Here is a 112,536-nt window from a genome sequence, read left to right on the forward strand (position 1 = left end):
GGGCGGTGTCGGCGAGCTCGGCGGCGATGGCGCCCATCGGGGCGCGCTTGTGCGGGTCGCGGTCGCCGCCGCAGCCCACCACGACGTGCAGCCGGCCCTTGGTGACCTCGCGCAGCGAGGCGAGGACGGCGCGCAGGGCGTCCGGCTTGTGGGCGTAGTCGACCACCGCGACGAACGGCTGCCCGGCGTCCACCCGCTCCAGCCGGCCCGGCACCCCGGGCACCTCGGCGATCCCGGCGACGACCTGCTCCAGCGGCAGCCCGGCGGTCACCAGCACGGTGATCGCGGCCAGCGCGTTGGCGACGTTGAACGGGCCCGGCAGCGGGACGGACGCGTCGGCCTCGGCGCCGTCCGGGCCGAGCACCCGGAAGGTCGAGCCGATCGGGCCGAGCTGGACGTCCACCGCGCGCCAGTCGGCCTCGGCCGCACCGGTCGCGGAGAACGAGGTGACCGGGATCTTCGCCTCGGCGACCAGCCGGCGCCCGTAGGCGTCGTCCAGGTTGGCCACGCCGAGCCGGGACTTGCCGGGCTGGAAGAGCCGGGCCTTCGCCTGGAAGTAGTCCTCCATGTCCGGGTGGAAGTCGAGGTGCTCCGGCGTGAGGTTGTTGAACAGCGCGACGTCGTAGACGACGCCGTCGGTCCGGCCGAAGACCAGCGCGTGGCTGGAGACCTCCATGGTCACCGCGTCCGCGCCGCGCTCCCCCATCACGCCGAGGATCGCGTGCAGGTCGGTGGCCTCGGGGGTGGTGCGCTCGCTCTTGATCCGCTCGTCGCCGACCCGCATCTCGACGGTGCCGATCACGCCCGGGCTGTGCCCGGCGCCGCGCAGACCGCCCTCGACCAGGTAGGAGGTGGTGGTCTTGCCGTTGGTGCCGGTCAGCCCGATCATCAGCAGCCGGTCGGCGGGGCGGCCGTAGACCGCGGCGGCCAGTTCGCCCATCCGGGCCCGCGGCCGGTCGACCACCAGCGACGGCAGACCGCTGCCGGCCGCCTGCTCGGCACCGGCCGGGTCGGTGAGCAGCGCCACCGCGCCGGCGGCCGCGGCCTGGGCCGCGAAGGCCGCGCCGTGGTGGTTGGCGCCCGGGAAGGCCACGTAGACGTCGCCGGGGCGCACCGCGCGGGAGTCGTGGGTGACGCCGGTGACCGGGCCCCCCTCGACCGGCGCGAGGCCGAGCAGACGGGCCAGCTCGGCGAGCGGCAGGGCCTTCACCCCGGCGGGGCGGGGCGGGCTCACGGTGATTTGATCGGGTTTCGGCACGGCGGGCAGGCTATCCGCCGAAGGGCGTCCAGGGCCAAACCGGGCCCTCGCCGTGCCGTCGTCCCGCCCGGCCCGCTCGTTGCTCATGGTCGATCACGGCTTCCACTCGACGGGCAGGTTGGGTGCCTCGCTGCCGCTCGGCGGCACCTGCAGGGTCTTCAGGGTGAACTCCATCACCTGCTTGAACACCGGACCGCAGAGCTGGCCGCCGAAGTGGCCGTTGACCGGGTCCTGGATCACGCAGGAGACGGTGACCCGGGGCGCGTCGGCCGGCGCGAAGCCGATGAACGAGGCGGTGTACCCGCGGTATCCGCCGGTCTTCGGGTCCACCCGGTTGGCGGTGCCGGTCTTGCCGGCCACCCGGTAGCCGGGGACGGCGGCCTTGCCACCGGTGCCCTGCTCGTCGGTGACGACCGACTCCAGCATCTCGGTGAGCGTCTTCGCGGTCTGCTCGCTGACCACCCGGGTCTGGGCCCCCGGCGCGGCCGGGGTGTACCTGCCGTCCGGCGAGGTGGTGCCCTGGACCACGCTCGGCGCCACGCGCACGCCCCCGTTGGCGATCGTGGAGTAGACCGAGGTGGCCTGGAGGGCGCTGAGGGTCATCGGGCCCTGCCCGAAGGTGATGTTGTACTTCTCCGAGGCCACGAGGTCCTCCGGCTTCTTCAGCTTTCCGGCGGCCTCGCCCGGGAAGCCCAGCCCGGTGGGCTGCGCCACCCCGAACTTGCGCAGGTAGCCGTCGAGCACCCGGTTGGCCTCCGGCTGGTCGGCGCCGAGCGTCTCGAAGGCCTCGATGGTGCCGATGTTGGAGGACTTGGCCAGCACCCCGGCCAGGGTCAGGTACCAGGTGCCGTGGTCGACGTCGTCCTGGAAGTTGACGTCGGCCCGCTGGAGCCGCCCGGGCACCGTCACCTTGGTGTCCCAGGTCGCCTTGCCGCTGTCCAGCACCGCGGCCATCGTCATCAGCTTCGCCGTGCTGCCCGGCTCGTAGGAGTCCTGCAGGGCCGGGTTGCCGAGCTGGGAGGACTTGGCCGTGCTCAGGTCGTTGGGGTTGAAGCCGGGCGAGGTGGCCATCGCCAGGACCTGACCGGTCTTCACGTCCTGGACGACGACGTAGCCCTTCTCCGCCCCGGCGTTGGCGACCTGGTCGGTGATGGCGCGCTGGGCGGCCCACTGGATGTCCCGGTTGACGGTCAGCCGCAGGTCGGTGCCGGGCACGGCCTGGTCCAGCGAACCCCCGGCGGTGGGCACCAGCCGGCCGCCCGCCTGGGCGTAGCTGCTGTGGCCGTCCTTGCCGGCGAGCTGCTTCTGGTACTGCTGCTCCAGGCCGCCGGCGCCCTCGCCCTCGGCGTTGACGAAGCCGACCAGGTTGGAGGCCAGCCCGTCCGAGGGGTAGACGCGCTTCTGGGTGTCCCGGTTGAAGACGCCGGCCAGCGGGTTGGCGCACTCGTTGTCCACCCTGGTCCGGCCGCCCTCCTCGGCCGACTTGGTCAGCAGGCGCTTCTGGGCCACGCAGGCCTTGGAGTTCGCCTGCTTCTCCAGGCCCGACTTGAGGTCGCTGATCTGGTTCTTGACGTCCGGGCTCTGCTGGGCGGCGAGCCGCTTGTAGCGGGTCTTGGGGGTGTGCAGGTCGGCGGCGAGCTTCTCCTTGGACAGGCCGAGGATCGGCGCGAGCAGCGCGGCCGCCTGCTCGGGGGCGTCCGGGACGCCCGCGGCCTCCGGGGTGAACATGGCCGGGTCCGCGGTGATGTCGTAGGCGTCGACGGTGGTGGCGAGGGCGACGCCGTCGGCGGACGTTATCGAGCCGCGCTCGGCGGTGATCGGGATGCTCAGGTAGCGGTTGGTGTTGGCGTCGGCGGCCAGTGCGTCGGAGTCCAGCAGCTGGAGCTGGACGAGGCGGCCGGCGAAGACCGAGAACACCAGGAACAGCGCGACGGTGACCACCCGCAGCCGGCGGCGCGGGTCGGCCAGCCGGATCGCCCTGGCCTGGGGGCGCTGCGGCGGGCGGGACTTCGGGCGCGGGCGGCCGGGCAGCCGGCCCTCCGGGCGGCGCTGGCCCGGGGTGCGGAGCGGTCGGCGGGCGGCCTTGGGGTCGCCGGTCCCGGCCGACTGCGCCCGCGGGGACCGCGGCATGGCCGACTGGGCCTTGACGGACTGGGCCTTCCGGGGTCCTGCTGCCGCCTTCGGCGGCTGGGCCTTCGGGGGCTGCTTCGCCCGGGCGGGCTGCGGCTTGGCGGGCTGCGGCTTGGCCGGCTGCGGCTTGGCGGGCTGCGGCTTCGCGGGCTGCGCCTTGCCGGGCTCGGCCCGGCCGGCCTGGCCGCGCGGGGTCTGCCGCGGGGCGGCGCCCTTGGCGACGAATCGGCGGCCACCGGCGCCGCCGGTCCCGCCGGTGGGCTGTCGGGGCGTGCTCATCGGCCCGCACCTCCGGTCGCGGTCGGCGCCGGCTGGGGCGCGGCCGGCGAACCGGCGGGGGCGGGGGCGGCCGGAGCGGCCGGGTTGATCTGGACGGTGGTGTCACCGCCGGGCGCCGGCGCGGCCGGCGCACCCGGCTGGGCACTCGGCGACGGCTGCTTCCCGGGCCACGGCTCGGCGGTGGACCGTTTCACCGGGGGGCTGTCCTGGGCCGGTCCGGGCGTGCCGAGCACCTTGCCGCCGTTCGGGACGTCCAGGAAGGCCATCCCCCCGGCGGGCACCATGCCCAGCTCGGTGGCCCGGCGGGCGAGCGCGTCCGGTGCGGAGTTCTGGTCGATCTGGTGCTGCAGGCCCTGCTGCTCGTCGGTGAGCACGGTGGTCTGCCGCTGCAGTCTGGACAGCTCGAAGGAGCCCTCGTTGAGGGCGGTGTTCAACGCCAGCAGGCCGAGCAGCCCGGCCGCGAGCAGCACCACGACCAGGACCGCGAACGGTGTCCTCCCCCGTACCGGGCGCCGCCCGGGCCGCACCGTGATCCGCGCCCTGCCGCCCTGCCCGGGGAGCACCGCGCTCCCCGCCCCGCCTCCGGCCACCGGCCCCACGCTGTTCCCTCCGCCCTTCGGACCGCCCCGTGAACCTGGTCAGCCCCGGGTGCTTCGGTCCCTGATCCTCTCCGCCACCCGCAGCCGCACGGGCGCGGCGCGCCGGTTCTCCTCGATCTCCTGCTCGGTGGCCTGCTCGGCACCGCGGGTGATCAGCTTCAGCCAGGGCTGGTGCTCCTCCGGGACGAACGGCAGCCCGGGCGGCGCGGTGGTGGTCGCGCCCGCCGCCAGGTACTGCTTGACCAGGCGGTCCTCCAGCGACTGGTAGGACATCACCACGATCCGCCCGCCCAGCGCCAGCGCGTCCAGGGCGCCCGGGATCGCCCGGTCCAGCACCTCCAGCTCGCCGTTGACCTCGATCCGCAGCGCCTGGAAGGTGCGCTTGGCCGGGTTCCCGCCGGTGCGGCGGGTCGCGGCCGGAATGGCGTTGCGCACCAGATCGACCAGACGCGCGCTGTTGGTGAACGGTTCCTTCTCCCGCTCGCGCAGGATCACCGAGGCGATCTTCCCGGCGAACCGCTCCTCGCCGTACACCTTGAGGATCCGGGCCAGCTGCCCGTGGGTGTAGGTGTTGAGCACCTCGGCCGCGCTGAGGCCCCGGGTCTGGTCCATCCGCATGTCCAGCGGGGCGTCCTGGGAGTAGGCGAAACCGCGCTCGGCCTCGTCCAGCTGCATCGAGGAGACCCCGAGGTCGAACAGGACGCCCTGCACCCGGGGGATCTCCAGGCGCTCCAGCACCTCGGGGATCTCGTCGTAGACGGCGTGCACCAGGGTGGCCCGGTCGCCGAACGGGGCGAGCCGCTCCGCGGAGAGCTTCAGGGCCGCCGGGTCACGGTCCACCGCGACCAGCCGGACCTCCGGGAACTGGGTCAGCAGGGCCTCGCTGTGCCCGCCCAGGCCGAGGGTGGCGTCCACCACCACCGCGCCGGGCTGCGAGATCGCCGGGGCCAGCGCGTCCATGCACCGCTGCAGCATCACGGGGACGTGCTTGGGGGCCGGATCGTTGGTGCTCATGCGCGGTGGCGCCCTTCTTCGGTGCGGAGCAGCCCGACGTCCGGGAGCTCCGACCTATTTTGGCCCACTGTGCGCCGGAGTCGCCGCGTGGGGCGGCGGGTGGCGGCCGCCGGCGGCCGGGACGCGGCCGGTGGTCCCCGCCCGCTCAGGGGGAAGATCGTGACCGCCCGGCGCCGGGGAAGGTGCGCCAGGTGGCACGGGAGCGGGTGGAGGCCACCGGCCGCGTCGGCCGCCGCACCGGCCGGAACCGCCCGGTTGACGGGCGCCGGCGGGTGTGCTTCTCCACTGCGCCGCAACTCTATCGCGGACACCCCGTCAGTCAACGGTCCGCTCCGGCGCACCACCCGGGCGGCGGTACGGATCACCGCAGGTCGCGGCCGTCCGGCGGGCTGCCGGGGGCACCGTCCGGGGGTCGCGCGGCACGGCCGCGCGCCCCGACCCCGACGAGGCCGGACAAACCCGCTCGGAACACCTCGGCCACCGGCACGCCGCTCCACCCGGTTGTCGATATGCACTCGGTCACAGCCGCCCGGTCTGTAGCCCTCCGCCCCACCACGGAAGCCGGATTCGCACTAACGTCTTCACCATGACAGTGACCCCCGACCGGCCCACGCCGACAGCCGCTGCCGACACCACCGAACCGAAGATCATCGACCGCTTCGTGGCGGCCAACCGCGAGTACGCGGTGACCTTCCGCGACGGCGGCATGGACGCCCGCCCCGTCCAGCGCATCGCCGTGGTGGCGTGCATGGACGCCCGACTCGACCTGTTCGCCGCACTCGGCCTCGAACTGGGCGACGCCCACGTCATCCGCAACGCGGGCGGTGTCGTCACCGACGACACCATCCGCTCGCTCACCATCAGCCAGCGTGCCCTCGGCACCCGCTCGGTCGCCCTGATCCACCACACCGGCTGCGGTCTGCTCGGCCTCACCGAGGACTTCCGGCGCGAGCTGGAGCTGGAGGTCGGCCAGCGCCCGCAGTGGGCGGTGGAGTCCTTCATCGACCTCGACGGCGACGTCCGGCAGTCCATGCAGCGGGTCCGCACCTCGCCCTTCCTGCTGCACACCGACGACGTCCGGGGCTTCGTCTTCGACGTCCACACCGGTCTGCTCCGCGAGATCGACTGACCCACCCCGCCCACCGGCCGTCTCCGGCCCGGCCAACGTCGTCCGGGCCCCCGCCGGCACCCCCGCCGACGGCCTCCGTACCCGTCCCGCCGCCCCCGCGCGGGCGCCCCGCCTCCCCGCGGCTTCCCGGGCGCTTTCGGCCGGGTGGTGACTTCTGGCCACCACCCGGGGGAGAATGCGCCTGCCGGTCGGACCCCGAACCACCTGGGGCGGCCGGCCGCAGGCCCCCACGACGGCACCGGCTCCCGCCACGGAACCGCTTCCCGAGGAGCCGCGTCCAGCATGGGGTGGGGGCCCGCCTCGGGGTGAGGCGGGCGCAGTGTGCCAGGGAGCGTACGGGTGACGAGCTACAACGATCAGGCCGGTCTCGAAGGTCGTCCGGGGGGCGACCAGGGGACGACGGGGTACCACCCGGTCGGCCTGCCCGAGCTCGCCGCCGTGGTGGAACGGGTCCGGGCCAACATCGAGAGCGTGATCGAGGGCAAGCCGGAGGCCGTCCGGATCGCGCTGACGGTGCTGCTCGCCGAGGGCCACCTGCTGCTGGAGGACGTGCCCGGCGTCGGCAAGACCATGCTGGCCAAGGCACTCGCCCGGTCCGTCGACTGCACGGTGCGCCGCATCCAGTTCACGCCGGACCTGCTGCCCTCCGACGTCACCGGCACCAACATCTTCGACCAGCACCAGCGCGACTTCGAGTTCCGCCCGGGCGCGATCTTCGCGCAGATCGTGGTCGGCGACGAGATCAACCGGGCCTCGCCGAAGACCCAGTCCGCGCTGCTGGAGTCGATGGAGGAGCGCCAGGTCACCATCGACGGCACCAGCTACGAGCTGCCGTCGCCGTTCATGGTGGTCGCCACCCAGAACCCGGTCGAGATGGAGGGCACCTACCCCCTCCCGGAGGCCCAGCGGGACCGCTTCATGGCCCGGATCTCGATCGGCTACCCGAGCCCCGAGGCCGAGTTCGCGATGCTCGACGTGCACGGCGGCGCCAGCCCGCTGGACGACCTCCAGCCGGTCGCGCACGCCGCCGACATCCTCAAGCTGATCGACCTGGTGCGCACCGTGCACGTCGCCGACCCGGTCCGCCGCTACGCCGTCGACCTGGTCGGCGCCACCCGGAACAGCCACGAGCTGCGGCTCGGCGCCTCGCCGCGCGCCACCCTGCACCTGGTGCGGGCCGCCCGTGCCGCCGCCGCGCTGGACGGGCGCGACTACGTCACCCCGGACGACATCCAGCGCCTGGCCGTCCCGGTGCTCGCGCACCGCCTGATGCCGACCGCGGAGACCCAGCTGAGCCGGCGCACCGCCGAGCAGATCGTGACCGACCTGGTCGCCCGGCTGCCGCTGCCGCGCCCGCAGGGCCAGGCCGGCCCGGCCCTGCGGAGGGGCTGAGGTGGGACCGTCCGACGCACCGTCGGGCCTGCGCGCCGGCCTGAACGGCCTCACCACCCGGGGTCGCTCCTTCCTCGCCGCCGGGGCCACCTCGGTGGTCTGCGCCTACGTGCTCGACCAGGACGCGCTGCTGCGCGTCGGCGTCCTGCTCGCGGCGCTGCCGCTGGCCGCCGCGCTGCTGCTGGCCAACACCCGCTACCGGGTGGCCAGTGGACGCCGGCTCAGCCCGCGCCGGGCCGTCGCCGGCCACGAGGCCCGCGTCCACCTGCGGGTGGACAACGTCTCCCGGGTCCCCACCGGCCTGCTGCTGCTGGAGGACAAGGTCCCGTACGTGCTCGGGCCGCGCCCGCGCTTCGTCCTGGACCGGGTCGAGCCGCACGGCCACCGCGAGGTGTCCTACCGGGTCCGCTCCGACCTGCGCGGCCGCTACCCGCTCGGCCCGCTCCAGCTGCGGCTCTCCGACCCGTTCGGGATGTGCGAGGTCAATCGTTCCTTCACCGCCTCGGACGTCCTCACCGTCGTGCCGCAGGTGCAGCAGCTGCCGCAGGTGCGGCTCAGCGGCGAGTGGGTCGGCCAGGGCGAGAGCCGCACCCGCACCCTGGCGCTGGCCGGTGACGACGACGTCATCCTGCGCGAGTACCGGCACGGCGACGACCTGCGCCGGGTGCACTGGAAGTCCACCGCCCGGTACGGCGAGCTGATGGTCCGCCGCGAGGAGCAGCCGAAGAAGGCCCGGGCCACCGTCCTGCTGGACACCCGGGAGTCCGGCCACCGGGGCAGCGGCCCGGCGTCCTCCTTCGAATGGGCGGTCGGCTGCGCGGCCTCGGTCGCCGCGCACCTGCTGGAGCGCGGCTACCAGACCCGGCTGCTCACCGACACCGGCCACTGCGTGCCCGGCCCGGACGCCGGCGGCGGCAACACCGCCGCCGACGCCTCCGGCCTGATCCTGGACGCGCTCGCGGTGGTCGACCTCTCCGACGGCGGCGGGCTCTCCCGGGCCGAGGAGCCCCTGCGCAGCTCCGGCGAGGGCCTGCTGGTCGCCGTGCTCGGCGAGCTGGACGAGGCCCAGACCGCCCGGCTGGCCCGGTTGCGGGGCCGGACCGGCGGCGCCGTCGTCTTCCTGCTCGACACCGGCACCTGGTCCGGCCTGCGGATGCTCGCGCCCGACACCGGCGGGGACGAGTTCCGTGCCCGGGTGCGGCAGCTGCGCGAGGCCGGCTGGACCGTCCTGCCGGTCCGCGCCGGGGACTCCGCGCCGGAGCTCTGGCAGGCCGCCGACCGGACCGAGTCGCCCTCCCCCTACCGAGATGAGGCCGGCGCGTGACCACCCGGGCCAAACTGACCGTCTACTCGGCGCTGGCCACCGCCCTGGCCTCGCTCTGCCTGCTCCCGCTGCTCACCACCAAGGGCTGGATCACCCACGCCTACCTGGTCGTCGCCGTGGTCGCGGCGGCCGGCGCGGGCCTGCGCCGGACCCCGTTCTACCGCTGGACGGTGCCGCTCGGGCAGCTGCTCGTGCTGACCGTCCTGCTGCTGGTCGGCTTCGCCAGCTCGACCGCGCTCTGGGGCGGCGTGCTGCCCGGCACCCAGTCGGTGCACACCCTGGCGCAGGTCCTCGGCCAGGGGCTGGACGACATCCGGGAGTACAGCATCCCCGCGCCGCCCAACCCGGGCCTGCGGCTGATCCTGGTCGCCTCCGTCGGTCTGATCGCCATCGCGGTGGACGCCGTCGCGGTCACCTACCGCCGCTCCGCACTGGCCGGGCTGCCGCTGCTGGCGCTCTACTCGGTGGGCAACGGGCTGGCCGGCGACGGCGGCAGCTGGGCCTGGTTCGGCCTCGCCGCCGCCGGCTACCTGGTGCTGCTCTTCGCGGAGGGCCAGGACCGGGTCTCCCGCTGGGGCCGGATCTTCCGCGGCACCTCGCGCCAGGGCGAGGGCTCCGGCGCGCTCAGCCAGGGCGGCCGGCGGATCGGCGTCCTGGCCCTCGCGGTGGCCCTGCTGGTCCCGGCCTTCCTGCCGCGCTGGGAGGGCGGACTGATCCACACCGGTCCGTCCGGCGGCACGGCCGCCGGCGGCGCCGGCGGCGGCGCCGGCGGCGGCATCACCACCCTCGACCCGCTGGTGACCCTGGAGGCGGCCCTGGCCACCCCCAGCAACGTCGAGCTGCTCACCTACCGGATGGACAGCAGCCTCGCCGACACCGCCTACCTGCGCACCGGCTCGCTGGACGAGTTCGACGGCACCGCGTGGAAGCTCAGCAACCCCGGGGTGACCGAGCTCAAGACCACCTTCGCCCCGCCGGAAGGCCTGGCGAGCACCAACGTCCCGTCGGAGTCGGGCGACTTCCAGGCCTCCGACAAGCTGGAGTCGGGCTGGCTGCCGCTGCCGTACCCGGCCGCCGGCGTCAGCGTCCCCAACCCCGGCGACTGGCGGGTGGACACCCTCACCGGCACCGTGCTCCCGGACCGGGACAAGGCCATCAAGGGCCTGCGCTACCAGGCCACCGCACTCGACATCCGGCCCACCGCGGCCGAGCTGCGCAGCGTGGGATCGGTACCGCCGAAGATCTCCGACCACTACACCCAGCTGCCCAAGGACCTGCCGGCGTCGGTCCGGGAGAAGGCGCAGGAGGTCACCCGGAACGCGTCCACCGCGTACGACCGCGCGCTCGCGCTGCAGGACTGGTTCACCAGCTCCGAGTTCACCTACAGCACCAAGATCAAGGCCGGCACCGGCAGCACCGCGATCGAGACCTTCCTGCGCGACCGCAAGGGCTTCTGCGTGCACTTCGCCTCCACGATGGCGGCGATGTCCCGCACCCTGGGCATCCCCGCCCGGGTCGCGGTCGGCTTCACCCCGGGCGACGCCAAGGGCAACGACCGGTACTCGGTGAACGGGCTGATGTACCACGCCTGGCCCGAGCTCTACTTCCAGGGCTTCGGCTGGCTGCGCTTCGAGCCCACGCCGACCCGCGGCGTGCAGCCCCGCTACACCGCGCCGGTCGCCGCACCCGCCACCGCGCCGACCCAGCAGCCGACCGCCGCCGCGCAGAGCACCGCGCCGGTCGCGGCGCCCTCCAGCAGCAGCGACTGCGACCCCAAGCTGCGCCGGATGGGCGAGTGCGGGAACGACGGCAAGGCCGCGGCCGGCGCCCACCAGGACTCCTGGCTGCTGTCCTGGCAGGTGCTGACCACCCTGGCCGCCGTGCTGGCGCTGCTCGCCCTGCTGTTCACCCCGATGATCTGGCGGGAGCGGCTGCGCCGCCGCCGGATCGGCACGGGCGGACGGCGCCGGCCCGGCGAGGTCGGCCCGGCCGGGCCGACCGACGCCCAGGTGCTCGCCGCCTGGGACGAGCTGATCGACTCCGCCTGGGACCTCGGCATCCCGCCGGTCGACTCGCAGACCCCGCGCGCCGCCGCCCGCCGGATCGCCGAGGCCGCCGAGCTGGACGAGGCCTCGGCGGCCGCCGCCGGGCGGGTGGCGCTGGCCACCGAACGGGTGCTCTACGCCCGCTCCGCCGAGGTGTCCGAGCCCCTGGCGGCGGACGTCCGGACCGCCCGGGACGGCCTGCGGGCCGGCGTCGGCAGGGTCGGCCGGACGAAGGCGGCGCTGCTGCCGCCGTCCGCCGCCACACTCTGGTGGCGGTTCTCGGACGCGGTCCTGGCCGCCCGGCTCGCGACGCGCGGCCTGGCCTCCCGGGCGGCCGCGCCGTCGCGGCGGGTGCTGGGCCGGCTGCGCCGCCGCGGCGGGGGCGACCGGACGCCGTCCTGACACCGGACGCACACGGAACGCCGACACCGGGCACACGAGGGGAACGCCGAGGGCGGGCAGTCGGATCGACTGCCCGCCCTCGTGGCGTTACGGTTCGGCCGGTGGCTCAGAAGCCGCCGGTCTGTTCGTCCCGGCGGCGCTGCCAGCGCTGCTCCACCCGGTCCATCACCCCCGCCTTGCGGCGCGGTGCCGCGGCCGGCCGCGGGCCGGAGGCCTGTCCCGCGGGCCCGCGCCGCCAGCCGGTGACGGCGAAGACGGCGCACCCCAGCATCACCAGGAACCCGACCACACTGACCCAGATCTGGTCCGGCACGACCATGCCGCCCATCAGCAGCCCGATGCCCACCACGAAGCCGCCGACAGCCAGGTAGACCCGCCGACGGGTGTAGGTGCGCAGCCCGGTTCCCTCAAGCGCCGTCGCGAATTTGGGATCTTCGGCATACAGCGCTCGCTCCATCTGGTCGAGCAGTCGCTGCTCGTGCTCCGAGAGCGGCACGGAGTCCTCCTACTCGTCGGTCGCCGGTGCGACCGGTCCGCCGCCCCGGTCGGGGAGGCAAAGTCCAATCAGCCTTCAGAACACGCGGTCGGACGCCTGTACGGGGGCCCAGGCCCGTGTCGTCCATATGCCCCATGCATCCGGCTGTCATGCTTTCCGGCTTTACCCAGATCATACGGTCCACGGGCTCGTTGCGGGGCGGTCGGCCACGCGTGGGCCGGGCCGTACCGGGCCGTGCCCGGCCGCACAGGGCTCAACGCGGCCGACACCGGACAAGTGCCCGACGGCGTGGAATCGGCCGGGACCTGGGGAGCTTCCGCGCGGATCGCGAGGAGACCCGCCGGAGAACGGCGGGAGGAACCGGGGTCAGGCCAGCGTGGCCAGCAGGTGGAGCTGGGTCGCCACGGCGTGGAAGGCCGGCTGCTCGGCGGCGGCCTCCTCCAGCTTGAGCAGCGCCTCCAGCGCGCCCGGCTCGGTGTCCACCAGGACGCCGGGCACCAGGTCGGCGAAGACCCGGACGCCGTGCACCGAGTCCACCCGCAGGCCGGCGCCGGCGGCCAGCCGGCCGAGCTCCTCGCCGCTGAAGCGGCGCGGCATCGGGTCGCTCGCGCCCCAGCGGCCGTCGTCGGCCTCCAGGACGGTCCGGGCGTCGGTGAAGTGGCCGGCCAGGGCGCGGGCCAGCACCGCGCCGTTGCGGTTGGCGGCGAGCAGGCTGACGAAGCCGCCGCGGCGCAGGGCGGCGGCCAGGCTGCCGAGCGCCTCGGCCGGGTCGTCCACGACCTCCAGCACCCCGTGGCAGAGCACCGCGTCGACGGTGCCGGGGGCGACCAGCTCGGGCAGCGTCTGGGTGTCGCCCTGGACGGCGCGGACGAGGTCGGTGACACCGGCCTCGGCGGCCCGGCGCTCCAGCGCGAACAGCGCGTCGGGGCTCGGGTCGACCACGGTCACCCGGTGGCCGAGCCGGGCGACCGGCACCGCGAAGTTGCCGGTACCGCCGCCGGTGTCGACCACGTCGAGCACGGGCTGGTCCAGCTCGGCCGCCCGCTTCTCCAGGGCTGCCCGCACCACCTCCCACACCACGGCGGTACGCAGGGCGCTGCGGGGACGCGTCGGGTACAAGGTCGGGCTCCTTGGCACGTGCAGATGGATCAGGATGCCTCCACCTTAGACCGGGCCGGGAGCCGGACCGTGCCGCCGGTCACCGCCGCGGACCCGGGTCGCGGCCGTCGCCCGGCCCGTCGTCCAGGGGCAGCCGCGGGGCGGGCGGCACCGGGTGCAGGCCGAGCAGCCGTTCGACCAGCCGCAGGAAGAGCGCGGAGTTGCGGATCAGGTCGTCGGCGTCGCGGGCCGAGGCGGCGCCCCGGATCCCGGCCTCGGCGGCGGCCCGGCGGCGGGCGCCGGCCGCGTAGTACACCGCCCATTCGGCGAGCTCCGGGGCGATCTCGGGCAGCACCTCCCAGGCGCTGCGGATGGCCTGGCGGCGCCGGGCGTTCTTCTCCGGCCGGCCGCGCGCGGCGAGCACCGCGGCGACGGTGCGCAGCGCGGCGAGGTGGGCGGCGGCGTACCGCTCCAGCGGGTCCTCCCGGGCGCGGGCTCCGGCGAGGGTGCGGTGCGCGTCGGCGAGCAGGCCGAGGGCGGCGGGCGGAGCGGCGATCCGGCGCACCACCGGGTGGACGTCCCCGGTGGCGGGGCGGTGGGCGTCCGGGCGGTGGGCGGCGGAGTGGAGGCGGGTGGTGACGGGCTCAGGACGGCTGATGGTCATGGTCTCCCCCGGTCCGAGGCAGCGCGCGGACCGGGTGGTCCGTGCTCCTCCATCGTGACCGGGGCCACTGACAACGCGGCCGCGCGGCGATCCGCGTGCGGGCGGCGGCCCGCCGGCCGCCCCCGTCGGCCCCGCGCCCCACCGCCCCGCACCCCGCCGGAGCGCCGCCCCCCACGGTCGCCGCTCCGGAGCCCCCTCCGGGTCACCGGTTCCCCCCTGACCGCGCTCCGCCGCCCCGTGTCGGCGGTGCGCGGCCTGCGACCGGCTCCCGTGCGGACCCTCCGGTGACGTCCGCGGCCCCCGTGCCCGCTGGACGGCACCTGTCCGCCGTCCCGGGACCTCGGCGCCCGACGCGCCGCCGTCCCGGTGTGCCCCTACTGTCCCGTCTCCGCAGGTCGGGGGCCATCCGCTCAGGTACTCAACCGGGTTTCTGAGTATCCGTACTCAGTCCGTCCGGGGCGGGAACCGCGGGCCGTCCGGCCGGCGTCCCGGTACGGTACGGCGAGCCGGGCGGATCCCGGCGGGCGCCACGAGGAGGAACGGATGACGATCGTTCCGCTGATCTTCACCAGCGGGCTGGCGAGCGGGATCAACGCGTACGCGGTGGTGCTGCTGCTCGGGCTGCTCGGCCGGTTCGGCGGCGCCGAGTCGGTGCCGGCCGCGCTGGAGCGCACCGATGTGCTGGCCGCCGCCGCGGTGCTGTTCCTGCTGGAGGCGGTGGCCGACAAGATCCCGTACGTGGACAGCGTCTGGGACGGCGTCCACACCGTGATCCGCCCGATCGCGGGCGCCACCGTCGGCGCGCTGCTGGCCAGTGCCGACCCGGGCTCGCTGGGCGAGGTCGCGGCGGGGGCGATGGGCGGGACCACGGCGCTGGTCAGCCACCTGGTGAAGGCCTCGCTGCGGATGGCGGTCAACACCTCGCCCGAGCCGGCCAGCAACATCGTGGTGAGCCTGGCCGAGGACCTCTCGGTCGCCGGTCTGGTCACGCTGGCGATCTTCCACCCGTGGGTGGCCGCCTCGATCTCCGCCGTGCTGCTGGCCGTCGGCCTGCTGCTGGTCTGGTTCGCGATCAGCCGGATCCGCCGCTTCAGGGACCGCCGCCGCGAGCGCCGGGCCGCCCGCGCGGCGGGCGTGCGACCGGCGCGGGAGGTGCCCGTCCCCCGGCCGTAGGATGCGGTCCATGGCACGGATCGTCATCATCGGCGCAGGAATGAGCGGGCTCGCGACGGCCTCCCGGCTGGCGACCCTCGGCCACCGGGTGACGGTCTGCGAGGCGACCGGGACGTACGGCGGCATGGTCGGCCGCTACGAGCGGGACGGCTTCGCCTTCGACACCGGCCCCGGGCTGCTCACCCTCCCGGCCGTCTACCGCGACCTCGCGCTGAAGACCGGCCGGGAGCCGCTGGAGCAGCTGGTCGAGCTGGCGCCGGTGGATCCGGAGAGCCGGCACCTGCTCCCCGACGGCACCGACCTGCTGCTGCCCAACGCCTCCCGCGGCGGGGTGATCCAGGCGCTGGACACGGCGTTCGGCACCGGCTCGGGCGCCCGCTGGGCCGAGGTGATGAACCACGGCCGCACGGTCTGGGAGGCCACCCGCCGCCCGCTGCTGGAGGAGCCGCTGCCGGCCGACACCGCGCCGCTGCGCACCGATCCGTACCCGGCGCCGCGGCCCGGCCTCCTCGCGCGCCTGTTCGGTGCCAGGGCGTGGACCCTCGCCGACGTGGCCGCCCGTGGACTCGGCGGCCACGACGGGCTGACCGCCCTGCTGCACGAGCACGCCCTGCGCTTCGGCCTCGACCCGCGCACCGCGCCGGCCGGGGCCACCGTGCTGCCGTACATGGAGCAGTCCTTCGGCGTCTGGTACGTCCGGGGCGGCATCCGGGCGCTGGCCGACGCGGTGTACCGGCGGTGCGAGCGGCGCGGGGTGGAGTTCCGCTTCGACACCCGGGTCGACGAGGTGCTGGAGAAGGACGGCCGGGCCTGCGGCGTCGACACCGCGGCCGGCCGGATCGACGCCGACGTGGTGGTCTCCGCGATGGACGCCCGGGTGGTCTTCTCGGAGTACCTCGGCACGGCCGGCTCCCAGGACGACTGGCCGTCGTCGATGGAACGGCTGCACGACGCCCCCGGCCGCGTCGTGGTGCTGCTCGCCCTGCGCGGGGAGCGCCCCGCCGGGACGGCGCACCGGACGGTGGTGCACGCCGCCGACCGCGCCGCCGAACTGGACGGGATCTTCCGCGCCGGCGCCCCGCTCGCCCAGCGGCCGACCGTCCAGGTGCTGCGCCCGGACGACGCCTCGCTGCACCCCGCCGGCCACGAGGCCGTGGTGCTCACCGCGACCACGCCGGCGATGGGCTTCGACTGGACCGGACCGGGCGTCGCCGACCGCTTCGCCGACCGGATGGTCGCACAGGCGGACGCGGCCGGTCTGGGCCTCGGTGAGCGGGTGCTCTGGCGGGTGGTGCGGACCCCGGCGGACACCGCGCGGGAGACCGGTTCCTTCCTCGGCTCCGTCCCGCTGCCCGCCCTGGCGGGCGCGCGCGGCGCCTACCTCCAGGCACCGACCGAGGAGGCGCCCGGCTTCTACCTGGTGGGCGGCGCCGCCCACCCCGGCGGCGGGCTGGCCCGGGTCGGCATGTCGGCCTGCATCGCGGCCAACCTCATCGGCCCGGCCTGAGCCGCTCCGGACCGGCCCGGCCCGGCGGGCGGGGCTCAGCCCTGCTGCTGCCAGGTCGGCTGCTGCTGGTAGCCGTACTGGTCGTACTGCGGCTGCTGGGGGATGCCCTGCTGCTGCGGGTAGGGCTGGTGTTGCTGGTCGGCCTGCTGCTGCCACTGCTGCTGGGCCTGCTGCGCCTGCTGGGCCTGGTCGTAGCCGTACTGGTCGGGCTGCTGCTGGTAACCGCCGTACGCGTCCACCTGCGGCTGCTGCTGGTAGCCCGCGTACGGGTCCGGCTGCTGCTGGTAGGTGCCGTAGCCCTGGTCGTAGGCGAAGGCCGGCTGCTGCTGGGCCTGCCACTGCTGCTGGCCGTTCGCGTCCCAGCCGGGCTGCTGCTGCGAGGTGTCGTAGCCGGCCTGGTAGGCCTCGGCGTACGGGTCGGGCTGGGCCTGCGGCGCGGGCTGCTGCTGCTCGTAGTAGCCGGGGGTGTAGACGCCGTCGGCGGCGATCTCCTGCATCTCGAAGGCGGCGGTCTGCTCGACGGCCGGGACGTCCTCGGCCACCGGGGCCGGCGCCGGGCTCTCCTCGACCGCGCTGACCGTGCCGATCCGGTCGGCCGCCACCGCGGTGGCCACCACCGCGCCACCGGTCAGCGCGCCCAGCAGGGGCACCCTGGCCAGCGGGCCGGGCAGTCCGCCGTCGGCCCGGCGCAGCGACCAGCCGGCCGCGTAGCCGCGTTTCACGGAGAGGGTGACGAGGGTCTGGCCGACCGCGAAGAGGGCCGCGCCCGCGCCGATCAGCGGGACCGACCCGGCCGCCATCCCGGCCGGCACGCCGAGGAAGCCGGTCAGGGCGAGGGCGCGCCAGTGCACCGGCGCGCGGTTCTGCAGCAGCAGCTCGGCCAGCAGCCAGAGCGCCACGACCGCCAACGCGCCGTACAGCAGCAGGTATCCGATGCCCATCCGCCCGCTACCTCCAGTCGCGTGCCCGCGCGCGCCGCGCGTGTTCGGCGACTGTACCGGTTGAACGGTCCGGGTACCGCATTGCGTTCCCGGCCGGAACGGCGGGCCCGGCCGGCCGGGAACGGCGGCCCGCTCAGCGCTGGTGCAGGCCGAGGTTCTGGTAGATCTCCAGCGTCGCGGTCGAGTGGTTGAGCGTGATGAAGTGCAGCCCGGGGGCGCCCTCCGCCAGCAGCCGCTCGGACATCGCGGTGGCGTGCTCCATGCCGATCGCGCGCAGCGCGGCCGGGTCGTCGATCGCGGCGCGCAGCCGCTCCTCCAGGTCGGGCGGGAAGGCCGAGCCGCTCAGCTGGGGGAAGCGCTCCAGCTGCTTGGCGTTGGTGACCGGCATGATCTCCGGGATGATCGGCGCCTCGCAGCCCGCCGCCGCGACCCGGTCGCGCAGCCGCAGGTAGTCGTCGACCTCGAAGAACATCTGGGTGATCGCGTAGTCGGCCCCGGAGCGGATCTTCGCCACGAAGTGCCGGATGTCCTCGTCCCAGTCGGTCGAGCGCGGGTGCATGTTCGGCGAGGCCGCGACGCCCACGCAGAAGTCGCCGATCCCCTTGATCAGCTCCACCAGCTCGTAGGCGTAGGTGACACCGTCCGGGTGGCTGACCCACTCGCCCGTCGGGTCGCCGGGCGGGTCGCCGCGCACCGCGAGGACGTTGCGCACGCCCTGGTCGGCGTACTGGCCGATGATGTTGCGCAGCTCGGCGACCGAGTGGTCCACCGCGGTCAGGTGGGCCACCGGGGTGAGGGTGGTCTCGGTGGCGATCCGCCCGACGATGTTGACCGTGCGCTCGCGCGAGGAGCCGCCGGCTCCGTACGTCATGCAGACGAAGTTGGGGTCGAGCGGTTCGAGGCGGCGGATGGCGTCCCAGAGGCGCTGCTCACCGACCTCGGTCCGCGGGGGCATGAACTCGAAGGAGAAGGACCGCTTGCCGGCCGCCAGAAGCTCGCGGACCGTCGAAGCGCGGTCTGTTCTGGTGGAAGCGATGCCGTGTGCCATGGGGGCAGGTTAACCGTCGGCCGAAGGACACGGACAACCCGGTTCCAGGTATTGAGACAACTGGTGGACGACCGTCCGCTTTCCGTCCGAACGGGTGCACGGCCCTGCCCGACGGCCGTTCGCGGCCGTCCGGCTAGGCTTGCCGGACCCCCAGCGAACCCTCCGGAGCCTCATCGTGACCTCGTCCAGCAACCGGCCGGCCAACCCGATCGACGTGGAGGACGTCCGCGAGCGCGTCAACGCCGCGCTCGCCGGGTTCATGGACGGCCAGTCGGCCCTGCTCGGGAAGATCTCCCCGCAGCTGGCGCCCGCCGTCGAGGCCCTGCGCGACTTCCTGCTGGACGGCGGCAAGCGGCTGCGCCCGGCGTTCTGCTACTGGGGCTGGCGCGGCGCCGGCGGCCCGGCCGCCGGCGAGGCCATCGCGCACGCCGCGGCCGCCCTGGAGCTGCTGCAGGCCAGCGCGCTGGTCCACGACGACCTGATGGACCGCAGCGACACCCGGCGCGGCCTGCCCTCCGTGCACCGCCGCTTCGAGGCGCTGCACCGCGCGAGCGGCTGGCGGGGCGACCGCGAGCAGTTCGGCGCCTCGGCGGCCGTGCTCCTCGGCGACCTGCTGCTGATCTGGTGCGACGAACTGTTCCTGCGCTCGGGCCTGGACCCGGCCGCGGTGCTGGCCGCCAAGCCGGTGTTCGACCTGATGCGCACCGAGGTCATGGTCGGCCAGTACCTGGACGTCCTGGAGCCGGTCGCCGGGGACTCCACCGACGAGGGCGCGCTGGACCGGGCACAGACCGTGCTGCACTACAAGTCGGCCAAGTACACGATCGAGCGGCCGCTGCAGGTCGGCGCACTGCTGGCGGGCGCCGGGCCGGAGCTGGTCGAGGCGTACGGCGCGTTCGGCCTGCCGCTGGGCGAGGCCTTCCAGCTCCGTGACGACCTGCTCGGCGTCTTCGGGGACCCGGCGGTCACCGGCAAGCCGGCCGGGGACGACCTGCGCGAGGGCAAGCGGACGCTGCTGGTCGCGCACGCCATGCGGGGGCTGCCCGCCGCCGACGCCCGCCACCTGGACGAGCGGCTCGGCGCGCCGGACCTGGCGCCCGAGGAGGTGTCCCGGCTGCGCGAGCTGGTCGGGCGCAGCGGCGCGCCCGAGCTGGTGGAGCGGCGGATCGAGGAGCTGATGCGGCAGTCGCTGGCCGCGCTGGAGGCGGCCCCGCTGGCCGACCGGCGGGCCCGCGAGGTGCTGCTGGCGCTGGCCGAGGCCGCCACCGTCCGCAACTACTGAGCCGGGTGTCCGAAAAACGGGCACCCGGACGTACCGGGAACGGCGGCAGCCGTCCGGGTCAGACCGCGCGCAGCCGCCGGGCGAACGCGGCGGCCGCCGCCCGCGGGTCGTCCGCGGCGGTGATCGCGCGGACCACCACGACCCGGCTCGCCCCGGCCGCCAGTACCTCGTCCAGGTTGCCGAGGTCGATGCCGCCGATCGCGAACCACGGCCGGTCGGTGCTCTGCTTCGCCGCGTACGAGACCAGGCCGAGGCCGGGCGCGTGGCGGCCCGGCTTGGTCGGGGTGGGCCAGACCGGGCCGGTGCAGAAGTAGTCGACGCCGGGCTCGACGACCGCCGCGTCCACCTCGGACTCGGCGTGGCAGGACCGGCCGATCAGTACGTCCTCGCCGAGGATCGCCCGGGCGGCGGGCACCGGCAGGTCGTCCTGCCCGAGGTGCAGCACGTCGGGCCCCGCCGCGTGCGCGACGTCGGCGCGGTCGTTGACGGCGAGCAGCTTGCCGTGGCGGCGGCAGGCGTCGGCGAAGACCTCCAGGGCCGCCAGTTCCTGCTTGGCCTCCAGGCCCTTGTCGCGGAGCTGGACGATGTCCACCCCGCCGCCCAGCGCCGCGTCCAGGAACGCGGCGAGGTCGCCCTGCTCGCGGCGCGCGTCGGTGCAGAGGTAGAGCCGGGCGTCGGCGAGGCGCCGGCGCGGTGTGTCCGCCGCCATCAGATCAGCATCGCCTGGGCGCGGCGCTTCACCTCGGTGCCGCGGTTCTCCTGGAGCGCCTGGATCGGGCTGCCGGGCAGCGACGGGTCCTCGGTGAAGAGCCACTCCAGGATCTCCGCGTCGTTGTACCCGCAGTCGCGCAGCACCGTCAGGGTGCCGGACAGGTGCTTGACCAGGCCCGGGCCGTCGATGAAGGCGGCCGGCACCTGGAGCGACCTGTTCGGGCCGCGGCGGACGGCGATCAGCCCGCCGTTCTTGACCAGGTCGCGCACCTCGGTGACCCGGACCCCCCACTGCTCCGAGATGTCGGGCAGGTACATCCAGTCGGTGACCAGGGATTCAATCTTGCTTTCGATCTCACTCACGTCACCAGACTGCCACCTCCGGGGCCCGCCGCGCACCAACCGGCCCCGCGGACTACCCCGCGACGGCCGACTTCAGGGCCACCGCCGGGTCCGCCGCGCGGACCGGATCGAGCACCGCGGCGCGCTCGACCAGCCGGCGGCCCTGGGTGAGATCGCGCGGGCGGTCCACCGTCAGCAGGGCCCGCAGCACGCCGTCCCGCAGCCAGAGCACCGCCCAGGACGGGTCCTGCGGGGAGCCGCGCCAGAGCAGTTCGTCACCCTCGCCGTGCCGCCCGGCGTACTGCACCGTCCGGCCGAACTGCTCCGACCAGAAGTACGGCACCGGGTCGTACGCCACCTCCGCGCCGAGCACGGCGGCGGCCGCCGCCGCACCGGACTGCAGCGCGTGGTCCCAGTGCTGGACGGTCAGCCGGGCGCCGGCGCGGGCCGACGGGTAGCTCACGCAGTCGCCGGCCGCGTGGACGCCCGGCAGCGTGGTGCGCAGCCGCTCGTCGACCAGGACCGCGCCGGCGGCGTCCAGCGCGACCCCGGAGCCGGCCAGCCAGCCGGTCGCCGGGCGGGCGCCGATGCCGACCACCACCTCGTCGGCGGGCAGGTGCGAGCCGTCCGCCAGCAGCACCGCGCCGGGCTCGACCGCCGCGACGCCCACCCCGCAGCGCAGCTCCACCCCGGCCTCGGCGTACCAGGCCGCCATCGCCCGGCCGATCACGGCCGGCAGCGCGCCGGGCACGGGCGCCGGGCCCGCCTCGACGACGGTGACCTCGCAGCCGGCCGCCCGGGCGGCGGTGGCCACCTCGGCGCCGATCCAGCCCGCGCCCACCAGGACCAGGCGCAGGCCGGGCCGGAGCAGGGCGCGCAGCGCCAGCGCGTCGTCCAGGGTGTGCAGCAGGTGGGCGCGCTCGGCGCCGGGCAGGGCGCGCGGGGCGGCGCCGGTGGCGATCACCAGGGCGTCGTACGGCAGGTCGCCGCCGTCGGTGTGCAGCACGCCGGGGGTGAGGCCGGTGGCGCGGCGGCCGGTGAGCAGTTCGACGCCGAGCTGCGCGAGGTCGAGGTCGAGCGGGGTGGCGTCGGCCTTGCCGAGCAGCACCTCCTTGGAGAGCGGCGGCCGGTCGTACGGGGTGTGCGGCTCCTCGCCGACCACCACGATCCGCCCCCGCCAGCCGCCCTGCCGCAGGCCCGCGGCGCAGTGCGCCCCGGCCAGCCCGGCCCCCACCACGACCACCTGATCCGTCCCGCTCAGCTCTGCCACGCCCGTCACTGTACTGGCGGGCGCACGGGGCGCCAGAGGGCCTCGGGCGCCCCGCCGTCCGCCCCTCGTACGCGCCTTCGGTGGCGGCGACCCCCGGAGTTATGGTGGGGGCACCATCACGGGAGCCCGGCGGACCGGGCTGAGAGGCGGGCTTGCACGGCCTGCGACCGTCCGAACCTGATCCGGGTCATACCGGCGAAGGGAGAGCAGCGACTTTGACACGCTTGGCAGCAGGTACCCATGCCCACGTGCTGGTCGTCGGCGGCGGCATCATCGGCCTCGCCGTCGCCTGGCGGGCGGCCCGGCGCGGACTGACGGACATCGCGGTGGTCGACCCCGACCCGGGCGGCGGGGCCGCCCGGGTGGCCGCGGGCATGCTGGCCCCCGTCACCGAACTCCAGTACGGCGAGGAGCCGTTGCTGCGCCTCGGGATGGCCTCCAACGAGCGGTACGCGGCCTTCGCCGACGAGCTCACCGAGGCCTCCGGCGGCCGGGACACCGGCTACCGCCGGTGCGGCACCGTCGCCGTGGCCCTCGACTCCGACGACCGCGAGGAGCTGCGCGAGCTGCACGCCTTCCACGCGCGGCTCGGCCTCGACTCGCAGTGGCTGACCGGCCGGGAGGCACGCAAGCTGGAGCCGATGCTCGCCCCCGGCGTCCGCGGCGGCCTGCACGTCACCGACGACCACCAGGTGGACGGCCGCCGGCTGGCCGCGGCGCTGGTCCTCGCCTGCGAGCGGGCCGACGTGCGGCTGCACCGCACCGAGGCCACCGAGCTGCTGGTCGAGGGCGACCGGGCCGTCGGCGTCCGGCTGGGCACCGGGGAGACCCTGACCGCCGACCGGGTCGTGCTCGCCGCCGGCTCCCGCAGCCATCTGCTGCCCGGCCTGCCCGCCGGTGTGCTGCCGGCGATCCGCCCGGTGAAGGGCCAGATCCTGCGGCTGCGGATCCCGCCGGCCTACCGGCCGTTCCTCTCCCGCAACGTCCGCGCGGTGGTGCGCGGCCAACACCTCTACCTGGTGCCGCGCGAGGACGGCGAGCTGGTGATCGGCGCCACCAGCGAGGAGCAGGGCTACGACACCACCGTCACCGCCGGCGGGGTGTACGAGCTGCTGCGCGACGCCCACGAGCTGGTCCCCGGCATCACCGAGCTGCCGCTGGTGGAGACCTCCGCCGGGCTGCGGCCGGGCTCGCCGGACAACGCGCCGCTGCTCGGGCCGACCGCCCTGCCCGGTCTGGTCGCCGCCACCGGCCACTACCGCAACGGCGTGCTGCTCACCCCGGTGACGGCCGACCTGCTCGCCGAGTACCTGGTCACCGGCACGACGCCCGCGCTCGCCGAGCCGTTCTCCCCCACCCGCTTCACCACGAAGGTCCCCGCATGAGCGAGATCGAACTCACCGTCAACGGCGAGCCCCGCCGGGTGCCCGCCGCCACCACCCTGGCCGAGGTGGTGACCACCCTCAGCCGGGCCAACTCCGGCGTCGCCGCCGCCCTCAACGAGGCCGTGGTGCCGCGCGGCTCGTGGCCGCTGACGCGGCTGGCCGCGGGCGACCGGGTCGAGATCCTCACCGCCGTCCAGGGAGGCTGACCATGGCCGACGACGTGTTCACCATCGCCGGGACGGCCTTCGGCTCACGCCTGATCATGGGCACCGGTGGCGCCCCCAGCCTGGACGTCCTGGAACAGGCGCTGCGGGTCTCCGGCACCGAGCTGACCACCGTGGCGATGCGCCGGGTCGACGCCACCACCCAGGGCTCCGTCCTGGACGTGCTGACCCGCAACGGCATCCGCGTGCTGCCCAACACCGCCGGCTGCTTCACCGCCGGCGAGGCCGTGCTGACGGCCCGGCTGGCGCGTGAGGCGCTCGGCACCGACTGGGTGAAGCTGGAGGTGATCGCCGACGAGCGGACCCTGCTGCCCGACCCGATCGAGCTGCTGGACGCGGCCGAGACACTGGTCGACGACGGCTTCACCGTCCTGCCCTACACCAACGACGACCCGGTGCTGGCCCGGAAGCTGGAGGACGTCGGCTGTGCGGCGATCATGCCGCTGGGCTCGCCGATCGGCTCCGGCCTGGGCATCCGCAACCCGCACAACTTCCAGCTGATCGTGGAGAGCGCGACCGTCCCGGTGATCCTGGACGCGGGCGCCGGCACCGCCTCGGACGTGGCCCTGGCGATGGAGCTGGGCTGCGCCGCGGTGATGCTCGCCTCGGCGGTGACCCGGGCCCAGGAGCCGGTGCTGATGGCCGACGCGATGCGGCACGCTGTGGAGGGCGGCCGGCTCGCCCACCGGGCGGGCCGGATCCCGCGCCGCTTCCACGCCGAGGCCTCCTCGGCGATGGCCGGCCGGGCCGCGCTGGACACCCGCGAGCGCCCGGCGTTCTAGGCGGTGTCACAAGCCGGGCACAGAGCGCCCCGGGAGCGGTGTCTCCCGGGGCCGGTGCCGGGCGCCCCCACTACACTCGCCGGGTGGACATGGCACTGGACGACCCGCTGATCGGTACCCTGCTCGACGGCCGGTACCGGGTCGAGCAGCGCATCGCGGCCGGCGGGATGTCCACCGTCTACCGGGGCACCGACACCCGGCTCGACCGGGTCGTGGCGGTCAAGGTGATGCACCCCTCGCTCGCCGGCGACGAGGACTTCACCGGCCGGTTCATCCGCGAGGCCAAGGCGGTCGCCCGGCTCGCGCACCCCAACGTCGTCAACGTCTTCGACCAGGGCGCGGACGGCGCCCACGTGTTCCTCGCGATGGAGTACGTGCCCGGCCGGACCTTGCGCGACCTGCTCCGCGACCGGGGCGCGCTCTCCATCCGGGCCGCCCTGGACGTCCTGGAGCCGGTGCTCGCCGCGCTCGGCGCCGCCCACCGGGCCGGTCTCGTCCACCGCGACGTCAAGCCCGAGAACGTGCTGATCACCGACGGCGGCCTGGTGAAGGTCGCCGACTTCGGCCTGGTCCGGCTGCTGAACGCCGGCGACGGCGCGGCGAGCTCCGGCACCGCGACCACCGGCACCGTCCTCGGCACCGTCTCCTACCTGGCCCCCGAACAGATCCGCCCCGGCGCCGGGACCGACCAGCGGGTGGACGTCTACGCGGCCGGCATCCTGCTCTACGAGCTGCTCACCGGCCACCGTCCGCACACCGGCGAGAACCCCGTCCAGGTCATGTACCGCCACCTGCACGAGGACGTCCCGGCGCCCTCGCTGACCGTGCCGGGCGTCGGTCCCGAGCTGGACGCGATAGTCGCCGCGGCCTGCGCGCGCGACCCGCGGGACCGCCCGTACGACGCGGTCGAGCTGCTGGCCGCCCTGCAACGGGTCCGCCGCGCGCTCACCCCCGCCCAGCTCGACGCCGAGCCCCCGGCCTCCACCCGGCCCAGCCCGCGGTACCCGACCAACGAGCCGACCTCGGTGATCCGGCCGGCCGTGGTCGCGCCCCCGGTCGAGCGCACCAGCGTGCTGGACGTGCCGCCGGAGGTGATGGAGCAGCTGCTCACCGAACCGCGCCCGTACGACGAGCCCGCGCCGGTGCGCACCCGGCGCCGCCCCGGCCTGTGGCGCCGGCTCCCGCGCAAGCCGCTGATCTGGACCTCCGTCCTGGCCGCGCTGGTGCTGCTGGTCGGCGGCACCACGTACGCGCTCTCCGGCGCGCTGTACACGACGGTGCCGGGCGTGATCGGCAAGGACCGCGGCGAGGCGCAGCGGATCCTCGACGGCGCCGGGATGCACGGGCGGTTCACCGAGGTGTACAGCGAGAGCGTCCCGGCCGGTCAGGTGATCTCCACCGACCCCGGGGTCGGGGCGCGGGCGCGCAAGAGCGACGCGGTCGGGGTCACCGTCTCCCGGGGGCCGAAGCGGATCGCCGTGCCCGAGCTGGTCGGCCGGCCCGCCGAGCAGGCCGCCGCCGCCCTGAGCGGCGTCCAGCTGGCGCGCGGCGGCGTCACCGAGACGTACAACGACACCGTGCCGGAGGGCTCGGTGATCAGCAGCTCGCCGGTGGCCGGCCAGCAGGTGCCGGAGAACACCCCGGTCTCGCTGGTGGTCAGCAAGGGCATGGTGGCCGTTCCGGACGTCACCGGGATGTCCAAGGACGACGCTGCCAAGGCTCTGCAGGCCGCCGGGTTCGCCATGCAGAGCAGCGGGGTCAACCTGTTCGGCACCGGCAAGGTCTCCAGCCAGTCCCCGGCCCCGGGCGAGCGCCGCCCGCAGCGCACCGTGGTCACGGTCAACTTCCCTTTCATCTAAGGATTTTGCCCAGCCTTGGGGTCACGCGACGTAGCGTGGAACCAGGCCTGCCCGGCCCCGCCTGCCACGGCCAGGAGGGCTGCGGCGCCGGGATCTCCGGACGGGGCTGCGCGGCGGCCGGTACCCGAGGATGTGGTCGTCATGGGCGGACCCGCCGTCGACGGCTTGAGGGAGCGTGTACGGGGCGCGGTGATCACGCCCGCCGACGAGGGCTACGAGCAGGCCCGCCGGGTCTACAACGGCACGGTGGACCGCCGGCCGGCGGCGGTCGTCCGGGTGGCCAACGCCGGGGACGTGATGGCCGCCGTCGACTTCGCCCGGGAGAGCGGCCTGGAGCTCGCGGTGCGCGGCGGCGCCCACAGCGCGCCGGGCTACGGGACCTGCGACGGCGGCCTGGTGATCGACTTCTCCGACCGGCACGGCGTCCGGATCGACCCGGTGGGCCGGACGGCGCGCTGCGAGGGCGGCGTCACCTGGGGCGACCTCAACGACGCCGGGTACGCCTTCGGGCTCGGGGTGACCGGCGGGATCATCTCCACCACCGGCATCGCCGGGCTGACCCTCAACGGCGGCTTCGGCCACCTCGCCCGAGGGTTGGGGCTGAGCTGCGACAACCTGGTCTCGGCCGATGTGGTCACCGCGGACGGGCGGTTCCGGACGGTGAGCGAGGAGCAGGAGCCGGACCTCCTCTGGGCGCTGCGCGGCGGTGGCGGCAACTTCGGCGTGGTGACGTCCTTCGAGTACCGGCTGAGCCCGGTCAAGGACGTGGTCGCCGGGCCGTTCGTCTACGAGCTGGAGCACGCGGCCGAGGTGCTGCGGTTCTACCGCGAGTACGTCCGGGAGGCCCCCGAGGAGCTGGGCATCTTCCCCGGCTTCCACGTCGCGCCGCCGCTGCCGTTCCTCCCCGAGGACCGGGTCGGCGACTCCTTCATCCTGCTGGTGCCGTGCTGGTCCGGCCCGCCGGAGCGGGCCGAGGCGGTACTGGCCCCGCTGCGGGACGCCGCGCCGGTGGTCGCCGAGGGCGTGGACACGGTGCCGTACCCGGCCTTCGCCGCCGCCTTCGACCCGCTGCTGCCGCCCGGCCTGCGGCAGTACTGGAAGGGCGCCTTCGCGACCGAGCTGACGGACGCGGCGATCGCCGCGCACACCGAGCACGGCCCGCGGGTGCCCACGGTCCACTCGGCGGTGCACATCTACCCGATCAACGGCGCCTGCCACCGGGTTCCCGCCGACGCGACGGCCTTCGCGCACCGGGAGGCGACCTTCGCCACCGTGATCCTCGCGGCCTGGACCGATCCGGCCGACGACGCGGCCGACACCGCCTGGGTGCGCGGCTACTACGACGCGCTCGCCCCGCACTCCGACGAGGGCGGCTACATCGGCTTCATGGACCACGACGACCAGCACCGGATCGAGGCCAACTACCGGGGCAACTACGCCCGTCTGACCGAACTGAAGCGGCGGTACGACCCGGGCAACCTGTTCCGGCTGAACCAGAACATCCGGCCCTGAGGGGCCGCTACCGCAGCGGCCCGTCGCCCGGCTCCTCCTGGTAGGAGTAGCGCTGCTCCCGCCAGGGGTCGGCCAGGTTGTGGTACCCGCGCTCCTCCCAGAAGCCGCGCCGGTCGGCCCGCATGTACTCCACCGCCCGCACCCACTTGGGCCCCTTCCAGGCGTAGAGGTGCGGGACGACCAGCCGGACGGGGAAGCCGTGCTCGGCGGTGAGCGGCTCGCCGTTGCGGTGGGTGGCGAAGAGCGTCCCGGGGTCGGCGAAGTCGGCCAGCCGGAGGTTGGCGCTGTAGCCGTACTCGGCCCAGACCATCACATGGGTGACACCGGGCGCCGGAGGCACCCGGGCCAGCACTTCGGAGGCCGACACGCCGGTCCACTCGCTGCCGAGCACGGAGAACTTGGTCACGCAGTGGAAGTCGGCGCGGACGGTCGCCCGGGGCAGGTCGTTGAAGCCGGCGAAGTCCCAGCGGTGCTTCGCCGCCGAGGCGGTGGCGCCGAACACCTGGAAGTCCCAGGTCAGCGGCTTGAAGCGGGGTACGGGGCCGTAGTGCAGGGCGGGCCAGCCGCGTTGCGTCCGCTGGCCCGGCGGGAGTCTCGGGTCAGACGGCGGAGGTGGTTCTTGCTCGGACTGACCCATGGCTCCATGGTGACAGACGGCGGACAACGCCTGGCGCGCGCCCCTTTCGGGTGCCGTGCGCCCCGCCCGTACGGCCCATTGGGCCACCAAATCGGATATTCCGACACATGTCCTAGTGAGTGTGAACTTACTGGAATTCGGCCCCGGCGCGGTGCCAGGATGCGTGCAGCCGGAGGGTACGGCCGTGAGTCCCGGACGCGAAGCAGGAAGGCACCGCCATGAAGGGCGACACCGAGGTCATCGAATTCCTCAACGAGCAGCTCACCGCCGAGCTGACCGCCATCAACCAGTACTTCCTGCACGCGAAGATGCAGGAGAACAACGGCTGGACGAAGCTCGCCAAGTACACCCGGCACGAGTCCTTCGACGAGATGAAGCACGCCGAGGTGCTCACCGACCGGATCCTCTTCCTGGACGGGCTGCCCAACTACCAGCGGCTCTTCCACGTCCGGATCGGCCAGACCGTCAAGGAGATGTTCGAGGCGGACCGCCAGGTCGAGGTCGAGGCGATCGACCGGCTGAAGCGCGGGATCGTGGTCATGCGGGCCAAGAACGACGTCACCTCGGCGAACATCTTCGAGGACATCCTGGCCGACGAGGAGCACCACATCGACTACCTCGACACCCAGCTGGAACTGCTGGAGAAGCTCGGGGAGGCGCTCTACCTCGCCCAGCTGATCGAGCAGCCGGAGTCCTGAACCCCCGGCCGTACCCTCAGGCCGCGCGCAGCGGCCGGGCCGGCAGGACGGCCGGCGCCTGGGCCCCGTCCCGCGGTTCGGCCTCCTGGTCGTCGGCCAGCCCCAGCTTGGCCGCCAGCCGGGCGGTCGGGCAGGGCCGTGCGCCGTGCTCACCGAGCAGCGCCTGGATCCGTCGGACGCAGGAGCCGCAGTCGGTACCGGCCTTGCAGCCCCGGGCTATCTGGCGCGGGGTGTTGGCACCCGCGTCGATCTCCTTCTTCACCTGGGCCTCGGTGACCGCATGGCACATGCACACGTACATCGCGGTCTCTCCCTGCGAAGGCGACTGGCTCGAAATCGATCTTGACTAAGGCATGCCTTAGTTCACTAAGCCTCACCTTACCCGGGGATCCGGGCATGAAAAAGCCCCTCCGGGTTCGGGAGTCCCGAATCCGGAGGGGCTTTCGTCACATCGGGGCCGGCCGCAGGGCCCGCCCGGGGGCGACGGCTCAGTTGCCGCCGCGGTACATCTCGGCCACCAGGAAGGCCAGGTCCAGCGACTGGCTGCGGTTGAGCCGCGGGTCGCAGGCCGTCTCGTAGCGCTGGTGCAGGTCGTCCACCAGGACCTCGTCGCCGCCGCCGACGCACTCGGTGACGTCGTCGCCGGTCAGCTCCACGTGGATGCCGCCCGGGTGGGTGCCGAGGCCGCGGTGCACCTCGAAGAAGCCCTTGACCTCGTCGAGCACGTCGTCGAAGCGGCGGGTCTTGTGGCCGCTGGAGGCCTCGAAGGTGTTGCCGTGCATCGGGTCGCAGATCCAGACCGGCTGGGCGCCGGAGGCGGTGACCTTCTCCACCAGGGTGGGCAGGTGCTCGCGGATCTTGCCCGCGCCCATCCGGGTGATGAAGGTGAGCCGGCCGGGCTCGCGCTCCGGGTCCAGCTTCTCGATCAGGGTGAGCGCCTCGTCGACCGAGGTGGTCGGGCCGAGCTTCACCCCGATCGGGTTGCGGATCCTGGACGCGAACTCGATGTGCGCGTGGTCCAGCTGGCGGGTGCGCTCGCCGATCCAGACCATGTGGCCGGAGACGTCGTACAGCTCGCCGGTCCGCGAGTCCACGCGGGTCAGCGCGGTCTCGTAGTCGAGGATCAGCGCCTCGTGCGAGGAGTAGAACTCGACGGTCTTGAACTCCTCCGGCGCCACGCCGCAGGCGTTCATGAACGCCAGCGCGTTGTCGATCTCGCGGGCGAGCTGCTCGTAGCGCTGGCCGGCCGGCGAGTTGCGCACGAAGTCCTGGTTCCAGGCGTGCACCTGGCGCAGGTCGGCGTACCCGCCGGTGGTGAAGGCGCGGACCAGGTTGAGCGTCGCGGCGGAGGCGTTGTACATCCGCTTCAGGCGCTCCGGGTCCGGGTTCCGGGACTCGGGAGTGAAGTCGAAGCCGTTCACCGAGTCGCCCCGGTAGACCGGCAGCGTCACGCCGTCGCGGGTCTCGGTCGACTTGGAGCGCGGCTTGGAGTACTGGCCGGCGATCCGGCCGACCTTCACCACGGGGACGGAGGCGGCGTACGTCAGCACGGCCGCCATCTGCAGCAGGGTCTTCAGCTTGTTCCGGATGTGCTCGGCCGAGACACCGTCGAAGGCCTCGGCGCAGTCACCGCCCTGCAGGAGGAACGCCTCACCACGCGCCACGGCACCGAGCCGGGCGCGCAGCTGGTCGCACTCGCCCGCGAAGACGAGCGGCGGATAGGAGGCGAGCTCCGCAAGGGTCTTGCGCAGAGCCTCGTGGTCCGGCCATTCAGGCTGCTGCGCCGCGGGCAGGGACTGCCAGGGGTGGGGATTCGTCACGGTCACACGGCAAGGCTACGGGGTGGGACAACCGAATTGTGACCGCCGCTCGCTGGGTGAGACACCCGGTGGACAATCGTGTGAGGCGGCTCACGGCGCCCGCCGGATCCGCTACGCTCGACGCATGAACGCGCCGCACACCTTTTCCTGGTGGTGGGCCGACCCCTCGGGTGGCCCACCGATCGCGCGTTCCTAGACGAACACGACGGCCGCCCCTCGGGGCGGCCGTCGGCGTTTCGGCGCGGACGGCCCTCCCGGGAGCGGAACCCCGAACCACCGCACCCGCCCTCCCGGAAGGAAGCCGCACCGTGAACCTCGCAGCCGACCTGCTCGCCCGCCTCACCGGCCCCGACGCCCCGGCGTTCGCCCTGCTGCACCGCCGCGCCCCCCGGCTCACGCCGGACACCGTCGAGGTCCTGCTGGGCACCGTCGACAGCTACGAACGGCTGGCCGACCTGCCGGTCCGCGCGGGCGTCCCGGCCGACGGCCCGGTGCACGACCTGCTCGCCCTCGTCCCGTTCCGGCAGATCCGCGAGCGCGGCTTCGAGGCCGTCGACGACGCCACCCCGCTGCAGGCGCTCTCGGTCACCGAGCAGTACGCCCTCCCGCTGGCCGAGCTGCTCCCGGCGCTCCCCCGGCGGCCGGTCGCGCTGACCGGCGGCGCGTTCGACATCGACGACCAGGAGTACGCCGGGATCGTCCGCCGGGTGATCGCGGACGAGATCGGCCGGGGCGAGGGCGCCAACTTCGTCATCCGGCGGGACTTCACCGCCACCCTGGAGGACTACTCCCCCGCCCTCGCGCTGACGCTCTTCCGCAGGCTGCTCGAACAGGAGCGCGGCGCCTACTGGACCTTCCTGGTGCACACCGGGGAGCGGGTCCTGGTCGGCGCCTCCCCCGAGGTGCACGTCCGCCAGAGCGGTGGCACGGTCGTGATGAACCCGATCTCCGGCACCTACCGCTATCCGGCGGGCGGCTCCGACATCGACTCGCTGCTCGCCTTCCTCCGTGACCCCAAGGAGCTGGAGGAGCTGACCATGGTGGTCGACGAGGAACTCAAGATGATGTGCACCGTCGGCGACCTCGGCGGCCAGGTGCTCGGCCCCCGGCTCAAGGAGATGTCCCACCTCGCGCACACCGAGTACGAGCTGCGCGGGCGCACCTCGCTGGACGTCCGCGAGGTGCTGAGGGAGACCATGTTCGCCGCCACCGTCACCGGCAGCCCGGTCCAGAACGCCACCCGGGTGATCAGCCGGTACGAGCGAGGCGGGCGCGGCTACTACGCCGGCGCGCTCGCCCTGATCGGCCGCTCGGCCAGCGGGGGCCAGCAGATGGACTCCCCGATCTGCATCCGCACCGCCGACATCGACCCGGCCACCGGCCGGCTGGTCGTCCGGGTCGGCGCGACCCTGGTCCGCCACTCCGACCCGGACTCCGAGGTCGCCGAGACCCACGCCAAGGCCGCCGGGGTGCTCACCGCGATCGGCGCCCGCCCGGCCCCCGCCCGGCTCCCCAACCCGTCCGGCCCGCGGCTCGCCGAGGACCACCGGGTCCAGGCCGCGCTGGACGCCCGGCGGGCCGACCTCGCGCCGTTCTGGCTCCGGATGCAGGAGCCGGCCCCGGTCACCCGGAGCGAGGAGACCCTGGTGGTGGACGGCGAGGACACCTTCACCTCGATGCTCGCCCACCTGCTGACCTCGCACGGCCACCGGGTGACCGTGGCGCGCTTCGACGAAGCCGGCCTGCGCGAGCGGGTCGCCGCCCACCCCGGCCCGCTGGTGCTCGGCCCCGGCCCGGGCGACCCGGCCGCCGCCGACGACCCCAAGATGGCCGTCCTGCGCCCGATCGTCGCCGACGCGCTGGCCGCCGTCCGCTCCGGTGCCCGCACCGCGCCGCTGCTCGCCGTCTGCCTGAGCCACCAGCTGCTCGCGGAGCGGCTCGGACTGCCGCTGGCCCGCAAGGCCGTGCCCCACCAGGGCGCCCAGGAGACGGTCGAACTCTTCGGCGCCCGGCACACGGTGGGCTTCTACAACACCTTCACCGCGCGCTGCTCGGACCAGGACGCCGCCCGGCTCGCCGCCGAGGGCGTCGAGGTCTCCCGGGACCGGCTGACCGGCGACGTCCACGCGCTGCGCGGCGCCGGGTTCGCCGGGCTGCAGTTCCACCCGGAGTCGGTGCTCACCCGGGACGGCGTCGGGATCGTCGCCGGGCTGCTGCGGTCGGCTGCCGCCGTCCACGGCTGAGACCCCGGGCGGGGCGCGCCCGTTCGTCCGGCGCGCCCCCGCCCCGGGGCGTCAGGCCTCGTCGTCCAGGCCCTGCTGGATCGCGTACCGGACCAGCTCGACCCGGTTGTGCAGCTGGAGCTTGCCGAGGGTGTTCTGGACGTGGTTCTGCACCGTGCGGTGGGAGAGCACCAGCCGGTCGGCGATCTGCCGGTACGACAGGCCCTTCGCGACCAGCCGCAGCACCTCGGTCTCCCGGGCCGTCAGCTGCGGCGCGGCGGGGGCCGTCGGGGCGGCCGGCTCGGCGGCCAGCCGGCGGAACTCGCCGAGCACCAGCCCGGCCAGGCCCGGGGTGAAGACCGCGTCGCCGACGGCGGTGCGGCGCACCGCGTCCAGCAGCTCGTCACGGCCGGCCGACTTCACCAGGTAGCCGGTCGCCCCGGACTTCACCGCCTCCAGCACGTCCGCGTGCTCACCGCTGGCGGAGAGCACCAGGACGCGCACCGAGGGATCCTGGGCGACCACCTGGCGGCAGGCCTCGGCGCCGGACAGGCCGGGCAGGTTGAGGTCCAGCACCACCACCTGCGGGGCGCAGGCACGGGCCCGGCGGACGGCCTCCTCGCCGTCCCCGGCGGTGGCCACCACGTCCAGCCCCGCCTCGGCGAGGTCGCGCGACACGGCGTCGCGCCACATCGGGTGGTCGTCCACGACCATCACCCGCACCGGCGGCCGGTCGGTCATCGGCTGGTCAGCCATCGGAACCCCTCCTCGGGACGCGCAGTTCGACCTCGACGCCCTCCCCGGGCACCGAGTACAGCTCGGCCGTACCGCCGAGGTCCAGCAGCCGGCCGCGGATCGACTGGGAGACGCCCAGCCGGCCGGCCTGTTCCGCCTCACCGAGCCGCCCGGCCGCGAAGCCCGGACCGTCGTCGCGGACGCTGACCGTGACGGCCTCCGGCTCGTCCTCCAGCAGGATCCAGGCGTGCGCCCCGGGCCCGGCGTGCCGGCGGACGTTGTCGACCGCGGCGCCCACGGCCGCCGCCAGCTCGCCGGCCGCCGGGCCGGGCAGCAGCACCGGGGTGCCGGGGGCGGAGAGGGTGATCCGCTCGTCCGTGTAGGGGCCGAGCAGGGTGCGCAGGTCCTGCGGCTCCAGCGGCGCGCGCTGCGCGGGCAGCGGTCCGCCGCTCATCAGGGCCCGCAGCGCGCGCTCCTGCTCGCCGGCCAGCCGGCCGAGTTCGGCGAAGTCCGCGCCCCGGCCGGGGCCCTGCTCGCCGCCCCGGCGCTGGACCAGGGCGAGCACCTGGAGCACCCCGTCGTGGATGTCCCGGGAGAGCCGCTCGCGCTCCCGGTTCGCGGCCTCGACCTGGAGCGCCCGGGTCAGCGTCGCCTCGCTGGCGCGGGCCAGTTCGATCACGTAGCCGATCGCGCAGCCGGCCACCATCAGCAGCACGATGTTGTGGATGTTGTCGCCGGTCGGACCGCCGTGACCGAGGATGTTCGCCACCCCGATCACCGATCCGGCCGCCGCCGCCCAGCGCCAGCCGCCCCGGCCCGCGAAGCCCAGGACGGTGCCGGCCGCCCAGATGGTGGGCAGCGTGGGCGCGCCGTGGGCGATCCGGGCCGGGTCGTCGGTCATCCCGCTCATCACGATGCCGGTGACGACCAGGGTGAGGTCGGTGCCGAGCACGTACCAGGTGCAGCGCAGCGGCCCGGCGAAGGCGCGGGTGCTGGCGAGCGTCCAGAGCGTCAGCGCGCCGAGGTAGATCCAGCCGGCGACGGGGTGCAGGAACTCCAGGTACGAGTCGAGGTAGCGCAGCACCGCGTAGCAGAGCGCCAGCACCCGGAAGAACGAGATGGCCCGCCAGAGCGGCAGTTCGACGGACATGCCGCCGGCCGCCACCGCCGCGCCGACCGCTCCGGGTCTGTTCCCGTCCGACATCTCCGTGCCCCTCCCCCTGCGGGCGGACTCCGGCCTCCCGGCCTAGGCCGACCCGCTCTCCTTCTGCTCCTGCTCGGCGGCCTTCTGCGCCTTCTCCGCCTCCGCCTTCTCGGCCTTGGCGGCGGCCTGCTCGGCCTTCTGGACGGCCTTGCGCTCGGCGTCGGCACGCTTCTTGTCGTCGGCGATCTGCCGCTTGGCGGCGGTCGCGTAGACGTCCACGTACTCCTGGCCGGAGAGCCGCATGATCTCGTACATCACCTCGTCCGTCACCGAACGGAGGATGAAGCGGTCGTTCTCCATGCCGTGGTAGCGGGAGAAGTCCAGCGGCCGGCCGATCCGGATGCCCGGACGGATGCCGAAGTTGGGGACGACCTGGCCGGGCGGCTGCACCTTCTCGGTGTCGATCATCGCGACCGGGATCACCGGCGCGCCGGTGGCCAGCGCGACGCGGGCCAGGCCGCCGACCTTGCCGCGGTACAGCTTGCCGTCGGGCGAACGGGTGCCCTCCGGGTAGACGCCGAACAGCTCGCCGCGGTCCAGCACGGCGATCGCGCTGCGGATCGCCGCCTCGCCCGCGCCGCGCACGCCGGAGCGGTCCACCGGCAGCTGGCCGACGCCCTTGAAGAAGGCAGCCGTCAGCTTGCCCTTCAGGCCCGGCGTGTTGAAGTACTCCGCCTTGGCGATGAAGGTCACCCGACGCCTGATCAGCGCGGGGAAGAAGAAGGAGTCCGAGAAGGAGAGGTGATTGCTCGCGATGATCGCGGCACCCTCGGCGGGGATGTTCTCCTCACCCTCGATCCACGGCCGGAAGAAGATCCGTAGCAGTGGCGCGACGATCATCTTCATCAGTCGGTAGAACAACGCCGGGCCTCCTGTTATGCGGACCGGTCGATCCTAATGCCCCGCGGCCACCGCCCGCGCCCCGCCCCGCCCCGCCGGGGTGTCCGGCAGGGGTGTACGACGCGTGCGGGCGCGTGGGACGATGCGGTTTCCGCAGCCCGCCGTTCCGCCCTCCCCCGTCCCAACGCGCCGCCGCCCGCGAAGGAGCCCGTCATGCCGCTGCTGCCCGGTGCCGAACCGTACCGCCACCGGGGCGGGCCGGTGGGCGTACTGCTCTGCCACGGGTTCACCGGCTCGCCGCAGTCGCTGCGCCCGTGGGCCGAGGAGCTGGCGGCGGCCGGGTACACCGTCTCGCTGCCGCTGCTGCCCGGCCACGGCAGCCGCTGGCAGGACATGCAGGTGACCCGCTGGGAGGACTGGTACGCGGAGGTCGAGCGGGAGTTGCTGGCGCTGGCCGCCGAGTGCGAGCGGGTCTTCGTCCTCGGGCTGTCGATGGGCGGCGGGCTGGCGCTGCGGCTGGCCGCGCTGCACGGCCCGGTGGTCTCCGGACTGGTGCTGGTCAACCCGTCGGTGCGTTCCGACAACCCCGCGAGTGTGCTGCTTCCGGTGCTGCGCCACGTGGTGCCGAGCCTGCCCGGGATCGCCAACGACATCGCCCGCCCGGGCTCCGTCGAGGTCGGCTACGACCGGACGCCGCTGCACGCCGCCTGGTCGCTGGCCCGGCTCTGGAAGGACGTGCAGCGCCGGCTGCCGCAGGTGACCCAGCCGGTCCTGCTCTTCCACAGTCCGCAGGACCACGTGGTCTCGGCGGCCAACTCGGAACTGGTGCTGGCCCGGATATCCTCGACCGACGTGACGGAGCGGTTGTGCCAGCGCAGCTACCACGTCGCGACGCTGGACCACGACGCGGCGGAAATATTCGCGGCCGGCCAGGACTTCATCCGACGGCTGGCTCCCGCGCACGCGGCGGGCGTCACCCGGATCGAATCCGACGATCACCAAGGCTGAAGGGCCGGAAGTGCACGAGAGCAGCACGGCGGGCGGCGAGGACGAGGCGCCCCGCGAGGACGCGGAGAACACCGAGGCGGACGCCTCGAAGGCCGAGGCCGCCAAGGCCGACGGCGTGAGGACCGAGGCCGCCAAGACCGAGGCCGCCAAGACCGAGAGCGCGAAGACCGACGGTGTGAAGACCGAGGGCGCCTCGGGTGAGGCCGCCCCGGCGCCCGAAGCGCCCCGGGTGCGGCGCGCGCCCGAGCGCAGCCAGGCCGAGCAGGACGAGATCTTCGCCGCGCTGGTCGCCCAGTTCGACGACCCCGTCGACCTCAACAACCCGGACTGGCCGGAGGTCGAGGACCTCCGGGCGCGCGGCGAGCTCAAGGGCGGGTTCAAGGAGGGCACCGACCCGGACGACCTCGCCGACCTGGCACCGCAGCCGCGGCCCCGCTCCACCCGCCCGGTGATGCCGGCCGCCGGATCGGGCCCGCGCGACTTCGAGCTGACCGAGGAGACGGACGAGGGCCACTTCGTCCCGCCGGAGCCGCCGCCGCTGCCCGCCGCGGACGTCACCGCCAAGTTCGCCTGGCTCGCCGTGCTCGGCGGGCCGGCCCTGCTGCTGTTCGACGCGGTGGTCTGGCGCGAGGTGTCCGGCTGGCCGGCCTGGGTCGGCGTGACCGCCTTCCTCGGTGGCTTCGTCACCCTGGTGGTCCGGATGAAGGAGCGCGACGAGGACGAGCCGGAGGACCCGCACGGCGGCGCCGTCGTGTAGGGCCGCGCACCGGCGGCCCGGGGCCGAGCCGGTCACCCCGGCCCGGCCACGGAGTTCAGCCGGCCGGGAGTTCCAGGACGGCGAGCAGCGGCAGATGGTCGGTGGCGGCCCGCAGATCGCCCTCGGTGACACCGGGCAGGCCGTGCGGCACCCCGCACGCGAGCACCCGGACGCCGGGGGTCGCGAAGACGGCGTCGATCCGCTGGTAGGGGTTCTCCGGGACGGACGTGAAGGTGCCGCCCCAGGGCGCCGCGAGATGGCCGTCCTGCAGCCGGCCGGCCAGCAGCTGCCAACCGGCGCCGTCCGGGTGTTCGTTGAAGTCCCCCGCCACCACGCCGAGTTCGGTGATCTTCAGCTGGTCCAGCAGCAGCTCGAACTGGCCGCGGCGCTCCTCGGCGTCCAGGCTCAGGTGGCAGCTGGTGACGCCGAACGGCGCCGAGCCGGCGATCCGGACCAGCGCGCTCGCGAAGCCGCGCGCGTGCAGCCCGCGGGTCTTGGGCAGCAGCCGGTCGTGGACGGCGAGCAGCTCCACGCCCGGGCCGCCGAGCAGCAGCGGCCCCGCGGCGATCCGGCCGCCGCCGGCCAGCACCTCGGTGCCGGTCGCCCGCGCCAGCCAGGCCGCCCGGCCCCGCGGGCGCCAGTAACGCGGCGACTCCTGAACGCAGACCACGTCCGGTTCACAGGCCCGGATCACCCGAACGAGGGCGTGCCGGTCGTCGCGGAGCGAGCGGATGTTGTAGCTGAGCAGCCGCAGCCGCCGCGGCCCGGGCGGCGGCAGGTCGGTCGGTCCGGTGGTCAAGGCGGTCCTCCCCTTTCGTCCGGTGTCGACCGTACGACAGGGGCCGGGCGGCCGGGGCGGAACACGACGGCGGCGGCGCGGCCGGGCCACGAGGGCACCGGTCACGCCGCCGCCGTCGGCGGGTGCGGGGTGGGTGGGTGGGTCAGACGGTGCGGGCGAGGTCCGCCGCGCCGGCGATGCCGGAGGCGGAACCCATCGAGGCGAGCACCACCTCGGCGCGCGGGCGGTGCACCCCGCCGGTCAGGTAGTGCTCGAAGGCCTTGGCGACCGGGTCGAGCAGCAGCCGGCCGGAGTCGGAGACCCCGCCGCCCAGCACGAAGACCGCCGGGTCGAAGAGCGCGGCGAGGTCGGCCATGCCGCGGCCCAGCCAGTCGGCCAGCTCGTTGTAGCAGTCCAGGGCGAGCGGGTCGCCCGCCTCGGCCGCCTCGGTGATGTGGATGCCGCGGATGGTCTCGGCGACGCCGTCGTTCAGCTCCAGCATCCGCCGGCCGCGCACGGGGTCGGCGGCGGCCATCTCCCGGCCGTAGCGGCGCAGCGCCCGGCCCGAGCCGTACTGCTCCCAGCAGCCCTTGCCGCCGCAGCCGCAGGGCAGGCCGTCGGGGACCATGTTGAGGTGGCCGATCTCGCCGGCCACGCCGAACCGGCCGCGGTGCAGCCGGCCGTCCAGGACGATCCCGCCGCCGATGCCGGTGCCGACGGTGATCAGCACCATGTCCGAGTACTCGGCGGCGGCGCCGAAGCGGAACTCGGCCCAGGCGGCGCAGTTGGCGTCGTTCTCGACCACGGTGTCCAGGCCGGTGAGCTCCTCGATCCGGCCGCGCAGCGGCTCGTCCTCCCAGTCGATGTTGGGGGCGAAGATCACCGTGGAGCGGTCGCGGTCGACGAAGCCGGGGGCTCCGACACCGGCCGCGACCACGTCGGGGTACTGCTCCTTGAGCTCGCGCACGGCCTGCGCGATGGCATCGACCGCCCACTGCGGGTCGGCCGGGGTGGGCACCCTGGTCCGGGCCAGGATCTCGCCCGCCTCGTTGACCACGCCTGCCGCGATCTTGGTCCCGCCGACGTCGACGCCGATGGTCAGAGCCATGTGTCCCTCAGCTATTCACTCGTTCCCGCTGGACGGAACGGTACCGTCCAACCCTGCCCCCGTACACACCGTCGCCTACATTAACCGAAGACAATTCGCGCCCAAGCTCGCCGAGCAGCTTCAAAAGTCGTACATTCTGCCCCGCTCCGTCACAGCGAGGGTCCGCACGGTCACTTCCCGGGAGTCCGGGGTTCACTGCTTGTCGGACGGCCCGTCAGGTGTGTCGAGGTCGATCCGCTCGCTGCGCGCGGCGTCCCCGGCGGTCCAGCGGTGCTCGTGGCCGGCCACGGCGGCCCGGTAGGCGGCCATCAGCTCCCCGCCGGCGGCGGCCAGGCCGGTGCCGGCGGCGGACAGGTGGCCGTACACCTCGGGCTGCTTCTCGCGCAGGCGCTCGGCGAGGCCGGCCAGCGAGATCAGGGTGTCGGCGCTCGCCTCCTGGGCCTTCTGGCCGACGACGGACGCGAACCGGCGCACCTCGTCCACCAGCGGGCCCAGCTCCGGGCCGAACGGGTGCTCGGCGGCCTGCTCGGTGCGGTCGTCGGCAGTGGTCATCGCGGGCGTCTCCTCAGCTCCGGCCGCGCCTGCGGCCCCTGGCCCCGACGCTACCGGACGGGCCCGACCGCCCCGACGGCCCGCCATCGGCGCCGGCGCACGGCCACCGGGCGGCGCGGGAGGCGAACCGGCGCACGGCCACCGGGCGGCGCGGGAGGCCCGGCCGCGTCCGCGCAGGGTGCTCAGCCGCGCGGCCAGAGCGCCGGATCGGGCGCGAAGCGGACGGCGAGCGCCCCGTCGTGCAGGCCCGCGCCCGCCACCGTGCAGCGGCGCAGCGCCGAGGGCAGCGTGAGCACCCGCCGGTGGGCACCGAGGCCGACCACGAGTTCGTCGCCGCGCCGCACCAGGTCCAGGTCGGCCCGCTCGGCGCCGGGCAGCGCGAGGTGCCAGACCAGCAGTCCGTCCTCGGCCAGCCGGTCCTCGACGCTCCACGGCTCCGGGTCGAGCGGGGCCGGGCCGGCGCCCGCGCCGTAGAGGCGGTCCGCGACGGCCTCCAGGGTGACCTCGGCGAACCCGGTGACCAGCACCGGGACGTCGCTCGCGGCGGTCAGCGCGGCCAGCTCCTCCTGCCGGCGCCGGGCCAGCCCGGCCAGCCAGGGGTCGGCCGAGTCGGCGGCGGCGTCCGGCAGCGCGCCGTGCACCACCACGGCGTCCGGCCGGTGGCCGTGCAGGGCCAGCCCGGCCCGGATCCGGCGCAGCTCCCCGTGCGGGTGGGCGTCGGCGGCGGTGACCAGGCGGACGCTGGTGCCGGGGGCGGCGAGCGCCGCACGGGCCTCGGCGAGCGCGGCGGCCGCCTTGGTCCGGCCCTCGTAGAGCCAGTCGGCGGGCATCGGCACCCCGGCCAGGCCGGCCAGCAGCGGACGCAGCGCCCGGGCGGCCTGCCGCTGCTCGGGCACCAGCCGGGCCAGGTAGCGCTCCAGCTGCTCGGGCAGCGCGAGCGCGGCGATCAGCTCGGCGGGCGGCGGGGCGAGCACCACCAGGACGTCGGCCTCGGCGGCGGGCAGGGCCCGGAGCAGGGCGAGCCGGGCGGTGCCCGGGAGGGCGGTGAGCTCCTCGGGGTCGAGCGGGTCGGCGCCGAGCAGGTCGAGCGCGGGCTTGATCCGGCCGCCGATCTCGCCGAGGGCGTGCCGGAACGCGGCCTGCTCGTCGATCCTGGCCACGGTCAGGCCGGGGGCGTACGGGGCCGGTTCGGGCTCCAGCCGGGCGCCGAGGACGGCGTCCAGGGTGCGGTGCGGGTCGTCGGCGGCCAGCAGCAGGGTGCGCCGCCCCTGCCGGGCGGCGTGCAGGGCGGTGGCGGCGGCCACCGTGGGCGCCGCCGCGTCGCCGCTGACCAGGATGGTGCGTGTCGCCGTCATGCCGTCCAGCCCCGCTTTCCCGGCGTCAGCCCTCGACGCGCTTCTTCAGTCCGGCCAGAGCCCGGTCGATGATGACCTTCTCGGCCTTGCGCTTGATCATCCCGAGCATCGGGATCTTGACGTCGACGGCCAGCTGGTAGGTGACCTCGGTCCGGCCGCCGTCCAGCGGGGCGAGCGAGTAGGAGCCGTCCAGCGAACGGAGCATCTGGCTGCGCACCAGCGTCCAGCCGACCTCGCGGTCGCCGTCCCAGGTGTAGGCCAGCACGTGCTCGTCGCGGATGGCGCCGGCGTCGAGCAGCAGGCGCACCTGGGCGGCGCGGCCGTTCTCGGCGGTCTCCAGCACCTCGACCTCCTTGACCTCGCCGGTCCAGGCCGGGTAGGCGGCGAAGTCGGCGATCACGGCCATGACCTTCGCCGGGGTCGCGTCGATGGTGATGCTCGACCTGGTGTGCTCCGCCATGGGTATGGCCCTCCGCGTCGTCCCTTGCTGCCGGCCCGGCCGAGCCTGCTCGGTCGGGTGCGCCCGGAGCAGGCTATCGCGCCCGGCGATCCCTCAGGTCCGGGGCTCGGAGGGTGCGGCGGCCCCGGGCTCGGGGGCGCTCGCAGGCTACCCGCCGGTCACGTCCGGGCTGCCGTAGGGTGCCATTCGAACGACCCGGTCACGGCCTGGTCGGACCGGGTAAAGGTGTGACACTTCGAACACCGGAGCCGACCCCCCTGGTCGAAGCTGCCTACCGGGCAGTAACGTCCTGCCGTCCCGCAGCGTCGCGAACGAGGAGCAGTCTTGCTCGACTTCAGCCTTCCGGCCCTCTACCAGGTACCGAGCGGCGGTAACCTCTCCGACCTCGTGCACCAGAACGCCGAGCGGCACCCGGACGTCGTGGTGCTCAGTCGCAAGGTGGACGGCCGGTGGCAGGAGTTGACCGCCGCCCAGTTCCTGGTCGAGGTGCACGCCGCCGCCAAGGGTCTGATCGCCGCGGGCATCGAGCCCGGCGACCGGGTGGGCATCATGTCCCGCACCCGCTACGAGTGGACGCTGCTGGACTTCGCGATCTGGACGGCCGGCGCGATCACCGTGCCGGTGTACGAGACCTCCTCCGCCGAACAGGTGGAGTGGATCCTCGGCGACTCCGGGGCGGTGGCCGTCCTCACCGAGACCGCCCAGCACGCCGCGGTGGTCGAGGAGGTCCGGGGGCGCCTGCCGCTGCTGCGGCAGACCTGGCAGATCGAGGGCGGCGCCCTGGCGACGCTGGCCGGGGCGGGCCGGGACGTCACCGACGCGACCGTGGCCGAGCGCCGGTCGCTGGCGACGGCCGACTCGATCGCCACCGTCGTCTACACCTCGGGCACCACCGGCCGCCCCAAGGGCTGCCAGCTGACCCACGCCAACTTCATGGCCGAGTGCGGCAACATCGTGGAGCGGCTGGCCCCGCTGTTCCGCACCGGCGAGAGCTCGGTGCTGCTCTTCCTGCCGCTGGCCCACGTGCTCGGCCGGATCGCCGAGATCGCCCCCGCGATGGCCCCGATCAAGCTCGGCCACGTCTCGGACATCAAGGACGTCACCGCCGAGCTGGCGGCGTTCCGGCCCACCCTGATCCTGGGCGTGCCGAGAGTGTTCGAGAAGGTCTACAACACCGCCCGCGCGAAGGCCCAGGCCGACGGCAAGGGCAAGATCTTCGACAAGGCCGCCGACACCGCGATCGCGTACAGCCGGGCGCTGGACGCCGGCGGCGCGGGCCTGGGCCTGCGGATCAAGCACAAGATCTTCGACAAGCTGGTCTACAGCAAGCTGCGCGCCGCGCTCGGCGGCCGGGCCACCCACGCGATCTCCGGCGGCGCCCCGCTCGGCGAGCGGCTCGGCCACTTCTACCGGGGCATCGGCTTCACCGTCCTGGAGGGCTACGGCCTGACCGAGACCTGCGCGGCCACCGCCTTCAACCCGTGGGACAAGCCGAAGATCGGTACGGTCGGCCAGCCGCTGCCCGGCGCCGCCGTCCGGATCGCCGAGGACGGCGAGGTCCTGTTCAGGGGCCCGCAGGTGTTCACCGGCTACTGGAACAACCCGCAGGCCACCGCCGAGGCGCTGAAGGACGGCTGGATCTCCACCGGCGACATCGGCTCGCTGGACTCCGAGGGCTACCTCACCATCACCGGCCGCAAGAAGGAGATCATCGTCACCGCGGGCGGCAAGAACGTCGCCCCGGCGGTGATCGAGGACCGGATCCGGGCGCACGCGCTGATCGGCGAGGTGATGGTGGTCGGCGACCGCAGGCCGTTCATCGGCTGCCTGGTCACCGTGGACGAGGACTTCTTCCCCAAGTGGAAGGAGCTGAACGGCAAGCCCGCCACCGCCACGGTGGCCGAGCTGCGCGAGGACGCGGACCTGCTGGCCGCCGTCCAGGCCGCCGTGGACGACGGCAACGCCGCCGTCTCGCACGCCGAGGCGGTGAAGAAGTTCCGGCTGCTGGACACCGTCTTCTCCGAGGAGAGCGGCCACCTCACGCCGTCGCTCAAGCTCAAGCGCAACCTGGTGCTGAAGGACTTCGCGGCCGACGTCGAGGCGATCTACCAGCGCTGACCGTACGGTGCGGGCCCCGCCGCGGTGGCGGGGCCCGCACCGCTTCGTCAGCCCGCCAGCAGCGAGGTCAGCCGCCCGGCCAGCAGGTCCCACCGCCAGGAGCGGTCCACCCAGCGCCGCCCGGCCTCGCCGAGCCGCCGGCGCAGCTCCTCGTCGTTCAGCAGCCGGACGATCCGCTCGGCCGCGGCGGCCGGCGAGCCGCCCGGCACCACGTAGCCGGTCTCGCCCTCCAGCACCGCGTCCGGCGCGCCGCCGGAGTCCCCGGCCACCACCGGCAGACCGGTCGCCGAGGCCTCCAGGTAGACGATGCCCAGGCCCTCGACGTCCAGCCCGCCCCGCCGGGTGCGGCAGGGCATCGCGAAGACGTCCCCGGCGCCGTAGTGCGCGGGCAGCTCCGACCACGGCACCGCGCCGGTGAACCGCACCGCGTGGCGCACGCCCCGGGCGTCGGCGAGCTTCTCCAGGTCCGCCCGGTAGGGTCCGTCGCCGACGATCAGCAGCACGGCGTCCGGCACCTCGGCGAGGATCTGCGGCATCGCCTCGATCAAGGTGTCCTGGCCCTTGCGCGGCACCAGCCGGGAGACGCAGACCACCACCGGCCGGTCGGCCAGCCCGAGCCGGCGGCGCAGCTCGGCGCCGCCCGAGTCGGGGTGGAAGGTCTGCTCATCGACCCCCGGCGGCAGCTGCACCATCCGGGCGGCCGCCTCCGGGCCGACCGCGTCGGCGATCCGGGAGCGGGTGTACTCGCCGAGGTAGGTGAGGGTGTCGGTACCGGCGCCGATCCGGCGCAGCAGCTGCCGGGCCACCGGGAGCTGGGCCCAGGCGGCCTCGTGGCCGTGCGTCATGCCGAGCAGCCGCCCACCGGCTCCGGCCCGGCGCAGCGCGGGCGCCATCAGCCCGAGCGGGGCGGCCGCGCCGAACCAGACCGAGTCGCACTTCTCGGCGCGGAGGATCTCGGCGGCCCGGCGGGTGACGCGCGGTGTGGGAACCATCACCTTCGTCCGGTCGCGGATCACCGGGAACGGCTGTTCGGCGTCGAAGCGGGCGACCTCGGCGCCGTCGCGCCAGGTCGACGCGTAGACCACGATGCTCCCGGCGGGCTGACGGACAGCCATGTTGTGGACGAAGGCCTGGATGCCGCCGGGTCGCGGCGGGAAGTCATTGGTGACGATCAAGGTCTTGTGCATCAGGCCACGGCTCGCTCGGTCGGGGGGTGCTCGGTGTACCGCTGGGTGATCCGTACGATAGGTCAACACCACGACCCGCCGGGAACGGATCCGCGCACGGCAACCGTTTCTCCCCCGGGTCTGTCCTAGAACCTAGGCAGCCGGTGCGGCCCCGCCGAACGTGGCGCCGCGCCCGGCACCGGCCGCCCGGGCGTCCGTCGCGCGACGCCTCCGGTGGGACGTCCGAGACGAACGAGGGAGCGCAGTGGAGTTGGCCCCGGCCACCAAGTCCGGTTCACCCAGCGGCGCCGACGGCCCCGGCACGGCGCTGGCCGTCCGCCAGGAGCCCGTACCGGCCCCCACCGGCCCCTCCCGGCGTACCGGGGCGCTCTGCGCGCTCGGCGGGACGTGGCTGGCCTCCCGGGCACTGCTGCTGCTGCTGGTGACCGGCGTGCTGCGGATGGCCGGCGGGGACATCACCACGGACGTCTGGCTGATCTACCACGGCTGGTACGGCGTCCTGCAGACCGGCACCTTCCCGCTGGACGACGTGACCTGGCAGTACCCGCCCGGCGCCGCCCTGGTGATCATGCTGCCCGGGCTGCTGCCCTGGTCGTACCTGGTCTCCTTCTGGGTGATCTGCGGGCTGGCCGACGCGGTCGCGATGGCCCTGCTGGTGCGTACCGGCCTGCGCAGGGGCCGGGCCCTGACCGGTGCCTGGGTCTGGGTGGCCGGCGTGCCGCTGCTCGGTCCGATGATCTACAACCGGTACGACGTCATCGTCACCGCCGTCGCGGTGGCCGGCCTGCTGGCGCTGATCCGCCGCCCGGCGATCGGCGGCATCCTGCTGGGGCTGGGCGGGATCATCAAGATCTGGCCGCTGATCGGCCTGATCGGCACCCCGTCCGGCCGCCGCACCCGCCGCTCCTGGACCGCCGCCGCGGCCACCGCCGTCTCGGTGGGCTTCCTGCTGGCGGCCGGGATGAACGGCGCCTTCGAGTTCCTGACCTTCCAGAAGGACCGCGGCGTCGAGGTGGAGTCGGTCGGCGCGCTGCCGCTGCACTTCGCCCGGATGGCCGGCGCCTGGGACGGCAGGGTGACGATGAACTACGGCTCGGTCGAGATGCTCGGGCCGTGGGTGAACGTGGTCGGCAAGGTGATGCTGGCCGGCAGCCTGCTGGGCTTCGCCTGGCTGCTGCTCTGGCGCTTCACCGCCAAGCGCCGCAACGCGGCGACCATGTACGACGCGGCGCTGGCCGCGCTGCTGATCTTCACCGTGACCAGCCGGGTGATCAGCCCGCAGTACCTGGTCTGGCTGGTCGGCGTGGCGGCGGTCTGCCTGACCGTGCGCGGCACCAGCCAGCGCCCGGTGGCGCTGCTGGTCCTGGCCGCGACGCCGCTGACCGTGGTGGAGTTCCCGCTGCTCTTCAGCGAGCTGGTCGGCAGCGAGCCCTGGGCCGTCACCGCGCTGACCCTGCGCAACCTGCTGCTGCTGGCCGCCACCGGGCTCTCCTGCGTCCGGCTCTGGCGCTCGACCCGCGGGGCCGCCCAGCTCCCGCCGACCGTCGTGCTGGACCGCGCGGAGCCGGAGCCGGTGTCGGCGAACGGCTACCCGGTGCGCCCGGGGATCGCGTACGAGCAGGACCTGCTGGACGGCATCGACCGGCCGCCGGCCCAGCGGCGGCGCTAGGCCGCCAGGCGGCGGACCTCGGTGACCCAGAGCGCGGTGAACTCGGCCAGTCCGAGGCCCAGCTCGTCCCGCAGGACGCGGTCCGACTGCTCCTCCCGGCCCGCGCCCGCGCCCGCCGCGCCGACCGCCCGGTAGTAGCCGACCAGCCGGTCCGGCCCGAAGCGGCGGGCGATCAGGTCGCAGGCCAGCCAGGCCTGCTCGTAGGCCTGGGCGATGCCGTCGGCCCCGGCGGTGAAGTCCCGGTCGGCGGGGAGCGCCGAGGGCACCCGGCCGGCGGCGACGTCCCGGGCCAGCTCGGGGGCGACCTGCCGGGGGGAGCGGCCGGAGTCCCGGTAGCCGGTCCAGTCGGCGACGCCCTCGGAGAGCCAGAGCGGCGTCCAGGCCCGGGTGTCGGCCCGGGTCGCCACATGCACGGCCTCGTGGGTGATCACCACCTGGCGGCCGAAGTCGCTGAGCCCCCGGTAGGCCCCGGGGTTGACCAGCACCCGGTCGGCCGGGGTGTGCCGGGGGGCGCCGGGCGCCGCGGTGGTGACCGCCACCATGCCGGTCCAGCCCGCCGGGTCGGCGTCCAGCAGCCGGCCGAACTGCTCCTCGGTGGCGGGCAGCTCCAGGAGCAGCCGGCCCGGCCAGGCGGTGCCCCAGAGCGCGGTGACGGCCGGGACGGCCCGGTCGGCCACGGCCGTGAGCTGTGCCGGGTCCGGGCCGTCGGCCAGGCCGAGCACCAGGCAGTGCGCGCCGGCCGCCGCCCGGACGGTCCCGAAGTCCCAGAGCGGCGCCGGCCCGTCCGGGCCGTCCTCGCGTTCGACCCGCCAGCCTCCGCCGGTCCGCCACAGCTCCAGCCGGCGCGGGTGGACCACCGGGTAGGCGTCGTAGCCGGTCACCCGGACGGTCAGTTCGGCGGTGGCGGTAAGCCGGTCCGGCCGACCGGCCGGACCGAGCACGAGGTTGCGGTAGGCCGCCTCCACCGGGGGCGCGGACGGTCCGGCGGTCAGCGTCCGGGCCCGCTCGGCCAGCAGCGCGGCCACCTCGGCCCGCTGGTCCGCCACCGCGGCCACGGAGGCCGCCGGAGCCGCCCGGGGCAGCGACAGCTGGGCCAGTCCGCCCGCCGCGAGCAGCAGGGCCCCGCGCCGGGACAGTGCGCGGCGGCGTGTCACGGCATCGGCGGGAGGGGTCGGGACGGGCCGGCTCAGAGCCGGATCACCTCCGCGACGGGCATCGCGTTGACGCTCTCGTAGCGGACCTTGGCGCCCGGGTAGGGGGCGTGCACGATCACCCCGCCGCCGGCGTACATGCCGACGTGGTGCCTGTCCCGGTAGAAGATCACCAGGTCTCCCGGTCGCGCGTCGGAGATGCTGACCCGCCGGCCGGCGTACGCCTGGGCCTGCGAGGTGCGCGGCAGGGTCACTCCGGCCTGCCGCCAGCTCCAGTACATCAGACCGGAACAGTCGAACGCGCGGGGCCCGGCGGATCCGTACACATAGGGCGAACCGATCATCCGCACGGCGGCGGCCAGCGCGGCCGCGCCGCGTTCGGAGGCGGGCGGGGCCGTGCCCAGGTCGAGGCGGTCGGTGCCGCGGGTGGCCCGCTGCTCGGCCTCGCGGGCGTCCTGGGCCACCATCCGGGCCCGCTCGCCCGCCCCCAGGCTGTTGAGCAGCCGCTGCGCCTTGGCCAGCCGCTGCTGGATCTGCTGCTTGCTCTCGGCCAGGGCCCGGCGGGTCTCCTCCAGCTCGGAGAGCTTCATCGAGGCCTCCGTCCGGCGCTGGTCGAGCCGGCGCTGACGGGCCACCACCTCGTGCAGCGTCTCGTTCTGCCGCTCGGCGGCCTGGTCCAGGCTGCGGGCCTTGGAGAGGTAGCCCTCCGGGTCGGTGGAGAGCATCAGCTGGACGGTCTGCGCCATCCCGCCGCCCCGGTACTCGGCGCCGGCCACGGTGGCGAGGTCGCCGCGGAGCTCGTTGAGCTCGCCCTGGGCGACGGCGACCTGCTGCTGGAGCGTGCCGGTCTCGTGCTGGAGGCGCTGCTGGACGTCCAGGGCGGCGTTGTACTTCTCCGAGGCCTGCTCGGCCTCGTCGTACAGCTGTTCCACCTGCGCCTTGACGTCCTTGCGGTTCGACGGCCCGTCCGGCGTGCCCGGGGCGGCCTGGGCGGCACCCCCCGTGGCCACCCCCAGCGCGGTGGTGGCCGCGGCGGTCAGCACCAGCGCACGGGCGAACGCGCCCGGCAGGGGGGAACGGCGGTGCACGGCCATACGACGGTAACTCCGATCCTGCGACCCGGCCCCGCCGCCGCACCGGTGCGGGCGGCTGTCGAGCGGGAGTCCGGTGGCAGACGTTAGCGAGTCCGGGCGAGCGAGTCCAAACCCCTCCCAACCCGAATATTTGACCCGCAATCGGACATCAGCACGGTCCGGCATGAAAGCCGCAGGCCCGGCCTCCCGCGAGGGGAGACCGGGCCTGCGGGAGCAGACGTCGGATCAGACGCGCACGATGGCCGAGATCGGCAGCATGCTGGCGGTCTCGTACCGGACGTTCGCGCCGGGCTTCGGCGCGTGGATGACCTGGCCGCCGCCCACGTAGAGCGCGACGTGGCTGCGGTCCGCACGGTAGATGATCAGGTCGCCGGGCTGGGCGTTGGCGATGTTGGTGCCCACGTTGGTACCGGCGGTGGCCTGGGACTGCGAGGTGCGCGGCAGCGACACGTCCGCCTGGGCGTAGGCCCAGCTGGTCAGGCCGGAGCAGTCGAAGGAGCTCGGACCGGCCGCGCCGTAGACGTACGGGGCGCCCAGCTTGCTCTCCGCGGCGGCGATCGCGGCGGCGGCGCGCGAGCCGTTGGCGGCGGGCGCGGACGGCGCGGCGGCCGCGGGCTTGGCGGCCGGCGAGGACGGGGCGGGCAGCTGGTCGCGGGTGTTGTCGCGGGAGGCGCGGTCGGCATCCGCCTTGGACTTGGCCTCGGCCTTGGCGGCGTCCGCCTTGGCCTTTGCCTCGGCGGCGGCCTTCTCCTCGGCCGCGCGCATCGCCTGGCGCTCCTGCTCGGACAGCGAGTTGTACAGGTCCTGGGCCTTGGCCAGCTTGCCCTGGACCTCCTCCTTGGAGGCCTTCAGCTGCTGGGTGGTGGCTTCGAGCTCGCCGAGCTTGCCCTGGGCCTCGTTGCGGTCCTGGTCGAGCCTGCGCTGCTGCTCCTGGAGGTCCTTCAGCGCGCCGGACTGCGTGCTGCCGGCCTGGTTGATGGCACCGGCCTGGCTGAGGAAGCTGTCCGGGCTGGACGAGAGCATCAGCTGCACGGTCGGCGATATGCCGCCGTTGCGGTACTGCTCGCCGGCGATCTCGGCGAGACCGCCCTGGGCCTCGGTCACCGCGGCCTGCTGACGGGCCACCTTGTCCTGCAGCTCACCGACCTGCTTCTGCAGCTCCTGCTGCTTGGCCTGGGCGCCGTTGAGCTTCTCGGTGGCCTGCTCGGCCTGCTCGTTGAGCTGGTCGATCTGCTCCTTGACCTGATCCTTGGTCGGCGTCGGGTCGGCGTGGGCGCCGGACTGCGCGGAGAGCGCGACCGCCGCAGCAGCGACACCGGTCAGAATCGAGACCCGGGCGCGGCCGGCGGGCTTGGGACGACGATGGGACGCCACGAAGGCGGACTCCTTCTTCCTACGTCCGCCTACCGGGTGAGCTGACGGGTTCGGGCCGGAAGCGTGCCCTACGACGCCTCACCGACCGCACGACGGTCGACCTGGCGCCGATTCACCCCGGAGGAACATGGTTCCCCGGCTCCGTTCCACAGCGCCCCCGACTACTGGACTCCCCGACGGGCAGATGCTCTGCCCCGCTGCTTCACGAACTCGGCGGTAAACCTCCGCCGCCACCCCTGCTGGGTGATCGACTGTGCGGTGGTTCGAGGCATGACCCTAGTAACAGAACCGTGATCCGTTCAAATCCTTGTCAGAAAAATGCCGGAAGAATATCCAAGTTCATTTGTGAATATGACCGGGTGTGATCACGCGCCCACATGGAGCTGATCGTTTGTCATGATGCGGCCGCAGACACCGACGCCACCCCCGGTTCCGGGGGTGGCGCGGATCACAGGGCCGGATCCCGGCCCGTGGGCATGTCGGTCCGTCAGACCCGGCGGATCGCGTTGATCGGCATCGCGTCGGCCTTCATCACCTTCACCACGTCACCGGTGTGCGGCGCGTGGACCACCATCCCGTTGCCGATGTACATCCCGACGTGGCTGCGGTCCGGGCGGTAGATGATGAGGTCGCCCGGCTGGGCGTCGGCCAGCGAGGCCACCTTCGAGCCGTAGTTGGCCTGCGCCTGCGAGGTGCGCGGCAGCGAGACGCCGGCCTTCGCGTACGACCAGACCATCAGACCGGAGCAGTCGAAGGAGTTCGGGCCGACCGCGCTCCAGACGTACGGCGAACCCTGCTTGCTCATCGCGTTGGCGACGGCCTGCCCGGCGAAGCCGCTGCCCTGCGGCAGGCTGCTCAGGTCGGTGCGCTCGCTGCCGCGCGAGGCCCGGTCGGCCTGCTGCTGGGCGGCCTTCAGCGCGGCCCGGTCGGCGGCGCTGAGCGAGTTCAGCAGATCCTGGGCTTCCTTGAGCTTCTTGTTGACCTCGGCCTTGGACTGGTTCAGGTCCTTGGTCGTGCTGTCCAGCGAGGCGAGGACGGCGGCCGCCTCGGCCTTCTGCTGGTCCAGCCGGCGCTGCTGGTCCTGCAGGCCCTTGAGCGCCTCGGTCTGGCTGGAGCTGGCCTGCTGGACGCTGGCGGCCTTGTCCAGGTAGCCGGACGGGTCGGAGGCGAGCATCAGCTGGACGGACGGGTCGATGCCGCCGGTCCGGTACTGCTCGGCCGCCACCTCGGCCAGCCCGCCCTGAAGCTGGGTCATCTGGTCCTGGCCGCGAGCCACCTGGTCCTGGAGCTGGTCCGCCTGCTTGCGCAGCTGGTCCGCCCGCTCCTTGGCACCGTTGAACTTCTCGGTGGCCTGCTCGGCCTCCTCCTGCAGCTGGTCGACCTGCGCCTTCACGTCCTCCTTCTTGGGGGACGGGCTGGGCGCGGCGTGAGCGCTGACCTGGGCCGAGAGGGCGACCGCGGTCGCAGCGGCAGCGGTCAGCACGGTGACCCGTGCACGGCTCGACTGCTTGGGACGGCGGTGGGTGGCCAAGTGACCGGCTCCTTCTTCCAACGGACTCACCCGAACGAGTGAGAATCCGGAAAATAGGTTTGACGCCAGACCCTAGTGAAGATCCACGCTTTGCGCCACTCCCCCGATGGCGTGAACTCCCGCTCCCCGCCATGACTTCACGGGATCCACACATCCCCGCAAACCGGGCGCTGACCAGGCGTCATCTCCTGCCGGCCGGCCCCCGGCCGAGGTCAGGGCCGGGCCAGTCGGTTCAGCAGCAGCACCGAGGCTACAGGGCGCGCGCCCGCCTTCCGCACGCCCTCCGCGACCTCCCGGTCGGTGGAGACCACCACCACCGGCCGGCCCTGCGGCTCGGCCCGCACCAGGCGGCGGATCAGTTCGTCGGCGGTCTCCCCGGTCCGGCTGAACCGCACCCGGACCCCGCGCGGCGGCGCCAGGATCACCGGCACGTCGAGGTCCTGGCCGTCGAACACGCAGGTCACCTCCGCCTGCGTGCGCTGGGCCAGCATCGCCAGCCCGCCCAGCAGCCGGATCCGCTGCTGCTCCAGCGGGAGCGCCGGGTAGCCGGTCTTGGTCACGTTGTAGCCGTCCACCACCAGGTGGACCTGCGGGATCGCCAGCAGCTGGTCCAGCAGCGCCGGGTCGTCCTCGGCCAGCCCGCGCCGCGCCACGTCGTGCGGCGAGGCCGAACCCGGCACCACCGCCTCGACCAGGTCGGCCGGGCGGATCTGGGAGACCGGCAGGGCCAGCTCCCGCTGGAGCCCCTGCGCCGACTGCAGCACGGTGTCCAGCAGCAGCCGCAGCCGCATGTCCTCGACGCTGCGCCCCTCGCGGGCCGAACGGCGGCCCTGCTCGGCGGCGTTCTCCAGCTCGGAGATCCGGTGCCGCAGCCGCCGCGCCTCGCTCTCGGCGGCGCCGCGCTCGACGCCCGTCTGCGCCTTCAGGGCCTCCAGCTCCCCGGTGACCCGGCGCGTCTCGGCCTGGGCCCGCCGGGTGTCGCTCTCCAGCGAACGCACCTTCTTGCGCAGCGACTCCACCTCCTTGCGGACGTCCTCCGACTCGGCCCGCTGCCGGTCCAGGTCCGCCCGGGCGGCCGCGCGCACCTCGGCCAGCTCCGCCTGCAGCTTCTCGGCCAGCCGGGCCGCCTCGGCCGCCGCGCCCTCGGCACCGGCCCGCTCGGCCTCCTCGCCGGCCTCGACGACCAGCCGGCTCCAGCCCGCCGACCGGACCAGGTAGGCGGCGGCCGCCACGTCCATCGGATCGGCGGCGCCCGGCACGCTGCCCGACTCCAGCGCCCGGACCAGGTCCGGCTGCCCGAGCCGCAGCCGCTCCGCTATCCGCACCCGGAACGCCGGCTCGGACTCCAGCGCCGCGGCGAGCGCGGTGGCGGCGTACTTGGCCCGGCGCGCCGGGGTGAACTTGGCGTACGGGCGCAGCGTCTGCGGCAGCTCCGCGACCGGCAGCCCGCCGAGCGCGTCGGCGGCGAGGCCCACCACACGCCGGCGCACCCCCTCGGGCAGCGGCCGGTCGAGCTTCTCGGCCGCGCGGGCTGCCGCCGGCTCCTCACCGCCGGAGCCGCCGGCCTCCTCGCCGTCGACCTCCTCGGCGGGGGCGCCGGTGCCGGGCGCGGCGGCCTCGACCGCGTCCGGTGCCTGCGCGTCCACAGCGGGCTGCCGCCCCTGCGGCCCGGCGGGCTCCTGCGCTGCGTCCACCACGTCCTCGGCTCCGATCCTCGCCAGCGGGGTACGGCCGTCGGCCGTACCCCTGGTCGTCACGCTCCGTGCGCTCTGTCTGTATTGTCCCGCGCGGCGGACAGCCGTGCCGCGCACCGTCCACCGCGCGGGGCGGGCATCAAGCCTGCTCGGCGGCCTCGGCGCCCGGACGGGCCACCAGTTCGACCTGGTCCACCGCGTTGCACCAGCGGCAGCGCACCGACTCGATGGTCTCGCTGTGCACCTCGGTCTCCTCCACCTTGGACTCGCCGGCCAGGTCGAAGTGCAGGAACTCGGTCACCCGGGCGGTGCGGGTGACGTCGAAGCGGGTCAGGTTGCCGCACAGGGTGCAGCGCCAACGCGTCTCTGCGGTCAGGGCGGGGACGGTCATCGGGGGTCCTCTCGGGTGGTCCCTGGGTGGGCTCAGGCGCTCCCCCCGGAGCCCCGGCATCGGCGGCGGGAGGCGGGATTGCCCGCCCCAAGCCTATTGCCTGGGGCAACCACCCCGGCCACCGGTCACGGCGACCGCGGGGGTGGTCCACCTGCCGTACAGCGCGGTGTCGCCCGGGCCGGACGGAGGGATGCTTGGTCGCATGGCGATCCCGGTCCTCGACCACACCGGCGCGCGGGACGGCCCCCCGGCCGCGCCCGTCCCGGCCGTCAGCTACGCGCTGATCGCGCTGAACGTGCTGGTCTTCCTGCTCGGCCCGGCGGCCGGGCTCAACCCGCTGTACGGCCGCGGGCAGGACCGGGTCTGCGCGGAGCAGCGGTACGAGCAGCGCTGGGGCGCCGTCCCGGCCGAACTGCTGGCCGGACGGCCGCTGAGCGCCGAACAGGTGGCCGAGGCCCCCGACCCGGTGCCGGGCTGCCCGGCCGCCCCGACCCCCGGCAAGCACCCGGCGATGTCCGTCCTCAGCGGGCTCTTCGTCCACGCCGGCTGGCTGCACCTGCTGGGCAACCTGCTCTTCCTCCAGGTCTTCGGCCCCACCGTGGAGGCCCGCTTCGGCCGGGCCCGGTTCGCGCTCTTCTACCTGGCGGCAGGCTCGCTGGCCACCTACGGCTTCGCGCTGGCCGAGGCGCACTCGGCGGACTCCACCCGGGTCCTGATCGGCGCCTCGGGGGCGATCGCCGGCGTGCTCGGCGCCTACCTGAGGCTGCACCCGCGGGCCCGGGTGACCACGCTCGTCCCGCTGCTGCTCTTCCTGCCCCTGCGGTTCCCGGCCTGGCTGGTGCTCGGCCTCTGGTTCGCGCTCCAGTGGTGGTCGGTGCACTCGGCGGGGCCGGGCGTCGCCTACCTGGTCCACGTGGTCGGCTTCTCGGCGGGGTTCCTGTACGCCTGCACGCTGGCCACCCGCCCCTCGCGACGGCCCCGCTGACGCCCGATACCCTGGCGGCACCTCACAAAGGAGCCCGAACAGTGATCACCGCCATCGTCCTGATCAAGACCAGCGTCGACCGCATCCCGGAGATCGCCGAGGCGATCGCGGCCATCGAGGGCGTCAGCGAGGTCTACTCGGTCACCGGCGGCTACGACCTGGTGGCGATGGTGCGGGTGCGCCGGCACGACGACCTGGCCGAGGTGATCCCCGGCCGGCTGAACAAGGTTCCGGGCGTGGCCCACACCGAGACCCAGATCGCCTTCCGCACCTACTCCCAGCACGACCTGGAGACCGCCTTCGCGCTCGGCCTGGGCGAGTAGCCTCCCCCGTTCAGCCCTCGCGCCGGGTGTCCGCGACGCAGCGGCCGCCCTCGTTGCGGTAGTTCCAGGCCGCGCCGTCCGTGACCAGCTCGCGGACGGCGGTCAGGAACCGGTCGATGTGCTCGTCCGGGGTACCCGCGCCGAAGCTGACCCGGATCGCGTTCAGGCTGCGCTCCCCCGGCAGCGACGCCTCCGGCGCACCGCACTCGGACGGCGCCACGTCCTCGTCGCCGAGCAGGGTGCGCACCAGCGGGTGCGCGCAGAACAGGCCGTCGCGCACCCCGATGCCGTACTCGGCGGAGAGCGCGGCCGAGAAGTGCGAGCTGTTCCAGCCCTGGACGACGAAGGAGAGCACGCCCACCCGGGCCGAGTCCGCGCCGAACAGGTTCAGCACGCGCACCTGCGGGACCTCCGCCAGCCCGGCCTTCAGCCGGGCGATCAGCTGCCGCTCGCGGGCCTCCAGCGCGTCGAAGCCGGCCTCGGTCAGGGCCCGGCAGGCCGAGGCGATGGAGTAGACGCCGATCACGTTCGGCGAGCCGGCCTCGTGCCGGGCCGGGCCGGTGTGCCACTGCACGGCCACCGAGCCGTCGGCCTCCCGGGCGACCGTGCGGGTGGCGCCGCCGCCGGCCAGGTACGGCTCGGCCTCGTCCAGCCAGTCGGCCCGGCCGGCCAGCACCCCGGCGCCGAACGGCGCGTAGATCTTGTGGCCCGAGAAGGCGATCCAGTCCACGCCCAGCTCGCGCACCGAGACCCGGTGGTGCGGGGCGAGCTGCGCGGCGTCCAGCACCACCCGGGCGCCGTGCCGGTGGGCGGTCTCGGTGAGCTCGGCGACCGGCCAGAGCTCGCCGGTGACGTTCGAGGCGCCGGTGACGCAGAGCAGCTTGGGGCCCTCGGGGGCCCCGGCCAGCGCGGCGTCCAGCGCGGCGACGGCCTCGGCGTGCGAGCGCGGGGCGCGCAGGTAGGTGACGCTCAGCCCGGCGTGGCGCCAGGGCAGCAGCGAGGCGTGGTGCTCGGTCTCGAAGGCGAAGACCCGGGTGCCGGCCGGGACGGCGCCCGCCAGCAGGTTCAGCGAGTCGGTGGTGGCCCGGGTGAAGACCACCTGGTCGCCCTCGCGCAGGTCGAGGAAGTCCGCGACGGTGCGGCGGCTCTGCTCGAAGAGGTCGGTGGAGAGCTGGGAGAGGTAGCCGGCGCCCCGGTGCACGCTGCCGTAGTAGGGGGCGTAGGCGGCGACGTCGTCCCAGACCCGCTGCAGCGCCGGGGAGCTGGCGGCGTAGTCGAGCGCGGCGTAGGTGACCTTGTCACCGTTGACCAGCGGGACCTCGACGTCGTGGCCGAGGACGGGGAGCGGGGCGCAGATCTCGGTGGCGACGGACATGGGGGTGCACTCCTTCGACGGGTAAGGACCCCGGAGGTGCGTGTCAGCCGGCGTCCGCGCTTGTCACGCGGACGGTTCGCCGCGAGACCCGGTCCTCACCCAGGGCACCCCGCCACGGACGGAGGGTTGCCGGACAGCCAGCTGGGGCTTGACGCTGTCACTCATGACCTGGCGAAGACTCTAGGTCGCGTCCGCCGAGTGGTCAAACAGGGGTCCGCCATCCGGACAGCGGTCCACCGCCGGGGCCCTGCGACGCCCCCGCCGGACGCGCGAAGGGCCCGCGGGGAGGCATCCCCCCGCGGGCCCGACCGCCGCTTCACACCCGGGTGGTGGCCTCCGACCAGCGCCGCAGCAGATCCTGCGCGGCGCCCGAGTCGATGGCCGCCGCGGCCCGCTCCATCCCGGCCGCCAGCTGCTCGGCGAGCGGCGCGTCGGTGAGGTCCAGCGCCACCAGCGCCGTCGCCGTGTTCATCAGGACGGCGTCCCGCACCGCCCCGCGCTCCCCGGCCAGCAGCCGGCGCGCGACGTCCGCGTTGAACGCCGGGTCCCCGCCGCGCAGCGCCTCGATGCCCACCAGCCGGACGCCGACGTCGCGCGGGTCGAAGGAGGTCTCGGTGACCTCGCCGTCGCGCACGATCCAGACCCGGGAGGTGGTGGTGACGGTCAGCTCGTCCAGGCCGTCGTCGCCGCGGAAGACCAGCGCGGTGGACCCCCGGCGGGCCAGCACCCCGGCGATCAGCGAGGCCAGCCGGGTGTCGAAGCAGCCGATCGCGTGCGCGGTGACCTTGGCCGGGTTGGTCAGCGGGCCGAGGGTGTTGAAGGCGGTCGGCACCCCGAGGCCGCTGCGGGCCGGGGCGGTGTGCCGCATCGCGGGGTGGAACCTGGCCGCGAAGCAGAAGGTCAGTCCGACCTCCTCGGCCACCTCGGCGACCCGCCGGGCCGAGAGGTCCAGATTGACGCCGAGCTTCTCCAGCACGTCCGAGGAGCCGCTCGCCGAGGAGGCCGCCCGGTTGCCGTGCTTGACCACCTTGGCACCGGCCGCCGCGGCGACGATCGCCGACATGGTCGAGATGTTGACGGTCTTCGCCCGGTCGCCGCCGGTGCCCACGATGTCGACCGCCGGGCCGGGGATGGAGAGCGGTTCGGCGTGCGCGTACATCGAGTCCACCAGGCCGACGATCTCGTCCACCGTCTCGCCCTTGGCCCGCAGGGCGACCATGAAGCCGGCCATCTGCACCGCGGAGGCCTCGCCGCTCATGATCCGGTCCATCGCCCAGGCGGTGTCCGCCCGGTCGAGGTCCTCGCCCCGCAGCAGCGCCGACAGGATGTCCGGCCAGGTGCGGATCACCTGCACGGGGTCCTTGCCGCCGTTCGCAGGGTTCACGTTCACCATGGCTGACTCCAGCTCTTGTCGGTTCCCCGAGGGGTTCTCCGTAAGGATGGAGCCAGCCTATCGAGCGGCGGGACGCCTCCGCCCCGCCGTCGCCTTCACTTCTCTCCCACTGAGACGCGGTCCTACCGGGCGGCCGGCGCCCGCTTCGCCAGCCGGGCCCGGAGCAGCGTGGCGGCCGCCTCGGCCAGCGCCACCGGGTCCACCGGGTGGGAGATGGCCGCGTCGGCCCGGCTCCAGGCGGCCAGCCAGGAGTCCTGCGGCCGGCCGATCACCACCAGCACCGGCGGGCAGCCGTAGATCTCGTCCTTCAACTGCCGGGCGAGCCCGAGGCCGCCGGCCGGGACCGCCTCGCCGTCCAGCACGCAGAGGTCCACGCCCCCCTTCTCCAGTGCCTTCAGCACCGCGGGGGTCGTCGCGCACTCCAGGTAGGTCAGCTCCGGCAGATCCTCCGCGGGCCGGCGGCCGAGGGCCGTCAGCACCTGCTCGCGGGTGTTGCGGTCGTGGCTGTAGACGAGAACGGTCAGCGTCTCGTCGGTGGTGTACGCCATGGGCCCTGCTCCCTCAAGTGTGATCCGGACCACGTTCGTCTCAACCCGGATGCTACTCCCGATCACCGCCCGCCGAGCCACTCCCGCGCGATCCATCTCAAGCCGCCGCGCCCACGGCTCACCCGCCCGGAGGACAGGCCGTCACCCCCGCAGTCGCGGTCCACCCGTACGGCCGACCCGAGGGCCTTTCCCTTACTCCCGGCGGACCCCGAACGAGTGGAGCGACACGCTGGGCATCAGGGTCGAAGATGCCTTCGAAGAACCGTCAGAAAAGGGACACGCCCCTGCTCAGCCGCCATCCGGGCGTCCCGGCGGGCCCCACCGGGGCATACCGCACGCACCGGACACTCCGAGGGACACCCCCCGGCGTGAAGACGGAATAAGGGACCGACATAATGTCCGTCGTGGCGACAGCAACAGCAGTAGAAACCGGGCACGCGCACGGATCGGTCAACCGGCCGAACATGGTCAGCGTCGGAACGATCGTCTGGCTCAGTTCCGAGTTGATGTTCTTCGCGGCCCTCTTCGCGATGTACTTCACGCTCCGCTCCGTCAAGGGAGCCGAGTTCTGGAGCGAGAAGGCGCACGCCCTCAACGTGCCCTTCTCCTCGGTCAACACCACGATCCTGGTGCTCTCCTCTCTCACCTGCCAGCTCGGCGTGTTCGCGGCCGAGCGCGGGGACGTGAAGAAGCTCCGCTCGTGGTTCGTCATCACCTTCGTGATGGGCGCGATCTTCATCGGCGGCCAGATCTTCGAGTACACCGAGCTGGTCAAGAAGGACGGCCTCTCGCTGTCCTCCGACCCGTACGGCACGGTGTTCTACCTGACCACCGGCTTCCACGGTATGCACGTGACGGGTGGTCTGATCGCCTTCCTGCTGGTCCTCGGACGGACGTACGCAGCCAAGCGCTTCACGCACGAGCAGGCCACCGCCGCCATCGTGGTGTCGTACTACTGGCACTTCGTCGACGTCGTGTGGATCGGCCTGTTCGCGACCATCTACCTGATCAAGTAACCAGCTGATCAGGTCGCTGGCCACCGGCTCCGGGTCCCGCCCTCACCGGCGACGGCCCGATTTGCCGGTGCCTACGCTCCCAACCGACCGACCGCGCGCGCAGCCCTAGACAGGCAGCCTCGTGCCGGCCAGACCGGCCGCCGGGTGCACCCACCAGTCGACCAGATCCTGACACCGGGGTTATTCCGTGAAAAAGCTCTCCGCACGACGGCGCCACCCATTGGCGGCGCTGGTCGTCCTACTTCTCGCCCTGGCGGCAACCGGGGGGCTGTACGCCGCGTTCGCGCCCGCCGACAAGGCGCAGGCCGACGTCGCCGCGCAGTCGCTCGCGATCGATGAGGGCAAGAAGCTCTTCGCCGTGGGCTGCTCCTCCTGCCACGGCCTGAATGGCCAGGGCAGCAGCGACGGTCCGAGCCTGGTCGGCGTCGGCTCAGCCGCGGTCGACTTCCAGGTCGGCACCGGCCGCATGCCGGCCCAGCAGCCCGGCGCCCAGGTGCCGAGCAAGAAGAACATCTACTCGCAGGCGGAGATCGACCAGCTCGCCGCCTTCGTGGCTTCGCTCGGCCCCGGCCCGGTCATCCCGACCGAGGAGCAGTACACCTCGACCAACCCCGAGGACCTCTCCAAGGGTGGCGAGCTGTTCCGCACCAACTGCGCCCAGTGCCACAACTTCGCCGGCCAGGGCGGTGCCCTGACCCAGGGCAAGTACGCCCCGTCGCTGGAGGGAGTGGACGCCAAGCACATCTACGAGGCCATGCAGACCGGCCCGCAGAACATGCCGTCGTTCCCGGACACCACCATGCCCGAGGAGCAGAAGAAGCAGATCGTGGCCTTCGTCCGCCACACCACCAACGATGAGCCGAACCCCGGCGGTCTCACGCTCGGCAGCCTCGGTCCGGTGACCGAGGGCCTGTTCGGCTGGATCTTCGGTCTCGGCACGCTCATCGCGGTCGCGATCTGGGTCGCCGCCCACACCACCAAGGCCAAGAAGTCATGAGCCACGACATGTCAGAAGAGAAGCTCCCGGAGTCACACGGCTCCGCCGGACACCACGAGGTGGCCGCCCACGGCGATCCGTTCGCCGACCCGGGCCTGCCGGCCCACCAACCGCGTCGCACCGACATCGACGAGCGGGCCGCCCAGCGGGCCGAGCGCCAGGTCTCGCTGATGTTCGTGGTCTCGATGCTCGCCACCGTGGGCTTCATCGCCTCCTACGTGGCCATCGACCCGGACAAGATCGTCTACATCTTCCCGCTGGGCCACGTCAGCGCGCTGAACTTCGCGCTGGGCATGACCCTGGGCGTCGCGCTGTTCTGCATCGGCGCGGGTGCGGTCCACTGGGCCCGCACCCTGATGTCGGACCACGAGATCCCGGCCGAGCGTCACCCGATCGAGGCCGACGACGAGGTCCGCGCGGACGTCATCGAGCAGTTCAGGACCGGCGCCGCCGAGTCCGGCTTCGGCCGCCGCAAGATGATCCGCAACACCCTCATCGGTTCGATGGCCCTGGTGCCGCTGTCCGGCGTCGTGCTGCTGCGCGACCTGGGCCCGCTGCCCGAGGACAAGCTGGAGCACACCGGCTGGCGCGAGGCCACCGATGTGAAGCCGCTGCAGCTGATCAACATGAACACCAACCAGCCGATGAAGGCCGAGGACGTCATCGTCGGCTCGCTGACCTTCGCCATGCCGGAGGGTCTCAGCACGCACGACGAGGACTTCCAGCAGCAGATCGCCAAGGACGCCCTGATGCTGGTGCGCATCGCACCGGAGGACATCAAGGACACCGAGTCCCGGGAGAAGGGCTTCGAGGGCATCCTCGCCTACTCCAAGATCTGCACCCACGTCGGCTGCCCGATCAGCCTGTACGAGCAGCAGACCCACCACGCGCTCTGCCCCTGCCACCAGTCGACCTTCGACCTGGCGGATGGCGCGCGCGTCATCTTCGGCCCGGCCGGCCACCCGCTGCCGCAGCTGAAGATCACCACTGACGAGAAGGGCTTCCTGGTCGCCACCGGCGACTTCGACGAGCCCGTCGGCCCGAGCTACTGGGAGCGTGCTCGATGAGTAGCGCGAGCAGCACCACCTCCGGTGCCGCCAAGCCCGCCGGCAGCACGCGTGCCAAGCCCGCCAACAAGTGGGAGCAGGCTGCTGACTGGACGGACGGCCGGCTGGGGATCTACTCCCTCGCCAAGGCCAACCTGCGGAAGATCTTCCCGGACCACTGGTCCTTCATGCTGGGCGAGATCTGCCTCTACACCTTCGTCATCATCATCCTGACGGGCGTGTACCTGACGCTGTTCTTCAAGCCCAGCATGGGCGAGGTCATCTACGACGGCTCGTACATCCCGCTCAAGGGCATCCCGATGTCCGAGGCGTACGCGTCGACGGTGGACATCAGCTTCGAGGTCCGCGGCGGCCTGCTGGTCCGCCAGATCCACCACTGGGCCGCGCTGGTCTTCGTGGCCGCGATGCTCGTGCACATGATGCGCGTGTTCTTCACCGGCGCGTTCCGCAAGCCGCGTGAGATCAACTGGGTCTTCGGCTTCCTGCTGCTGGTCCTGGGCATGTTCGACGGCTTCTTCGGCTACTCGCTGCCCGACGACCTGCTCTCGGGCACCGGTATCCGCTTCATGGAAGGCGCGATCCTCGCCGTCCCGCTGGTGGGCACCTACATCCAGATGTTCCTGTTCGGCGGCGAGTTCCCCGGCCACGACATCGTGCCGCGGTTCTTCACCATCCACGTGCTGCTGATCCCCGGCATCATGCTCGGCCTGCTGGTCGCGCACCTGATCCTGGTCTTCTACCACAAGCACACCCAGTGGGCGGGCCCGGGCAAGACCGAGAAGAACGTCGTCGGCATGCCGCTGATGCCGGTCTACATGGCCAAGGCCGGTGGCTTCTTCTTCCTGGTCTTCGGCCTCATCGCCGCCGTCTCGGCGATCGCCACGATCAACCCGATCTGGGCGTACGGCCCGTACCGCCCCGACCAGGTGTCCACGGACGCCCAGCCGGACTGGTACATGGGCTTCTCCGAGGGCCTGATCCGTGTCATGCCGGGCTGGGAGATCGGCCTGTGGGGCCACACCCTGAACCTGGGTGTCTTCGTCCCGCTGATGATCTTCCCGCTGGTCCTGGTCGCGATCGCGGTCTACCCGTTCATCGAGTCCTGGGTCACCGGCGACAAGCGCGAGCACCACATCCTGGACCGCCCGCGCAACGCGCCGGTCCGCACCGCGCTGGGCGCCGCCTGGATCAGCCTGTACCTGGTGCTGCTGGTCGGTGGTGGCAACGACCTGTTCGCCACCCACCTGCACCTGTCGATCAACGACATCACGTACTTCGTCCGCGTGGGCTTCTTCGTGGTGCCGGTGCTGACCTTCATCGCCACCAAGCGCTGGTGCCTCGGCCTCCAGCGCCGGGACAAGGAGAAGGTGCTGCACGGCCGCGAGACGGGCGTCATCAAGCGCCTGCCGCACGGCGAGTTCATCGAGGTGCACGCCCAGCTGCCGCAGGCCGACCTGCACAAGCTCACCTCGCACGAGCAGCCGCCCGTGTTCGAGCTGCCGGCCGAGACGGACGAGAACGGCGTGGCCGCCAAGGCCGGGCTGATCCCCCGTACCCGGGCGAAGCTCTCCCGCGGCTTCTACGGCGAGGGCAGCCGGATCCCGAAGCCGACCGCCGAGGAGCACCACGAGATCACCAGCGGCCACGGCCACCACTGATCCCGTACGCATCCCCCGCGTCACCCCCGAGGGCCGCCGACCAGAGTTCTTCCTGGTCGGCGGCCCTCGGGCTTTCCCGTCCGCCCCACCGTCAGGAGCCCCCGTGGAGCTGTCCGTCGACCCCGCCGCCGCCACGCCCCCGTACGAGCAGATCCGGGAGCAGATCGCCGAGCGCGCCCGCACCGGTGACCTGCCGACCGGGCTGCGGCTGCCCACCGTCCGGGCCCTGGCCGAGCAGCTCGGGCTGGCGGCCGGGACGGTGGCGCGGGCCTACCGCGAGCTGGAGACCGACGGGGTGGTGGAGACGCACGGCCGGCGCGGCACCCTGATCGCCGCCACCGGGGACACCGCGCACCGGCTGGCCGCCGCCGCGGCCACCGAGTACGCCGAGCGGGTCCGGCGGCTCGGCGTGCCGGAGGCGGACGCCCTGGCGGCCGTGGCGACGGCGCTGCGGCTGGCCCACCGGGAGCCCGGCCGGGAGGGCTGAGCGGCCCGGGCCGGGGCCGGGAGAGGCGTCAGAGCTCCGGGCGGATCATCCCGGTGGCGGGGGCCCGGGAGGCCGGCGGCGTGGTGCTGACGGGCTGTCCGAGGGCGCTGTGCTTGACCCAGTCGGTCCAGGCGATGTTCCAGTCCCCGAAGCCGTTGCCGAACGACTCCATGCTCGGACCCTGGCTGTTGACCACCGTGACCAGGTCGCCGATCCGGGTGTTCTGGTAGAACCACTTCGCGTTCTCGGTGCTCATGCCGGTACAGCCGTGGCTGACGTTCGCCACCCCCTGCGAGCCCACCGACCAGGGCGCGGCGTGCACGTACTCGCCGCTCCAGGTCACCCGGGTGGCCCACTCGACGTTGAGGTCGTAGGCCTCCGAGCTGCCGGCGGCTATGCCGATCGTCTCGCCGCTCATCCGCACCTGGCGCTCCTGTCCGAGCACCACCTTGACGCCGTTGCGGGTGTCGAAGCCGGGCTTGCCGGTGGTCACGGGTATCGTCCGGACCACCTCGCCGCCACGCGTCAGGGTGAGCTCGTGGGTGGCGGCGTCCACCACCGACTCCACCCGCTCGCCGATCCGCAGGGCCAGCGCGGCGCGGTCGCCGCCGTAGAGGCCGTCCGCGATCCGGCTGCCGGTGCCGTCGTAGACCAGGCTGACGGTGGTGCCGGTCGGCCAGTACTCCTCCGGCCGGAAGTGCAGGTTCTTGTCGTCCACCCAGTACCAGCCGCCGGTGACGGCGGGCTGCGAGGTGACGGTCAGGGCGCGCTCGACCTCCTGGCGGGCCTGCGGGTCCTTCACCGCCTCCGAGAGCTGGACGGTGAGCGGCTGGCCGACGCCGTAGAGGCCGGTGCCGGAGGAGTCCGGGCCGAGCTTGGCGGTGAGCAGGCGCTGGCCCGCCACCGTGCTGAAGCCGGCGGTGGTCTCGCCGCGACCGCCCTTGCCGTCGTCGGCGGCGATCCTGACGGTGTAGGCGGTGGCCGCCTTGAGGCGCCCGGTGGTCTGCCAGCTGAGCTGGTCCGCCGAGAGCTGTCCGGCCACCACCCGGCCGTCCGGACCGACCACCGTGACGTCGGTGAGCCGGCTGCCGGGTACCGCCGTCACCGTCACCGGCTGGGACGGATCCACCGTCCCGGTCGCCGAGAGGTGCACCAGCGGGACCGCGTCGACCCGGTGGACGCCGCCCGGGGCGTCGTCCTCACCGGACGAGCAGGCGGCCAGTGGGGCCAGTACGACGAGAGCCAGCGAGATGCTGCCGATACCTGCGGTTCCGCGCCTGTCGGCCATGACCGCCTCCGAGGGTTCGCACGATTGATCAGATCGTAGGAACGTGAAGCGGCGGAGCGACATCCGAGCGACCCCCCGTTCGCCCAGAGGGGTGAGGCCGTCACTCCGGGGACGCAAAAGGGCCGGGCATCCTTTGCGGAATGCCCGGCCCTGTGCGAGGGAGACCTACTGGTTCTGGTTCTCGCCCCGGTAGAACTCGAAGACCCAGCCGAACAGGCCGATCAGGATGATCGGGATCGACCAGTACAGCAGCCACCAACCGAAGATCACGCCCATGAACGCGAGCGCGCCACCGATCGCCAGCGAGAGCGGCTGCCAGCTGTGCGGGGCGAAGAAGCCCAGCTCGCCGGCGTCGTCCGCGACCTCGGCCTCGGGGTTGTCACCAGCGCCGCTGTCCACCCGGCGGGCGGTGAAGGCGAGGTAGTACCCGATGAAGGCGCAGAGGGCGAAGGCGAGGAACAGCGCGGTGGTACCGGCGGCCTCCACCCCGAGGTCGGAGTGGTTGGTCCAGACGCCGTAGGTGATCGCCATCGCGAGCGTGAAGACCGCGAGGCCCAGGAAGATCTTGCCCTGTTCCTTCATCAGGCGTCGCCTTCCTTCTTGCCCTTGCCCAGCTGCGGGACGTCGTACTTGGCCGGGGTCACACCGGCGAGGTGCTTGGCCGGCTCACCGTGGTTCTCCAGGTAGTCCAGCGCGGCGATCTCCGGGTAGTGGAGGTCGAAGGCCGGCGATTCGGAGCGGATCCGGGGCAGCGTGAGGAAGTTGTGCCGCGGCGGCGGGCAGGAGGTCGCCCACTCCAGCGAGCGGCCGTAGCCCCACGGGTCGTCCACCTCGACCTTCTCGCCGTACTTGGCCGTCTTCCAGACGTTGTACAGGAACGGCAGGATCGACAGGCCGAGCAGGAACGAGCCGATGGTCGAGACGGTGTTCAGCGTGGTGAAGCCGTCCGCGGCCAGGTAGTCGGCGTAGCGGCGGGGCATGCCCTCCGCGCCGAGCCAGTGCTGCACCAGGAAGGTGGTGTGGAAGCCGATGAAGAGCGTCCAGAAGGTCATCTTGCCGAGGCGCTCGTCCAGCATCTTGCCGGTCATCTTCGGCCACCAGAAGTGGAAGCCGGCGAACATCGCGAAGACGACGGTGCCGAAGACCACGTAGTGGAAGTGGGCGACGACGAAGTACGAGTCCGAGACGTGGAAGTCGATCGGCGGGGAGGCGAGCAGGACACCCGTCAGACCACCGAAGAGGAAGGTGACCAGGAAGCCGACCGTCCAGAGCATCGGGGTCTCGAAGCTCAGCGAGCCCTTCCACATGGTGCCGACCCAGTTGAAGAACTTCACACCGGTCGGGACCGCGATCAGGAAGGTCATGAAGGAGAAGAACGGCAGCAGCACTTGGCCGGTGACGTACATGTGGTGGGCCCACACCGTCACGGACAGACCGGCGATCGCGATGGTGGCCGCGATCAGGCCGGAGTAGCCGAACATCGGCTTGCGGCTGAAGACCGGGATGATCTCCGACACGATGCCGAAGAACGGCAGCGCGATGATGTACACCTCGGGGTGGCCGAAGAACCAGAAGAGGTGCTGCCAGAGCAGCGCCCCGCCGTTGGCCGGGTCGAAGACGTGTGCCCCGAATTTGCGGTCCGCCTCCAGGGCGAACAGCGCGGCGGCCAGGACCGGGAAGGCCAGCAGGACCAGCACGGCGGTCAGCAGGACGTTCCAGACGAAGATCGACATCCGGAACATCGTCATGCCGGGCGCGCGCATGCAGATGATCGTGGTGATGAAGTTGACCGCACCGAGGATGGTGCCGAAGCCGGAGAAGGCCAGGCCCATGATCCACATGTCGGCGCCGATGCCCGGCGAGCGGACGGCGTCCGACAGCGGGGAGTAGGCGAACCAGCCGAAGTCGGCCGCACCCTGCGGGGTGACGAAGCCGGCCACCGCGATGGTCGAGCCGAAGAGGTACAGCCAGTACGCGAACATGTTCAGACGCGGGAACGCCACGTCCGGGGCGCCGATCTGGAGCGGCATGATCCAGTTCGCGAAGCCGGCGAAGAGCGGCGTCGCGAACATCAGCAGCATGATCGTGCCGTGCATCGTGAACGCCTGGTTGAACTGCTCGTTCGACAGGATCTGGGTCCCGGGACGAGCCAGCTCGGCGCGCATGACCAGGGCGAGGATGCCACCGATCAGGAAGAAGGCGAACGACGTGCCCAGGTAGAGCGTGCCGATCGTCTTGTGGTCAGTGGTGGTCAGCCACTTGATGATGGTCGAACCCGGCTTCCGGGTCCGCTGCGCCCCGACCGTGACGGCCCCGGCGCCCCCGCCGGCCGCGGCGGGCTCGTTGAGGATGGTCACTTCTCTTCACTTCCCATGGTCGTGATGCCGGAGGGCACCGCGCCGGTCTGGCCCTTGGCCCGGAGGTCCGCCAGGTGCTTGTCGTACTCCGCGCGGTCGACGACCTTCACGTTGAAGAGCATGCGCGAGTGGTCGACGCCGCAGAGCTCGGCGCACTTGCCCATGTACGTGCCCTTGACGGTCGGGGTGACCTCGAACTTGTTCACCACACCCGGGACGACGTCCATCTTCATCATGAAGTTGACGGGCCAGAAGTCGTGGATGACGTCACGAGAGGTCAGCCGGAACTGGACCGACTCGTTGACCGGCAGGTACAGGGTCGGCACCTCCTTGGGGGTGCCCACGTCGTACGCGGCGTCCTTGTTGGCCGGGTCGGGGTTCTCGGTGTTCTCGTAGTTGAACGCCCAGCTCCACTGGAAGCCGACCACGTTGACCGTGTGCTGCGGCTTCTCGGAGACGGAGATCAGCCTCGACTCGTCGCGGGCGACGAAGTAGAAGAGAACCGACACGATGATGATGGGGACCGCGGTGTAGAGCGCCTCGATGGGCACGTTGTACCGGGTCTGCGGAGGGACCTGCACACCGGTGCGGCTGCGCCGGTGGAAGATCACGCTCCAGATGATCAGACCCCACATCAGTACGCCGACCACCAGCGCCGCGATCCAGGACCCCTGCCACATGTGGAGGACCAGCGGCCCTTCCTCGGTGACGGGGCTCGGGAGGCCAAGCCTGGGGAGGTCGTTGGCCGAGCAGCCGGTGGCGGTCGCGATGACGAGGCCCAGTGCCAGCGCCTGAGGCAGCTTCCGCCGCATCGTGCGCCGCGGCGAGCGGTCGGAGCCGTTGGGACTCACGTAGCGCCTTCCCGAAGTCTCGCCCGCCTTCGCGTCGCCCCGCGGAGGTTTGTGAGCCTCCCCGGCGACCCGTCCACGGGCACGGTTTGAATGCTTATGCGGGCCAAACCCTACTCCAGCCTTATGCGCTGCTGACGGGCAGGTCCCGGTAACGCGCCGCCCGGTCGCCCGATCAGGCCCCGCAAGGGCTGCGCCGCAGGTCATCGTAGGCATTAGAGGTCCGTACGCCCGATCGGGGGATGACCTCGAACAACGTGGGTGACGGCCCGTCGGACGAGGACGAATCGGACATTCGGGTTGATCGTCTGACGGTCGGTGAGCGTGGCCGACGGCCGGAATGCGACCGGGAGTGTCGTTAAATGTGACCGTGTACTTCGATGTGGCGTCCACGGCCCCGCTCCACCCCGTCGCACGGCAGGCGCTGACCGCCGCGCTGGACGAGGGGTGGGCCGATCCGGCCCGGCTCTACCGCTCCGGGCGGCAGGCCCGGATGCTGCTGGACGCCGCCCGCGAGACGGTCGCCGAGGTGCTCGGCGCCCGGGCCGACGAGATCGCCTTCACCACCAGTGGGACCCAGGCCGTCCAGACGGGCATGCTCGGCGCGCTGGCGGGCCACCGGCGCCGGGGCGCGCACCTGGTGCACTCCGCGGTGGAGCACTCCAGCGTGCTGCACACCGCCGAGCGCTGGGAGCACTCCCGGCCGGGGGCCGGCGGCGAGGTGGGCGTGGTACCGGTCGACCGGTACGGGCGGGTGTCGCCGGAGGGGTTCGCGGCGGCGCTGCGGCCGGACACCGCGCTGGCCGTGCTCCAGTCGGCCAACCACGAGGTGGGCACGGTGCAGCCGGTGGCCGAGGTGGCCGAGGTCTGCGGTGACGTCCCGCTGCTGGTGGACGCCGCGCAGAGCGCCGGGCGGGTGGACGTCCCGGGTGGCTGGTCGCTGCTGACGGCCAGTGCGCACAAGTGGGGCGGCCCGGCCGGAGTCGGCGTCCTGGCGGTGCGCAAGGGGGTCCGGTACGCCTCGCCGCTGCCGGCCGACGAGCGCGAGGGCGGCCGGGTGCCGGGCTTCGTGAACGTCCCGGCGATCGTGGCCGCGGCCGCCTCGCTCCGGGCGGTGCGGGCCGAGGCCGAGCGGGAGAACGCCCGGCTGCACGCGCTGGTCGAGCGGATCCGGGCCCGGGTGCCGCAGTCGGTGCCCGAGGTCGAGGTGGTCGGCGATCCGGTGCGACGGCTGCCGCACCTCGTCACCTTCTCCTGCCTGTACGTCGACGGCGAGGTGCTGCTGACCGAGCTGGACCGGGCCGGCTTCGCGGTCTCCTCCGGTTCGTCCTGCACCTCCTCCACCCTGACGCCGAGCCATGTGCTGGCGGCGATGGGCGTGCTCACCGAGGGGAACGTCCGGGTCTCGCTGCCGTTCGGCGCGGCCGAGGCCGACGTCGAGCGGTTCCTCGCGGTGCTGCCGGAGCTGGTGGCCCGGGTCCGTGCCCCGCTCGGGCTGGACCTGGCGCTGCCCGGGCCGGCCGGGGAGCCGGCGGGCGCCCCCGGGCCGCAGAGCGGCGCGCCGGTGACCGGCGCGCTGGTGATCGACGCGCTGGTGATCGACGCGCTGGGCAAGCGCTGCCCGCTGCCGGTGATCGAGCTCGCCAAGCGGATCGGCGAGGTGCCGGCGGGCGGGACGGTCGCGGTGCTGGCCGACGACGAGGCGGCCCGGCTGGACGTCCCGGCCTGGTGCGGCATGCGCGGCCAGGAGTACCTGGGCGAGGCCCCGGCCGCCGACTTCGGCGGCGACCGGGGCTCGGCCTACCTGGTGCGGCGCACCGCCTGAGCGGGTACGCCGGACCGCTCGGCTACTTGACCAGGTGCGCCCGGACCTCGGCGGCGGCCTCGGCGCCGTACGCGGCCTCGAAGCGCTGCAGGAAGGCGAGCGGACGCAGCTCGTACTCCTGGGTGCCGACGGTCTCGATCACCAGGGTCGCGAGCATGCAGCCGAGCTGGGCGGAGCGCTCCAGGTCCAGCTCCCAGGAGAGACCGGCCAGGAAGCCGGCCCGGAAGGCGTCGCCGACACCGGTCGGGTCGACCTTGGCCTCCTCGGGCGCGCAGCCGACGACCACCGGGGCCTCGCCCTTGCGGTCGATCCGCACGCCCTTGCTGCCGAGGGTGGTGATCCGGGTGCCGACCCGGGTCAGGATCTCCTCGGCGTCCCAGCCGGTCTTGGTCTCGATCAGCGCGGCCTCGTACTCGTTGGTGAAGAGGTACGCGGCGCCGTCGACGATCTCGCGGATGTCCTCGCCGTCCAGGCGCGCCAGCTGCTGCGACGGGTCGGCGGCGAAGGCGTAGCCGCGGGTCCGGCACTCCTGGGTGTGGCGGACCATGGCCTGCGGGTCGTCGGCACCGATCAGCACGAGGTCCAGCCCGCCGACCCGGTCGGCGATCGGCTTGAGCTCGATGTTGCGGGCCTCGGCCATGGCACCGGTGTAGAACGAGGCGATCTGGTTGTGGTCCTCGTCCGTGGTGCACATGAAGCGGGCCGTGTGGCGGGTCTCGGAGATGTGGACCGAGCGGCAGTCCACGTTGTTGCGCTCCAGCCAGCTGCGGTACTCCCCGAAGTCCGCGCCGGCGGCGCCGACCAGGATCGGGCTCAGCCCGAGGACACCCATGCCGAACGCGATGTTCGGCGCGACACCGCCGCGACGGATGTCGAGGGTGTCGACCAGGAAGGACAGCGACACGGTGTGCAGCTGCTCGGCCACGAGCTGGTCGGAGAACCGACCGGGGAACGTCATCAGGTGGTCGGTCGCGATCGAACCGGCGACGGCGATACGCACGGGAGGTCTCCTCAGGAGGGCGGCATGGGCCACGGGAAAGCAGGGGGCGGAACCCACCCACGGTACCGGGCGGGGGGCGGGCGGCAGCAAGAGCGCCCCTCCTGGCACCGGTCGCCGTCGAACGTGTACTACCCCCGGGTAGCTCTGGTGGGGGCCGGACGGGCGGCCTAGGGTCGCTGGCAGGGGCCGGTCCGGCCCTGACCGAGCCGTGGCAGTGCGGCCGCGGCACCGTGGATCGGAGCGATGCCCGATGATGCCAAATCCCCACCCGCTGCGTGTTCCGCCCGCCCTCAAGGGCGACGCCGACGGCGAGACGCTGGACGCGCTGGTGGACTCCTCCCGGCAGCTGCGCCGCTTCTGGCCGCTGCTGGCGACCGGCCCGGAGCCCAGCGCTCCCGCCCCAGTCGGATTCAGCGTCTCCTCCGGGGCCCAGCGCCTGGTCGCGGGGATGGCCGAGTACGGCATGTGATCCTCCCCGGGGGCGGGCGGGAACCGGATTCGTCCGAGGCACGTCACATCCGCGCGGTGCGGCCGTGGAGGCGGCGCCGCCGAAACCCTCGGGAGGATGTCAGATGGACCTGGAGACGATGCCCCGGCGTACCGGTGGAGCACGGCCCGGCCGGCCGGGCCGACGGCGGGCGGCGGCCCTGGCGGGTCTGCTGCTGGCGGCGGCCGCGCTGGCCGGCTGCGGGGACGGTGACGGCAAGGCGGCCGCGGATTCGGCCACCGGTTCGGCCTCGCCGTCGGCGAGCGCGACGCCCTCGCCCGGCTCCCCCGCCCCGACGACCGCCACCACCGCGCCGTCGGCCCCGGACTCGCCGCCGGTGGCGACCCCGCCGACCGATCCGACGGCGAGCACCCCCGACCCCCGGCCGACCGGCCCCGCGCCGGGCACCGGCCCGGGCCAGACGCCCACCCCGGTGCCCACTCCCCCGCGGGAGGGCATCGCGGTCGGTGAGCCCGACCCGAACGGCCGGCCGGCCCACCCCGCGATCACCTACCGGGTGGACGGGACCAAGCTGACGGTCTGGTTCTACGGCGGGATCTGCGAGAAGTACGCGCTGAAGGCGGACGAGTCCAAGCCCGGACGGGTGGACGTCCGTGTCACGGTGGCGGCGCCGATGCCGGCCGGGCAGGCCTGCGCCGAGTTGGCCAAGCGGCAGACGGTGACCGCCGACCTGAAGCAGCCGCTGATGGGCCGGGCGGTGACGGACCTCGCGACCGGTCAGCCGGTGCCGCTGGAGAGCGACCCGCACGTCGGCCCGGACCCGGCCGACCCCGGCCCGGAGATCGGCGGGAAGTAGGGCCCGTGGCCCGGTACGGGAAAACGGCGAGGGCGGCCCCGGAGAATCCGGGGCCGCCCTCGCCGTCTGCCGACTAGCTGAACGAGTCGCCGCAGGCGCAGGAGCCCGTGGCGTTCGGGTTGTCGATCGTGAAGCCCTGCTTCTCGATGGTGTCCACGAAGTCGACGGTGGCGCCGCCGAGGTACGGGGCACTCATCCGGTCGGTGACGACCTTGACACCGTTGAAGTCCTTGAGCACGTCGCCGTCGAGCGAGCGCTCGTCGAAGAACAGCTGGTAACGCAGGCCGGAGCAACCACCGGGCTGGACGGCGACGCGAAGCGCAAGGTCGTCGCGGCCCTCCTGCTCCAGCAGGCCCTTGACCTTGGCCGCGGCGGCATCGGTAAGGAGGATGCCACTCTCGACGGTGGTCTCGTCCTGGACGGTCATCTGCTTTCTCCCGGTCTTGACGACGGTCTGCCGCCAGTGCCAACCAACGGCCGTCCGGATTCATTTCCCGGACGGCGGTGTAATTTCGGCGACTTTCGGCGGCGGAATTTTCGTGGGCCGGGTGTACCACCCGCTCCCCTACGCTCCCCATGCTCGCACAACCGGCGCGGCTCGGACACCGCCCCGACCGCGGATCCGGCGGAACCGGCCCCGGGCGCCGGGTGCGACGGCCAGGATGGTGGGCATGATCCTGCGCCTGGTCCAGGACACCGCCGCCGACGCGGAGGCCGTCCAGCACATCGCCCGCGCCTCGTTCGCGCCGCTCGCCGACAGCGCCGGCCCGGCCCCGCAGGACGGGCCCCCGGTGGGCCGGCTGGCCAGGACCAGACACCTCGTCCGGACCGACCCGCAGGGCTGCTGGCTGGCGGAGAGCGACGGCGAACCGGTCGGCGCCGTGCTGTCGCTGCGCCGCGAGGGCCTCTGGATCCTGGCGCTGCTCGTGGTGCGGCCCGAGGCGCAGGGGCACGGCCTCGGCCGGCTGCTACTGGAGCGGGCCGCCGCGTACGGGCGCGGCTGCCTGCGCGGGATGCTCTGCGTCCCGCCGTCCCCGGCGGCGGCCCGCCGGTACCGGCTGGCCGGGTTCACCCTGCACCCGGCGATGGCGCTGACCGGCCGGGTGGACCGGGCCGGGCTGCTCGACCCCGGTGACATCCCGGTGCACCCCGGCAACGCCAGCCACCGGCACCTGCTGGACTCGGTGGACCGCCGGCTGCGCGGCGCGGCGCACGGGCCGGACCACGAGCTGATGCTGAGCCACTGCGAGGAGCTGCTGATCGCCGACGCGCTGGCCGGCAGCGGCTACTGCTACCGCGACGGCGGCGAGGTCCGGCTGCTGGCCGCGACCTCGAAGCGGATCGCCGCCCGGCTGCTGCGCGAGGCGCTGGCGCGGGTGCCGGACGGCGTGGACGCCCACGTGGGGCACCTGACCGCCGAGCAGGAGTGGGCGCTGGACGTCGGCCTGGAGGTCGGGCTGAGCCCGCGGACCGTGGGCTTCCTGGGCCTGCGCGGGATGCGCCCGCCGGCGCCGTACCTGCCCGACGGCGCGCTGCTGTGACGCGCCGGCCCCCCGCCGGTCGGCCGGCGGGGGGGTCGGGGCGTTCGCGCGGTCGGCCGCGGGGGCTCAGACCATGGTGTCCAGGATCTCCCGGACCATCGCCATCGTGGTGCCCGGGTGCAGGAAGGCGAAGCGGGCGACCGTCTCGCCGTCCCAGCCGGTCGGGGTGACGAAGCCGATCTGGTCCGCGAGCAGCTGCTGCGACCAGCGGTAGTAGTCGTCGTTGGTCCAGCCCTTGCGGCGGAAGCACACCGCCGAGAGCTGCGGGTCGAACAGCAGCTCCAGGTGCTCGGTGTCGCGGATCAGCTGCGCGGTGTCCCGGGCCAGCGTGAGGCCGGTCTCGATGGCGTCGGTGTAGGCCTGGGTGCCGTGCACGGCCAGCGAGAACCAGAGCGGCAGGCCGCGGGCGCGCCGGGTCAGGTGGTAGGCGTAGTCGGTGGGGTTCCACTCGTCGCCCTCGGTGTGCAGCACGTCCAGGTAGGAGGCGTCCTGGGTGTGCACGGCGCGGGCGAGCTGCGGGTTGCGGTAGATCAGCGCGGCGCAGTCGAACGGGGCGAACAGCCACTTGTGCGGGTCCACCACGAAGGAGTCGGCGTGCTCGATGCCGTCGTAGCGGGCCCGGACGGAGGGGGCGAAGAGGCCCGCGCCGCCGTAGGCGCCGTCCACGTGGAACCAGAGGCCGCGCTCGCGGGCCACCTCGGAGAGGCCCTGGAGGTCGTCGATGATGCCCTCGTTGGTGGTGCCGGCCGTCCCGACGACGGCGATCACCGTCTCCGGGTTCGGGTCGGCGGCCAGGGCGGCGCGCAGCGCCTCGCCGGTGAAGCGGCGGTCGACGGTGGGGACCTTGAAGGCCTCCACGCCGATGATGTTGAAGGTGTTCTTGACCGAGGAGTGCACCTGGTCGGCGACGGCGATCCGCAGCCGGGCCTCCGGGCCGACGCCGAGCCGGCGGCGGGCGGTGTCGCGGGCGACGACCAGCGCGGAGAGGTTGCCGGCCGAACCGCCGGAGACGAAGGTGCCGCCGGCCGACTCGGGCATCCCGGCCCGGTCCGCGATCAGGCGCAGCACCTGGTTCTCGGCGGCGATGGCGCCGGCCGCCTCCAGCCAGGAGATGCCCTGCAGCGAGGCGCAGGAGACGACCATGTCGAAGAGCAGCGCGGCTTTGGTCGGCGCGCACGGGATGAACGAGAGGTAGCGCGGGCTGTCGGCGGAGATCACCGCGCGGGAGAGCTCGTGGTCGTAGAGCTTCAGCACGTCGGCCGGGTTGTTGCCGTCCGCGTTGAGCAGACCGGCCAGCTGGGTGCGCAGGTGCTCGCCGTCACCGGGGTGGTCGAGCGGAACGGGGTCGTACTGCAGCCGCTCCCGCATGTAGTCGAAAACCAGGTCGACCAGCTCGTTGTCGGGCCGGTGCATGCGGTCGGGTGCTGCGGACACGGGGGTCCCTCTCGGCTGTGGGGTGTCGGGGGAGGTCCGGCGGCGCGGGACGTCTCACCGCTCCGCCGGATGTGATCAGCCTAGGCAGCACCGTGCCCCCGCCGCGCGTCCGAACGCGGCTGGTCAGGCAGGATTCGAGCGTCTTGGCCGGGGCCCGCGCAGGATTCCTGCGCAGGCCGCCGGGCGGCCCCGGGGGGCGGCCGCGCCGGCCCGCGGAGGGAGCGGACTGGGCCGTTCGGATTCAGCCGATGAGCTGGGAGAGCACGACCGAGGAGCGGCTGCGCTGGACGCCGGGCTCCCGCCGGATCCGCTCGATCACGGCCTCCAGGTGCCGGGTGTCGGAGGCCCGCAGGTGGACCAGGGCGTCCGGATCGCCGGTGACCGTCCAGGCCGCGACCACCTCGGGGAACTGGCGCAGGCTCGCCAGGATCTCCTCCGGGGCGGTCCGCTCCCGGCAGTACACCTCGACGAAGGCCTCGGTCTGCCAGCCGAGCACCGAGGGGTCGAGGACGACGGTGAAGCCGCGGACCACCCCGCGCGCCCGCAGCCGGTCGATCCGGCGGCGGACGGCGGTGGCGGAGAGGTTCACCTGCACGCCGATCTCGGCGTAGGAGGCCCGGCCGTCGCTGCCCAGCCGGGCGAGCAGGAGACGGTCGGTCTCGTCGAGGGTCGCCCCGACCGTCTCGTGTGCTCGACTGCTGGTCATCGGTGCGGGGCTCCACGGGTCGTACGGGGGTCGGCGGGACGGCGGCCGCCGAAACGGTTCTGCACCATTCTGGCGGATGACAGGACCGAGTCCACCGCTGGCAGATGACGGCTCGCGGACCGTTCTCAGTCCACCAGGAGCACGATCTTCCCCCGGGTGCGGCCCTCCGCGCTGAGCGCCTGGGCGGAGCCGGCCTGCGCGAGCGGGAAGGTGGAGGCGACGGTGACGGTGAGCCGCCCGTCGTCGGCGAGCGCCGCCAGCTCCGCCAGCCCGGCGGCGTCGGGGCGGACCCAGACGTAGTGGCCGCCGAGCGCCTTCACCCGGTAGTCCGTCACCGAGGCGATCCGGGACGGGTCCGCGACCAGGGCGGCCGAGACCTCGACGGCCCCGCCGCCGACCAGGTCGAGGGCGGCGTCCACCCCGCCGGGCGCCAGGGCCCGGACCCGCTCGGCCAGGCCTTCGCCGTGGGCGACCGGCTCGGCGCCGAGGCCGCGCAGGTAGTCGTGGTTGCGCTCGCCCGCGGTGCCGATCACCCGGGCCCCGAACGCCTTGGCGATCTGCACGGCCAGGTGGCCGACTCCGCCCGCCGCGGCGTGCACCAACACGGTGTCGCCCGCGGCCACCCGCAGCGCCCGCAGGCCCTGGAGGGCGGTCAGGCCGGCCAGCGGCAGGCCGCCGCTCTGCGCCCAGTCCAGAGCCGCGGGCCGGCGGGCCAGCGTGCGGACGGGGGCGGCGACCAGCTCGGCGTAGGTCCCGTGCTCGACGGAGTCCTTGCGCACGTAGCCGTAGACCTCGTCGCCGGGGGCGAACTCGGTCACCCCGCCGCCGACCGCCCGGACCACCCCGGCCGCGTCCCAGCCCATCACCAGGGGGAAGTGGACGTCCAGCAGGCCGTCCAGAGCGCCGTCCCGGACCCTCCAGTCCACCGGGTTCACCCCGGCCGCCCTGACCTCCACCAGGACCGAGTCCGGCCCGACCTTGGGGTCCGGGAGGTCGGTGTACTCCACCACCTCGGGGCCGCCGTAGCGGCGGATCGCGATTGCCTTCATGGACCCAGCCAAACCCGGCCGGGCCCGGATACCGGTTCGGCCACGCCGAACCGCCCCCTATCGTGCTTCCGGCGCCACCGAACGGGCCCGAAGCGGGAAGCGGTTCTCGTCACATCGACAGAATGGCCATCGTCAGTCTGACGCTAAGCGGTTATCATAGATAGCGTCAGATAGACGAGAAGGCTGCACCGACTGATCGGCCGCACAGAAGGGCACCCGCCCGTGACCACCACCATCACCGAGACCTACGGCGTCGACCCCACTCCGACGCCGCTCGCTCTGCTGCTGCTCGGCCGTGAGGCCGACCCGAACAGCGAGCGCGGCGTCGAGTGCCCCGGCGACCTTCCCGCCGCCTCCGACCCGGACCTCGTCGCCCGTGCGCGGGCCGCGAAGGAGGCGCTCGGGGATCGCGTCTTCATCCTGGGCCACCACTACCAGCGCGACGAGGTGATCGAGTTCGCCGATGTCACCGGCGACTCCTTCAAGCTCGCGCGCGACGCGGCCGCCCGCCCGGAGGCCGAGTACATCGTCTTCTGCGGCGTGCACTTCATGGCCGAGTCCGCGGACATCCTCACCGGCGACGCCCAGCAGGTCGTCCTGCCGGACCTCGCGGCCGGCTGTTCGATGGCCGACATGGCCACCGCCGAGCAGGTCGCCGAGTGCTGGGACGTCCTGACCGACGCCGGCATAGCCGACGTCACCGTCCCGGTCTCGTACATGAACTCCTCCGCCGACATCAAGGCCTTCACCGGCAAGCACGGCGGCACCATCTGCACCTCGTCCAACGCGAAGCGGGCCCTGGAGTGGGCCTTCGAGCAGGGGCAGAAGGTGCTCTTCCTGCCCGACCAGCACCTGGGCCGCAACACCGCGGTGCGCGAGATGGGCTTCTCGCTGGACGACTGCGTGCTCTACAACCCGCACAAGCCCAACGGCGGCCTGACCGCCGAGCAGCTGCGGAACGCCAAGATGATCCTCTGGCGCGGCCACTGCTCAGTGCACGGCCGGTTCTCGCTGGACTCGGTCAACGACGTCCGCGAGCGCATCCCCGGCGTCACCGTGCTGGTGCACCCCGAGTGCAAGCACGAGGTCGTCGCGGCCGCCGACATGGTGGGCTCGACCGAGTACATCATCAAGGCGCTGGACGCCGCCGAGCCCGGCTCCAAGTGGGCCATCGGCACCGAGCTGAACCTGGTCCGCCGGCTCGCCAAGGCGCACCCGGACAAGGAGATCGTCTTCCTGGACCGGGCGGTCTGCTTCTGCTCCACGATGAACCGGATCGACCTGCCGCACCTGGTCTGGGCGCTGGAGTCGCTGGTCGAGGGCCGGGTGCCGAACGTGATCCGGGTCGACCCGGAGACCGAGAAGCACGCCAAGGCGGCGCTGGACCGGATGCTCGCCCTGCCGTAGCCACCGCACGCCGAAGGGCGGGCTCCTCCGCACTGGAGGAGCCCGCCCTTTCGTCTGGCGCGAGACGTCCGCTACTCGGGCAATCCGGGGATCAGGCCGTCACCCTCGGCCCGCAGCAGCTCCCTGACCTGGTCGATCGTCGAGTCGGCAGCCGGGAGGATCAGGTCGGAGGGCTCCAGCGAGGCGTCCGGCAGCGGGGTGCCGAACTCCTTGACGGCGCCCAGCAGCTCCCCGAGCGCTCGGCGGAAATGCTCTTCGTCCCCCGAGTCCAGTGCGGTGACGAGCTCGTCGTCCAGCTCGTTCAGCCGGTTCAGATGGGCGTCGCCCACCTCGAACTGGCCCTCCCCCATGACCCTCATGATCATGCCGTGCGTCTCCCTGGTTCGTGGGGTGAAGCTCAGGTCACTTGTTGTAGTTGATCCGCGGGGAGTCCGGCTGGGCGTCCTGCGGCTGTCCCTTGCCCGGCTCGATGGCCTGCGGACCGGAGGCCGGCGAGCCGCCCGTCAGTTCGGCCTTCATCCGGGCCAGCTCCAGCTCGACGTCCGAACCGCCGGCCACCCGCTCCAGCTCGGCCTCGATGTCGTCCTTGCGGCCGAGACCGCTGGCGTCGTCGAGCGCGCCGGAGGCCAGCAGCTCGTCGATCGCACCGGCCCGGGCCTGCATCTGGGCGGTCTTGTCCTCGGCCCGCTGGATCGCCAGACCGACGTCGCCCATCTCCTCCGAGATGCCGGAGAAGGACTCGGCGATCCGGGTCTGCGCCTGGGCCGCGGTGTAGGTGGCCTTGATCGTCTCCTTCTTGGTGCGGAAGGCGTCGACCTTTGCCTGCAGCCGCTGGGAGGCGAGCGTGAGCTTCTCCTCCTCGGCCTGGAGCTGCTGGTACTGCGTCTCCAGGTCGGTGATCTGGGACTGCATGTTCGACTTGCGGGTCAGGGCCTCGCGCGCGAGGTCCTCCCGGCCGAGCGAGAGGGCCTTGCGGCCCTGGTCCTCGTACTTGGCGGACTGCTGCTGCAGCTGGGTCAGCTGGAGCTCCAGGCGCTTGCGCGAGGTGGCCACGTCCGCGACACCGCGACGCACCTTCTGCAGCAGCTCAAGCTGCTTCTGGTACGAATAGTCGAGCGTCTCACGGGGATCCTCCGCCCGGTCCAAGGCCTTGTTCGCCTTGGAGCGGAAGATCAACCCCATACGCTTCATGATTCCGTCGCTCATGGGCCTCGGGTGCCCCCTTCTCCGGCCTGCGGTCTTTATCTCGTTACCAGACACGACGAGTGTATGTGCAGCGAGCCCTTCGCCGCAGTGCACCTGCCTGCAACAAGACTGCTACAGCGTCCCCCTCCCGGGCCTCATCCCCGGGGTGGATCCGCCCCTCATCCCACCCATCGTCCGAAGCGGTGATCCCCTACGGGAAGACCCCCGGAAACCCGTCCGAGGGCCCGGACCGGCGCGATCGATATGCGTTTGGGTCCGAGGACACCCGTGGAAGCGGTCGCGCACCCCGTACGCTGGGGGTGTGTTCCGACGCCGTTCAGATGATGCCGCTGCCTCCGCCGCCGTGCTGGAGAAGCAGGACGAGACGACCCAGACCCGCGATCCGCAGGCGAAGAAGGGCCGGCCGACGCCCAAGCGCAGTGAGGCCGAGGCCCACCGGCGGACCAGGGTGACCGTACCCAAGGACCGCAAGGAGGCCTCCCGCCAGGCGCGCGAGCGCATGCGCAGCGAGCGCGAGAAGCAGCGCACCGCGCTGCTGGAGGGCGACGAGCGGCACCTGCCGGCCCGTGACAAGGGCCCGGTGCGCAAGTTCACCCGCGACTACGTGGACGCCCGCTGGTCGCTGGCCGAGTTCTTCCTGCCCGCCGCCGTGGTCATCCTGGTGCTCAGCATCGTCAAGGTGCCGGCCCTCCAGCTGCTCTCCACCCTGCTCTTCCTGGCCTTCTTCGTGCTGGTGGTGCTGGACTTCGTCCGCCTCGGGTTCGGTCTGCGCAAGTCGCTCACCGAGCGGTTCGCGGGCCAGAACACCCGCGGCGCGGTCGCCTACGGCCTGATGCGCATCCTGCAGATGCGCCGGCTGCGCCTGCCCAAGCCGCAGGTGCGGCGCGGAGAGAAGCCCTGACCGCCGAACCGGTGGACTCCGGCTGGGCCCCTCCCTCCTGGGAGGGGCCCGGCCTGTACGCGCTTCCGGGCCAGGGTGACGGCGGCCACGACCGGCTCGCCCAGGAGCGCCGGCTGCCCTCGCGCAGCGGTTCCTTCGCCGGCGGCACCGGCCCGTGGCTGGACCGCCTCGGCAGCCTGCGCAACCTCGTCCGGCAGGAGCTGGTCGCCCGGCAGCTCGCCGAGCAGCTGACCGGCCGCGCCGAACAGCGCGTCCTCGACATCGGCTGCGGCCAGGGCACCCAGGCCCTGCGGCTGGCGCGGGACGGCCACTACGTCACCGGGATCGACTCCGACCCGGTCGCGCTCGGCGTCGCCCAGGGGGCGCTCGCCGAGGAGCCGCCCGAGGTCCGCGGCCGGATGCAGCTGCTCAGCGGCGACGGCCACCAGTGCGGGCGCTGGTTCGGGCCGCGCAGCTTCGACGTGGTGCTCTGCCACGGCGTCCTGATGTACCTGCCGGACCCGGATCCGATGATCGCCTCGCTGGCCCGGCTGCTGGCCCCGGGCGGACTGCTCTCGCTGCTGGTCCGCAACCGTGACGCGCTGGCCCTGCGGCCCGCCGCCGCCGGGGACTGGCGGGCCGCCCTGCACGCCTTCGAGAGCGACCGCTACTACAACCGGCTCGGGCTGGCCGCCCGGGCCGACCGGCTCGCCGACCTCGCCGTCACCCTCTCCGAGGTGTCCGTGCCGCTGCGGCACTGGTACGGCGTGCGGGTCTTCACCGACAGCGCGCCCGACGACGCGGCGCCGCCGGTGGACGGTCGGCAGCTGGCCCAGCTGCTGGAGGCCGAGGAGCGGGCCGGCCGCACCGACCCGTACCGGCAGGTCGCCGCGCTGCTGCACGTCTTCGGGGCCAAGTAGCGGCCGCTCCCGACGGCGTGCGGGCGGGCGGGCTCAGGCCTCGTGCAGGCTCATCGAGTAGATCTCCCGGCCGTCGTCGAGCAGGACCGCGGTGTCCACGCCGTCCTCGGCCAGCTGCTTCCAGCTCTCCCCGATCCAGGTCTCGGCGTCCCCCTGGCCGGCGAACTCCTCCTCCTGGCCGCCGCTCGGGGCCACCACGGTGCCGTCCGCCTTCTCGTACCGCCACGTCCAGACCATGCCCGGTTCCTCCCACTGACGACCTGTGCGCTGCCTGCTGCTGCGCGCACCTTAGCCTGCCCGGCCCGATCTTCCGTATGCCTGACCGGGGCCGCGTTGTCGGCCGGGTCGCGGCTCCCCGGCCGGCCGGGCCGGGCCCGCGCGGGGCGGGGCGCCACCGCCTTGGCAGGATGGACGGCATGGCAGCCCACCCCGCACTCCCCCGCACCCTGCTCCTCGGCGGCGCCCGCTCCGGAAAGTCCACCAGGGCCGAGCAGTTGCTCGCCCGGTACCCGGACGTGCTGTACGTGGCCACCGGCGGCGCCCGGGACGGTGACACCGAGTGGGCCCAGCGGGTGGCGCTGCACCGCGACCGGCGGCCGGCGAGCTGGCGCACCGCCGAGACCTGCGACCTGGCGGCGGTCCTGGCGGACACCGCCGACCCGGCGCCGGTGCTGATCGACTGTCTGGCGCTCTGGCTGACCGCGGTGATGGACGAGTGCGGCGCCTGGGACGACGCGGTCTGGGCGGACGGCGGCGAGGCGGCCGTCCAGCGGCGCTGCGAGGAGCTCGCCCGGGCCTGGGCGGCGACCCGGCGCCCGGTGGTCGCGGTCAGCAACGAGGTGGGCATGGGCGTCGTCCCGGCCACCGCCTCGGGCCGCCGGTTCCGCGACACCCTGGGCCGGCTGAACATGGCGGTGGCCGACGCCTCGGAGCGTGTGCTGCTCGTCGTGGCGGGGCAGGTTCTGACGGTCAAGCCCGCCGCGGGCTGAACACCCGCGGCGTGTAGCCTTCCGATCGATGGACACGACCGTGGATCTCGATACGTTCTCCTCGCTCGTCGAGCGCCCCGACGAGAGCGCCCGGCGGGCCGCCGAAGAGCGCTGGCAGGCGCTGGACCGCCCGCGCGGCGGCCTCGGCCGGCTGGAGGAGCTGGGCAGTTGGCTGTCGTCCGTACAGGGCCGCTCCCCGGTGCGGCCGCTGTCGGCGCCCAAGGTGCTGCTGTTCGCCGCCGACCACGGGGTGGCGGCCCTCGGGGTGTCCCGGCTGCCCGCGCAGGGCGGCACGGCCGCCCGGGTGCGGGCGGTGCTGGACGGCACCGCGCCGGTCGCCCTGCTCGCCCGGCGCTTCGGCGCCGAGGTGCGGGTGGTGGACGTCGCGGTGGACGCGGACCCCTCCGACTTCCCGGACGAGGTCGTCGCCCACCGGGTGCGGCGCGGCTCCGGCCGGGTCGACGTCGAGGACGCGCTGAGCCCCGAGGAGACGGTCAAGGCCTTCCGGGCCGGGATGGCCGTCGCCGACGAGGAGGCCGACGCCGGGACCGACCTGATCGTCCTGGGTGACCTCGGGGTCGGCGCGACCACCGTGGCGGCCGTCCTGGTCGGCGCGCTCTGCGGCACCGACGCGGCCGCGGTGACCGGGCGCGGCTCGGGCATCGACGACCGGGTGTGGATGGTCAAGTGCGCGACCGTCCGGGACTCGCTGCGGCGGGCCCGGCCGGTGCTGGGCGACCAGTTGGCGCTGCTCGGCGCCACCGGCGGTGCCGACTTCGCGGCGATCACCGGCTTCCTGCTGCAGGCCGCGGTCCGCAAGCTCCCGGTGGTGCTGGACGGTGTGGTCTCGGCGGCCTGCGCGCTGGTCGCGCAGCGGATCGCGTTCCGGGCGCCGGAGTGGTGGCGGGCCGGGCAGTCCACCGGCGAGCCGGCCCAGGCCAAGGCCTACGACCGGCTGACCCTGACGCCCCTGCAGGAGCAGGAGATCACCATGGGCGAGGGCGTCGGCGCGCTGATGGCACTGCCGCTGCTGCAGGCCGCGGCGGACGCCCTGGCCGAGCACGCGCCCGCCCCGAGCACCCCGGCGGCCCCCAAGGAGCAGCCGAAGCTGCCCTCGGCCGCGGAGCTGCTCGGCCGGGTCTGACCGCCCCGGCGCCCGGACGGGGGCGGGTCGTCGCGGTGCGCGGCGCACCACGGTACGGATGCGAGGAACGGCGGGCCATGCAGGACGCTTCGGCACGGGAGCCGGCCCGGTGGGGTGAGGGGCTGCGGTTCGCGTTCGGCACGCTCTCCGTGCTGCGGGTGCGGGTCGAGCGGTGGGACCGCCCCGCGGCGGGCCGGGCGATGACGGCGGCCCCGGTGGTCGGCCTGACGCTCGGGGCCCTGGCCGCGGGTGCGGGAGCGCTGGTGGCCTGGCGCGCGGGCGGGCCGCTCGGCGCGGTGACCGCCGTCGGCGTGCTGGCCGCGCTGACCCGGGGCCTGCATCTGGACGGCCTGGCCGACGTCGCCGACGGCCTGGGCAGCGGCAAACCGGCCGAGGACGCCCTGCGCATCATGAAGCAGTCCGACATCGGGCCGTTCGGCGTACTGACCCTGGTGCTGGTACTGCTGGCCCAGATCGCCGCACTGGCCGGCCGGTTCGACGCGTCGCCGGCCGGCGGCGCGCTCGCGGTGCTCGCCTCGGCGACGGCCGCGCGGTGCGCACTCGGCTGGGGTTGCCTGCGCCCGGTGCCGGCCGCCCGGCCGGGCGGGCTCGGCGCGATGGTGGCCGGCACCGTGCCGCCGGCCGCGGCGGTGGCGGCGACGGCCGGCTCGGCCCTGCTGCTGGCCGCCCTCGGCCTGCTCGACGGCTCGTCAGTCCTCCGGCTGCCGCTGGCCGTTGCGGTCGGCCTCGGCTGCTCCTGGCTGCTGCTGCGGCGCTGCGTACGCCGGTTCGACGGCATCACCGGGGACGTCCTCGGCGCGATGGCGGAGACCGCCGCGACCGGCACCCTGGTCACCCTCGCGCTGATGGGCTGAGACCCGCCGCCGGCCCCCGCTCCCGGCGTTGGGACACCGGGCGGCGCGTGATCCCAGCATGCGGACTACCATGCGTGGAGCACCGCAGCCCTGCACCGTCGCAGGTCCGGCCCGGCCGACGCGCGTCGAGGAGCCGGGGCTTCTGGTGTGTGCGGCCGCCGTGACCGGTGGACGCACGCGCCAGGGGCCCCGGACCCGGCCCGCTCCGGCGGGACGGCCCGCAGTGGCGGCCCCGGGCTGCGCCGGTGCGGCAGCCGTGCCGTGACCGGTGCCGTGGACCGCGATAGAACAGGACGCATTACGTGACTGCATTGTCTGTGAGCACCTCCTCCGCCGCCTCGCTGCGCGCGGACGCCGTGGTGATCGGTGTGGCGAAGGGCCCGAAGGGCATCGTGCTGGCGCCGGGCGCCGAGGCCGTGAGCGAGGCGTTCGAGGGCAAGCTGGCCGAGGTCCTCACCACCCTGGGCGCGACCGGCGCCGAGGGCGAGGCCGTCAAGGTCCCCTCTCCCGCCGGCCTGAAGGCCGCGCTCGTGCTCGCGGTCGGCCTCGGCGAGGCCGCCGACGCCGGCTACGGCCTGGAGACCCTGCGCCGCGCCGCCGGTGTCGCCGCCCGCACCCTGGGCGGCAGCAAGAAGGCCGCGCTGGCCCTGCCGGCCGAGTCCGCCGACGAGGTCGAGGCGGTCGCGCTGGGCGGCCTGCTCGGCGCCTACTCCTTCGGCACCTACAAGGGCAACGGCAGCGCCAAGGAGCCGGTCGGCGAGCTCGTGCTGCTGACCGTCCGCAAGGGCAGCAAGGACGCCAAGGCCGCCGTCGAGCGCGCCGTCGTCCTCGGCGAGGAGATGAACCGCGCCCGCGACCTGGTCAACACCGCGCCGAACGACCTGAACCCCAAGGGCTTCGCCGCGATCGCCCAGGCGGCCGGCAAGGAGCACGGCCTCAAGGTCGAGGTGCTGGACGAGAAGGCGCTGCTCAAGGGCGGCTTCGGCGGCCTGCTCGGCGTCGGCAACGGCTCGGCCAACCCGCCGCGGCTGGTGAAGGTGGCCTACACCCACCCGAAGGCCAAGGCGAGCCTGGCGTTCGTCGGCAAGGGCATCACCTACGACTCGGGCGGCATCTCGCTGAAGCCGGCCGGCCACAACGAGACCATGAAGTGCGACATGGCCGGCGCGGCCGCGGTGTTCGCCGCCGTCGTCTCCGCCAAGCGCCTGGGCCTCGCCGTCAACGTCACCGCCTGGCTGGCGCTGGCCGAGAACATGCCGTCGGGCACCGCCACCCGCCCGGGTGACGTGCTGCGCATGTACGGCGGCAAGACCGTCGAGGTGCTGAACACCGACGCCGAGGGCCGCCTGGTGCTGGCCGACGCCATCGTGCGCGCCGGCGAGGAGAACCCGGACGTGATCGTCGACGTGGCGACGCTGACCGGCGCGATGATGCTGGCGCTGGGCAGCCGCACCTTCGGCGTGATGGCCAACAACGACGAGCTGCGCGAGACCCTGCACACCGTCGCGGGCGAGGCCGGCGAGCAGTCCTGGCCGATGCCGCTGCCGGCCGAGCTGCGCAAGGGCATGACCGAGTCGACCATCGCCGACCTGGCCAACATGGGCGAGCGGATGGGCGGCGGCCTGGTGGCCGGCCTGTTCCTCAAGGAGTTCGTGGCCGAGGGCATCGACTGGGCCCACCTGGACATCGCCGGCCCCGCCTTCCACGAGGGCGCGCCGTTCGGCTACACCCCCAAGGGCGGCACCGCGAGCGCGGTGCGCACCCTGGTCCGCTTCGCCGAGCGGACCGCGGCGGGCGACAAGGCCTGATCCGGGGTTCGGACGGACGGGGTCCCGCGCACTCGCGCCGGACCCCGTCCGCGTTCCCGGGGCCGGCCCGCCCCCGGCGGGTGTCCGCCCGCCCGCGGCGCTGTTACCTGCGAGTAGAAAGCGGGAGCCCGTCCGCACCTCTGTTCGCTGCGGGCGAAACTTTGTTCCACAGTGCGGAACCGGGGGCGGGCCGGACCGCGCCGAAGGCCGCTCCCGCCGCTGTCAAGCCCGCATTGAGCTGCGATGATGCCCTTCGGTCGGGGCTGTTCCCGCCCCTGTGACCACCCTTCGGGACACCCCTGGGGTGGACCCGGACATCAGCTGCCGTGAACAAGTGCGAAGATGTATTTCCGGCACGACTGGGCGCCCCACAAAGGCTTCCGACCCACCGGACCGCGACCGGCCCGGCGACCCACCCCATTGCATGGAGGACGTGACGTGGCGAACGACGCCAGCACCGTTTTCGACGTAGTCATTCTCGGAGGCGGAAGCGGCGGTTACGCCGCGGCGCTCCGCGCCGCTCAGCTGGGTCTGAGCGTCGCCCTGGTCGAGAAGGGTGAGCTGGGCGGCACCTGCCTGCACCGCGGCTGCATCCCGACCAAGGCACTGCTGCACGCCGCCGAGATCGCGGACGAGACGAAGGAGGCCGCCGAGTTCGGCGTTCTGGCCACCTTCCAGGGCATCGACATCAACGGCGTCCACAAGTACAAGGACGACGTCATCGCCGGCCTGTACAAGGGCCTGCAGGGCCTGGTCGCCTCCCGCAAGGTGACCTTCATCCAGGGCGAGGGCAAGCTCTCCTCGCAGACCTCGGTGGACGTCAACGGCCAGCGCGTCGAGGGCCGCCACATCGTCCTCGCCACCGGCTCCGTGCCGAAGTCGCTGCCGGGCCTGACCATCGACGGCGACCGCGTGATCTCCTCGGACCACGCGCTCAAGCTCGACCGCATCCCGAAGTCCGCCGTGATTCTCGGCGGCGGCGTGATCGGCGTCGAGTTCGCCTCGGTCTGGAAGTCCTTCGGCGTCGACGTCACCATCGTCGAGGCGCTGCCGCACCTGGTCCCGCTGGAGGACGAGAACTCCTCCAAGCTGCTGGAGCGCGCGTTCCGCAAGCGCGGCATCAAGTTCGAGCTGAAGGCCCGCTTCTCCGGTGTCGAGTACACCGAGACCGGCGTGCGCGTCTCCACCGAGAACGGCAAGCAGATCGACGCCGACCTGCTGCTCGTGGCCATCGGCCGCGGCCCGGTCTCGGCCGGCCTCGGCTACGAGGAGAACGGCGTCGCGATGGACCGCGGCTACGTGCTCGTCGACGAGTACATGCGCACCAACGTGCCCACCATCTCCGCCGTCGGCGACCTCGTCCCGACCCTGCAGCTGGCCCACGTCGGCTTCGCCGAGGGCATCCTGGTCGCCGAGCGCGTGGCCGGCCTCAAGGCCGTGCCGATCGACTACGACGGCGTCCCGCGCGTGACCTACTCCAACCCCGAGGTGGCCTCCGTCGGCATCTCCGAGGCCAAGGCCGTCGAGCTGTACGGCAAGGAGAAGGTCGTCACCCTCAAGTACAACCTGGCCGGCAACGGCAAGAGCAAGATCCTGAAGACCGCCGGCGAGATCAAGCTCGTCCAGGTCAAGGACGGCGCCGTGGTCGGCGTCCACATGGTCGGCGCCCGGATGGGCGAGCAGGTCGGCGAGGCGCAGCTGATCTACAACTGGGAGGCTCTGCCGGCCGAGGTCGCGCAGCTCATCCACGCCCACCCGACCCAGTCCGAGGCCCTGGGCGAGGCGCACCTGGCGCTGGCCGGCAAGCCGCTGCACGCGCACGACTGATCACGCCCCACTCCCCCCATTCCAGTACGCAAGACTTGATAGGAGTCGCTGAAACCATGGCGGTCTCAGTAACACTGCCCGCGCTGGGCGAGAGCGTTTCCGAGGGCACCGTCACCCGTTGGCTGAAGGCCGAGGGTGAGCGTGTGGAGGTCGACGAGCCGCTGCTCGAGGTCTCCACCGACAAGGTCGACACCGAGATCCCGGCCCCGGCCTCGGGCATCCTGGCCTCGATCAAGGTCGGCGAGGACGAGACCGTCGAGGTCGGCGCCGAGCTGGCGGTCATCGACGACGGCTCCGGCGCGCCGGTCCCCGCCGCGGCCCCGGCCGCCGAGGCCGCTCCGGCCGCTCCGGCCGCCGCCCCGGCCCCGGTCGCGGAGGCGCCCGCCGCCCCCGCCCCGGCCGCCGAGGCTCCGGCTCCGGCCGCCCCGGCCGCCGCGCCGGCCGCCGACGCCACCCCGGTGCTGCTCCCCGCGCTGGGCGAGTCGGTCACCGAGGGCACCGTCACCCGCTGGCTGAAGGCCGAGGGTGAGACGGTCGAGGTCGACGAGCCGCTGCTCGAGGTCTCCACCGACAAGGTCGACACCGAGATCCCGTCGCCGGTCGCCGGTGTCGTGGTGAAGATCCTGGTCGGCGAGGACGAGACCGCCGAGGTCGGCGCCCAGCTCGCGCTGATCGGCGCCCCGGGCGCGGCCCCGGCCGCCCCGGCCCCGGCGGCCGCTCCCGCCCCGGCTCCGGCCGAGGCTCCGGCCACCCCGGTGGCCCCGCCGGCCCCCGTCGCCGCCCCGGCCCCCGTCGCCGCTCCGGCTCCGGCTGCCCCGGTCGCGCCGGCTCCGGCCGCTCCGGTCGCCGCCCCGGCTCCGGTCGCCGCCGCGCCGGCCGCCGACAGCGGTGACGCCTACGTCACCCCGCTGGTGCGCAAGCTCGCCGCCGAGCAGGGCGTCGCCCTGGCCTCCGTCACCGGCACCGGTGTCGGCGGCCGCATCCGCAAGCAGGACGTCATCGCCGCCGCCGAGGCCGCGAAGGCCGTTCCGGCCCCCGCCGCTGCCGCCCCGGCCGCCGCGCCGAAGGCCGCCGCCGCGCCGTCCCCGCTGCGTGGCCAGACGGTCAAGATGACCCGCATCCGCAAGGCCATCGGCGACAACATGCTGAAGGCCCTGCACGAGCAGGCCCAGCTGACCAGCGTCGTCGAGGTGGACGTCACCAAGGTCATCTCGCTGCGCGGCAAGGCCAAGGACGCCTTCCTCGCCCGCGAGGGCGTGAAGCTGTCCCCGATGCCGTTCTTCGTCAAGGCCGCCGCCCAGGCGCTGAAGAGCCACCCGGTGATCAACGCCCGCATCAACGAGGCCGAGGGCACCGTCACCTACTTCGACTCCGAGAACATCGGGATCGCGGTGGACTCCGAGAAGGGTCTGATGACCCCGGTCATCAAGGGTGCGGGCGACCTCAACATCGCCGGCATCTCGAAGAAGACCGCGGAGCTGGCCGGCAAGGTCCGCGGCAACAAGATCACTCCGGACGAGCTGTCCGGCGCGACCTTCACCATCAGCAACACCGGCTCGCGCGGTGCGCTGTTCGACACCGTCATCGTGCCGCCGAACCAGGTCGCCATCCTGGGCATCGGCGCGACGGTCAAGCGCCCGGTCGTCATCGAGGCCGACGGCGGCACCGCCATCGGCATCCGTGACATGACCTACCTGTCGCTCTCCTACGACCACCGCCTGGTGGACGGCGCCGACGCCGCCCGCTTCCTGGTGGCCGTCAAGGAGATCCTGGAGGCCGGCGAGTTCGAGGTCGAGCTCGGCCTCTGAGCCGGCCGCCACGGCAGCCCACGGCAGTACGGAACCCCGCGTCGTCCCCGGACGGCGCGGGGTTCCGCGTTGGCGCCCGGCTGCCCGGCACCGACCTCGGTACCCGTACTCCCCCGGCGCGGCCCGCGTTTCGCCGGGCCCATCGCATGCGATCGCGCGGGCGAACAGGGATGCTGGAGCGGTGATGGACGAGACCGACTTCTGGCAGATCATCGACGACACCCGGGAGGACGCCGACGGCGACCCCGACGAGCAGGCGGAACGGCTGGTGGAACGGCTCGTCCAACTGACCCCGGACGACGTCATCGACTTCGCGCGGCTCTTCGAGGCCCGGTTCCAGCGCGCCTACCGGACCGACCTGTGGGGCGCGGCCCACCTGCTGCTCGACGGCGCCTCCGAGGACACCTTCGACTACTTCCGCTGCTGGCTGATCGGCCAGGGGCGGGAGGTGTTCGAGGGCGGCCTGCACGAGCCGGACGATCTGGCCGACCTGCTCCCGGAGTTCGACGAGGAGGAGGACGGCGAGGCCGAGGACCTGGGCTACGCGGCCGACGAGGCGTACGAGCAGTTGACCGGGCTGCCGCTGCCCGAGGTGGGCGACCGGCAGCCCGCGCGGCCGGCCGGCGCCGCGCTGGACTTCGAGGACCCGGACACGATGGCGAAACGGTTCCCCAAGCTCTGGGAGCGGTACGGGGACTGACCCGGGAGCGGTACCGGAAGCGGCCCGGCGAAGGGTCCGGCCCGGCGGGAGGTCCGGCCCGGTGGCGGCCGGAACGCCGGAGCGGGTGCCCGAGCGGGTGGCTCGGACACCCGCTCGGGGTGCCGGTGGCGTCGGACGCCCGGGCTCAGGTGCCGGAGCCGGAGCCGCTGCCGTCCTGCTTGATGCCCTTGAGGATCTGGTCGAGCACGGTGGGATCGGGTGCGCCCGCGGCGTCGTCCACCCCGCCCTCGAAGGCCACGAAACCACCGCCCTTGGCCGGGACGGCCGCCAGCAGGATGTAGCCCTTGGTGCCGTCCGAGGTGGTGATGTGCCACCGCACCGCGTAGCCGGAGACGCCCGCCACGGTGGTGTTGGCGGAGCCCGCGTCGGTGTGCGAGGTGATCCCGGTGAAGATCGCCGCCGCGTAGGTGGGCATCGCCGCCTCCGCCGCCGCCCGGGCCGAGGCTCCCGAGATGGTGTCCTTCTCCACCGAGAACTGGCCCCTGATGCAGGAGCCGCCGCTCGGGCAGGTGTAGCGGCCGCTGCCCAGGAAGACCGTCGAGTGCGTGGTGTCGGTCTGCGAGTCCCAGCCCTGGAAGATCGGCACCGTGATGGAGTGCTGGGCGTCCGCGGCGGTGTCCTTGACCACGGGCACCGGCGGCAAGCTGGGGGCCGGCGTGGGCGTGGGCGCGGGTGTGCGCGTGGTCGGGCCGGGGCTCGGCGTCCGGCTCGGGGTGTCGGTGACGGTGACCGTCGGCACCGGCTCCGGGTCGGCCTTGGGATCGCCGCCGCTGTTGAGGGCGATCGCGGCGACCACGCCGACCACGGCCAGCACGCCGACCGCGATCCCCACGACCACGCCCGGCTTCATCCGGCCGGGCGGCGGCGGTGACGGCGGATAGCCGCCCTGCGGGTAGCCGTAGGCCTGCTGGTCCGGCGTCGGGTAGCCGTAGCCGGGCGTGCCCTGCTGGGGCGCGCCGTAGCCGTACGCGGGCGGCGGGGAGACGGGGGCGGGCTGCTGCGGGGTCTGCCAGGAGACCTGGGTCGGGGCGTCGGCGAGCCCGCCGCCGCCCGCCTGGAGGGGGCGGACGTCGCTGGTCCAGGCGTTGCCGTCCCACCAGCGCTCATGACCGGGCGTGCCGTCCGCACCCGGTACCGGGTACCACCCGGGAGGCGTCGAGTTGCTCACGGCCGTACGGTACCCGGCGCGGCACTGCTCCAGACAGGTTGGGTTTGTCACGAGTCTGCACCACCCCGGGGACCCTGATCTGACGTCCCGTCAGCGACTCGGGCCCCGGGAGGCGGCACGCGACCCACCCGCCGCGCCGGAGGGGGCGACGGGCGACCCGCCAGGCGCGGGAGGGCGGAGCGCGGGGTCAGCCGAGCAGTGAACGGGCCATCCAGATGTCGTCCACGTACCGGCCGTCGATCAGGAACTCCTCGGCGAGCGAACCCTCGACCACGAAGCCGCAGGCCTCGTAGAGGCGGCGGGCCGGGGCGTTGTGCCCGAGCACCCGCAGGGTGATCCGGCGCGCCCCCTGCTCCGCGGCGGCCGCACAGCCCGCCTCCACCAGCGCCCGGCCGACGCCCCGGCCGCGGGCCCCGGCGGAGACCGCCAGCCCCTGGATCTGCCGCACGTGCCCGTTACTGGCCAGCGGGGTGGGCGGAACCACCCGGATGTAGCCGACGATCCGGCCGCCCAGCAGGGCGAGCAGGAACTGGTCCGGGGTGTGGCGCTCGTCGAACACGGTGTCCCCCTCGGCCGGCTGCGGGGCGACGTCGCTCTGCCAGGACCAGGCGGCCCGGTTGAGCGCGGAGAGTTCCTTCTCGTCCTCGGCCTGCGCGGGACGGATGATCAGATCTTCGGCGTGCATGCGCGCCATGCTAGTCAGCCGCGCCCGGGGTGGATACGGAGTTCCGGCCGCCGGAAACTGCGAGGATGGGCCCATGCGCATCGCGGTCACAGGATCCACGGGATTGATCGGCTCGACACTCGTCCGCTCGCTGCTGGCCGACGGCCACGAGGTGGTCCGGCTGGTCCGGCACCGCTCCAGAACCGGTCCGCGGCCGGACGGGACGACGGCGATCGGCTGGAACCCGCTGCTGGGCCAGGTGGACCGGGCCGGGCTGGCCGGCGTCGAGGCGGTGGTGCACCTGGCGGGCGCCGGGGTCGGCGACCGCCGCTGGACCGACGCGTACAAGCGGGAGATCCGGGAGAGCCGGGTGCTCGGCACCGAGACGCTGGCCGTCGCGATGGCCGAACTCGACAAGCCGCCCCGGGTCTTCGTCAGCGCCTCGGCCGTCGGCTACTACGGCCAGACCGGCGACCGGGTGATCGACGAGGACTCGCCCGCCGGGGACGACTTCCTCGCCGAGGTCTGCGTCGAGTGGGAGGCCTCCGCGCGGCCCGCCGAACGGGCCGGGATCCGGGTGGTCCACCCGCGCACCGGGCTGGTGCTCTCGGCCGCGGGCGGGGCCGGCGGTCGGCTCTTCCCGCTGTTCCGCCTGGGGCTCGGCGGACGGCTCGGCGACGGCCGGCAGTACTGGAGCTTCATCTCACTGGCGGACGAGGTCGCCGCACTGCGGTTCCTGATCGACCGCGACGACCTGAGCGGCGCGTTCAACCTCAGCGCGCCGGAGCCGGTCACCAACGCCGAGCTGACGGCGGCGCTCGGCCGGGTACTGAAGCGGCCGACGCCGTTCCCGGTGCCGGAGGCGGCGCTCAAGGCGGTGCTGGGCGAGCTGGCCGTCGAGGTGACCGGCAGCCACCGGGTGGTACCGCGGCGGCTGCTGGAGGCCGGCTTCCGCTTCGAGCACCCGGACGTGGACTCGGCGGTGCGGGCGGCACTGTAGCGGCGGGGCGGCGTCGCGGCGGTTCCGCGGGGTGGCGGCACTGTAGCGGCGGTGCCGTGCGGGCGCGGCAGTGCCGTCGCCGCGGGGCGGCATGGTGGCGGCCGCTCCGGGCGGCCGCGGGGTGCGCGCGGAGCGGGCGCGTCCGGTAGGGCGCCTGCGGTAGGCCGAGTGGTCCGGGCGCGGATGCCCCGCCCGGGCCGCCCGCGTACGCCCGCTACGGCATCAGCCCTGGCCGGGGGCATATGCCGAGCGGGGTCGGGAGGGGCTCCGGGAGGGGGCGCACGGGAGCACGAACCAGGCGCGCCGCACGCCCCTGGTGACGGTGCGCGCCCGTGGAGCCCGAACAGGACCACTTGCGGGCACCGTGTGTGACCGCGCCCCCACCGCATGCTGTCGAACCCTCCCCGGGACTCGGATAGGGCCCGGTGTGCTTGTCTGACGCTCGTACTGACTGGGCATCACACCGTCGGACCGTGTCCCGGCACCCCGCTGCCTGCGTCGGCCGAAGCTCCGGGACCAGGGAGGGAGCACGCCAGTGCCCACATACGACTTCACCCGCCGCACCCGCCGACAGTCCGATCCGGACGTCGTCGTGGTGGGGGCCGGACTCGCGGGCCTGGCCGCCGCCCGCGCGCTCACCGGCTACGGCCTGACCGTCCAGGTCCTGGAGGCCTCGGGCCGGATCGGCGGCCGGATGGCCACCCGCGAGCTGGACGGCTTCCGGCTCGACCACGGCAGCCAGTTGCTGAACACCGCGTACCCCGAGCTGCGCCGGGCGCTCGACCTGGACCGGCTCGGTCTGCACCCGCTCGCGCCCGGCGTGCTCGTGCACAGCGGCGGCCGCCGCTACCGCGCCGGGGACCCGCAGTTGACCGCCGCCCGCCAGGCGGCCTCGCGGGCCCCGCTGGGCAGTCCGCTGGACAAGGCCCGGCTGGGCAGCTGGCTCAGCCGGCTGGCCGCCACCCCGGCCGACCGACTGCAGGCCCGGCCGGAGACCACCACCGCCCGCGCGCTCGGCGAACGCGGGCTCGCCCCGCGCACCGTCGACGGCTTCCTGCGGCCGCTGCTCGGCGCCCTGCTCAGCGATCCGGCCCTGGGCACCAGCAGCCGGATCGCCGACCTGGTGCTGCGCTGCTACGCGCGCGGCCGCCTCTGTCTGCCCGCCGACGGGATCGCGGCCGTCCCGGCCCAGGTGGCCGCCGCCCTGCCGGCCGACACCCTGCGGCCCGGCGTGCGGGTCACCTCGATCGCGGCCGACGGCGTGGAGACCGCCGGCCACGGCCGGATCGGCGCCCAGGCCGTCGTGGTGGCGACCGACGCACGCTCGGCCGCCGCGCTACTGCCCGGGCTGCGGCTGCCGGACTTCCACCCCGTCACGACCTTCTACCACGCCGCCGACCGGGCGCCGATCGGCGAGGCCGTCCTGCTGCTGGACGGCGACCGCCCGAACGGCCACCCGCCGCTGGTCTCGCACTCCCTGGTGCTCAGCGAGCTGCACCACTCGTACGCCCCGCCCGGGCAGGCCCTGATCGCCACCACCGTGCTGGGGCGGCGCTCCTTCGACTCCGGCGGGCCCGCCGCGCTCGAACCCGCGGTGCGGGCCCGGCTGGCGGAGCTGTACGGCGTCCCGACGAAGGGCTGGCAGTTCCTGAGCGTGCGCCACGTCCCGGACGCGGTGCCGGCCATGCCGCCGCCGCACAACAACCGCCGCCCGGTGCGCCTGCTGGCCGGGCTGTACGTCTGCGGCGACCACCGGGACACCAGCAGCGTCCAGGGCGCCCTGGTGTCGGGGCGGCGGGCGGCCCAGGCCGTGGCGCGCGACCTCGGGCTGCCGGTCTCCGCCCAGGACGCGGAGGCGGCGGCGTAACACGCGGCCGCCGGGCTGCCGGGACGGCACGCCACGGCGTGCCAGTATGCCGATATGACCGCTAATCGGACGTTTTCCGTCCAGGACCCCGGGCCCCTCGCCCGGTGAGCGCCGACTGCCGGATCGACCCGCTCGCACTGATCCTGATCCCGGCCGCCGCCGTGGCCGCCCCGCTGCTGGCCGACCGGCTGCTGCGGTGGGTCGCCGTGCCCACGGTGGTGTTCGAGATCGTGCTCGGCGTCCTGATCGGCCCCGACGTCCTGGACTGGGCGCAGGTCGACGGGCTGGTCGACGCGCTCTCCGAGTTCGGCCTGGCGATGCTGATGTTCCTGGCCGGTTACGAGATCGACTTCGCCAAGCTGCGCGGCGGCCCGCTGAAACGGGCGGGCGCCGCGTGGCTGGTGTCCCTGGTGGTGGCCCTCGGCGTGGGCGCCATGGTCAACCGGGACCCGCTGAACGGCGCCTTCGCCGGGCTCGCGCTCACCACCACCGCGCTCGGCACCATCCTGCCGATCCTGCGCGACTCCGGGGAGCTGCCGACGCCGTTCGGCTCGCTGGTGATGGCCACCGGCGCGGTCGGCGAGTTCGGGCCGATCATCGCGGTCGCGATCCTGCTTAGCGGCAACAGCCCGGCCAGGACCGCCGTCATCCTGGCCGTCTTCGCGGTGATCACGACGGCCGCCGTCGGCTTCGCCCGGCGGCCCCGGCCGGACTGGATGACCCGGCTGATCCGCCGCACCCTGCGCACCTCCGGCCAGTTCGCGATCCGCACGGTGATCCTGGTGCTGACCGCGATGGTGTCCGCCGCGGTCTGGCTCGACCTGGACATGCTGCTCGGCGCCTTCACCGCCGGGATCGTCTCCCATCTGCTGCTGACCGACGTGCCCGAGGCCACGGAGGAGGTCATCGAGGCCAAGCTGGAGGGCATCGGCTTCGGCTTCCTCGTGCCGGTGTTCTTCGTGGTCAGCGGGATGAAGTTCGACCTGGAGGCGCTGCTCCGGGACCCGGGCAGCCTGCTGCTCGTCCCGGTGTTCCTGCTGCTGATCCTGGCCGTGCGCGGACTGCCGGCGGCCCTCCTCGCCCCGATCGGGCTGGGCCGCCACGACCGGGCGGCGCTCGGCCTGTACGGCGCGACCGCGCTGCCGCTGGTCGTGGTGATCACCACGATCGAGGTGGACGCCGGGCACCTGCCGTCCTCCACCGCGGCCGCGCTGGTCGGCGCGGGCATGCTCTCCGTCCTGGCCTTCCCGCTGCTCGCCCAGCGGCTGCGCGGGAGCGCCCGCCCACCGGCCGCCGGGGGCGACCGGCAGCGGGTCAACGCCGAGAGCTGGTAGCCGCCGCGGCGGGCCGGCCGCCGGGGCCGGCCGGGCGGCCCCGGCGCGGGCCGTCGTCAGATCACCCCCGCCTGGCGCGCCGTCTCCTCGAAGGCGCGGGCCACCGGACTGCCCCGGTAGGGGGTGAGCCGGCGGTGGAAGTCCCGGACGTACTCCAGCGAACGGGCCGAGCGCATCTCCCCGGCCGCCCGCAGCGCGTCGGTGGCCATGGTGCACGCCTCGTCCAAGTCCCCCATGCCGAGCCGGGCGGTGGCCAGCACCATCCGGCAGAAGATCCGGCTGCGGGCGTAGGCGGGCGAGCGCAGCCGCAGGGACTTCTCGGCGTGCTGCGCCGCCGTCCGCCACTGCTGGAGGTCCCGGTAGCAGTGGGCGAACTCGTCGGAGAGCTGCGCTTCGTCGAAGTAGCGCGCCCAGGAGGGCAGTTCGTCGCCGGCCCGGGCGCCGGCCAGGGCCCGCTCGGAGCGGACCAGGGCGGTGGTGCAGGAGCGGACGTCGCCCAGCAGGCCGTGGCCGCGCGCCTCGGCGGCGTGCAGCAGCGACTGCACGGTGGGCGGCACGGTGGTGCCCACGCCCTGCTGGGCGACCCGGGCCAGCTGGACCGCCTCCCGGCCGTGGCCCAGGTGGACGGCCTGCTGGCTCATCGTCACCAGGATGTAGCCGCCGAGCGCGCGGTCCCCGGCGGCCTGGGAGAGCCGCAGGGCCTGGACGAAGTAGCGCTGGGCCAGGCCGTGCGCGGCGATGTCGAAGGACGTCCAGCCGGCGAGCCTGGTCAGGTCGGCGACGGCCCCGAAGAGCGCCCGCCCGATCTGCTCGCCGTAGCGGCCGCGCAGCATCGGCTCGGCCTCGCTCTCCAGGTAGCGGACCAGCGCCTGGCGCGCGTGGCCGCCGCCGTAGGCGTGGTCCAGCGCGCGGAAGAGGTCCCCGACGGCGCGGATGGCGGCGATGTCGCCCCGGCCGACGCGCAGCGCGGGCCTCGGCTCGCGGGCCGGATCGGTGTACGGCGGTTCGACGGCGGTCGGCGGCCGACGGCTCTGGGTCGGCACCCGGCCGAGCGCGGCGGCCGAGGCGGCCGGGGCCGGCGGTGCGCCGGCCCCGCCGCGGGCCGGGCGCGCGGGGGACGCTCCGGGCGCCGCAGCGCGCGCCTGGGGTGCGGACGGACCGCCGGGCCCGGACGGACCGCCGGGCGCCGGGCCGGCGGCGGTGTCCGGCCGGGGCAGCGTGGAGCCGTCCCGGGCGACCCGCTCGTCGGTGCGGCCGATCAGCCAGTCCCGGCTGGGGACGACCAAACCGGCCGGGGTGAAGGCGATCCGGCGCAGCTCGGACTGCGGGCCGTTGTCCTTGCGCCACATGCTCGCCACGATGTCCACCGCCTCCTGCGGCGTCTCGGCGAACTCCAGGCCGGCGTAGACCGGGGCGCAGGCGTCCAGGCCGAGGTCCTGGGCGGTGAGCCGGCGGCCGAGCCGGCGGGTGAACACCTCGGCGATCAGCGCCGGGGTGGCCCCGCGCGGCTGCTGGCCGCGGAGCCAGCGGGTGACCGAGGTCTTGTCGTACCGCAGGTCCAGGCCGTGCTCCAGGCCGAGCTGGTCGACCCGGCGGGCCAGGCCGGCGTGCGAGAAGCCGGCCTCCTCGATCAGGGCGGCCAGCTGGCCGTTCTGCGGAGCCGGACCGGTGCTCACCGCGGCCGGTGGCGGGGCGGGCGCGGGTGCGACGGGCGCGTCCGCGGGCGCCGGGGCGCTCCGGTGCCGTGCGGTCGTGACCTGCGCGGGCAGCCGCATATCGTCGGCGGCCGGGGCCTCGGGGGCGTCCGGAAGGGCCCGGCCGACCGGACCTCGGTGCTGGTCGAGCGGGTCGAGCGGTCCGTACGCCGGGCTGTCGGTTGCAGGCCGTTGGGGCATAGTCAGTCAACACCTCTCGGACGCCGTACCGGCTCCACCAGCACTTCGGCTGCCTGTGGCGGCGCCCCCTGTCGGGAATCGGCGTGAATGTAGCGAGCATTCGGGCGCTATGGGCGGTTCTGACCGAGCAATCCTCCGAACGGGTGAAGCATCGGCGCCCATTGTGGGGAAGCCCGAGCGGCACGGGTTTGGCCCGGGGCGGCCGAACCGCCGATCGGCCCTCGTAGCGGTGACCACCACAGGGCGCCCGGCCGCTGTGGTACGCCATCACATGGGAGCCGGGCCGCCGACTTCCTACCGTTCTCGGCCATGGACACCACTTCAGCCCGCCCGCTCGAAGGCCGTACGGCCCTGGTCACCGGGGCCGCCTCGGGCATCGGCCGGGCCTGCGCCGAAGCCTTCGCGGAGGCCGGCGCCCGGGTCTACGTCGTCGACCTCGCGGCCGCCCCGGCCCGGGAACTCGCCGAGCGGATCGGCGGCGTGGCGCACGTCGCCGACCTCGCCGACCCGGACGCGGTGGAGGCGCTGCCGGACGACGCCGACATCGTGGTCAACAACGCCGGCCTCCAGCACGTCGCGCCCGTCCACGAGTTCCCGATCGAGCGCTTCACCCTGATCCAGCGGGTGATGGTCGAGGCCCCGTTCCGCATCCTGCGCCGCACCCTGCCCCACATGTACGCGCGGGGCTGGGGGCGGGTGGTCAACATCTCCTCCGTGCACGGCCTGCGGGCCAGCGCCTTCAAGTCGGGCTACGTGACGGCGAAGCACGCCCTGGAGGGTCTGAGCAAGACGGTCGCGCTGGAGGGCGCGCCCCACGGCGTCACCAGCAACTGCGTCAACCCGGGGTACGTGCGCACCCCGCTGGTGGAGCGGCAGATCGCCGACCAGGCGCTCGCGCACGGCATCCGCGAGGACGAGGTGGTGGAGCAGATCATGCTCGACCGGCCCGCCGTCAAGCGGCTGATCGAACCCGACGAGGTGGCGCAGCTGGCCCTCTGGCTCTGCTCCGCGCACGCCTCCTACATCACCGGCGCCAGCCTCCCCGTCGACGGCGGCTGGACGGCCCGCTGATGCCCCCTCACCCCACTCCCCCCTTCGAGGTGACCCCGCCCATGGCCAGTTCCCCCGCCGTCGCGAGACCAGGCTCCCCCCTCTGGAAGGTGGTCGGTGCCAGCCTCATCGGCACCACCATCGAGTGGTACGACTACTTCCTCTACGGCACGGCCGCGGCGCTCGTGTTCGGCAAGGTGTTCTTCCCGGCGAGCGATCCGCTGACCGGGACCCTGCTCGCCTTCCTCACCTACGCGATCGGCTTCGCCGCCCGGCCGCTGGGCGCGCTGGTCTTCGGGCACTTCGGCGACCGGGTAGGCCGCAAGCGGCTGCTGGTGGTGAGCCTGCTACTGATGGGCGGCTCGACCACGCTGATCGGCCTGCTGCCGACGTACCACCAGATCGGCGCCGCCGCGCCGGTGCTGCTGACCGTGCTGCGGCTGGTGCAGGGCTTCGCGCTCGGCGGCGAGTGGGGCGGCGCGGTCCTGCTGGTCTCCGAGCACGGGGACGCGCGCAGGCGCGGCTTCTGGGCGTCCTGGCCGCAGGGCGGCGCCCCCGCGGGCAACCTGCTGGCGGCGGGCGTGCTGTCGCTGCTCACCACGGTGCAGTCGGACGCCACCTTCCTGTCCTGGGGCTGGCGGGTGCCGTTCCTGCTGTCGGCGCTGCTGGTGGCGGTCGGCATGTGGATCCGGCTGGCGGTGGACGAGTCGCCGCTGTTCCAGCAGGCGCTGGCGGCCGCCGAGGCCCGGAAGGCGGCCGGCCGGGCGGTGGAGCAGCCCCCGCTGGTGGCGGTGTTGCGCCACCACTGGCGGGAGGTGCTGGTGGCGATGGGTGCCCGGATGGCGGAGAACATCTCGTACTACGTGATGACCACCTTCGTGCTGGCCTACGCGGTGACCCAGGTGCACCTGCCGAAGCAGACCGCGCTGAACGCGGTGCTGATCGCCTCGGCGATCCAGTTCGCGCTGATCCCGGTGTTCGGGGCGCTCTCCGACCGGGTCGGGCGCAAGCCGGTGTACCTGGTGGGCGCGGTGGGCGTCGGGGTCTGGGCGTTCGTCTTCTTCGGGCTGGTGGACACCCGCTCGTTCGGCTCGCTGCTGCTGGCGGTGACCGTCGGGCTGGTCTTCCACAGCGCGATGTACGCGCCGCAGGCGGCCTTCTTCTCCGAGATGTTCGCGACCCGGATGCGCTACTCGGGCGCCTCCATCGGCGCCCAGTTCGCCTCGGTGGCGGCCGGCGCCCCGGCCCCGCTGATCGCGACGGCGCTGCTGAAGGACTACGGCAGCTCGACGCCGATCGCGGTGTACGTCGCCGTCGCGGCGGTGATCACCGTCCTCGCGGTGCTCTGCGCCCGGGAGACCCGCGGCCGGGACCTGACCGAGGCCGACCCGGAGGCCGGTGCGCAGGCCGGTGCGCAGGACCGGGTGGCGGGTGCGCCGGAGAGCGCCGCCGTCACCAAGACCGCGCGGGCCTGACGGACCGGTGGCCGGCGCCCACGACCCCGTGCGCGCCGGCCACCCGCACCGGCCACCCGCGCCCGCCGGGCCGAGCGGCTACGATCGCGCTTCCGTCCCTGGGGTAGCGACCCACTGCCGATTGGCGGCCGTACCGTGAACGACCCCCGTCCCGAGACCGGCGCGGCACCCGCGCTACGGCGGTTGCTCGACCTCCTGGCCTCCGGGGCCGCCACCGAGGACTTCGCCGAGGTGCTGGCCGACGCCCGCCGCCGGGGGGCACCGGCGGCCGTGCTGAGCGCGATCGACGACGCCACCTGGCAGGCGCTGCGGGTGCACCGGACGCTGCGCCAGCACCGCCGCCGCGAGGCCGAGCTGACGGCGCTCTTCGACACCGCCGGGGACCTCGCCGCCTCCCGGGACCTGGACACCGTGCTCCAGGCGATCGTCCGCCGGGCCCGGCTGCTGCTCGGCACCGACACCGCCTATTTGACACTCCCGGACGAGGCCGCCGGCGACACCTACATGCGGGTCACCGACGGCTCCGTCTCGGTGCTCTTCCAGACCCTGCGGCTGAGCCTGGGCGACGGCCTCGGCGGCCTGGTCGCCCAGACCGCCCGCCCGTACGCCACCCCCGACTACCGGACCGACGAGCGGTTCCACCACACCGGCACGATCGACGCGGGCGTGCTGGACGAGGGCCTGGTGGCGATCATCGGAGTGCCGCTGCTGCTCGGCGGGCGGGTGATCGGGGTGCTGTTCGCCGCCGACCGCGCCCCACGCGCCTTCTCCCCCGACGAGGTCGCGCTGCTCTGTTCGCTGGCCGCGCACGCCGCCATCGCGCTGGACACCGCCAAGTCGCTGGCCGACACCCGGGCCGCGCTGGCCGGGCTGAACAGCGCCAACGAACTGATCCGGGCCCACTCCGCCGCCGTCCAGCGGGCCGAGCAGGGCCACGACCGGCTCACCGACCTGGTGCTGCGCGGCGCCGAGGTACCGGACGTCGCCGCCGAGGTCGCCGCCCTGCTGGGCGGCGAGGTGGCGGTCCTGGACACCGAGGGCGACCCGCTGGCCGGCCGGGCCCAACCCGCCGAGGGGCTGGCCGGGGCCGTCGCCGCCTCCCGGGCCGAGGGCCGGTCGGTGCGGCACGGCGAGGACTGGGTCTGCGCCGTGCTGGCGGGCCAGGAGCCGCTGGGCACCCTCGTGCTGCGCGGGCGGCCGGGCCTGGAGGACGCCGACCGGCGGCTGTTCGAACGGGCCGCCGTGGTCACCGCGCTGCTCCTGCTGCTGCGCCGCTCGGTGGCCGAGACCGAGAACCGGGTGCGCGGCGAGCTGCTGGCCGACCTGCTGACCGCCCCCGACCGCGACCCGGCCGGCCTGACCGCGCGCGGGCGCCGGCTCGGCGTGGACCTCGGCCGCCCGCACCTGGTGCTGGTGGCGGAGCCGGCCGGCGCCCCCGGCACCGCGGCGACCGACCGCGGCCGGCTGGCGGGCGCGGCGGGGCGCTACCTGTTCGGCTCGCGCGGCATCAGCGCGGAGCACGGCGAGGCCGTGGTCCTGCTGCTCCCGGAGGACGCGCCGGCGGGCCCCGCGGGTACGGCGGGCGCGGCGTCCGCCCAGCAGGCGGCCGAGCTGGCCGCCGAGCGGCTGGCCCGGCTGGCCGGCTTCCCGGTCACCGTGGGTGTCGGCCGTCCCGCCGCCGGGCCGGTCGCGCTGGCCTCCTCGTACGCCGAGGGCCTGCGCTGCGTCCGGGCCCTGCGGGTGCTCGGCCGGGCCGGGGACGGCGCCTCGGCCCGCGACCTGGGCTTCCTCGGCGTGCTGCTCGGCGACGGCCACGACGTCGACGGCTTCGTCGGCGCGACGCTCGGCCCGCTGCTGGAGTACGACGCCCGGCGCGGCACCGAACTGGTCCGCACCCTGCGCGCCTACTTCGACTGCGGCGGCAGCCTGACCCGGGCCAAGGACGAGCTGCACGTGCACGTGAACACCGTGGTGCAGCGGCTGGACCGGGTCGAGGCGCTGCTGGGCCCGGACTGGAACCGTCCCGAGCGCGCGCTGGAGCTCCAGCTGGCGCTGCGCCTCCAACTGCTCGCCGGCGCCTGAGCCGGGGTGCTCCCGGGGCCTTCCCGGGGCGCTCCCGGGGTCGCTGCGGGCGGTTCGGGCCGGTCGTCCACCGCATTCGGGCACCTGAACGACCCGCCGGGGCTCGGGCGTACAGTGGCGAGGTTGGTCTCGAACGCCGGGCAAGGAGCAGCAGTGGCCACAGAGCGCGACGAGGTGGGCGCATGAGCGGGAACGTACGGTTCGTGCGCCTGGGCACCGGCGACGGTGCCGTCCCCTACCAGGAGGCCTGGGAGGAGCAGCAGCGGCTGCACGCCCTGCGGGTCGCGGACGAGATCCCCGACACCGTGCTGCTGCTGGAGCACCCCCCGGTGTACACGATGGGCCGCCGCACCAACCCGGCCGACCTGCCGCTGGACGGCACGCCGGTGGTCGAGGTCAACCGGGGCGGCGAGATCACCTGGCACGGCCCCGGCCAGCTGGTCGGCTACCCGATCGTGAAGCTCCCCGAGCCGATGGACGTCGTCGCCTACGTGCGCCGGCTGGAGGAGGCCCTGATCCGGGCCTGCGGCGAGTTCGGCGTGGAGACCACCCGGATCGAGGGCCGCAGCGGGGTCTGGGTGCTCGGCGCGAGCATCCCGGACGCGGTGGTCGACCCGGCGCAGGTGGTGGACATCGGCAAGCTCACCCTGCGGATGGGCCTGCCACTGGGCATCGACCCGCGGCTGGCCGGCCCCGAGTACGCGCCGTCCAACGCCGGGCAGCGCGGCGACGACCGCAAGCTCGCCGCGATCGGCGTCCGCGTCTCGCGCGGGGTGACGATGCACGGCTTCGCGCTGAACTGCAATCCGGACATGACCTGGTTCGACCGGATCGTGCCCTGTGGCATCCGGGACGCGGGCGTGGCCTCGCTCTCCGGTGAGCTGGGCCGCGACTTCGAAGTCGGCGAGGCGCTGTCCGTGGTCGAGAAGCGCCTGGCGGAGGTGTTCGCCGAGCTGCCGGAACCGGCACTCGGCCGCTGAGCCCGCTCCCGGGGCCGACCGACCTCGCCACCCGGGAATCTACCGGCCGGTAGCACTGTTGCCCTGCGTTTGCGGGCCACGGGCCCGGCGAAGGCCGTACAAGCACAGGCGTACCCTGGGGGTACCCCGTCTAGTTCTAGGAGTCGCACGTGTCCGCTGTCGCACCCGACGGCAGGAAGCTGCTCCGCCTGGAGGTCCGCAACAGCGAGACCCCCATCGAGCGGAAGCCCGAGTGGATCAAGACCCGCGCGAAGATGGGGCCGGAGTACAACGCCCTCCAGTCGCTGGTGAAGAAGGAGGGGCTGCACACGGTCTGCCAGGAGGCCGGCTGCCCCAACATCTTCGAGTGCTGGGAGGACCGCGAGGCGACCTTCCTCATCGGCGGTGACCAGTGCACCCGCCGCTGCGACTTCTGCCAGATCGACACCGGCAAGCCCGCCGACTTCGACCGTGACGAGCCGCGCCGCGTCGCCGAGTCCATCGTGACCATGGACCTCAACTACGCCACCATCACCGGCGTCGCCCGCGACGACCTGGCGGACGGCGGCTCCTGGCTGTACGCCGAGACGGTGCGCCAGGTGCACGCGCTGACCGCCGGCCGCGAGAGCGGCCGCACCGGCGTCGAGCTGCTGATCCCCGACTTCAACGCCGTCCCGGAGCAGTTGGCCGAGGTCTTCTCGTCCCGCCCCGAGGTGCTGGCGCACAACGTCGAGACGGTGCCGCGGATCTTCAAGCGGATCCGCCCGGCGTTCCGCTACGAGCGCTCGCTGGACGTCATCACCCAGGCCCGCGCGGCCGGGCTGGTGACCAAGTCCAACCTGATCCTGGGCATGGGCGAGACCCGCGAGGAGGTCAGCCAGGCGCTGGCCGACCTGGTCGGCGCCGGCTGCGAGCTGATCACCATCACCCAGTACCTGCGCCCGTCGCTGCGCCACCACCCGGTCGAGCGCTGGGTGAAGCCGCACGAGTTCGTCGAGCTGCAGCAGGAGGCCGAGGAGCTCGGCTTCGCCGGGGTCATGTCCGGCCCGCTGGTGCGGTCCTCGTACCGCGCCGGGCGGCTGTACCGGCAGGCGCTGGAGCACCGCGAGCGGACCGCGGCGGTCTGACCGCGTCCGGTCGTGTTCCGGCCGCGGCCGCGGGGCCGGTTGCGGCCGGAGGCCGCCGCGAGGCCGCTTCGGCCGCGGAGCCGCGGTCCGGTCCGGCCGCCGTCCGGTGTGAGCCATCTGAGGGGCGGAGCTACGGCTCCGCCCCTTCGGGTTCACCGGGCTTTGACTGACGGGTCACGGGCTGGTAACACGGAGTGGTGAGGATGGAAGCGTTCGAATCATTTCCGCCACACGATCCACCCTGTGATCCACCACGAGATCCGCGACGGGATCCGCGACGGGATCCGCCACAAGAGGAGCTGTTCGACATGCAGGTCGGCATCCGGTCGGTGGGCACCGCGCTGCGGCTGGCCGAGAGCGTGCTGCTCGCGGGCGGGCAGCGACAGGCCCGGCGCAACGCCTGGGCCGCGGTCTGCGAGAACCGCCGCTACGCGGCGGACCGCGAGCGCGACACGGTGTCGGGAGGCCCCGTGGTGGAGTCCGCGCGCCGTTAGGGCCCCTCCGGCGCCGCCCCCGCGCGACCACTGTGCGCGACCGTCCCGGGGCACCCGGGTCACGGTTCGGTGCGAACGGGTACCCGGGCTTGGTTATCCCGTACCGACGGCACGTACCATGAGCGTTATGGCGAGGGAAACATCCGAGAACCCCGGGCGACTGAAGCAGATCCGCCTGGCATACACCATGACCAAGAAGGTCGACACCAAGATCGGCCTGATCATCGCCGGCGTCGGCCTGCTGACCTTCGGCGTGTTCCTCGCCATCGGCTTCGCGATCGACCACCCGATCTATCTGGGCATCCTGGGCTTCATCGTGGCTTTCCTGGCCATGGCGATCGTCTTCGGGCGCCGGGCCGAGCGCGCGGCGTTCGGGCAGATGGAAGGGCAGCCGGGGGCCGTGGCGGCGGTGCTGAACAACATCAAGCGAGGCTGGAGCGCGAGCTCCACCCCGGTGGCGGTCACCCGTAACCAGGACGCGGTCTACCGCGCCGTGGGCCGGGCCGGCATCGCGCTGATCGGCGAGGGCAACCCGAACCGGGTCCGCCAGCTGCTGGCGTCCGAGAAGAAGAAGATGGCCCGGGTCGTCGGCGACGTGCCGGTGCACGACATCGTGGTGGGCACCGGCGAGGGCGAGATCCCGCTCAAGAAGCTGCAGGTCCACCTGATGCGACTGCCCCGCGCGATCACGCCCGCCCAGGTCACCGAGACCAACGACCGCCTCCGCGCGCTGGGCGACCTGCTCTCCAAGGCGCCGATCCCCAAGGGCCCGATGCCCAAGGGCGCCCGGATGCCCAAGGGCGGCCAGGTCCGCTGACCCCCTCCCCCATCGACGCGAACGGCCCCGCCGCGGAATCTCCGCTGCGGGGCCGTTCGTCGTTCCGGGGGGGTGCCGTGGGGCGGCGTCCGCTAGATGCGGACCTCGACCGTGCCGACCGCCTTGTCGTGCAGGCCGCGGGTGTCGCGGTCCCACACCAGGGCCGGCACCACCAGGCAGAGCAGCAGGGTGCGCAGCAGCACCTGCGGGATGGTCGCGCGGCGGCCGTCCAGGCGGACCACCCGCAGGCCGAACAGCCGCTTGCCGACGGTCGTGCCCGTGGTGGCGAGCAGCAGCACGGTGACGGCGAAGAACAGCGGGGTGGTCCACAGGTTCGCCGAGGCCGGCGAGCCCTTGCCCAGCAGCCCGTAGGCGACCAGGGCGATCAGCCAGCCGTCGACGAACAGCGCGCCCAGGCGCCGGCCCGGGCCACCGATCGAGCCGGTGCCCTCCTTGGGCAGTCCGAGGCGCTCACCGCGGTGGCCGAAGTCGGCACCCATCTTCTCGGCGGCCGCCTTCGGGCCGTCGATCCACGATCCCAACGCTTCTCTGGTGTCCACGAATCCACACTAACCGGGCGGACGGCGCGGCTCGGCACCGGCTCCCCCGGAGGGTGAATCCCGTCTCCCGGGGCTTCCCAAGTGGTCCAGACCACTCGCGGGGCGCGATCCGGGCCGCCGAAGCGTTTTGCCCCGGAGCGTACGACTTTGCCGCCCGCCCGGGGGTGGCGGTTAACATTCAGGAAACGAGCGGGTCACCGGTCGGAAACGGCCTGTTCCTAGGGTGAGCCCCATTCGCACGCCGAGGAGGATGGATGTTCAACAACGCCGCCGAAGTGAAGCAGTTCATTCAGGACAACGATGTGAAGTTCATCGACGTCCGGTTCTGCGATCTCCCGGGCGTCATGCAGCACTTCTCCGTGCCCGCGGCGACCTTCGACCCGTCCGAGACCCTGATGTTCGACGGCTCGTCGATCCGCGGCTTCCAGGCCATCCACGAGTCCGACATGGCACTCGTCCCGGACCTGGCCACGGCCCGCCTCGACCCCTTCCGCAGGGACAAGCACCTCAACATCAACTTCTTCATCCAGGACCCGGTCACCGGCGAGGCGTACAGCCGTGACCCGCGCAACGTCGCGAAGAAGGCCGAGGCGTACCTCGCCTCCTCCGGCATCGCCGACACCGCGTTCTTCGGCCCCGAGGCCGAGTTCTACGTCTTCGACTCGGTGCGCTTCGACACCAGCGCCAACGCGTCGTACTACCACATCGACTCCGAGGCCGGCGCCTGGAACAGCGGCTCCGCCGAGGGCGACGTGCGCGGCTACAAGGTCAAGTACAAGGGCGGCTACTTCCCGATCCCGCCCGTCGACCACTTCGCCGACCTGCGCGCCGAGATGTCGCTGGAACTGGCCGCGGCCGGGCTGGAGGTCGAGCGCCAGCACCACGAGGTCGGCACGGCCGGCCAGGCGGAGATCAACTACAAGTTCAACACGCTGCTGCACGCCGCCGACGACCTGATGCTGTTCAAGTACATCATCAAGAACGTCGCGTGGCGCAACGGCAAGACCGCCACCTTCATGCCGAAGCCGATCTTCGGCGACAACGGCTCGGGCATGCACGTCCACCAGTCGCTGTGGACGGAGGGCTCGCCGCTCTTCTACGACGAGCAGGGCTACGCCGGCCTGTCCGACACCGCCCGCTACTACATCGGCGGCCTGCTGAAGCACGCCCCCTCGCTGCTCGCCTTCACCAACCCGTCGGTGAACTCCTACCACCGGCTGGTGCCCGGCTTCGAGGCCCCGGTCAACCTGGTCTACTCGCAGCGCAACCGCTCGGCGGCGATCCGGATCCCGATCACCGGCTCCAACGCCAAGGCCAAGCGCATCGAGTTCCGCGCGCCGGACCCGTCGTCCAACCCGTACCTCGCGTTCGCCGCGATGCTGATGGCCGGCCTCGACGGCATCAAGAACAAGATCGAGCCGCTGCAGCCGGTCGACAAGGACCTGTACGAGCTGGCCCCCGAGGAGCACGCCAACGTGCCGCAGGTGCCGTCCTCGCTCCCGGCCGTCCTGGAGGCCCTGGAGGCCGACCACGAGTACCTGCTCGCGGGCAACGTCTTCACGCCCGACCTGATCGAGACCTGGATCGACTTCAAGCGCACCAACGAGATCGCCCCGATCGCCCTCCGCCCCCACCCTCACGAGTTCGAGCTGTACTACGACCTCTAGAAGGCCCTCGCCGCACGGCGGTTCGGACTCGCAGCGTGCCCTGGGGGTCAGCGTTTCGCTGACCCCCAGGGCACGGTGCGTTCCGGGCTCGGCGGGGTCAGCGGATGGTGACGGGGAGGGTGTCGAAGCCGCGGAGGACGAGACGGTCGCGGCGGGTGGGGACGCCTCCGGGGGCGAGTCGCTGGAAGCGGTCGAGGAGCGCCGGCACGGCGAGCTCGGCCTCCAGCCGGGCCAGCTGGGAGCCGAGGCAGAAGTGCGCGCCGCCGCCGAAGCTGAGCGGCTGGCTGTCCGTCCGGGTGGGGTCGAAGAGTTCCGGGCGGTGGTAGCGCGCCGGGTCGTGGTTGGCGGCGGCCAGCAGGACCAGCACCACCGTGCCGGGCGGCGTCGGCACACCGGCCACGTCGAGCCCGGCGGCCAGCGCGATCCGAGTGGTGAGCTGGACCGGCGAGTCGTGGCGCAGCACCTCGTCGGTGAACCGCGCCGGGGCGAGCGCGCCGGTGCGCAGCCCCGCCATCGCCCACGGGTGCCGGAAGAGCAGCGAGAGCCCGTTGCCGAGCAGGTTGGTGGTGGTCTCGAAGCCGGCCACCAGCAGCAGCACCAGGTTGGCCAGCAGCTCGCGGCCGGAGATCCGCTCCGGGGCCTCGACGGCGATCCGGGCGAGGTCGCTGACCAGGTCGTCCTGCGGACGGGCCAGGCGCTCGGCGGCGAGCGCGGTGAAGTAGCCGGACAGCTCGTCGGCGGCGGCGTCGGCGACGGCCAGCTCGGCGAGGTCCTGGACCAGCTCCAGGGCGACGGTCAGGTCTCCCGCGAGAGCGCGGAACCGGTAGCGGTCCGGCTCCGGGACGCCGAGGAGTTCGCAGATGACCTCGACCGGCAGCCGGAACGCGAAGGCGTCCATGAAGTCGACCGGCGAGCCGTCCGCGCCCTGCTCCGCCATCGCGTCCAGCAGCCGGCCGACCGCGGCCTCGACGGCCGGCCGCAGCGCCGCCACCCGGCGGGCGTTGAAGGCCGAGGCGATCAGCGAGCGCACCCGGGCGTGGTCGGGCGCGTTGCGCTGCAGGATCGAGCGGCCGAGCAGGGTCACCGACGAGTGCCGGGCCACCTCGGCGTTCGCCTCCGCCAGCAGCTCGATGTCCTCCAGCCCGAAGCCGGGGTCGCGCAGCACCCGGTTGGCCGCGGCGTGGCCGGCCACCAGGACCGTGCCGGGCCCGGCGGGCACGGCGGGGCCCAGCTCGTGCAGCCGCGCGTACAGCGGGTACGGGTCCGCCATGCCCCTGTCGGCCGTCAGCCGCTCGATGATCGACGCGCCGTCCACCCGGTGCTCCCCTCCCGCGATCCGCTGCCGAGACCGCGTTCCCGGGGCCTCGCTGCCGGTTCGTAAACCGCCGGTGGACGCACGGTAGTTCCCGGGAGCCCGGGTTCACCCGGCCGGGGACCGGCAGTCGGTACCCTGGCGGCATGGAGATCTGGATCAACCCCCGCTGCGGGAAGTGCCGCACGGCACTCGGCGCACTGGAAGCCGCCGGCGCCAAGTACACCGTGCGGCGCTACCTGGAGGACCCGCCGACCGCCGCGGAGCTGGAGCAGATCCTGGAGCGGCTGTCGCTGGAGCCGTGGGACATCACCCGGCTCGACGAGCGGGCCGCCCAGGACCTGGGCATGAAGCGCTGGACCAGGGAGCCGGAGGACCGGGCGCGCTGGATCGCGGCGATGGCCGAGCACCCGATCCTGATCCAGCGCCCGATCATCACCGCGGAGGACGGCCACGCCGTCGTGGCCCGCACGCCGGAGGTCCTCAAGTCGGTCCTGCCGTAGGGCCCGCGAGCGGACGGTGCCGCCGCGACCGGGCGGCCGGCAGCGGTCAGTGCCGCTGGATCCGCCGCACCGGCTCGCCCGGCCGCCAGGACGTGATCCACAGGTGGTCGTCGCCCACGGTGGTGTGCACCGCCTGCTCCAGCTCCAGCCGGAAGGCCTGGAACGGGCCGGGCGGCGGCTCCGGCAGGTCCGCCGCGTAGGCGGCCAGCTCGGTCTCGTCGGTGATCTCGACGGCCCGGCCGGAGAGCTTGGAGTCACCGCCCGCCAGGGTCTCGTCGCTCGGGGTGCTGTGCAGCGCGAAGCGGGGATCGCGCTGGAGGTCGCGCGCCTTCCGCGCGCCCCGCATCGACCCGAGCGTCAGGTCCGCGCCGAGGAAGTCCACCTCGATGCCGCTCACCCGGGGCGAGCCGTCCGCGCGCAGCGTCGCCAGGACGTGGTGCTTGTTCGCCTCGAAACGGGCCCGCACGGCGAGGGCCAGCTCCGGTGCCTCGTGCTCGAAATCCTGCCAGGTAGCCATGGCCTCCAGTCTGGCACCGGGCACCGACCGTGCCCGGGAGGCGCTGTCGAAGGCGCTGTCGGTGCCCGGTGCCAGACTGGACGGGTGACCACCACGACCACGTACATCGCGTTCCTGCGGGCCCTCAACGTCGGTGGCCGGACGGTGAAGATGGAGCGGCTGCGCGCCCTCTTCGCCGAGCTGGGCCTCGACGACGTGCGGTCGTACATCCAGAGCGGCAACGTCTTCTTCCGCACCGCGGAGCCGGACCGGGCCGCGCTCACCCGGCGCATCGAGGAGCACCTGGCCGAGGCGCTCGGCTACCCCGTCCCGACGATGCTGCGCACCGTGGACGAGGTGGCGGCGCTGCTCGACGCCGAGCCGTTCGCGGGCATCGAGGCCACCCCGGAGATCCGTCTGGTGGTCAACTTCCTCTCCGAGCCGCTGCCGGCGGACTTCCCGGTCCCCTACACCTCGCCCAAGGGCGACTACGAGGTGATCGGCGCCGACGCCGGCGCCGCGTACGTGGTGATCCACCTGCGGGACGGCAAGTGGCGGACCGGCAGCAAGCTCTTCGGCGCGTCCTACCGGGGCTCGGCCACGGCCCGCTTCCTGCACACCACCGCCAAGATCCTGGCCGCCGCCAGGAAGGCCTGACCCCGGGCCGGCGGCCGGCCGGGTGGACGGACCGGCGGACGGGCCGGCGGCCGCCGGGCCGACCGGCGCGCCCGGCAATCTGGACAGGCACGGGCGGGTGACCCGACAATCGGGCCATGACGTCTCCTGAGATCCGGACGCACGTGGTCCGGCCGTCCGAGGCCGAGCGCGACCAGGCGCTCGGGGTGCTGCGGGAGGGCGCGGGCAGCGGCCGGCTGTCCCACGACACCTTCCTCGGCCGGATGGAACTCGTCCTGCACGCCGGCAGTCGGGCCGAACTCGACCGGGCGATGGCCGACCTGCCGACCGGCAATCCCTTCGGCCGCTTCGTCCTGCGGACGGTGGGTCAGCTCTCGGCCTTCGGCGTGCGGTTG

At 73.7% G+C, this 112,536-nt stretch carries 103 protein-coding genes, 1 pseudogene and 3 riboswitches (2 of these 107 running past the window's edge); of the genes and pseudogenes, 53 read left to right on the forward strand and 51 right to left on the reverse strand.

The genetic code is table 11. From position 1 onward, the window contains the following. The 4 genes in view from ACZ4UX_RS08220 to rsmH are tightly spaced (at most 48 nt apart) and all read right to left on the reverse strand, a layout consistent with a single transcriptional unit that may run on beyond the window. Positions 1–1,345, reverse strand: partial view of a UDP-N-acetylmuramoyl-L-alanyl-D-glutamate--2,6-diaminopimelate ligase gene (locus tag ACZ4UX_RS08220; protein ID WP_465706070.1) — the 5' portion only. Its footprint begins 308 nt before the window's first position; 1,345 of the gene's 1,653 nt are visible here — the first part of the coding sequence; the start codon lies at positions 1,343–1,345; its stop codon lies off the left edge, out of view. Positions 1,346–1,351: 6 nt separating this feature from the next. Further along, the gene (locus ACZ4UX_RS08225; RefSeq protein ID WP_465706071.1) at positions 1,352–3,667 is read right to left on the reverse strand and encodes a peptidoglycan D,D-transpeptidase FtsI family protein; all 2,316 of its coding nucleotides are present in this window, start codon (positions 3,665–3,667) and stop codon (positions 1,352–1,354) included. Then, the gene (ftsL, locus tag ACZ4UX_RS08230; protein WP_329487261.1) at positions 3,664–4,257 is read right to left on the reverse strand and encodes a cell division protein FtsL; all 594 of its coding nucleotides are present in this window, start codon (positions 4,255–4,257) and stop codon (positions 3,664–3,666) included. The genes ACZ4UX_RS08225 and ftsL overlap by 4 nt, the downstream gene beginning before the upstream one ends. Before the next feature lie 48 nt (positions 4,258–4,305). Continuing rightward, the gene (rsmH, locus tag ACZ4UX_RS08235; protein WP_465706072.1) at positions 4,306–5,280 is read right to left on the reverse strand and encodes a 16S rRNA (cytosine(1402)-N(4))-methyltransferase RsmH; all 975 of its coding nucleotides are present in this window, start codon (positions 5,278–5,280) and stop codon (positions 4,306–4,308) included. Between the two features lie 586 nt (positions 5,281–5,866). Here rsmH and ACZ4UX_RS08240 point away from each other — a divergent pair. The 4 genes from ACZ4UX_RS08240 to ACZ4UX_RS08255 all read left to right on the forward strand — a co-directional run bounded on the left by ACZ4UX_RS08240 (position 5,867) and on the right by ACZ4UX_RS08255 (position 11,572). Then, a complete protein-coding gene (locus ACZ4UX_RS08240; protein WP_329487263.1) occupies positions 5,867–6,409 on the forward strand; it encodes a beta-class carbonic anhydrase in 543 nt (180 codons plus the stop codon). A gap of 339 nt (positions 6,410–6,748) precedes the next feature. Further along, positions 6,749–7,801: an AAA family ATPase gene (locus tag ACZ4UX_RS08245; RefSeq protein ID WP_465706073.1), complete on the forward strand. Its 1,053-nt coding sequence runs from the start codon at positions 6,749–6,751 to the stop codon at positions 7,799–7,801. Between the two features lies 1 nt (position 7,802). After that, positions 7,803–9,125, forward strand: a complete 1,323-nt coding sequence (locus ACZ4UX_RS08250) for a DUF58 domain-containing protein (protein WP_329487264.1) — start codon at positions 7,803–7,805, stop codon at positions 9,123–9,125. Next, positions 9,122–11,572, forward strand: a complete 2,451-nt coding sequence (locus ACZ4UX_RS08255; RefSeq protein WP_465706074.1) for a transglutaminase TgpA family protein — start codon at positions 9,122–9,124, stop codon at positions 11,570–11,572. Before ACZ4UX_RS08250 ends, ACZ4UX_RS08255 begins: the two co-directional genes overlap by 4 nt. 106 nt (positions 11,573–11,678) lie before the next feature. Here the strand turns inward: ACZ4UX_RS08255 and ACZ4UX_RS08260 are convergent, their stop codons facing one another. The 3 genes from ACZ4UX_RS08260 to ACZ4UX_RS08270 form a co-directional block, all read right to left on the reverse strand. Next, on the reverse strand, positions 11,679–12,068 hold the full coding sequence (locus ACZ4UX_RS08260) for a DUF3040 domain-containing protein (RefSeq protein ID WP_329487266.1): 390 nt from the start codon (positions 12,066–12,068) through the stop codon (positions 11,679–11,681). Positions 12,069–12,434: 366 nt separating this feature from the next. Then, positions 12,435–13,187 carry a methyltransferase domain-containing protein gene (locus tag ACZ4UX_RS08265; RefSeq protein ID WP_329487267.1) on the reverse strand — a complete coding sequence of 251 codons (753 nt, stop codon included), beginning with the start codon at positions 13,185–13,187 and terminating at the stop codon, positions 12,435–12,437. 79 nt (positions 13,188–13,266) lie between these two features. Then, a complete protein-coding gene (locus ACZ4UX_RS08270) occupies positions 13,267–13,830 on the reverse strand; it encodes an SAV_6107 family HEPN domain-containing protein (RefSeq protein WP_465706075.1) in 564 nt (187 codons plus the stop codon). 543 nt (positions 13,831–14,373) lie between these two features. Here ACZ4UX_RS08270 and ACZ4UX_RS08275 point away from each other — a divergent pair. Both ACZ4UX_RS08275 and ACZ4UX_RS08280 read left to right on the forward strand, forming a co-directional pair. Next, positions 14,374–15,003: a DUF4126 domain-containing protein gene (locus ACZ4UX_RS08275; protein WP_329487269.1), complete on the forward strand. Its 630-nt coding sequence runs from the start codon at positions 14,374–14,376 to the stop codon at positions 15,001–15,003. A 10-nt stretch (positions 15,004–15,013) separates the two neighbouring features. Further along, entirely contained in the window at positions 15,014–16,510 is a 1,497-nt protein-coding gene (locus ACZ4UX_RS08280) for a phytoene desaturase family protein (protein WP_465706076.1), read from the forward strand. A gap of 35 nt (positions 16,511–16,545) precedes the next feature. Here the strand turns inward: ACZ4UX_RS08280 and ACZ4UX_RS08285 are convergent, their stop codons facing one another. After that, entirely contained in the window at positions 16,546–17,451 is a 906-nt protein-coding gene (locus tag ACZ4UX_RS08285) for a hypothetical protein (RefSeq protein WP_465706077.1), read from the reverse strand. A gap of 133 nt (positions 17,452–17,584) precedes the next feature. Further along, on the reverse strand, positions 17,585–18,499 hold the full coding sequence (gene metF / locus ACZ4UX_RS08290; protein ID WP_465706078.1) for a methylenetetrahydrofolate reductase [NAD(P)H]: 915 nt from the start codon (positions 18,497–18,499) through the stop codon (positions 17,585–17,587). 175 nt (positions 18,500–18,674) lie between these two features. On the opposite strand from metF, the gene ACZ4UX_RS08295 reads away from it, so the two are divergent. Beyond that, entirely contained in the window at positions 18,675–19,781 is a 1,107-nt protein-coding gene (locus ACZ4UX_RS08295; RefSeq protein WP_465706079.1) for a polyprenyl synthetase family protein, read from the forward strand. A 58-nt stretch (positions 19,782–19,839) separates the two neighbouring features. On the opposite strand, the gene thiE is transcribed toward ACZ4UX_RS08295, so the two are convergent. From thiE to ACZ4UX_RS08310, 3 genes are read right to left on the reverse strand one after another with little or no spacing between them, the layout of a single operon-like run. Further along, complete coding sequence (gene thiE / locus ACZ4UX_RS08300) at positions 19,840–20,490, reverse strand: thiamine phosphate synthase (RefSeq protein ID WP_465706080.1); 651 nt, start codon at positions 20,488–20,490, stop codon at positions 19,840–19,842. Then, positions 20,490–20,855, reverse strand: coding sequence for an Rv2175c family DNA-binding protein (locus ACZ4UX_RS08305; RefSeq protein ID WP_329487275.1), 366 nt, complete (start codon positions 20,853–20,855; stop codon positions 20,490–20,492). Before ACZ4UX_RS08305 ends, thiE begins: the two co-directional genes overlap by 1 nt. A 52-nt stretch (positions 20,856–20,907) precedes the next feature. Then, positions 20,908–22,113, reverse strand: a complete 1,206-nt coding sequence (locus tag ACZ4UX_RS08310; RefSeq protein ID WP_465706081.1) for an NAD(P)/FAD-dependent oxidoreductase — start codon at positions 22,111–22,113, stop codon at positions 20,908–20,910. A gap of 99 nt (positions 22,114–22,212) precedes the next feature. Further along, a riboswitch (TPP riboswitch) is annotated at positions 22,213–22,325 on the forward strand. A 3-nt stretch (positions 22,326–22,328) separates the two neighbouring features. On the opposite strand from ACZ4UX_RS08310, the gene thiO reads away from it, so the two are divergent. The 5 genes from thiO (at position 22,329) to ACZ4UX_RS08335 (ending at position 27,866) form a co-directional block, all read left to right on the forward strand. Continuing rightward, positions 22,329–23,489, forward strand: a complete 1,161-nt coding sequence (thiO, locus tag ACZ4UX_RS08315) for a glycine oxidase ThiO (protein WP_465706082.1) — start codon at positions 22,329–22,331, stop codon at positions 23,487–23,489. Further along, positions 23,486–23,695, forward strand: a complete 210-nt coding sequence (thiS, locus tag ACZ4UX_RS08320) for a sulfur carrier protein ThiS (protein ID WP_329487278.1) — start codon at positions 23,486–23,488, stop codon at positions 23,693–23,695. Before thiO ends, thiS begins: the two co-directional genes overlap by 4 nt. A 2-nt stretch (positions 23,696–23,697) precedes the next feature. Continuing rightward, entirely contained in the window at positions 23,698–24,495 is a 798-nt protein-coding gene (locus ACZ4UX_RS08325) for a thiazole synthase (RefSeq protein ID WP_465706083.1), read from the forward strand. A gap of 89 nt (positions 24,496–24,584) precedes the next feature. Continuing rightward, a complete protein-coding gene (gene pknB, locus ACZ4UX_RS08330; protein WP_465706302.1) occupies positions 24,585–26,354 on the forward strand; it encodes a Stk1 family PASTA domain-containing Ser/Thr kinase in 1,770 nt (589 codons plus the stop codon). A gap of 141 nt (positions 26,355–26,495) precedes the next feature. Next, on the forward strand, positions 26,496–27,866 hold the full coding sequence (locus ACZ4UX_RS08335) for an FAD-binding oxidoreductase (RefSeq protein WP_380382793.1): 1,371 nt from the start codon (positions 26,496–26,498) through the stop codon (positions 27,864–27,866). Between the two features lie 7 nt (positions 27,867–27,873). On the opposite strand, the gene ACZ4UX_RS08340 is transcribed toward ACZ4UX_RS08335, so the two are convergent. Continuing rightward, positions 27,874–28,503, reverse strand: coding sequence for a molybdopterin-dependent oxidoreductase (locus ACZ4UX_RS08340; protein WP_359834345.1), 630 nt, complete (start codon positions 28,501–28,503; stop codon positions 27,874–27,876). Between the two features lie 218 nt (positions 28,504–28,721). Here ACZ4UX_RS08340 and bfr point away from each other — a divergent pair, with 218 nt between their 5' ends. Then, positions 28,722–29,201: a bacterioferritin gene (gene bfr / locus ACZ4UX_RS08345; protein ID WP_329487282.1), complete on the forward strand. Its 480-nt coding sequence runs from the start codon at positions 28,722–28,724 to the stop codon at positions 29,199–29,201. Between the two features lie 16 nt (positions 29,202–29,217). On the opposite strand, the gene ACZ4UX_RS08350 is transcribed toward bfr, so the two are convergent. Both ACZ4UX_RS08350 and ACZ4UX_RS08355 read right to left on the reverse strand, forming a co-directional pair. Next, positions 29,218–29,502: a (2Fe-2S)-binding protein gene (locus tag ACZ4UX_RS08350; RefSeq protein ID WP_329487283.1), complete on the reverse strand. Its 285-nt coding sequence runs from the start codon at positions 29,500–29,502 to the stop codon at positions 29,218–29,220. Positions 29,503–29,689: 187 nt separating this feature from the next. Beyond that, positions 29,690–31,027: a class II 3-deoxy-7-phosphoheptulonate synthase gene (locus ACZ4UX_RS08355; protein WP_329487284.1), complete on the reverse strand. Its 1,338-nt coding sequence runs from the start codon at positions 31,025–31,027 to the stop codon at positions 29,690–29,692. A gap of 302 nt (positions 31,028–31,329) precedes the next feature. On the opposite strand from ACZ4UX_RS08355, the gene ACZ4UX_RS08360 reads away from it, so the two are divergent. Beyond that, complete coding sequence (locus ACZ4UX_RS08360; RefSeq protein WP_465706084.1) at positions 31,330–33,264, forward strand: anthranilate synthase family protein; 1,935 nt, start codon at positions 31,330–31,332, stop codon at positions 33,262–33,264. Positions 33,265–33,315: 51 nt separating this feature from the next. On the opposite strand, the gene ACZ4UX_RS08365 is transcribed toward ACZ4UX_RS08360, so the two are convergent. From ACZ4UX_RS08365 to ACZ4UX_RS08375, 3 genes are read right to left on the reverse strand one after another with little or no spacing between them, the layout of a single operon-like run. Continuing rightward, positions 33,316–33,999, reverse strand: a complete 684-nt coding sequence (locus ACZ4UX_RS08365; RefSeq protein WP_396486880.1) for a response regulator — start codon at positions 33,997–33,999, stop codon at positions 33,316–33,318. Further along, positions 33,992–35,182 (reverse strand): MacS family sensor histidine kinase, encoded by a 1,191-nt coding sequence (gene macS / locus ACZ4UX_RS08370; protein WP_329487286.1) that lies wholly within the window; start codon positions 35,180–35,182, stop codon positions 33,992–33,994. The genes ACZ4UX_RS08365 and macS overlap by 8 nt, the downstream gene beginning before the upstream one ends. A 42-nt stretch (positions 35,183–35,224) precedes the next feature. Next, positions 35,225–36,043, reverse strand: coding sequence for a lysophospholipid acyltransferase family protein (locus tag ACZ4UX_RS08375; protein ID WP_329487287.1), 819 nt, complete (start codon positions 36,041–36,043; stop codon positions 35,225–35,227). 192 nt (positions 36,044–36,235) lie between these two features. Between ACZ4UX_RS08375 and ACZ4UX_RS08380 the strand changes: the two genes are divergently transcribed. Beyond that, a complete protein-coding gene (locus tag ACZ4UX_RS08380; RefSeq protein ID WP_352287078.1) occupies positions 36,236–37,030 on the forward strand; it encodes an alpha/beta hydrolase in 795 nt (264 codons plus the stop codon). 10 nt (positions 37,031–37,040) lie between these two features. Further along, on the forward strand, positions 37,041–37,787 hold the full coding sequence (locus ACZ4UX_RS08385; protein WP_465706085.1) for a hypothetical protein: 747 nt from the start codon (positions 37,041–37,043) through the stop codon (positions 37,785–37,787). A 55-nt stretch (positions 37,788–37,842) separates the two neighbouring features. On the opposite strand, the gene ACZ4UX_RS08390 is transcribed toward ACZ4UX_RS08385, so the two are convergent. The 5 genes from ACZ4UX_RS08390 to ACZ4UX_RS08410 all read right to left on the reverse strand — a co-directional run bounded on the left by ACZ4UX_RS08390 (position 37,843) and on the right by ACZ4UX_RS08410 (position 42,040). Then, positions 37,843–38,586, reverse strand: a complete 744-nt coding sequence (locus ACZ4UX_RS08390) for an endonuclease/exonuclease/phosphatase family protein (protein ID WP_465706086.1) — start codon at positions 38,584–38,586, stop codon at positions 37,843–37,845. Between the two features lie 142 nt (positions 38,587–38,728). Further along, positions 38,729–39,673, reverse strand: a complete 945-nt coding sequence (locus tag ACZ4UX_RS08395; protein WP_329487291.1) for an ROK family glucokinase — start codon at positions 39,671–39,673, stop codon at positions 38,729–38,731. 192 nt (positions 39,674–39,865) lie between these two features. Next, the gene (locus tag ACZ4UX_RS08400) at positions 39,866–40,225 is read right to left on the reverse strand and encodes a DUF5304 family protein (RefSeq protein ID WP_329487292.1); all 360 of its coding nucleotides are present in this window, start codon (positions 40,223–40,225) and stop codon (positions 39,866–39,868) included. Between the two features lie 182 nt (positions 40,226–40,407). Beyond that, entirely contained in the window at positions 40,408–41,580 is a 1,173-nt protein-coding gene (locus ACZ4UX_RS08405) for an ArsA family ATPase (protein ID WP_465706087.1), read from the reverse strand. Positions 41,581–41,605: 25 nt separating this feature from the next. Beyond that, on the reverse strand, positions 41,606–42,040 hold the full coding sequence (locus ACZ4UX_RS08410; protein WP_329487294.1) for an SRPBCC family protein: 435 nt from the start codon (positions 42,038–42,040) through the stop codon (positions 41,606–41,608). A gap of 324 nt (positions 42,041–42,364) precedes the next feature. Between ACZ4UX_RS08410 and ACZ4UX_RS08415 the strand changes: the two genes are divergently transcribed. Further along, positions 42,365–44,158, forward strand: coding sequence for an AMP-dependent synthetase/ligase (locus tag ACZ4UX_RS08415; RefSeq protein ID WP_465706088.1), 1,794 nt, complete (start codon positions 42,365–42,367; stop codon positions 44,156–44,158). Between the two features lie 47 nt (positions 44,159–44,205). Here ACZ4UX_RS08415 and ACZ4UX_RS08420 read toward each other — a convergent pair whose 3' ends face one another. Continuing rightward, a complete protein-coding gene (locus ACZ4UX_RS08420; protein WP_329487296.1) occupies positions 44,206–45,345 on the reverse strand; it encodes a glycosyltransferase family 4 protein in 1,140 nt (379 codons plus the stop codon). Between the two features lie 244 nt (positions 45,346–45,589). Between ACZ4UX_RS08420 and ACZ4UX_RS08425 the strand changes: the two genes are divergently transcribed. After that, complete coding sequence (locus tag ACZ4UX_RS08425; protein ID WP_359802625.1) at positions 45,590–47,014, forward strand: glycosyltransferase 87 family protein; 1,425 nt, start codon at positions 45,590–45,592, stop codon at positions 47,012–47,014. Here ACZ4UX_RS08425 and ACZ4UX_RS08430 read toward each other — a convergent pair. From ACZ4UX_RS08430 to ACZ4UX_RS08455, 6 genes are all read right to left on the reverse strand, one after another. Beyond that, complete coding sequence (locus ACZ4UX_RS08430; RefSeq protein ID WP_465706089.1) at positions 47,011–48,168, reverse strand: hypothetical protein; 1,158 nt, start codon at positions 48,166–48,168, stop codon at positions 47,011–47,013. The two genes, ACZ4UX_RS08425 and ACZ4UX_RS08430, sit on opposite strands and share 4 nt — an antisense overlap. Positions 48,169–48,200: 32 nt before the next feature. Further along, positions 48,201–49,259, reverse strand: a complete 1,059-nt coding sequence (locus tag ACZ4UX_RS08435) for a C40 family peptidase (protein ID WP_465706090.1) — start codon at positions 49,257–49,259, stop codon at positions 48,201–48,203. Between the two features lie 225 nt (positions 49,260–49,484). Continuing rightward, positions 49,485–50,633 (reverse strand): C40 family peptidase, encoded by a 1,149-nt coding sequence (locus ACZ4UX_RS08440; protein WP_465706091.1) that lies wholly within the window; start codon positions 50,631–50,633, stop codon positions 49,485–49,487. A 10-nt stretch (positions 50,634–50,643) separates the two neighbouring features. Continuing rightward, positions 50,644–50,797: riboswitch (cyclic di-AMP (ydaO/yuaA leader) on the reverse strand. A gap of 323 nt (positions 50,798–51,120) precedes the next feature. Continuing rightward, positions 51,121–52,164: a C40 family peptidase gene (locus tag ACZ4UX_RS08445; protein ID WP_329487301.1), complete on the reverse strand. Its 1,044-nt coding sequence runs from the start codon at positions 52,162–52,164 to the stop codon at positions 51,121–51,123. Between the two features lie 212 nt (positions 52,165–52,376). Beyond that, complete coding sequence (locus ACZ4UX_RS08450; protein WP_352287055.1) at positions 52,377–53,921, reverse strand: NYN domain-containing protein; 1,545 nt, start codon at positions 53,919–53,921, stop codon at positions 52,377–52,379. A 76-nt stretch (positions 53,922–53,997) separates the two neighbouring features. After that, the gene (locus ACZ4UX_RS08455; RefSeq protein WP_329487305.1) at positions 53,998–54,249 is read right to left on the reverse strand and encodes a hypothetical protein; all 252 of its coding nucleotides are present in this window, start codon (positions 54,247–54,249) and stop codon (positions 53,998–54,000) included. A gap of 202 nt (positions 54,250–54,451) precedes the next feature. On the opposite strand from ACZ4UX_RS08455, the gene ACZ4UX_RS08460 reads away from it, so the two are divergent. After that, the gene (locus ACZ4UX_RS08460) at positions 54,452–55,234 is read left to right on the forward strand and encodes a rhomboid family intramembrane serine protease (RefSeq protein ID WP_465706092.1); all 783 of its coding nucleotides are present in this window, start codon (positions 54,452–54,454) and stop codon (positions 55,232–55,234) included. A 41-nt stretch (positions 55,235–55,275) separates the two neighbouring features. Continuing rightward, positions 55,276–55,557 carry an Lrp/AsnC ligand binding domain-containing protein gene (locus tag ACZ4UX_RS08465; RefSeq protein ID WP_329487307.1) on the forward strand — a complete coding sequence of 94 codons (282 nt, stop codon included), beginning with the start codon at positions 55,276–55,278 and terminating at the stop codon, positions 55,555–55,557. A 10-nt stretch (positions 55,558–55,567) separates the two neighbouring features. On the opposite strand, the gene ACZ4UX_RS08470 is transcribed toward ACZ4UX_RS08465, so the two are convergent. The 3 genes from ACZ4UX_RS08470 to ACZ4UX_RS08480 form a co-directional block, all read right to left on the reverse strand. Then, positions 55,568–56,932: an aminotransferase class V-fold PLP-dependent enzyme gene (locus ACZ4UX_RS08470; protein WP_465706093.1), complete on the reverse strand. Its 1,365-nt coding sequence runs from the start codon at positions 56,930–56,932 to the stop codon at positions 55,568–55,570. Between the two features lie 51 nt (positions 56,933–56,983). Further along, positions 56,984–57,101: riboswitch (SAM riboswitch) on the reverse strand. Between the two features lie 147 nt (positions 57,102–57,248). Next, on the reverse strand, positions 57,249–58,325 hold the full coding sequence (gene trpD / locus ACZ4UX_RS08475; protein WP_465706094.1) for an anthranilate phosphoribosyltransferase: 1,077 nt from the start codon (positions 58,323–58,325) through the stop codon (positions 57,249–57,251). 122 nt (positions 58,326–58,447) lie between these two features. Then, the gene (locus ACZ4UX_RS08480; protein WP_329487310.1) at positions 58,448–58,873 is read right to left on the reverse strand and encodes a hypothetical protein; all 426 of its coding nucleotides are present in this window, start codon (positions 58,871–58,873) and stop codon (positions 58,448–58,450) included. Positions 58,874–59,268: 395 nt separating this feature from the next. On the opposite strand from ACZ4UX_RS08480, the gene ctaE reads away from it, so the two are divergent. The 5 genes from ctaE to ACZ4UX_RS08505 all read left to right on the forward strand — a co-directional run bounded on the left by ctaE (position 59,269) and on the right by ACZ4UX_RS08505 (position 64,098). Next, the gene (ctaE, locus tag ACZ4UX_RS08485; RefSeq protein ID WP_073923280.1) at positions 59,269–59,889 is read left to right on the forward strand and encodes an aa3-type cytochrome oxidase subunit III; all 621 of its coding nucleotides are present in this window, start codon (positions 59,269–59,271) and stop codon (positions 59,887–59,889) included. Between the two features lie 187 nt (positions 59,890–60,076). Continuing rightward, on the forward strand, positions 60,077–60,886 hold the full coding sequence (qcrC, locus tag ACZ4UX_RS08490) for a cytochrome bc1 complex diheme cytochrome c subunit (RefSeq protein ID WP_329487311.1): 810 nt from the start codon (positions 60,077–60,079) through the stop codon (positions 60,884–60,886). Further along, positions 60,883–61,953 carry a cytochrome bc1 complex Rieske iron-sulfur subunit gene (gene qcrA / locus ACZ4UX_RS08495; protein WP_380389855.1) on the forward strand — a complete coding sequence of 357 codons (1,071 nt, stop codon included), beginning with the start codon at positions 60,883–60,885 and terminating at the stop codon, positions 61,951–61,953. Before qcrC ends, qcrA begins: the two co-directional genes overlap by 4 nt. Then, the gene (gene qcrB / locus ACZ4UX_RS08500) at positions 61,950–63,611 is read left to right on the forward strand and encodes a cytochrome bc1 complex cytochrome b subunit (protein ID WP_329487313.1); all 1,662 of its coding nucleotides are present in this window, start codon (positions 61,950–61,952) and stop codon (positions 63,609–63,611) included. Before qcrA ends, qcrB begins: the two co-directional genes overlap by 4 nt. 103 nt (positions 63,612–63,714) lie before the next feature. Beyond that, complete coding sequence (locus tag ACZ4UX_RS08505) at positions 63,715–64,098, forward strand: GntR family transcriptional regulator (protein WP_329487314.1); 384 nt, start codon at positions 63,715–63,717, stop codon at positions 64,096–64,098. 28 nt (positions 64,099–64,126) lie between these two features. On the opposite strand, the gene ACZ4UX_RS08510 is transcribed toward ACZ4UX_RS08505, so the two are convergent. The 4 genes from ACZ4UX_RS08510 to ctaC form a co-directional block, all read right to left on the reverse strand. Further along, positions 64,127–65,386 (reverse strand): L,D-transpeptidase, encoded by a 1,260-nt coding sequence (locus ACZ4UX_RS08510; RefSeq protein ID WP_465706095.1) that lies wholly within the window; start codon positions 65,384–65,386, stop codon positions 64,127–64,129. Between the two features lie 165 nt (positions 65,387–65,551). Then, positions 65,552–65,968: a cytochrome c oxidase subunit 4 gene (locus tag ACZ4UX_RS08515; RefSeq protein ID WP_329487316.1), complete on the reverse strand. Its 417-nt coding sequence runs from the start codon at positions 65,966–65,968 to the stop codon at positions 65,552–65,554. Then, positions 65,968–67,743, reverse strand: a complete 1,776-nt coding sequence (gene ctaD / locus ACZ4UX_RS08520) for an aa3-type cytochrome oxidase subunit I (protein WP_380389849.1) — start codon at positions 67,741–67,743, stop codon at positions 65,968–65,970. The genes ACZ4UX_RS08515 and ctaD overlap by 1 nt, the downstream gene beginning before the upstream one ends. Further along, positions 67,740–68,594, reverse strand: a complete 855-nt coding sequence (gene ctaC / locus ACZ4UX_RS08525) for an aa3-type cytochrome oxidase subunit II (RefSeq protein WP_329487317.1) — start codon at positions 68,592–68,594, stop codon at positions 67,740–67,742. Before ctaC ends, ctaD begins: the two co-directional genes overlap by 4 nt. 337 nt (positions 68,595–68,931) lie before the next feature. Between ctaC and ACZ4UX_RS08530 the strand changes: the two genes are divergently transcribed. Next, the gene (locus ACZ4UX_RS08530) at positions 68,932–70,416 is read left to right on the forward strand and encodes an aminotransferase class V-fold PLP-dependent enzyme (protein WP_465706096.1); all 1,485 of its coding nucleotides are present in this window, start codon (positions 68,932–68,934) and stop codon (positions 70,414–70,416) included. A 22-nt stretch (positions 70,417–70,438) separates the two neighbouring features. Here ACZ4UX_RS08530 and ACZ4UX_RS08535 read toward each other — a convergent pair whose 3' ends face one another. Then, positions 70,439–71,416 (reverse strand): carbohydrate kinase family protein, encoded by a 978-nt coding sequence (locus ACZ4UX_RS08535; RefSeq protein ID WP_465706097.1) that lies wholly within the window; start codon positions 71,414–71,416, stop codon positions 70,439–70,441. A gap of 250 nt (positions 71,417–71,666) precedes the next feature. Between ACZ4UX_RS08535 and ACZ4UX_RS08540 the strand changes: the two genes are divergently transcribed. Together ACZ4UX_RS08540 and ACZ4UX_RS08545 are read left to right on the forward strand one after the other, a co-directional pair. After that, positions 71,667–71,885: a hypothetical protein gene (locus ACZ4UX_RS08540; protein WP_465706098.1), complete on the forward strand. Its 219-nt coding sequence runs from the start codon at positions 71,667–71,669 to the stop codon at positions 71,883–71,885. 103 nt (positions 71,886–71,988) lie between these two features. Continuing rightward, complete coding sequence (locus ACZ4UX_RS08545; RefSeq protein ID WP_465706099.1) at positions 71,989–72,720, forward strand: hypothetical protein; 732 nt, start codon at positions 71,989–71,991, stop codon at positions 72,718–72,720. A gap of 73 nt (positions 72,721–72,793) precedes the next feature. Here the strand turns inward: ACZ4UX_RS08545 and erpA are convergent, their stop codons facing one another. Beyond that, a complete protein-coding gene (gene erpA, locus ACZ4UX_RS08550; protein WP_329487322.1) occupies positions 72,794–73,147 on the reverse strand; it encodes an iron-sulfur cluster insertion protein ErpA in 354 nt (117 codons plus the stop codon). A gap of 244 nt (positions 73,148–73,391) precedes the next feature. Here erpA and ACZ4UX_RS08555 point away from each other — a divergent pair, with 244 nt between their 5' ends. Next, a complete protein-coding gene (locus ACZ4UX_RS08555; protein WP_465706100.1) occupies positions 73,392–74,261 on the forward strand; it encodes a GNAT family N-acetyltransferase in 870 nt (289 codons plus the stop codon). Between the two features lie 66 nt (positions 74,262–74,327). Here ACZ4UX_RS08555 and ACZ4UX_RS08560 read toward each other — a convergent pair whose 3' ends face one another. From ACZ4UX_RS08560 to ACZ4UX_RS08570, 3 genes are all read right to left on the reverse strand, one after another. Next, a complete protein-coding gene (locus ACZ4UX_RS08560) occupies positions 74,328–75,695 on the reverse strand; it encodes a pyridoxal phosphate-dependent decarboxylase family protein (RefSeq protein WP_329487324.1) in 1,368 nt (455 codons plus the stop codon). A gap of 241 nt (positions 75,696–75,936) precedes the next feature. After that, positions 75,937–76,401, reverse strand: coding sequence for an Lrp/AsnC family transcriptional regulator (locus ACZ4UX_RS08565; RefSeq protein WP_329487325.1), 465 nt, complete (start codon positions 76,399–76,401; stop codon positions 75,937–75,939). Positions 76,402–76,526: 125 nt separating this feature from the next. Continuing rightward, complete coding sequence (locus tag ACZ4UX_RS08570) at positions 76,527–77,450, reverse strand: NADP-dependent oxidoreductase (RefSeq protein WP_329487326.1); 924 nt, start codon at positions 77,448–77,450, stop codon at positions 76,527–76,529. 222 nt (positions 77,451–77,672) lie between these two features. Here ACZ4UX_RS08570 and nadA point away from each other — a divergent pair, with 222 nt between their 5' ends. Further along, a complete protein-coding gene (gene nadA / locus ACZ4UX_RS08575) occupies positions 77,673–78,857 on the forward strand; it encodes a quinolinate synthase NadA (RefSeq protein ID WP_465706101.1) in 1,185 nt (394 codons plus the stop codon). Positions 78,858–78,928: 71 nt separating this feature from the next. On the opposite strand, the gene pspAA is transcribed toward nadA, so the two are convergent. Both pspAA and ACZ4UX_RS08585 read right to left on the reverse strand, forming a co-directional pair. Continuing rightward, the gene (gene pspAA / locus ACZ4UX_RS08580) at positions 78,929–79,222 is read right to left on the reverse strand and encodes a PspA-associated protein PspAA (protein ID WP_359834368.1); all 294 of its coding nucleotides are present in this window, start codon (positions 79,220–79,222) and stop codon (positions 78,929–78,931) included. 37 nt (positions 79,223–79,259) lie between these two features. Beyond that, complete coding sequence (locus ACZ4UX_RS08585; RefSeq protein WP_380392108.1) at positions 79,260–80,048, reverse strand: PspA/IM30 family protein; 789 nt, start codon at positions 80,046–80,048, stop codon at positions 79,260–79,262. 316 nt (positions 80,049–80,364) lie between these two features. Here ACZ4UX_RS08585 and ACZ4UX_RS08590 point away from each other — a divergent pair, with 316 nt between their 5' ends. Together ACZ4UX_RS08590 and ACZ4UX_RS08595 are read left to right on the forward strand one after the other, a co-directional pair. Next, positions 80,365–80,964, forward strand: a complete 600-nt coding sequence (locus ACZ4UX_RS08590) for a DUF3043 domain-containing protein (protein ID WP_329487329.1) — start codon at positions 80,365–80,367, stop codon at positions 80,962–80,964. Positions 80,965–81,122: 158 nt separating this feature from the next. After that, positions 81,123–81,863 carry a methyltransferase domain-containing protein gene (locus ACZ4UX_RS08595; protein ID WP_352287237.1) on the forward strand — a complete coding sequence of 247 codons (741 nt, stop codon included), beginning with the start codon at positions 81,123–81,125 and terminating at the stop codon, positions 81,861–81,863. A 33-nt stretch (positions 81,864–81,896) separates the two neighbouring features. On the opposite strand, the gene ACZ4UX_RS08600 is transcribed toward ACZ4UX_RS08595, so the two are convergent. Beyond that, positions 81,897–82,100 (reverse strand): hypothetical protein, encoded by a 204-nt coding sequence (locus ACZ4UX_RS08600; RefSeq protein ID WP_329487330.1) that lies wholly within the window; start codon positions 82,098–82,100, stop codon positions 81,897–81,899. A gap of 104 nt (positions 82,101–82,204) precedes the next feature. Between ACZ4UX_RS08600 and cobU the strand changes: the two are divergent. From cobU to ACZ4UX_RS08635, 7 genes and pseudogenes are all read left to right on the forward strand, one after another. Next, positions 82,205–82,852, forward strand: a pseudogene (cobU, locus tag ACZ4UX_RS08605) (bifunctional adenosylcobinamide kinase/adenosylcobinamide-phosphate guanylyltransferase); the annotation flags it as partial. A gap of 28 nt (positions 82,853–82,880) precedes the next feature. Then, positions 82,881–83,996 (forward strand): nicotinate-nucleotide--dimethylbenzimidazole phosphoribosyltransferase, encoded by a 1,116-nt coding sequence (locus ACZ4UX_RS08610; protein ID WP_359802669.1) that lies wholly within the window; start codon positions 82,881–82,883, stop codon positions 83,994–83,996. A gap of 77 nt (positions 83,997–84,073) precedes the next feature. Beyond that, positions 84,074–84,871: an adenosylcobinamide-GDP ribazoletransferase gene (locus ACZ4UX_RS08615; RefSeq protein WP_465706102.1), complete on the forward strand. Its 798-nt coding sequence runs from the start codon at positions 84,074–84,076 to the stop codon at positions 84,869–84,871. A gap of 302 nt (positions 84,872–85,173) precedes the next feature. Then, positions 85,174–86,679 (forward strand): leucyl aminopeptidase, encoded by a 1,506-nt coding sequence (locus ACZ4UX_RS08620; protein ID WP_329487333.1) that lies wholly within the window; start codon positions 85,174–85,176, stop codon positions 86,677–86,679. 438 nt (positions 86,680–87,117) lie between these two features. Beyond that, a complete protein-coding gene (gene lpdA / locus ACZ4UX_RS08625) occupies positions 87,118–88,506 on the forward strand; it encodes a dihydrolipoyl dehydrogenase (protein ID WP_329487334.1) in 1,389 nt (462 codons plus the stop codon). A gap of 56 nt (positions 88,507–88,562) precedes the next feature. Beyond that, positions 88,563–90,314: a 2-oxoglutarate dehydrogenase, E2 component, dihydrolipoamide succinyltransferase gene (gene sucB, locus ACZ4UX_RS08630; protein WP_465706103.1), complete on the forward strand. Its 1,752-nt coding sequence runs from the start codon at positions 88,563–88,565 to the stop codon at positions 90,312–90,314. A 184-nt stretch (positions 90,315–90,498) separates the two neighbouring features. Further along, positions 90,499–91,014, forward strand: coding sequence for a DUF4240 domain-containing protein (locus tag ACZ4UX_RS08635; protein ID WP_329487336.1), 516 nt, complete (start codon positions 90,499–90,501; stop codon positions 91,012–91,014). A gap of 145 nt (positions 91,015–91,159) precedes the next feature. Here the strand turns inward: ACZ4UX_RS08635 and ACZ4UX_RS08640 are convergent, their stop codons facing one another. Both ACZ4UX_RS08640 and ACZ4UX_RS08645 read right to left on the reverse strand, forming a co-directional pair. Beyond that, positions 91,160–92,203 carry a DUF2510 domain-containing protein gene (locus ACZ4UX_RS08640; protein WP_465706104.1) on the reverse strand — a complete coding sequence of 348 codons (1,044 nt, stop codon included), beginning with the start codon at positions 92,201–92,203 and terminating at the stop codon, positions 91,160–91,162. 187 nt (positions 92,204–92,390) lie between these two features. Continuing rightward, the gene (locus ACZ4UX_RS08645; RefSeq protein WP_465706105.1) at positions 92,391–92,888 is read right to left on the reverse strand and encodes a GNAT family N-acetyltransferase; all 498 of its coding nucleotides are present in this window, start codon (positions 92,886–92,888) and stop codon (positions 92,391–92,393) included. A 73-nt stretch (positions 92,889–92,961) separates the two neighbouring features. Between ACZ4UX_RS08645 and ACZ4UX_RS08650 the strand changes: the two genes are divergently transcribed. The 3 genes from ACZ4UX_RS08650 to ACZ4UX_RS08660 all read left to right on the forward strand — a co-directional run bounded on the left by ACZ4UX_RS08650 (position 92,962) and on the right by ACZ4UX_RS08660 (position 97,068). Beyond that, entirely contained in the window at positions 92,962–93,867 is a 906-nt protein-coding gene (locus ACZ4UX_RS08650) for a TIGR01777 family oxidoreductase (protein WP_396486895.1), read from the forward strand. Between the two features lie 535 nt (positions 93,868–94,402). Next, positions 94,403–95,734, forward strand: coding sequence for an NAD(P)/FAD-dependent oxidoreductase (locus ACZ4UX_RS08655; protein ID WP_465706106.1), 1,332 nt, complete (start codon positions 94,403–94,405; stop codon positions 95,732–95,734). A 104-nt stretch (positions 95,735–95,838) separates the two neighbouring features. Beyond that, entirely contained in the window at positions 95,839–97,068 is a 1,230-nt protein-coding gene (locus ACZ4UX_RS08660; protein ID WP_465706107.1) for a cation:proton antiporter, read from the forward strand. A 56-nt stretch (positions 97,069–97,124) separates the two neighbouring features. Here ACZ4UX_RS08660 and ACZ4UX_RS08665 read toward each other — a convergent pair whose 3' ends face one another. Further along, positions 97,125–98,963, reverse strand: coding sequence for a regulator (locus tag ACZ4UX_RS08665; protein WP_465706108.1), 1,839 nt, complete (start codon positions 98,961–98,963; stop codon positions 97,125–97,127). Between the two features lie 309 nt (positions 98,964–99,272). Here ACZ4UX_RS08665 and ACZ4UX_RS08670 point away from each other — a divergent pair, with 309 nt between their 5' ends. From ACZ4UX_RS08670 to ACZ4UX_RS08700, 7 genes are all read left to right on the forward strand, one after another. Then, positions 99,273–100,034 (forward strand): 3-hydroxybutyrate dehydrogenase, encoded by a 762-nt coding sequence (locus tag ACZ4UX_RS08670; RefSeq protein WP_465706109.1) that lies wholly within the window; start codon positions 99,273–99,275, stop codon positions 100,032–100,034. 41 nt (positions 100,035–100,075) lie between these two features. Further along, positions 100,076–101,488 carry an MFS transporter gene (locus ACZ4UX_RS08675; RefSeq protein WP_359802694.1) on the forward strand — a complete coding sequence of 471 codons (1,413 nt, stop codon included), beginning with the start codon at positions 100,076–100,078 and terminating at the stop codon, positions 101,486–101,488. A gap of 135 nt (positions 101,489–101,623) precedes the next feature. Further along, positions 101,624–103,570, forward strand: coding sequence for a helix-turn-helix domain-containing protein (locus ACZ4UX_RS08680; protein ID WP_465706110.1), 1,947 nt, complete (start codon positions 101,624–101,626; stop codon positions 103,568–103,570). Between the two features lie 182 nt (positions 103,571–103,752). Continuing rightward, the gene (gene lipB / locus ACZ4UX_RS08685; RefSeq protein ID WP_352286991.1) at positions 103,753–104,550 is read left to right on the forward strand and encodes a lipoyl(octanoyl) transferase LipB; all 798 of its coding nucleotides are present in this window, start codon (positions 103,753–103,755) and stop codon (positions 104,548–104,550) included. Positions 104,551–104,699: 149 nt separating this feature from the next. Then, the gene (locus ACZ4UX_RS08690; RefSeq protein WP_329487348.1) at positions 104,700–105,656 is read left to right on the forward strand and encodes a lipoyl synthase; all 957 of its coding nucleotides are present in this window, start codon (positions 104,700–104,702) and stop codon (positions 105,654–105,656) included. A 308-nt stretch (positions 105,657–105,964) separates the two neighbouring features. Further along, positions 105,965–106,150 carry an SCO2195 family GlnR-regulated protein gene (locus ACZ4UX_RS08695; RefSeq protein ID WP_465706111.1) on the forward strand — a complete coding sequence of 62 codons (186 nt, stop codon included), beginning with the start codon at positions 105,965–105,967 and terminating at the stop codon, positions 106,148–106,150. Positions 106,151–106,277: 127 nt separating this feature from the next. Then, entirely contained in the window at positions 106,278–106,967 is a 690-nt protein-coding gene (locus tag ACZ4UX_RS08700) for a DUF4191 domain-containing protein (RefSeq protein WP_329487350.1), read from the forward strand. 92 nt (positions 106,968–107,059) lie between these two features. On the opposite strand, the gene ACZ4UX_RS08705 is transcribed toward ACZ4UX_RS08700, so the two are convergent. After that, the gene (locus tag ACZ4UX_RS08705; RefSeq protein WP_329487351.1) at positions 107,060–107,527 is read right to left on the reverse strand and encodes an RDD family protein; all 468 of its coding nucleotides are present in this window, start codon (positions 107,525–107,527) and stop codon (positions 107,060–107,062) included. A 254-nt stretch (positions 107,528–107,781) separates the two neighbouring features. Here ACZ4UX_RS08705 and glnA point away from each other — a divergent pair, with 254 nt between their 5' ends. Then, entirely contained in the window at positions 107,782–109,194 is a 1,413-nt protein-coding gene (gene glnA, locus ACZ4UX_RS08710; protein WP_329487352.1) for a type I glutamate--ammonia ligase, read from the forward strand. 97 nt (positions 109,195–109,291) lie between these two features. Here glnA and ACZ4UX_RS08715 read toward each other — a convergent pair whose 3' ends face one another. Further along, the gene (locus ACZ4UX_RS08715) at positions 109,292–110,509 is read right to left on the reverse strand and encodes a cytochrome P450 (protein WP_465706112.1); all 1,218 of its coding nucleotides are present in this window, start codon (positions 110,507–110,509) and stop codon (positions 109,292–109,294) included. 143 nt (positions 110,510–110,652) lie between these two features. Here ACZ4UX_RS08715 and ACZ4UX_RS08720 point away from each other — a divergent pair, with 143 nt between their 5' ends. Beyond that, complete coding sequence (locus ACZ4UX_RS08720) at positions 110,653–111,009, forward strand: ArsC/Spx/MgsR family protein (protein WP_465706113.1); 357 nt, start codon at positions 110,653–110,655, stop codon at positions 111,007–111,009. 46 nt (positions 111,010–111,055) lie between these two features. Here ACZ4UX_RS08720 and ACZ4UX_RS08725 read toward each other — a convergent pair whose 3' ends face one another. Continuing rightward, positions 111,056–111,526, reverse strand: a complete 471-nt coding sequence (locus tag ACZ4UX_RS08725; RefSeq protein WP_465706114.1) for a pyridoxamine 5'-phosphate oxidase family protein — start codon at positions 111,524–111,526, stop codon at positions 111,056–111,058. 84 nt (positions 111,527–111,610) lie between these two features. Here ACZ4UX_RS08725 and ACZ4UX_RS08730 point away from each other — a divergent pair, with 84 nt between their 5' ends. Together ACZ4UX_RS08730 and ACZ4UX_RS08735 are read left to right on the forward strand one after the other, a co-directional pair. Beyond that, positions 111,611–112,162: a DUF1697 domain-containing protein gene (locus tag ACZ4UX_RS08730; RefSeq protein WP_465706115.1), complete on the forward strand. Its 552-nt coding sequence runs from the start codon at positions 111,611–111,613 to the stop codon at positions 112,160–112,162. Positions 112,163–112,278: 116 nt separating this feature from the next. Next, positions 112,279–112,536: the beginning of a DUF1707 and FHA domain-containing protein gene (locus ACZ4UX_RS08735; protein ID WP_329487357.1), read on the forward strand. Its footprint extends 288 nt past the window's final position; 258 of the gene's 546 nt are visible here — the first part of the coding sequence; it begins with the start codon at positions 112,279–112,281; its stop codon lies off the right edge, out of view.

This window comes from Kitasatospora sp. NPDC028961, from assembly GCF_055564815.1.

Bases quoted from the DNA above. Each gene is read 5' to 3' on its own strand.
- ACZ4UX_RS08225 (WP_465706071.1), bottom strand. From the start codon at position 3,667: ATGAGCACGCCCCGACAGCCCACCGGCGGGACCGGCGGCGCCGGTGGC.
- rsmH (WP_465706072.1), bottom strand. From the start codon at position 5,280: ATGAGCACCAACGATCCGGCCCCCAAGCACGTCCCCGTGATGCTGCAG.
- ACZ4UX_RS08240 (WP_329487263.1), top strand. From the start codon at position 5,867: ATGACAGTGACCCCCGACCGGCCCACGCCGACAGCCGCTGCCGACACC.
- ACZ4UX_RS08270 (WP_465706075.1), bottom strand. From the start codon at position 13,830: ATGACCATCAGCCGTCCTGAGCCCGTCACCACCCGCCTCCACTCCGCC.
- ACZ4UX_RS08275 (WP_329487269.1), top strand. From the start codon at position 14,374: ATGACGATCGTTCCGCTGATCTTCACCAGCGGGCTGGCGAGCGGGATC.
- ACZ4UX_RS08280 (WP_465706076.1), top strand. From the start codon at position 15,014: ATGGCACGGATCGTCATCATCGGCGCAGGAATGAGCGGGCTCGCGACG.
- ACZ4UX_RS08285 (WP_465706077.1), bottom strand. From the start codon at position 17,451: ATGGGCATCGGATACCTGCTGCTGTACGGCGCGTTGGCGGTCGTGGCG.
- metF (WP_465706078.1), bottom strand. From the start codon at position 18,499: ATGGCACACGGCATCGCTTCCACCAGAACAGACCGCGCTTCGACGGTC.
- thiE (WP_465706080.1), bottom strand. From the start codon at position 20,490: ATGGCGGCGGACACACCGCGCCGGCGCCTCGCCGACGCCCGGCTCTAC.
- thiS (WP_329487278.1), top strand. From the start codon at position 23,486: ATGAGCGAGATCGAACTCACCGTCAACGGCGAGCCCCGCCGGGTGCCC.
- ACZ4UX_RS08325 (WP_465706083.1), top strand. From the start codon at position 23,698: ATGGCCGACGACGTGTTCACCATCGCCGGGACGGCCTTCGGCTCACGC.
- pknB (WP_465706302.1), top strand. From the start codon at position 24,585: ATGGCACTGGACGACCCGCTGATCGGTACCCTGCTCGACGGCCGGTAC.
- ACZ4UX_RS08335 (WP_380382793.1), top strand. From the start codon at position 26,496: ATGGGCGGACCCGCCGTCGACGGCTTGAGGGAGCGTGTACGGGGCGCG.
- ACZ4UX_RS08340 (WP_359834345.1), bottom strand. From the start codon at position 28,503: ATGGGTCAGTCCGAGCAAGAACCACCTCCGCCGTCTGACCCGAGACTC.
- bfr (WP_329487282.1), top strand. From the start codon at position 28,722: ATGAAGGGCGACACCGAGGTCATCGAATTCCTCAACGAGCAGCTCACC.
- ACZ4UX_RS08350 (WP_329487283.1), bottom strand. From the start codon at position 29,502: ATGTACGTGTGCATGTGCCATGCGGTCACCGAGGCCCAGGTGAAGAAG.
- ACZ4UX_RS08365 (WP_396486880.1), bottom strand. From the start codon at position 33,999: ATGGCTGACCAGCCGATGACCGACCGGCCGCCGGTGCGGGTGATGGTC.
- macS (WP_329487286.1), bottom strand. From the start codon at position 35,182: ATGTCGGACGGGAACAGACCCGGAGCGGTCGGCGCGGCGGTGGCGGCC.
- ACZ4UX_RS08380 (WP_352287078.1), top strand. From the start codon at position 36,236: ATGCCGCTGCTGCCCGGTGCCGAACCGTACCGCCACCGGGGCGGGCCG.
- ACZ4UX_RS08395 (WP_329487291.1), bottom strand. From the start codon at position 39,673: ATGGCTCTGACCATCGGCGTCGACGTCGGCGGGACCAAGATCGCGGCA.
- ACZ4UX_RS08400 (WP_329487292.1), bottom strand. From the start codon at position 40,225: ATGACCACTGCCGACGACCGCACCGAGCAGGCCGCCGAGCACCCGTTC.
- ACZ4UX_RS08405 (WP_465706087.1), bottom strand. From the start codon at position 41,580: ATGACGGCGACACGCACCATCCTGGTCAGCGGCGACGCGGCGGCGCCC.
- ACZ4UX_RS08410 (WP_329487294.1), bottom strand. From the start codon at position 42,040: ATGGCGGAGCACACCAGGTCGAGCATCACCATCGACGCGACCCCGGCG.
- ACZ4UX_RS08420 (WP_329487296.1), bottom strand. From the start codon at position 45,345: ATGCACAAGACCTTGATCGTCACCAATGACTTCCCGCCGCGACCCGGC.
- ACZ4UX_RS08435 (WP_465706090.1), bottom strand. From the start codon at position 49,259: ATGGCCGTGCACCGCCGTTCCCCCCTGCCGGGCGCGTTCGCCCGTGCG.
- ACZ4UX_RS08455 (WP_329487305.1), bottom strand. From the start codon at position 54,249: ATGACCGTCCCCGCCCTGACCGCAGAGACGCGTTGGCGCTGCACCCTG.
- ACZ4UX_RS08460 (WP_465706092.1), top strand. From the start codon at position 54,452: ATGGCGATCCCGGTCCTCGACCACACCGGCGCGCGGGACGGCCCCCCG.
- ACZ4UX_RS08470 (WP_465706093.1), bottom strand. From the start codon at position 56,932: ATGTCCGTCGCCACCGAGATCTGCGCCCCGCTCCCCGTCCTCGGCCAC.
- trpD (WP_465706094.1), bottom strand. From the start codon at position 58,325: ATGGTGAACGTGAACCCTGCGAACGGCGGCAAGGACCCCGTGCAGGTG.
- ACZ4UX_RS08480 (WP_329487310.1), bottom strand. From the start codon at position 58,873: ATGGCGTACACCACCGACGAGACGCTGACCGTTCTCGTCTACAGCCAC.
- ctaE (WP_073923280.1), top strand. From the start codon at position 59,269: ATGTCCGTCGTGGCGACAGCAACAGCAGTAGAAACCGGGCACGCGCAC.
- qcrA (WP_380389855.1), top strand. From the start codon at position 60,883: ATGAGCCACGACATGTCAGAAGAGAAGCTCCCGGAGTCACACGGCTCC.
- qcrB (WP_329487313.1), top strand. From the start codon at position 61,950: ATGAGTAGCGCGAGCAGCACCACCTCCGGTGCCGCCAAGCCCGCCGGC.
- ACZ4UX_RS08510 (WP_465706095.1), bottom strand. From the start codon at position 65,386: ATGGCCGACAGGCGCGGAACCGCAGGTATCGGCAGCATCTCGCTGGCT.
- ACZ4UX_RS08515 (WP_329487316.1), bottom strand. From the start codon at position 65,968: ATGAAGGAACAGGGCAAGATCTTCCTGGGCCTCGCGGTCTTCACGCTC.
- ACZ4UX_RS08530 (WP_465706096.1), top strand. From the start codon at position 68,932: ATGCGACCGGGAGTGTCGTTAAATGTGACCGTGTACTTCGATGTGGCG.
- ACZ4UX_RS08540 (WP_465706098.1), top strand. From the start codon at position 71,667: ATGATGCCAAATCCCCACCCGCTGCGTGTTCCGCCCGCCCTCAAGGGC.
- ACZ4UX_RS08545 (WP_465706099.1), top strand. From the start codon at position 71,989: ATGGACCTGGAGACGATGCCCCGGCGTACCGGTGGAGCACGGCCCGGC.
- erpA (WP_329487322.1), bottom strand. From the start codon at position 73,147: ATGACCGTCCAGGACGAGACCACCGTCGAGAGTGGCATCCTCCTTACC.
- ACZ4UX_RS08555 (WP_465706100.1), top strand. From the start codon at position 73,392: ATGATCCTGCGCCTGGTCCAGGACACCGCCGCCGACGCGGAGGCCGTC.
- ACZ4UX_RS08565 (WP_329487325.1), bottom strand. From the start codon at position 76,401: ATGACCAGCAGTCGAGCACACGAGACGGTCGGGGCGACCCTCGACGAG.
- ACZ4UX_RS08570 (WP_329487326.1), bottom strand. From the start codon at position 77,450: ATGAAGGCAATCGCGATCCGCCGCTACGGCGGCCCCGAGGTGGTGGAG.
- pspAA (WP_359834368.1), bottom strand. From the start codon at position 79,222: ATGATCATGAGGGTCATGGGGGAGGGCCAGTTCGAGGTGGGCGACGCC.
- ACZ4UX_RS08585 (WP_380392108.1), bottom strand. From the start codon at position 80,048: ATGAAGCGTATGGGGTTGATCTTCCGCTCCAAGGCGAACAAGGCCTTG.
- ACZ4UX_RS08600 (WP_329487330.1), bottom strand. From the start codon at position 82,100: ATGGTCTGGACGTGGCGGTACGAGAAGGCGGACGGCACCGTGGTGGCC.
- ACZ4UX_RS08610 (WP_359802669.1), top strand. From the start codon at position 82,881: ATGGACACGACCGTGGATCTCGATACGTTCTCCTCGCTCGTCGAGCGC.
- ACZ4UX_RS08615 (WP_465706102.1), top strand. From the start codon at position 84,074: ATGCAGGACGCTTCGGCACGGGAGCCGGCCCGGTGGGGTGAGGGGCTG.
- sucB (WP_465706103.1), top strand. From the start codon at position 88,563: ATGGCGGTCTCAGTAACACTGCCCGCGCTGGGCGAGAGCGTTTCCGAG.
- ACZ4UX_RS08635 (WP_329487336.1), top strand. From the start codon at position 90,499: ATGGACGAGACCGACTTCTGGCAGATCATCGACGACACCCGGGAGGAC.
- ACZ4UX_RS08645 (WP_465706105.1), bottom strand. From the start codon at position 92,888: ATGCACGCCGAAGATCTGATCATCCGTCCCGCGCAGGCCGAGGACGAG.
- ACZ4UX_RS08650 (WP_396486895.1), top strand. From the start codon at position 92,962: ATGCGCATCGCGGTCACAGGATCCACGGGATTGATCGGCTCGACACTC.
- ACZ4UX_RS08665 (WP_465706108.1), bottom strand. From the start codon at position 98,963: ATGCCCCAACGGCCTGCAACCGACAGCCCGGCGTACGGACCGCTCGAC.
- ACZ4UX_RS08670 (WP_465706109.1), top strand. From the start codon at position 99,273: ATGGACACCACTTCAGCCCGCCCGCTCGAAGGCCGTACGGCCCTGGTC.
- ACZ4UX_RS08675 (WP_359802694.1), top strand. From the start codon at position 100,076: ATGGCCAGTTCCCCCGCCGTCGCGAGACCAGGCTCCCCCCTCTGGAAG.
- lipB (WP_352286991.1), top strand. From the start codon at position 103,753: ATGAGCGGGAACGTACGGTTCGTGCGCCTGGGCACCGGCGACGGTGCC.
- ACZ4UX_RS08695 (WP_465706111.1), top strand. From the start codon at position 105,965: ATGCAGGTCGGCATCCGGTCGGTGGGCACCGCGCTGCGGCTGGCCGAG.
- ACZ4UX_RS08700 (WP_329487350.1), top strand. From the start codon at position 106,278: ATGGCGAGGGAAACATCCGAGAACCCCGGGCGACTGAAGCAGATCCGC.
- glnA (WP_329487352.1), top strand. From the start codon at position 107,782: ATGTTCAACAACGCCGCCGAAGTGAAGCAGTTCATTCAGGACAACGAT.
- ACZ4UX_RS08720 (WP_465706113.1), top strand. From the start codon at position 110,653: ATGGAGATCTGGATCAACCCCCGCTGCGGGAAGTGCCGCACGGCACTC.
- ACZ4UX_RS08725 (WP_465706114.1), bottom strand. From the start codon at position 111,526: ATGGCTACCTGGCAGGATTTCGAGCACGAGGCACCGGAGCTGGCCCTC.